The following is a 94,525-nucleotide window of genomic DNA, read 5'->3' as shown; positions in this document are numbered from 1 at the left end:
AGCGCCATCACACCGCCGATCAGGAAGAACGCGAACGACGTGACCAGGTACAGCGTGCCGATCGTCTTGTGGTCGGTGGTCGTCAGCCACTTGATCACGACACTGCCGCGGTTCTGGCGCCGGACCGGCAACTCGTCCGTGTAATGGGACCCTGCTGCCGCGGCACCCTGGGGTTCGTTGAGGATGCTCACAGGTTGTTCGTCTCCCGGTTCTTCTCGTGGCTCGTCTGCGCGATGCCGGCGGGAACGTAACCGGTCTGCCCCTTCTTGGCGAGTTCCTTGAGGTGCTGCTCGTAGCGGTCCGGGGAGACGACCTTCACGTTGAACAGCATCCGGGAGTGGTCGACGCCGCACAGCTCGGCGCACTTGCCCAGGAAGGTGCCCTCCTTGTTGGGGGTCACCTGGAAGGAGTTGGTGTGGCCCGGGATGACGTCCATCTTCATCAGGAACGGCACCACCCAGAAGGAGTGGATGACGTCACGCGAGGTGAGGACGAAGCGGACCGTCTTGCCCTTGGGCAGCCACAGGGTGGGACCCGGGTTGTTGGTCTGCGGGTTCCGCGTGGCGGGCGTACCGACGTCGTAGACGCCGCCCGCGTTCGCCGGGAATTCCTTCTTGAACCGGTCCGGGATGGCGGCCAGGTTCGCGTCGGTCTTCGCGTCACCGGTGACACCGCTGACGGGCGTGATGTAGTTGAAGCCCCAGCTCCACTGGAAGCCGACGACGTTGACCGTCACGTCGGGCTTCTTGTCCGTGAGGCTGAGGAGCTTCGACTCGTCACGGGCCGTGAAGTAGAAGAGCACCGAGACGATGATGAGCGGGACGACCGTGTACAGCGCCTCGATCGGCATGTTGTACCGGGTCTGCGGGGGAACCTCGACCTTGGTCCGGCTGCGCCGGTGGAAGATCGCGCTCCAGATGATCAGACCCCACACCAGCACGCCGACGGCGAGCGCGGCAGCCCAGGAGCCCTGCCACAGGGAGAGGATCCGCGGAGCCTCTTCCGTGGTCGGGGTGGGCATACCAAGGCGGGGGAAGTCCTTGTATGTGCAACCGGTGGCGGTCGCCAGGACCAGGCCCGCGGTCATTGCCTGCAGCAGCTTCCGCCGCATCGGGCGCCGCGGCGAGCGGTCGGAGCCGTTGGGACTCACGTAGCGCCTTCCCGAGAGTCTCGCCCGCGCGTGTTGGCTGCGGCCTGCCTTCTTCGGTGGTCGGTCGCCGCCCTGCGTCGGGCAGGGGTTTGGATGTTTATGCGGACCAAACCCTAGCCGACGCGTTCGGAGGGTTCGCGGGGAGGGGGGCCTAGTCGGGTGGGGGTTCGCCGGTTTGGCGGCTGCGGGCGGGTTCTGGCTGGTCGCGCCGCCCCTCGGGCCCCTGGGAGTTAGCGTTGCCGTGTGCCCTACTTCGACGCCGCTTCCAGTGCTCCGCTCCATCCCGTTGCCCGTCAGGCGCTGTTGGCCTCGCTGGACGAGGGGTGGGCCGACCCCGCTCGGCTCTACCGGGAAGGACGCCGGGCTCGGATGCTGCTGGACGCCGCGCGGGAGGCCGCCGCCGAGGCCGTGGGATGCCGGGCTGACGAGCTGGTCTTCACCTCCTCCGGTACGGCGGCCGTACACACCGGCGTCGCGGGCGCGTTGGCGGGGCGGCGGCGGGTCGGACATCACCTGATCGTGTCCGCCGTCGAACATTCCTCGGTGCTCCACGCCGCCGACACGCACGAGGCCGGCGGCGGAACCGTCACCCGCATGGCGGTGGACCGATCGGGGGCGGTGGACCCGGCGGGCTACGCTGCCGCGCTCCGGCAGGACACCGCGCTGGCCTGTCTGCAGTCGGCCAACCACGAGGTGGGGACCGTGCAGCCGGTGGCGGAGGTGGCCGAGGCGTGCCGGGCGGCCGGGGTGCCGCTGCTGGTGGACGCGGCGCAGTCGCTGGGGTGGGAGCCCGTCGAGGGCGACTGGTCGCTGCTGACCGCGAGCGCCCACAAGTGGGGCGGGCCGGCCGGAGTCGGACTGCTGGCCGTCCGCAAAGGGGTGCGGTTCGCCGTTCAAGGGCCCGCCGACGAGCGGGAGTCCGGGCGGGCCGCCGGGTTCGAGAACCTTCCGGCGATCGTGGCGGCGGCCGCCTCGCTGCGGGCGGTGCGGGACGAGGCTGCGCAGGAGGCGGTACGGCTGCGGGAGCTGACGGAGCGGATCCGGGTGCGGGTGCCCGAACTGGTGCCGGACGTGGAGGTGGTGGGCGATGCCGTACGGCGCCTGCCGGGGATCGTCACCTTCTCCTGTCTCTATGTCGATGGGGAGACATTGCTGCACGAGCTGGACCGGGAGGGTTTCTCCGTCTCGTCCGGATCGTCCTGCACGAGCAGCACGCTGACGCCGAGCCATGTGCTGAAGGCGATGGGTGTGCTGAGTGAGGGGAATGTGCGGGTTTCCCTGCCGCCGGAGGTGGCGGCGGAGGACGTGGAGCGGTTCCTGGAGGTGCTGCCGGGGGCGGTGGCGGGGGTGCGGGAGAAGCTGGGGGCGCCGACGCCCACGACCGTGCGGCACCAGGACGCCCTGGTGGTGGACGCCCTGGGCAAGCTGTGCCCGCTGCCCGTCATCGAGCTGGCCAAGGTCATCGGCGAGGTCCCGGTCGGCGGCACGGTACGGGTGCTGGCCGACGACGAGGCGGCCCGGCTGGACATCCCGGCGTGGTGCGAGATGCGCGGCCAGGAGTACGTGGGCGAGGAGCCGGCGGACCACGGTGCCGCGTATGTGGTCCGCCGGGTGTCGTAGTCAGGCCAGGTGCTTGCGGACCTCGGTGGCGGCGTCGTCGCCGTAGGCCTTGGTGAAGCGGTCCATGAAGTGGGCGCGGCGCAACTGGTACTCCTGGGTGCCGACCGTCTCGATGACGAGGGTGGCGAGCATGCAGCCGACCTGGGCGGCGCGCTCGAGGGAGACGCCCCAGGCGAGGCCGGAGAGGAAGCCTGCGCGGAAGGCGTCGCCGACACCCGTGGGGTCGGCCTTGCGCTCCTCGTCCGGGCAGCCGACCTCGATCGGGTCCTCGCCGACCCGCTCGATGCGGACGCCGCGCGCTCCGAGGGTGGTGACGCGGTGGCCGACCTTGCCCAGGATCTCGGCGTCGGACCAGCCCGTCTTGGTCTCGATGAGCCCCTTCTCGTACTCGTTGGAGAAGAGGTACGTGGCGCCCTCCAGCAGTATCCGGATCTCGTCGCCGTTCATCCGGGCGATCTGCTGGGAGAAGTCGGCGGCGAAGGGGATGGACCGGGAGCGGCACTCCTCGGTGTGGCGGAGCATCGCCTCGGGGTCGTCGGCGCCGATCAGGACGAGGTCGAGGCCGCCCACGCGGTCCGCGACGGTCTTCAGCTCGATCTGGCGGGCCTCGCTCATCGCGCCGGTGTAGAAGGAGCCGATCTGGTTGTGGTCGGCGTCGGTGGTGCACACGAAGCGGGCGGTGTGCAGGGTCTCGGAGATGCGGACCGAGTCGGTGTCGACGCCGTGCCGGTCCAGCCAGGCCCGGTACTCGTCGAAGTCGAAGCCGGCGGCGCCGACCAGGATCGGGGTCGTGCCGAGCTGCCCCATGCCGAAGGCGATGTTCGCGCCGACGCCGCCCCGGCGTACGTCCAGGTTGTCGACCAGGAAGGAGAGCGAGACCGTGTGCAGCTGGTCCGCGACGAACTGGTCGGCGAAGCGGCCGGGGAAGGTCATGAGGTGGTCAGTGGCGATGGAGCCGGTGACTGCGATGCGCACGGCGTTGACTCTCCTGTGGGGAGACGGGTTGACGCTTCACGCTACCGGGTCGTAGCTGAGCACTCCAGCGGACCGGGACGAGGCTGCGAAGTGGCCAAAACTACCCGATAGTAGATCTTTCTCGACGGGCGGATCGGTGCTTACGGTTCCGGTATGACGAACCTCAAGGTCCACGCCCCGGTCCCGGTCGACCTCGAAGGCGACATGGCGTCGCTGTGGGGCGACTGCGCCCGGATGGTCCCCCACTGGGCCGCTCCCGACCGGACCCTTCCGCTTCCGGTCTCCCCCTCCCGCATCCACGGTGTCACCGTGCCCTCCACGTCGGCCAGGCTTCTGGAGGCGATGTCCGACTACGGCGACTGAGCGGGCGCGGTGGTCCGGACGACCGGCGCGGTGGTTCTGGTGCCGGCGCCTTGGTCCGGATGACCGGCGCGGTGGTCCGGATCGGCGCGCGTGAGGGAACCGTGCGCTCCCCCGGTGCGTCCCATCGCCGTCCCCCGTCGAGGGGATGCGCGATACGACCCCTCTCCGGCCGTTTTGACAGGGCCGGGTCAGGGTTCTGGGACAGCACGTGAAGGAGCGATGCGGTGACTACGGAGCGACCCGACAAGGACGCCGAGGAGCAGGGCGCCGTGGCGGAGCAGGGCGCTGGTACTCCGGACGCCGCTTCTGAGGGGACGGGGGCGGCGGAGCCGGCGGAAGGCGTCACCGAGGCGGCCGAGGAGAAGGAGGCTGCCGAGAAGACCGGGACCGACGGGGAGACGGAGGCGGCCGGGGAGCCCGAGGCCGATGCCGGCAACCGGGGCGACGGGGGCGACGGGGCCGACGACGAGGTACCGGACGCCACCCCCGACCCCGACGCCGAGCACCCGCGGCCGTCCCGGCGCCGCTCCCCCGTGCTCGTCGCCTCCGTCGCCGCCGCCGTGCTGCTCGTCGGCGGTGGCGGGGCCTACCTCGCCGCGTCGGCCTCCGGCGGATCCGATGGCCGTACGGGCTCCGGGGCCTCCGGGGACGGCACTCCTCCCCCGCCGCTCGCCCTCGACGGCTACGGCGACAGCGGTTCGAACGGGATCGCGCCCGGGGAGCCCAACCCGTACGGCGCGACGTACAAGGTCGTCGGCAGTCTGCCCGGCGGACCGGGCTCGGCGCCCGTGTACCGGGCGGGCGGCGAGGTCACCGAGGCGGAGGTCGCCCGGCTGGCGAAGGCGCTCGGCCTTGACGGGACGCCGGTGGCGCAGGGGCAGGCCTGGCGGGTGGGGCCCGGCAAGGACCCGTCCGGGCCCGGCCTGGTCGTCGACAAGCAGGCGCCCGGGACGTGGACCTACCACCGGTACGCCGCCGGGACCGACGACTGCCGCGACGTCACCGTGTGCCACAAGGACCCGGCCAACCCCGCCGTCGACACCGTGAGCGAGGCGGCCGCGAAGAAGGCGGCGGCGCCGGTGCTGAAGGCGGCGGGTCAGGACGACGCCAAGGTGGACGCGAGCCAGGTGATGGGCGCCCAGCGGATGGTGAACGCCGATCCGGTGGTCGGCGGACTGCCCACCTACGGCTGGACCACCGCGCTGACGGTGAGCGCGCAGGGCGAGGTGGTCGGCGGCAGCGGCCGCTTGAAGGCGCCGGTGAAGGGGGACACGTACCCCGTCCTGGGCGCGCGCCGGACGCTGGACCTGATGAACTCGGCGCCCGTCACCGACCACCGCATGGGCATCGGCGGCTGCGCCAGCCCCGTACCGCTGAAGGACCGGCTGGAGGCGCCCTGCGGGCAGGGGACGCCGGGCGCTACGGCGACGCCGGCGAAGCCCACCCTCACCGTGGAGAAGGCGGTCTTCGGACTGGCCTCGCACACCGTGGCCGGGCGGCCGGCGCTGGTGCCGTCCTGGCTGTATGAGGTGCGGGCGGCGGGCGCGCAGGACGCCTTCACGGTGACGTATCCGGCGATCGACCCGAAGTACCTGGGCTCGGGGGCGTCGTCCGGGCAGCCGACCCCGTCGTCGACCTCCGCTCCGGACACCCGGGACGTGAAGGTCGAGGGCTACATCGCCGACGGCAGGACGCTGACCGTGTCCTTCATGGGCGGGGTGTGCGGCGACTACGCGGCGACGGCGAGCGAGAGTTCCGACGACGTGACCGTGACGGTGACCGAGACGCCGTACAAGAACCGGGTCTGCATCATGATCGCCAAGGAGATGGTGAGGACGGTGCAGCTGAAGGAGGAGCTGGGCGACCGGAAGGTCGTGGGCTCGGACGGCAAGCAGATCCCGCAGATGAAGCCCGGTGCGCGGCTGCCGCGGACGTCGGCCGGGGTGCGGTAGCGCCGCGGTAGGGCGTAGACGCGCGAAGGCGGCGGCCCGGCCGGAGGGGGCCGCCGCCTTCGCGGTGTTCGTCTGCCGTGCGCGACGGCTCAGCTGAAGGAGTCGCCGCAGGCGCAGGAACCCGTCGCATTCGGGTTGTCGATCGTGAAGCCCTGCTTCTCGATGGTGTCGACGAAGTCGATGGACGCGCCGCCCAGGTACGGGGCGCTCATCCGGTCGGTGACGACCTTGACGCCGCCGAAGTCCTTGACGACGTCGCCGTCGAGGGAACGCTCGTCGAAGAACAGCTGGTAACGCAGGCCGGAGCAGCCACCGGGCTGAACGGCGACGCGCAGGGCCAGGTCGTCACGGCCTTCCTGGTCGAGCAGGGCCTTGACCTTCGCCGCGGCGGCGTCGGACAGGATGATGCCGTCGGTGACGGTGCCGGTCTCGTCCGATACGGACATCTACATCTCTCCCGGGTTGTACGGAGACTGCTTGCCGACGGTTTCAACCGCCGGGGCCGCGGATTCATTCCGGGCCGAGCGACTACTTCGTTCTTCGCCCTGTCCTTTCATGCTCGCACACCCGCGAGGAAGCGAACAGCGACCCAGGAGCCCTGTGCCGCTGCGGCACCGGGATTCATGTCACATCGACGCTATGACCGTCGTCAAAGTGACGTGAACCGGGTTATGATAGATAGCGTCAGTTCGACGAAAAGCACTCCCTAGAGAACATCCGCAGAACAGAAAGGGTGCGTGTCGTGACCACCGCCCAGACCCCGGAGCTCGACGTACAGCCGTCTCCGCTCGCCCTGCTGCTGCTCGGCCGCGAGGCCGACCCGAAGAGCGAGCGGGGTGTCGAGTGCCCCGGCGACCTCCCCTCGCCCTCCGACCCCGACCTGGTGGAGCGCGCCCGCGCGGCCAAGGAGAAGCTCGGCGACAAGGTCTTCGTGCTCGGCCACCACTACCAGCGCGACGAGGTCATCCAGTTCGCGGACGTCACCGGCGACTCCTTCAAGCTGGCCCGGGACGCGGCCGCCCGCCCGGAGGCCGAGTACATCGTCTTCTGCGGTGTGCACTTCATGGCCGAGTCGGCCGACATCCTGACCTCCGACGACCAGAAGGTGGTCCTGCCCGACCTCGCGGCCGGCTGCTCGATGGCCGACATGGCGACCGCCGAGCAGGTCGCCGAGTGCTGGGACGTGCTGACCGAGGCCGGCATCGCCGAGCAGGTCGTGCCGGTGTCGTACATGAACTCCTCCGCGGACATCAAGGCGTTCACCGGCCGGCACGGCGGCACGATCTGCACCTCCTCCAACGCCCAGCGGGCCCTGGAGTGGGCGTTCCAGCAGGGCGAGAAGGTCCTGTTCCTGCCCGACCAGCACCTGGGCCGCAACACCGCCGTCCGGGACATGGGCATGTCCCTGGAGGACTGTGTCGTCTACAACCCGCACAAGCCGAACGGCGGGCTGACCGCCGAGGAGCTGCGCGCCGCGAAGATGATCCTGTGGCGCGGGCACTGCTCGGTGCACGGCCGGTTCTCGCTGGACTCGGTGAACGACGTGCGCGAGCGCATCCCGGGCGTGAACGTCCTGGTGCACCCCGAGTGCCGGCACGAGGTCGTCGCCGCCGCGGACTACGTCGGCTCGACGGAGTACATCATCAAGGCGCTGGAGGCCGCCCCGGCCGGTTCCAAGTGGGCCATCGGCACGGAGCTGAACCTCGTCCGCCGCCTCGCGAACCGCTTCGCCCCCGAGGGCAAGGAGATCGTCTTCCTCGACAAGACGGTCTGCTTCTGCTCGACCATGAACCGCATCGACCTGCCCCACCTGGTCTGGACCCTGGAGTCCCTGGCCGAGGGCAAGCTGGTCAACCGGATCGAGGTCGACAAGGAGACCGAGAAGTTCGCGAAGCTGGCGCTGGAGCGGATGCTGGCGCTGCCGTAGGCACCACCTCCCGTGTCACCCGGGACCCCCGTGTCACCCCGAGACGGGCTTCCGCTCGGGGTGCGCGGGGTCGAGGGTGAAGAGGGTGCCGTCGGGGGTCGGCACCAGCAGGGCGCCCCGGTGCGGGACCGGGTCCGCGAGCGAGCCGCCCACGCTGTCCACGCGGCCCGCGCGCGGGTACGACTCCCACAGCAGCGTCCCCGCGTGGGCGTCCAGGGCGGCGACCCGTCCGCTCGCGCTGGCGACGAACAGGCTGCGGCGCCCGTCGGCGATCGGCGGGCCCGGCTGCTCCAGCGTCGTCGCGGTGCTCCACAGGGGCTTGCCGGTCAGCGGCGAGACGGCCGTCAGCCGGCCGTTGGAGGTGACGAAGCACAACACCCCGTGCACCAGACCGACGTGCCCGTCCTGCTGCTGGGACAGCTTGACGGTACGGGACCGGCCGCCGGCGGGGTCGATCAGCGTCACCCGGACGAAGGCGTTGTCCTCCGTGTTCGGATCGGCGCTGCGCCGTTCGACGAACACCGGGCGTCCGTCCAGCATCCCGGCGTAGGTCGCGGTGACCGAGGGGCCGGAACGAAGCCGTCGTAGCCCGCCGTCGGCGGGGTCGAGGGCGAACAGCAACCGCTGCGCGCCGGACGGGGTGTGGTAGTCGGCGCAGTCCGCGAACGCGCGGTCGCCGTCGAGGGCGAACGTGCAGTTGTAGCCGGAGGGCAGCGTCATGCTCCACCGTGCGGCGCCGTCCCGCGGGGAGCGGGCGGTGACCACGGCGCCGTCCGGGGTGAGGACCAGGCCGCCGACGAGTGCCGTCTCGACGTACTGGTTCTGGACCTGCCTCGACCACAGCCGCCTGCCGCCGTCGACGGCGAGGGCGGAGACGGTGGTCGTGTCGTCGTCGCCGGCGGCGTTCCCGATGACCTCCCGCACGAGCAGCACGCCGTCGCGCACGCCCAGGACCTGGGCCCCGTAGCGTTCGAGCGGGGTGTTCCCGGGCCGGGCCGCGGCCCGCCAGAGGGTCCGGCCGGTCGCGGCGTCCACACGGATCGGCAGGGCGCTCTGACCCGCGCAGTAAAAGGACCCGCCGCCCGGCACACACGTCGGATTCGGCCCGGAGCCGAAGCCCCTGATCTCCGGTGCCCGGCTCTTTTTCACCCCCTGGTCGGCGGCCGCGTACACGGTCGTCCGCCAGGGCCGCCAGCCGGCCGGGTAAGCGGCCCAGCGGGTGGCGGAGGCACTGGGCGAAGCGCCCTCCTGGACGGTGCCGCCGCCGCCCTTGAACGGTCCCAGCAGATAGGCGGTGAGCGCGACCGCCAGGACACCGGCCACCGCGACCAGCACCCGCAGTCTGCGGTTGCCGGCGCTGGGAGGGCGCGGCGCGGCCTGCTCCTCGACGGGATGCGCCTCGACGGGATGTGCCTCGACGGGCTGCGCGGAGGCGGCTGCCGGCTGCAGCGTCGGCTGCGGGTCCGGCCGCCGATGGGGCACCGTGGGCATCTCACCCGGCGCCACGTCCGGCAGCGCGGTGACGAACGCGTGGGAGAGCTCGTCCAGTCCGGGGCGGACGCCCGGCTCCTTGGCCAGACACCGGGAGACCACCTCGCGCAGCGGCGGGGGTACGGCGTCCAGCGTCGGTTCGTCGCTCATCACGCGGTACGCCGTCAGATAGGGGCTGTCGGTGTCGAAGGGGCCGCGGCCGGTGGCGGCGAACACCACCAGGGAGCCGAGCGAGAAGACGTCCGACGCGGGGCCCACCGAGCGGGCGTCGGAGAGCTGTTCGGGAGACATGAAGGGCGGGGTGCCCATCATGTGCCCGGTCTCGGTCAGCGTCTGGTTCTCCGCGGCGCGCGAGATGCCGAAGTCGATGACCCGGGGGCCGTCATCGGCCATCAGCACGTTGGCCGGTTTCAGATCGCGGTGCACGACCCCGGTGCGGTGGATGTCGCGCAGCGCCTCCACCAGTCCGAGGACCAGGTTCCGCAGTTGCGCGCCCACCATCGGACCGTCGGCCCGCAGGTGGTCGGCGAGCGAGCGCCCTGGCACGTACTGCGTGGCCATCCAGGGCAGTTCGGCCTCCGGGTCCGCGTCCACGACCGGTGCGGTGAAGGCCCCGCTGACCTTGCGGACGGCCGCGATCTCCTGCCGGAAGCGGGCACGGAACACCGGGTCCGCGGCGTACTGGGCGTGCACCACCTTGACGGCGACCTCACGCCCGGACCGGGACCGCGCCCGGTACACGACACCCATGCCACCGGCCCCGAGCCGGTCGACGATCCGGTACTCACCCAGCGCCCCGGGATCGCCCTCGCGCAGTGCCACCGCCCCGTTCCTCTCCCCCGAAGAGCAGTTCGAGATCACAGGATACGGAACGGGCCGGGGGGACCGTCCCTGGCCGAAGCGCCGGAGGCCAGGCACTTCCTGGAACCGCACCACTGACAGAATCGATCATTCATGCGACGGCCGATGCCTTGAGCGATCGAGGCTGTGGCCGATTTTCTTCTTGCTCCCCTACTAGGCCGCGACAGGTTTGGTACATGAACGCGAAAGATTTTCTGGAACTCATTCGGAAGGTCACCGACACTGAGCCGCGTATGCGTGAGCGCGGCGCGGACGAAGCCACGGACTGGGTGAACGCCTACACCGCAACGGAGGCTGGCACTGCGGCAACTGTCCTCACCGTGACAGCGGCCTCCGAAACAGACCATGCGGCGTTGGAAGCTCAGCTGCACGCCATCCTGGAAATCATGTCGACCGGCCACGTTCAGGGCTCCCAGATCTCACAGATTCGAGAAATCAATCCGCAAGATCTGCCGACCCAGATCCGGGAGTACATCTCCGACCTGCTTGAAGAGTGAGGCTTCATCAGGCCAGAAGAGTCAGTCTACTGACGGTGCACCACCCGATCGCAGAGGACGAAGCGATGTCCTACTTCGTGAACAACACATGGGGGCGTAGAGGAGGGTGGGCGTGCGTGGAGGGCTAGCGGGTGGAGTTCACTCCCCTCTCGGTCGTACCAGCCCCGTCTCGTACGCGATCACCACCAACTGGGCCCGGTCGCGGGCGCCCAGTTTGGACATGGCTCGGTTGACGTGAGTTTTGACCGTAAGGGGGCTGACCTCGAGGCGGTCGGCGATCTCGTCGTTGGAGTGGCCGGCGGCCACCTGGACCAAGACCTCGCGTTCGCGGACGGTGAGGGCGTCCAGGCGTTCGGCGCGGGCCGGGTCGTGGGCGTCGTCGGCGCCGTCGCCCTGGGCGAGGAAGCGGGCGATCAGGCCCTTCGTGGCGGTCGGGGAGAGCAGGGCCTCGCCGCCCGCCGCGACGCGGATGGCGGCGAGCAGCTCCTCGGGTTCGCTGCCCTTGCCGAGGAAGCCGGAGGCGCCGGCGCGCAGCGACTGCACGACGTAGTCGTCGACCTCGAAGGTGGTGAGGATGACGATGCGGACGTGGGCGAGCGAGGGGTCGGTGCTGATCATGCGCGTGGCGGCCAGTCCGTCGGTGCCCGGCATGCGGATGTCCATGAGGACGACGTCGGCCCGCTGCTCCTTCGCCAGCCGTACCGCCTCCGCGCCGTCGGACGCCTCACCCACGACCTCCATGTCGGGCTCGGAGTCGACGAGCACACGGAAGGCACTGCGCAGCAGCGCCTGGTCGTCGGCGAGCAGGACACGGATCGTCATGCGCTTCCCCCGGTTGCGGCGGTACGGGTCTTGATCGGCAGGATCGCATGGACGCGGAAGCCGCCGCCGTAGCGGGGGCCGGTGGTGAGGGTGCCGCGCAGGGCGGTGACGCGTTCGCGCATGCCGAGCAGTCCGTGGCCGCCGCCGTCGGAGGGGTCCTGGTCCTCCCCACTGCCGTTGTCGAGGACCGTGATCTCGATGTTCGGGCCCACGCGGACGACGCTGACCTCGGCCTTCGCCTCGCCGCCCGCGTGCTTGCGGACGTTGGTGAGGGCTTCCTGGATGACGCGGTAGGCGGCGAGGTCCACGGCCGCGGGGAGGGTGGTGCCGTGGTCGGCGCGGGCGACCTCCACGTGCAGCCCGGCGCTGCGGAAGGTGCCGACGAGTTCGTCGAGGCGGTCCAGGCCCGGGGCCGGTTCGGTGGGGGCCTCGGGGTCGCCGGACTGCCGCAGCAGGCCGACGGTGGCGCGGAGCTCGTTGAGCGCGGAGCGGCTCGCCTCGCGTACGTGGGCCAGGGCCTCCTTGGCCTGGTCGGGCCGCTTGTCCATGACGTGCGCGGCGACGCCCGCCTGGACGTTGACCAGGGCGATGTGGTGGGCGACGACGTCGTGCAGGTCGCGGGCGATACGGAGGCGTTCCTCGGCGACCCGGCGGCGGGCCTCCTCCTCGCGGGTGCGCTCGGCCCGCTCGGCGCGGTCGCGGATGGCCTGGACGACGGCTCTGCGGCTGCGTACGGCGTCGCCGGCGGTCGCGCCGATGCCGGTCCAGGCGAAGATCGCGAGGTTCTCCTGGGCGTACCAGGGCAGCGGGCCGCCGAGCATCGCGGCGCCGGTCAGGACGGTCATCGTGAGCAGGCCCAGGCGCCAGGTGGTGGGGCGGTCGGTGGTGGAGGCGACGGTGTAGAGGGCGATGACCGCGGACATGGCGACGGGGGCCCGGGGGTCGTCGACGACGCACTCGATCACGGAGACGGTGCCCGTGAGAGCGAGGACCGTCCTGGGGGCGCGGCGGCGGAACACCAGGGCGAGGGCGCCGAGGGTCATCAGGACCAGGGCGAGCGGGTCGGGGGTACGCACGCCCCAGGTGACGCCGTTCTTGCCGTGCGGGTCGACGAAGGAGCCGGCGACCATGCAGGCCAGTACGCCTGCCGCGAGGGCCGCGTCCAGCGCGAGGGGGTGCGCCGCCAGCCGGCATCGGGTTCGTTCCAGGGTGCCCACGCTTGAACAGTACGGGTGCCCGCTCTGAGCCGGAACGGAAGGTGGCCGTAGCTCCGGGTGCCGTCCTCCGGGGGCCTGCGGCCCCCAGGCCCCCGGTGTCGGCCCTTCGGGCCTCGTCCTCTAACGCCGGACGGGCTGTCCCGGAACCCTCAGCCTGGAATCAACCCGTCGTCGCTCAGCAGCTCCCGCACTTCCTCCAGCGTCGCGTCCGGGGAAGGGAGGATCAGTTCGGAGGGTTCAAGGGAGTCGTCGGGCAAGGGGGTGCCCAGCTCCCTGACCTTGGACAGCAGAGCCTGCAGGGTGGCGCGGAAGCCCGGGCCGTCGCCGTTCTGCATTTCCCGCAGGAGCTCGTTGTCCAGTTTGTCGAGTTCGGTGAGGTGGCTGTCCGCCAGCCTCACCTGGCCCTCCCCCATGATCCGTACGACCATGTCGCCCATGTAGGCCTCCTGGATGTGGCCCCTACTGCTTGTCGAAGCGCGGGGTGTCCTGCGGCTGCTGCTGGGACTGCGCCTCGCCCGTGCCGCCCTCGATCGCCTGCTGCGGCGAACCTCCGGCGAGCTCGGCCTTCATGCGCTGCAACTCCAGCTCTACATCCGTACCACCGGAGATCCGGTCCAGCTCGGCGGCGATGTCGTCCTTGTGCATGCCCGTGGGGTCGTCCAGGGCGCCGGAGGCGAGGAGTTCGTCGATGGCACCGGCGCGGGCCTGGAGCTGTGCCGTCTTGTCCTCGGCGCGCTGGATGGCCAGGCCGACGTCGCCCATCTCCTCCGAGATGCCGGAGAAGGCCTCGCCGATGCGGGTCTGGGCCTGGGCGGCCGTGTAGGTGGCCTTGATGGTCTCCTTCTTCGTACGGAAGGCGTCGACCTTGGCCTGCAGCCGCTGGGCCGCCAGAGTGAGCTTCTCCTCCTCGCCCTGGAGCGTCGCGTGCTGCGTCTCCAGGTCCGTCACCTGCTGCTGGAGCGCGGACTTGCGGGACAGGGCCTCGCGGGCCAGGTCCTCGCGGCCCAGCGCGAGCGCCTTGCGGCCCTGGTCCTCCAGCTTGGACGACTGCTGCTGCAGCTGGTTCAGCTGGAGCTCGAGGCGCTTGCGGGAGGTCGCCACGTCGGCGACGCCACGGCGGACCTTCTGGAGCAGCTCCAGCTGCTTCTGGTACGAGTAATCGAGGGTCTCGCGCGGGTCCTCGGCCCGGTCAAGGGCCTTGTTCGCCTTCGCGCGGAAGATCATCCCCATACGCTTCATGACACCGCTCATGGGCTTCGCGCGCCCCCTTCTGACGGACTTCCAGCTCAGCTCTGCGACAGAACCCACAGTACGGGCCCTGCATCCATTGACGCACTGTTCGGGGACGGATGCGCTCATCCCCAAGGACGACTGCTTCCCCTCCCGCTCCGGCGTAGGGAGTAGGTGTCCCCCTGGGGAAACTGCCCCCTCTGTCCCTTACATGACGACTGGTGTTGCCGGATCGTTCCCCGCGGGGCTGGGGTCCAACCCCGGGCACCCCGTACCCTTGGGTTTTGTGTTCCGTAGCCGTGCCAAGGAAGAGAAGGCCCCCGCCGACAAGGCGGGCGTGACCGACTCCAAGCAGACCCGTGATCCGCAGGCCCCGAAGGGCCGCCCCACGCCCAAGCGCAGCGAGGCCCAGTCGCAGCGCCGCAGCGTGGCCAACACGTCGACGTCGCGCAAGGACGCCGCCAAGCGCCAGCGCGAGGACCGTCGCGCCGCGCTGGAGCGGCAGCGCAAGGCGCTGGCCGGCGGCGACGAGCGGTACCTGCCGGCCCGTGACAAGGGTCCGGTCCGCAAGTTCGCGCGCGACTGGATCGACTCGCGGTTCAACGTGGCGGAGTTCTTCCTGCCCATGGCCGTGGTCATCCTCGTGCTGAGCGTGGTGCGGGTGGCCTCGCTGCAGAACATCGCGTTGCTGCTGTGGCTGGTCGTGATCGTGCTCATCGTGCTCGACTCCTTCGTCAGCGGCATCCGGCTGCGCAAGGCCCTCGGCGAGCGGTTCCCGGACCACAACCGCAAGGGCGCCGTGGCCTACGGCCTCATGCGCTCCCTGCAGATGCGCCGGCTCCGGCTGCCCAAGCCGCAGGTCAAGCGCGGAGAGCGGCCCTGAGCACGGAGGCGTTCACCGGGGGTGCGGCCGATGCCTGGCTCAGCAAACTGGGCGGGCTGCGTGACGTGGTACGGCAGGAGCTGGTGGCCCGGCAGCTCGACGAGCAGATAGCCGGGCGGTTCCCGGTCGGGCAGCGGCTGCGGGTGCTCGACGTCGGGATGGGCCAGGGCACCCAGGCGCTGCGGCTGGCCCGGGCCGGGCACCAGGTGACGGGTCTGGAGCAGGACCCCACGATGGTCGCGGCCGCCCGTGCGGCGCTGGCCGCGGAGCCCGAGGGCATCCGGGAGCGGGTGCGGATCATCGAGGGCGACGGCCGGGACACCGGGGTGCACTTCCTGCCGGGCAGCTTCGACGTGGTGCTGTGCCACGGCGTGCTCATGTACGTGGAGGAACCGGACGCGCTGCTGGCGGGGGTGGCGCGGATGCTGGCCCACGGCGGACTGCTGTCGCTGCTCGTGCGCAACGGAGACGCCCTGGCGATGCGGCCGGGGCTGTACGGCGACTGGGGCGGGGCGCTGGCCGCCTTCGACACCGTGGCGTACCGCAACCGGCTGGGGCTGGATGTGCGGGCCGACCGGCTGGAGACCCTGACCGCGACGCTCGCGGGCATCGGGGCCCCGCTGCACACCTGGTACGGGGTGCGGGTCTTCACCGACACGGTGGCGGACGACGCGGAAGCGCCGGCCGACGTGGACACGCTGCTGGCGGTGGAGGAGCGGGCCGGACGGTCGGACCCCTATCGCCGGGTGGCGGCGCTGCTGCACCTGTGCGGAGTGCGTGACTGAACCCGTTCGGGTGTGCGGCACGGGCCGGACGTTCACCCCGTGGAGCCACTCGGGGCATGGAGACCTCCCGCATGGGCCGACGTGCCCCTGGGCGAGCAGTGAGCACAGGGGGCGGCCGTCGGCGAGGAGCGGGCCGCCCCCTGCCGGGCCCTAGGCCTCCGCGGAGTGCAGGCTCATCGGGCCGTAGATCTCCGTCGAGTCCTCGAACAGCCGGACCTGGTCCGCGCCGCCCTCCAGGAGCGCCTTCCAGTGCTCCCCGATCCAGGACTCGGCGTCTCCCTGCGTGGTGAACTCCTCGGGCTGCACCGCGGGCTGGACCTCCCCGCCGTCGGCCTTCTCGAACCGCCACGTCCATGCCACCATGTACGCCTCCCGTCTCCGATCACCTGCAAAGCAGAAGCCGGATCTTGGTCCGGCTCCAGCCAGAAGCCTAGTCGGACGGGCAGCACCTGCGCAGACACGCGAAAATCACTTCTGTGGAAGTGACTTTGCTCGGTACCGGCGCCCCAGCGGGACTCCCCCGCCCCAACTGCCCCTGTGCCGCCTGTGCGGTGGCCCTCGGCGACGACGCGCGGGCGGCCACCGCCGTGCTGGTGGACGGGACGCTCCTGCTCGACCTGACGCCCGGTGCCGCGTTCGCCGCCGCGCGTGCCGGGCATTCGCTCGGCGGGGTACGGCAGGTGCTGCTGTCGCATCCGCACGACGGGCCGCCCGTGGAGGTGCCGGCGGGGCTGCCGCAGCCGGGGCGGGTGCCGGACGGGCAGGATTCGACGCTGCCGACGGGCCATCGGGTGCGGGCGGTGGCGATGGACGCTCCGGGGACCGGGTACGCGGTGACCGGGCCGCAGGGGCAGCGGCTGCTGTACCTGCCGCCCGGCGGGTCGCCGGCCGGGCTGGAGAACGGGACGACGGAGTCGTACGACATGGTGCTCGCCGATGTGGTGGGCCGGCCGGACGCGCTGGCCAGGCTGCGCGCGGTCGGGGCCGTCGGGCCGACGACGGACGTCGTCGCGGTGCACCTCGACCACGACGTGCCGCCCGGCGCCGAGTTGGGGCGGCGGCTCGCGGCTGCGGGGGCGCGGGCGGTGCCGGACGGGGCGACGCTGACGGTGGGGGTGTACGAGGACGTGCCCGACGTGCCGCGGCGGACGCTGGTGCTGGGCGGGGCGCGCTCGGGCAAGTCGCTGGAGGCCGAGCGGCGGCTGGAGACCTTCCCCGACGTGCTGTACGTGGCGACCGGCGGGACGCGCGACGGGGACTCCGAGTGGGCGTCCCGGGTCTCCGCGCACCGGGAGCGGCGCCCGGGTTCGTGGCGTACGGCGGAGACGTGCGACCTGGTGCCGCTGCTGGCCGAGGACGGGGCGCCGTTGCTGATCGACTGTCTGTCGCTGTGGCTGACGGACGCGATGGACTCCGTCGGGGCGTGGGACGACGCGGTGTGGGCGGACGCCGGTGAGCGTGATCTGCGGGAGCGGGTGCGGGAGTTGGTGGAGGCAGTGCGGGGGGCGCGGCGGACGGTGGTCGCCGTGTCCAACGAGGTGGGCTCCGGGATCGTGCCCGCCACGGCGTCGGGGCGGCGGTACCGGGACGAGCTCGGGCGGCTCAACGCGGCGTTCGCGGGTGAGTGCGAGCAGGTGGTGCTGGTGGTGGCCGGGCAGGCTGTGGTGCTGCGGGGGTGAGGTGGCCGCACATCGGGCACGGCCCCTCTTGGAGGGGCGGTGTTCAGGGTCTCCCGGAAGGGCGGCGGGCGATCAGGCGGTGGGCGTTGGTGGCGAAGCGGTCCAGGACCAGGCGGGTCGTCGCGGCGATCTCGCAGCCGTACGACTCCAGTTCGGCGCGCAGGGCCTCGCTCTGCGGGTGCGGGATCTCCAGGAGGAGCAGGCCCGCGGGGCGCAGGAGGGTGAGGGCGGCGTGGAGTTCCTCGTGGGAGTCCGGGGCGCGGAGCAGGGTGACGACGTCGTAGCGGGAACGCAGGGGCACCGCGACGTGAGGGTCCGTCAGGGCGCCGACGTACGCCTCCTCCAGGCGCTCGACCGCGCGGGCCCACAGGACGCGGGGGTCGGGGTCGACGCCGTCGAAGGCCGTGTAGGGGAACAGTTCCCGCGCGGTGTCGGGGAAGTGCGCCTCGCCGGTCCCGACGTCCAGCCAGCTCTCCGGTTCGGGGTGCAGGCGAAAGACGGCGCGGGCCGTCGAGCGGTGGCGTCGTTGTCGGTCGAGGTCGCTGACGCGGGTACGGAGACGGTTCACGGCGGCTCCCGAAGACGTGCGGCAATTCCCTATAAAAGGGACACAACAGGGAACGTAGGGGATCCCGATCCGGGGGGCAACGACGTCGGGGGCTCGTGGTGGCCATGTGGCGCCGACCTGTTCGACCGGTGCCGGTACTGTTCGGCGAATGAGCTCGCTTAATCTCGACGACTTCACCGATCTGATCGAGCGCCCCGACGGCGGGGTGCGCCGCGACGCCGAGGCGCGCCGGGAGCGTCAGATCGTGCCGCCCGGGTCGCTGGGCCGCCTCGACGACCTGGGTGAGTGGCTGTCCGCGGCGCAGTCCGCGGTGCCGGTGCGGCCGATCGAACGGCCGCGGGTGGTGCTCTTCGCCGGTGACCACGGGGTCGCCGAGCTGGGCGTGTCGGCGCGGCCCGCGGGCGGTGCGGAGCGGCTGGTGCGGGACGTCCTGGAGGGCGGCCGGCCGGTGTCGGTGCTGGCCCGGCGGCTCGGCGTGCCGCTGCGGATCGTCGACATGGCGCTGGACTGCGACCCCGAGTCCCTTCCCGACGAGGTGGTCAGGCACCGGGTGCGGCGCGGCAGCGGACGTATCGACATCGAGGACGCGCTGACCCTGGAGGAGGCCGAGGCGGCCTTCCGGGCGGGGATGGCGGTGGCCGACGAAGAGGCCGACTCCGGTACGGATCTGGTGGTGCTCGGCGATGTGAGCGTCGGCGGGACGACGGTGGCGGGCGTGCTGGTCGCGGCGCTGTGCGGGACCGACGCCTCGGTGGTGACCGGGCGCGGCGGCGAGGCGATCGACGACCTGGCGTGGATGCGCAAGTGCGCCGCGATCCGGGACGCGCTGCGGCGGGCCCGGCCGGTGCTCGGGGACCAGCTGCAACTGCTGGCGACGGTGGGCGGGGCCGACCTCGCCGCGATCACCGGGTTCCTGCTGCAGAGCGCGGTGCGCAAGCTGCCGGTGATCCTGGACGGGGTCGTCGTGGCCGCGTGCGCGCTGGTGGCGCAGCGCGTCGCGTTCCGGGCGCCGGACTGGTGGCTGGCCGCGCACGACAGCGGGGAGCCGGGACAGGCGAAGGCGCTGGACCGGATGGCCCTGGAGCCGCTGCTGTCGCACGGGGTGACGGTGGGCGAGGGAGCGGGCGCGCTGCTCGCGCTGCCCCTGGTCCAGGCAGCGGCGGCACTGGCCGCGGAACTGCCGGAGAAGCCCGAGGGCGGGGACTCGCCGGAGGGCACGGAGCAGCTGGAGAAGGCGGAGTAGGGGGTTCTGTCGGCGGGTTTGGGCCGGTGGGCTTCTGCCGGTGGGCTTCTGCCCGTCCGGCACCGCCGGAACACGCCGTCGCGGCCGGGCGCCGTCGCGGCGGAACACAGGTGGCTGGCGCCACGGCGCCGGAGCCACGGCGGCGCCGGGCGATTCGGCCGGTCCGGCACCGCCGGAACACGCCGTCGCGACCGGGCGCCGTCACGGCGGAACAGAGATGGCGGGCGCCACGGCGCCGGAGCGACGGCGTCGCCGCGGGACCCGGCCGGTCCGGCACCGCCGGAACACACCGGCGCGAACCAGCACCATCGCGGCCAAGCGCCGTCACGGCCAAGCACCGTCGCGGCTGAACGCCGTCGCGGCCGAGCGCCATCGCAACCCAGCACCGTCACGGCCGAACGCCGTCGCAGCCGAGCGCCATCGCGACCCAGCACCGTCGCGGCCGAACACAAGTGGTCGGCGCCACGGCGGCGGACCCACGCCGTCGCGCCGTAAGTGGGCGCGGAAGCAGCCGAAAGTTGTGTCGTTGCCGACCAAGGTTGGACGATTGCGGCGGGCATCGCCCATATGATCCTCTCTCATGGGAGATGCCCGAATTGCCTCGCGACGGGCAGCCGCTTTCGCCGTCTGGTACCTGCGGGCCGTCGCGTTCATCAACTTCCTCAGTGCCGCGTGGGTCTCCCTGGGGCAGGACGTGCGGCGGCACAACCAGGAGAACTTCTTCACGCCGTACCTGCTGACCGCCGGCTTCGCCTCCGGTGTCTTCACGGCGTTCCTCGCCATCACCATGCGGCGCCGCAAGCGAGCCGCGTGGATCCTCAACCTGGCGCTGGCGGGACCGTTCCTGGCGCTGTTCTCGTTCGCCCTGACCTTCGCGGAGATCCGCCAGTACGCCCAGAACTGGATCTCCCTGGCCCTCACCGCCGCCTTCGTGGCCGCGCTGCTGGTGGGGCGCAGGGAGTTCTACGCCAAGGGCGACCGGTCGAACCCGAGGCTCGCCGTCGCCGTGGCCGTGGGCGGCACCCTGGTCGCCTCGCTGCTCGCCGGGCTGCTGGTGACGGTCACCAACCAGGCACCGGACGCGGCGCGTTCGACGTTCCTGGAGCGCTGGCACTACGGCACGTTCCGGCTGATCTCCGTCGCCGTGGACGAGTCCCGCTTTCCCGGCGTCGACGTCCCGAACTGGGTGAACGTCGCCATCAACGTGCTCAGCACGGTCCTCGTCCTCGCCGTGCTCTACGCCGCCTTCCGCTCCCGGCGCGCCGTCGACCCGCTCACCGAGGACGACGAGAAGCGGCTGCGGGAACTGCTCGACAGGCACGGTGAGCGGGACTCGCTCGGCTACTTCGCGCTGCGCCGCGAGAAGAGCGTGGTCTGGTCGCCGAGCGGCAAGGCGGCCGTGGCCTACCGGGTGGTGGGCGGCGTCTCGCTGGCCTCCGGGGATCCGATCGGCGATCCCGAGGCGTGGCCCGGCGCCATCGAGCCCTGGCTCGCCGAGGCACGCGCGCACGGGTGGATCCCGGCCGTGATGGGCGCGAGCGAGGAGGCCGGGTGCGTGTACGCGCGGCACGGGCTGGACGCGCTGGAGCTCGGGGACGAGGCCCTGGTCGAGGTCGCCGACTTCACCCTGGAGGGGCGGGCCATGCGGACCGTGCGGCAGGCCTACAACCGGGTGAAGCGGGCCGGCTACAGCGTCCGCGTCCGGCGGCACGAGGACATTCCGGCCGACGAGATGACGTACCTGCTGAAGCGGGCCGACGACTGGCGTGACGGCGCGACCGAGCGCGGGTTCAGCATGGCGCTGGGGCGGCTCGGGGACCCCGAGGACGGGCGGTGCGTGATGCTCGAGTGCACCGACGGCGACGGGGAGCTGCGGGCCCTGCTCTCCTTCGTGCCGTGGGGGCCGCAGGGGCTCTCCCTCGACCTCATGCGGCGCGACCGGGACTCCGACAACGGGCTGATGGAGTTCATGGTGCTCGAACTCCTGCGCCGCGCCGGGGAGATCGGGGTCACCCAGGTCTCCCTTAACTTCGCGATGTTCCGCTCGGTCTTCGAGCGCGGTGCGCGCCTGGGCGCCGGGCCGGTGCTGCGGCTGTGGCGGTCGCTGCTCAGCTTCTTCTCGCGCTGGTGGCAGATCGAGTCGCTGTACCGCGCCAACGCCAAGTACCGGCCGATCTGGGAGCCGCGCTTCCTGCTCTTCGAGAAGAGCGCGGACCTGCCCCGCATCGGCATCGCGTCGGCACGGGCCGAGGGCTTCCTGGAGGCGCCGGGGCTGCCGAAGTGGATGCATCGCAAACATTTGGAAACACATAGATAAGCACCGGTAACCGCACAGATGAGGACCATCCGGATGAACAGGCTCGCCCGCTGGGCCCGTGCCGAATGGGGGCTCCTGTACGTCACGGTGCGCGACGCGCTGGTGAGGCGGCGCCTGCGGGCGATCCCGATGACCCTCGGGGCGGTGGCGCTGACGGCGGTCGTACAGGTCGTGCAGAACCAGTCCTGGGGCTATGGGCCGGTGCAGCACCTCGGGGCCGTGCGGGCCGAGGATCCGCTCTGGCCGGCACTGCTGCGCACTCCGCTGTCGCTGTTCGTGCCGGCGCTGGACCTGCCCGTGTGGGGCGCCCTGATCCAGATCCTCTTCGTGTTCGGCATCGCGGAGATCTGCCTCGGCCGCCTGCTCACCCTCGTCATCGCCTACACCGCGACCCTCACCGGGACGCTGTACGCGCGCGTGGGCATCGGGCTGGGCTTCGACAGTCTGCTCGGGCTGCCCGCCTCGGACGCCCGCGTCGTGGACACCGGCCCCTCGGCGGCCGTGGTGGGCCTCGCCGTGTTCCTCGGCTGGCGCTACGGCGCCCGCCGCACGGCCGGTGCGGTGGCAGCGGCGATGGCGGTTGAGGTGATGCTCAAGGGCAACCTCGCGGGCAAGGAGCACCTCGCGGCGATCGCGGCGGTGGTCGTGCTGATCGTCCTCTCGCGCCTACGACAGCCCCGGCGCCGTCGCCCACGGCCCCGGGTGGTCCCGGGGCGGCCGGGTGGCCACTCCCCCGCCTCCGGCCCGCACCGGTCGGCGCAGCCGGTCTCGGTGACCGCTCGGGCCAGGCGCTGACGCGCCGCGGCATCAGTGCGGCGGCAGCGCCTGGGGGTCCGGCTTTCCGCCGACCAGGTCCTGGAATCGGCGGCGGGGGCCCGCCCAGCGGCGGTCGTGGCGGTAGGCGCGCAGGGTGGCTCTGGCCCGGGCCTTGGGGCGGCGCCGGTAGAAGCGGCGGGCCCAGGGGGAGCCGGGGCGGGCCAGGCGGACGAGGCCGATCAGGCCGACGAGCGGCACGATCACGCTGAAGATCGCCATGCGGGCCTTGCCCTTGCTGAGAACGGCCAGCGCGAACAGGAAGTTGACGGCGACCGTGGAGATGACGCCGCCGCGGTCGTGCAGTTCCTGCTGACTCATGTCGTTGACCCCGAAGGGCGAGAAGCCGGCGAGGACGAGGCCGACCAGGGCCGCCGTGAGGGCCACGATCTCGACGCTCTTGCGGCCCTCCTCGGTCCAGTAGACGTCGTCGAGGTGCAGGATCAGCGCGAACTCGTCGAGGACCAGCCCGGCGCCGACGCCGAAGAGCACCGCGCAGACGGCCGTGCCGAACCCGTGCCGGTCGCTGGCGACCGCGCCGAAGCCGCCGACGATGGTCAGCACGACCCCGGGGACGACGTGGTGGATGTGCACCCCGCCCGCCTTGACGTTGCCGAAGGGGCCCTTGCCCGCCCGGATGAGGCGGGTGATGACGCGGGTGACGAGGAACGTCAGCACGAACGCGGTGAGCGCGAGAAGCAGGGGGAGTTTGCCCGGCTCGATGATGTTGCGTTGCAGCCAATGTCCCATATGTGCACTTTATTCGCAGCTGCCTCGGTCGCCCTCCCGACCGCCGGGTAACCTGCGCCGGTGCCCAAGACCCCACCCCTCGACGGCCTCCGCTTCGCCTTCGGCACCCTCACCGTGCTCCCGGTGAAGGTGACCCGCTGGGACCGCGAGGCGGCCCGCGCCGGCATGTTGTGCGCCCCGGTGGCCGGCCTGGTCGTCGGCGGCTGCGCGGCCCTGGCCGGCCTCCTGCTGCTGGCGCTCGGCGCGGGGGCGCTGCTCGCCGCCGTCGCCTCCGCCGCCGTACCCGCCGTACTGACCCGGGGGCTGCACCTCGACGGGCTCGCGGACACCGCGGACGGCCTCGGCAGCGGGAAGCCCGCCGAGGACGCGCTGCGCATCATGAAGCAGTCGGACATCGGGCCGTTCGGGGTCGTCACCCTCGTCTTCGTGCTGCTCGCCCAAGTGGCCGCACTGGCCCAGGCCTACGGCGGCTCGTGGGGGCGGGGCGCGCTCGCCGCCGTCGTCTCGGCGGCCGCGGCCCGGCTCGCGCTCACCCTCGCGGCGCGGGCCGGGGTGCCGGCCGCGCGCCCGGAGGGGCTGGGCGCGGCGGTCGCGGGCGTGGTGCCGGTGCGGGGCGCGGTGGCCGTGACGGCCGTCGTGACCGTGGCGGCGGCGGTCGCGGGTGCGCTGCTCGGGACGTACGACGCGGTGCGCGCGGCGGCCGCGGTGCTCGCCGCGCTCGCCGTCGCCGAACTCCTCCTGCGCCACTGCACGCGCCGTTTCGGCGGGGTGACCGGGGATGTGTTCGGAGGGCTGGCCGAGACCGCGGCGACGATGTCGCTGCTGGTGCTGTCGCTGGGGCAGTAATCTCTTCCGCCGTACACGGACAAGGGATCGTGATCGGGGGGCGTTCGTGCCGAAGCTTCGTCGTGCCGTGGCCTGGTTCATCGACTTCTCGCTGGTGCTGGCACTGGCGGCCGGGCTCGCGGTACTCACCTTCCACCGCATGACCGCGCTCGTCACCGACGTGCCCGACCTGGCCACCCACGGCGGCCTGGACCTGCTGACCTCGCACGGCGATGTCGTCGGCGCCTCGGAGCACCTCGGTCTCTCGCTGTGGAACCAGGCGGTCCTCGACGTGGAGGAGGCCTTCGGGGCGCTGATCGCGGCGACCTTCCTCTACCAGTGGGGCTGCCTCGCCCTGGCCGGCCGGACCGTCGGCAAGGGACTGCTCGGGCTGAGGATCGCCCCGGTCGCCGCGCGCCGCGCCGCGGTCCGCGCCGCCGTCACCACGGCGGCGGACATCGCGATCTACGCCGTGGCCTGCGTGCTGCTGGTGGAGGGGTACTTCGTGGCGTCGGTGATGGTGTGGGCGCTCGCGGTCGTCGTCTTCCTCCTCAACGCCCTTCCCGTGCTGGCCCCCACGCGCCGCTCCATCGCCGACCGCGTCGCCGGCACGACGGTGACCGGGTTCGGGATCAGCAAGTCCGCCGCCACGCCCCCAGTTCGTACTTCTTGAGCATCGAGCTCAGTTTCAGGCGGCGGGACTGCGCGCAGAACCGGCTGGTCGGCAGTTCGTACTCCACGTGGAAGACGGCCTTGTCCGCCTCGACGAAGGGCTTGAGGGCCGCGCACTCGCCGTACTGGGCGCACTGTTCGTTGACCGCGAAGTCGAAGTCCTTCACCAGCCGCGGGATCTGGTCCAGGTCGTTCTTCAACCCGACCGCCATGCCCCGGTCGTGGGCCAGCTTCGCGAGCAGCCGGTTGTAGCGGAGCTGGTCGGCGGCGGTGAGGGGGAAGCCGGTGGTGTTGCGGTAGCCGTCCATGTTGTCCGGCTCCACCGCGTCGAAGCCCTTGTCGCGGCACATGTCGAGGCGGGCCGCCATGAGCGGCTCCAGGACGTCGGTGCGGCGGATGTCGAGCCAGCGCTCGCCCTTCCAGCCGTTGCCCTTGCCGATCACCGAGCGGGGGAACTTCCTCGCGTCGGGCCGCCAGTCCTCCCAGGCGCCCGTGGACAGGTAGCAGATGACCTTGCGGCCCTTGCGGTGCAGGGCGGCGACCGTGGCCCTTGACTGGTCGAAGCCGTCGATGTCGTAGACCGGGGCGTCCACGGACATGTCGATCCGGCCGCTGAGCTGCCACTGCCAGGCCACCCCGGGGTGCGGCCGCCAACGCGGGGCGGACGCCTGGGAGTCGGAGTCGGTGGTGCAGCCCGCCAGCAGCAGGAGCAGGGCGAGCAGGAGGGTCGGTCGTCTCAACGGACTGGCTCCAGGGTGGGGGACGGCGTCCCCCAAGGATGAACACCACGCCGATGACGGGGGCGAGCGGGTGCCGGGACCGGAAAATGACCTCGGTGCGACCCACAGGTGAATGCGCCCGGGCATGAGCGAACGCGCGCCACGCGCGTAGTCTCGTCCGCAGTGTTCGACGCACCGGGGAAGGCCCCGCGGAAACCGCACCCTGCCGCCGCATCTAGGGTCGGCTGTCGGGCCCGGTCGACCCACACGTATCGGCCACTGGAACTTCACATCGGAAGCGAGATTTCACCACCGTGACTGCTCTCACTCTCAGCACCGCCGCGGCGCCCGGCCTGCGGGCCGACGCGATCGTCGTCGGTGTCGCCAAGGGCGCTGTGTCCAGGTCCGGGGACCTCGTCGTCGCCCCCGGCGCCGAGGCCGTGGACAAGGCCTACGACGGCAGGCTGGCCGGCGTCCTGGAAACCCTCGGTGCCTCCGGCGCCGAGGGCGAGGTGACGAAGCTGCCCGCACCGTCCGGCTTCAAGGCCCCACTGGTCGTGGCGGTCGGCCTGGGCGCCGAGCCCGAGAAGGACTCCGGCTACGACGGGGAGGCCCTGCGCAAGGCCGCCGGCGCCGCAGCCCGTGCGCTGGCCGGCACCAAGAAGGCCGCCTTCGCGCTGCCGGTCGGGGACGCCGCCGACCTCGGCGCGATCGGCGAGGGCGTGCTGCTGGGCGCCTACTCCTTCGACTCCTACAAGGAGAACGGCAAGGCCGCCAAGGACAAGAACGGCAAGGCGCCGCTCGCCGAGGCGACCCTGCTCGGCGGCAAGCCGCGGGACGCTGCGCACAAGGCCGCGCTCGCCCGCGCCGTCGCCGTCTCCGAGGAGCTCAACCGCGCCCGTGACCTGATCAACACCCCGCCGAACGACCTCAACCCCGAGTCGTTCGCCGCGATCGCGCAGGCCGCGGCCAAGGAGCACGGCATCAAGGTGCAGGTGCTCGACGTCAAGGCGCTGGAGAAGGGCGGCTACGGCGGCATCCTCGGCGTCGGCGCGGGTTCCGCCGCCGGCCCGCGGCTGGTGAAGCTGTCGTACACCTCCTCCAAGGCGAAGAAGCACCTGGCGCTCGTCGGCAAGGGCATCACCTACGACTCGGGCGGCATCTCGCTGAAGCCGGCCGGTCACAACGAGACCATGAAGTGCGACATGAGCGGTGCGGCGGCGGTCTTCGCGGCCGTGGTCGCCGCCGCGCGTCTGGGCCTCGAGGTGAACGTCACCGGCTGGCTGGCGCTGGCCGAGAACATGCCGTCGGGTTCCGCCACCCGCCCCGGTGACGTGCTGCGCATGTTCAGCGGCAAGACGGTGGAGGTCCTCAACACCGACGCGGAGGGCCGCCTGGTCCTCGCCGACGCGCTGTGGGCGGCCTCGCAGGAGAAGCCGGACGCCATCGTGGACGTCGCGACCCTCACCGGCGCGATGGTGCTGGCGCTGGGCAGCCGGACCTTCGGGATCATGGCGAACGACGACGCCTTCCGTACGGCGGTGCACGAGGCCGCCGAGGAGGTCGGCGAGCCGGCGTGGCCGATGCCGCTGCCGGAGCACCTGCGCAAGGGCATGGACTCCCCCACCGCCGACATCGCCAACATGGGAGAGCGGATGGGCGGCGGCCTCGTCGCCGGTCTGTTCCTGCGCGAGTTCGTGGGCGAGGGCATCACCTGGGCGCACCTGGACATCGCGGGCCCGGCCTTCAACGAGGGCGGCCCGTTCGGGTACACGCCGAAGGGCGGCACGGGCACGGCGGTGCGCACCCTGGTCCGGCTGGCGGAGCTGACGGCCTCCGGCGACCTGGGCTGATGTCGCTGTGAGGGAAGGGGGCTCCGCGCGCGGGTAGGGCGGAGCCCCCTTTTCCACGGGCGCTCAAACGAACGTGGGACGTCTCACACACCGGCCCGGCGTCTCGTTCACCTCCGACAAGTGCGAAGATGGGCCACGGCAGGACAGGGCCCCCACCACAGGGCCGAAGAAAGAGCGGCCGGACACCAGCCGCCGACCGGTCAGGGTTGACCGGCGTACGGCGCACATGCATGGAGGACGTGACGTGGCGAACGACGCCAGCACCGTTTTCGACCTAGTGATCCTCGGCGGTGGTAGTGGCGGTTACGCCGCGGCCCTGCGCGGGGCGCAGCTGGGCCTGGACGTCGCCCTGATCGAGAAGGACAAGGTCGGCGGTACCTGCCTGCACCGGGGTTGCATCCCCACCAAGGCCCTGCTGCACGCGGGCGAGATCGCCGACCAGGCCCGCGAGAGCGAGCAGTTCGGCGTCAAGGCCACCTTCGAGGGCATCGACGTCCCCGCCGTCCACAAGTACAAGGACGGCGTCGTCGCCGGCCTGTACAAGGGTCTGCAGGGTCTCATCGCCTCCCGGAAGGTGACGTACATCGAGGGCGAGGGCCGTCTGTCCTCCCCGACCTCCGTCGACGTCAACGGCCGGCGCGTCCAGGGCCGCCACGTCCTGCTGGCGACCGGCTCCGTGCCGAAGTCGCTGCCGGGCCTGGAGATCGACGGCAACCGGATCATCTCCTCCGACCACGCCCTCGTCCTGGACCGCGTACCGAAGTCCGCGATCGTCCTCGGCGGCGGTGTCATCGGCGTCGAGTTCGCCTCCGCCTGGAAGTCCTTCGGTACGGACGTCACGGTCATCGAGGGCCTCAAGCACCTCGTCCCGGTCGAGGACGAGAACTCTTCGAAGCTTCTTGAGCGCGCGTTCCGCAAGCGCGGCATCAAGTTCAACCTCGGCACCTTCTTCCAGAAGGCCGAGTACACCCAGGACGGCGTCAAGGTCACCCTCGCCGACGGCAAGGAGTTCGAGGCCGAGCTCCTGCTCGTCGCCGTCGGCCGCGGCCCGGTCTCGCAGGGCCTGGGCTACGAGGAGCAGGGCGTCGCGATGGACCGCGGCTACGTCCTGGTCGACGAGTACATGCGCACCAACGTCCCGACGATCTCCGCCGTCGGTGACCTCGTCCCGACGCTCCAGCTCGCGCACGTCGGCTTCGCCGAGGGCATCCTGGTGGCGGAGCGTCTGGCCGGTCTGAAGACCGTCCCGATCGACTACGACGGTGTCCCCCGCGTGACCTACTGCCACCCGGAGGTCGCCTCCGTGGGCATCACCGAGGCCAAGGCCAAGGAGATCTACGGTGCGGACAAGGTCGTCGCTCTGAAGTACAACCTGGCGGGCAACGGCAAGAGCAAGATCCTGAACACCGCGGGCGAGATCAAGCTCGTCCAGGTCAAGGACGGTGCCGTGGTCGGCGTCCACATGGTCGGCGACCGCATGGGCGAGCAGGTCGGCGAGGCCCAGCTGATCTACAACTGGGAAGCGCTGCCCGCAGAGGTCGCCCAGCTCATCCACGCCCACCCGACGCAGAACGAGGCGATGGGCGAGGCCCACCTGGCCCTGGCCGGCAAGCCCCTGCACTCGCACGACTGACCCTCGGTCGACGAAGCGACGACTCAGACTTCCGCAATTCGTAAGGAGCAACCGAAACCATGGCGGTTTCCGTAACCCTTCCGGCGCTCGGCGAGAGCGTCACCGAGGGCACTGTCACCCGCTGGCTGAAGGCCGAGGGTGAGCGCGTCGAGGCCGACGAGCCGCTGCTCGAGGTCTCGACCGACAAGGTCGACACCGAGATCCCCTCGCCCGCAGCCGGTGTTCTCGCCTCCATCAAGGTCGCCGAGGACGAGACCGTCGAGGTCGGCGCCGAGCTGGCCGTCATCGACGACGGCACCGGCTCTCCCGCCGCCGCCCCCGCCCCGGCCGCCGAGCCCGCCCCCGAGCCCGCCGCGGCTCCGGAGCCGGCCGCCGCCGCCCCCTCCACCGAGCAGGCCGCCCCGGCCCCGGCCCCCACCGCCGAGGCCGCGTCCGGCGGCGGCTCCGCCGAGGGCACGGACGTCGTCCTGCCCGCGCTCGGCGAGTCCGTCACCGAGGGCACCGTCACCCGCTGGCTGAAGTCGGTCGGCGACTCCGTCGAGGCCGACGAGCCGCTGCTCGAGGTCTCCACGGACAAGGTCGACACCGAGATCCCGGCGCCCACCTCCGGTGTGCTGCTGGAGATCACGGTCGGCGAGGACGAGACCGCCGAGGTCGGCGCCAAGCTCGCCGTCATCGGCGCCCCGGGTGCGGCTCCGGCCGCTGCCCCGGCCCCGGCCGCCCCGGCCCCCGCCGCCGCCGCTCCGGCTCCGGCCGCCCCCGCGGCTCCGGCGCCCGCTCCGGCCGCCCCGGCGCCGCAGGCCCCGACGGCTCCGGCTCCGCAGCAGGTCACGACCCCGGCCCCCGAGCCGGTCCCGGCCGCTCCGGCGCCCGCCCCGGCTCCGGCTCCCGCCCCGGCCGCGGCGCCCGCCGCTGCCGCTCCGGCCGCCGCCCAGGCGACCGACGAGGGCGCCTACGTCACCCCGCTGGTGCGCAAGCTCGCCGCCGAGCACGGCGTCGACCTGGCCGGCGTCAAGGGCACCGGCGTCGGCGGCCGCATCCGCAAGCAGGACGTCATGGCCGCGGCCGAGGCCGCGAAGGCCGCCGCCGCGGCTCCGGCGCCCTCCGCCGCTGCCGCCCCGGCCGCCAAGAAGGCGCCGACCCTGGAGGCCTCCCCCCTCCGCGGCCAGACCGTCAAGATGCCGCGCATCCGCAAGGTCATCGGCGACAACATGGTCAAGGCGCTGCACGAGCAGGCGCAGCTGTCCTCGGTCGTCGAGGTCGACGTCACCCGCCTGATGCGCCTGCGCGCCCAGGCCAAGGACTCCTTCGCCGCGCGCGAGGGCGTCAAGCTCTCCCCGATGCCGTTCTTCGTGAAGGCGGCGGCCCAGGCGCTGAAGGCCCACCCGGTCATCAACGCCAAGATCAACGAGGCCGAGGGCACGATCACCTACTTCGACTCCGAGAACATCGGAATCGCGGTGGACTCCGAGAAGGGCCTGATGACCCCGGTCATCAAGCACGCCGGCGACCTCAACATCGCGGGCATCGCCAAGGCCACGGCGGAGCTGGCGGGCAAGGTCCGCGGCAACAAGATCACCCCGGACGAGCTGTCCGGCGCGACCTTCACCATCTCCAACACCGGTTCGCGCGGCGCGCTCTTCGACACGATCATCGTGCCGCCGGGCCAGGTCGCGATCCTCGGCATCGGTGCCACGGTCAAGCGCCCGGCGGTCATCGAGACCGAGGAGGGCACGGTCATCGGCGTCCGCGACATGGCCTACCTGACCCTCTCCTACGACCACCGTCTGGTGGACGGCGCCGACGCGGCCCGTTACCTGACCGCGGTCAAGGCGATCCTCGAGGCGGGCGAGTTCGAGGTCGAGCTCGGGCTGTAAGGATTCAGGGTTCGTACGACGGCGCCCCCGCCCGGAGCTTTCCGGGCGGGGGCGCCGTCGTTCCGGCGGGGCGCCGCCGCGCACGGCCCTGCCCGGCGAGGCGTGTAAGTCTCGTCTCACCTGCACGAAAGCGTCCCCGTGCGCCTCTCCCGAAAGCGCTCACGGCCTTATTGTCTAAACGTCGAACGCCCTTAAGGAGCTCTCATGACCGCGCCCGTCGTCCACTCGCTGCGCGAACAGATCCGCGAGCACATCGTGGAGGGGATCGTCAGCGGGCGCTGGAAGCCGGGCGAGCGGATCGTGGAGCGCCGTATCGCCACCGAGCTGGAGGTCAGCCAGACGCCGGTGCGGGAGGCGCTGCGCGAGCTGGAGTCGCTGCGGCTGATCGAGTCCGCGCCGAACAAGGGCGTGCGGGTGCGGAATCTGACGGCGGCCGACCTGGAGGAGAGCTACCCGGTCCGGGCGGGCCTGGAGGCGATCGCGGCGGAACTGGCGGCGGAGAAGCTGGCGCAGGACTGCTCGGCACTGGAGCCGCACGTGGCCGCGCTGTACGAGGCGGACCGCGCGGCGGACGGCACGGGCCAGGTGCGGCACACGGTGGCCTTCCATCGCGAGCTGGTGCGGGCCGCGGGCAACTCCGTGCTGCTGCACACCTGGGAGGGCCTGGGCATCGAGGTCTTCACGGCACTGTCGATCCGCTGGCTGGGAACCGTTCAGCAGTCGTACGCGGAGGAGCACGAGGAGCTGGTGCAGGCGTTCCGGAGGCGGGACCCGAGGATCGCCGAACTCGTCAAGGCACACGTGCTGGGCTGCGCTCCGCGAGCCTGAGCGCAGCACCGCTCACCTGCGAAAACCCCGGAAATGCGCGGCACCGGGTGCCTGCCCGAAAGACACCCCGTGCCTACTTTCTCGGAATCGAGAAGTTTTGCCCCTGAACCCTTTGATCGATCATCGATCAGGGAGTTATTGTCGCCGACGGGCCTGAACCGAGGCCCCGCGCCCTGTCCTGCCAAAGACAAAGGGCACCCCCGAACCCTTACCGATGAGGGAACCCCCTTCGACTGAGGAAGGCGGCGACATGACCGACCCCAACGCCATCCAGCCGAGCGAGCTCGACCAGCTCCCCGACCGGGACCCGGAGGAGACCGCCGAATGGCAGGCCTCCCTGGACGCGGTCGCCAAGGCGGCCGGCCCGCACCGCGCCGCGTACCTGATGCGCCGCACGCTGGAGAGGGCCGAGGGCACCGGCATCGCGCTGCCCAAGCTCCTCGAGACCGACTACGTCAACACCATCCCCACCGCCGCCGAGCCGGCCGTGCCCGGTGACGAGGCGATGGAGCGCCGTATCACCGCGTGGAACCGCTGGAACGCGGCCGCGATGGTGACCCGGGGCAGCAAATACGGCGTCGGCGGCCACATCGCCACCTTCGCCTCCGCGGCCTGGCTCTACGAGACCGGCTTCAACCACTTCTTCCGCGGCAAGGAGGCCGACGGCTCGGGCGACCAGCTCTACATCCAGGGGCACGCCTCCCCCGGCATCTACGCCCGCGCCTTCCTCGACGGCCGGCTGAACGAGACGCACCTGGACAACTTCCGCCGCGAGTCCGGCGGCAACGGCCTGCCCTCCTACCCGCACCCCCGCCGCCTGCCCTGGCTGTGGGAGTTCCCGACGGTGAGCATGGGCCTCGGCCCCCTCTCCGCCATCTACCAGGCCCGCTTCAACCGCTACCTGACCGCGCGCGGCATCAAGGACGTCTCCGACTCGCACGTGTGGGCCTTCCTCGGCGACGGCGAGATGGACGAGCCCGAGTCGACGGCGGCGCTGGCGCTCGCCTCCCGCGAGGGCCTGGACAACCTGACCTTCGTCATCAACTGCAACCTGCAGCGCCTCGACGGCCCGGTCCGCGCCAACTTCAAGATCGTGCAGGAGCTGGAGGCCCAGTTCCGCGGCGCCGGCTGGAACGTCGTGAAGTCGCTGTGGGGCTCCGCCTGGGACGAGCTGTTCCGGCTCGACACCACCGGCGCGCTCGTACGCCGGCTGCGCGAGGTACCCGACGCCCAGGTGCAGACGTACCAGACGCGGGACGCCGCCTACATCCGCGAGGACTTCTTCGGCAAGGACCCGGCGCTCGCCCAGATGGCGAAGCTGCTGAGCGACGACAAGATCCTCGAGTGCTTCCACCTCTCCCGCGGCGGCCACGAGGCCCGCAAGGTGTACGCGGCCTACAAGGCGGCCGTCGAGTTCAAGGGCGCCCCGACCGTGATCCTGGCCCAGACCGTCAAGGGGCACACCCTCGGCGAGGGCTTCGCGTCGAAGAACGCCAACCACCAGATGAAGAAGCTGTCGGTGGACGAGTTCAAGACGATGCGGGACCTGCTCGAACTGCCCATCTCCGACAGCCAGTTCGTCGACGGCGTGGTCCCCTACGGCCACCCCGGCACCGACTCCCCCGAGGTGCGCTACCTCCAGGAGCGCCGCGCGGCCCTCGGCGGGCCGGCGCCGGCCCGCCGGGTGCACCCGGTGGCCCCGCTGCCGGCCCCCGCCGAGAAGGCCTTCGCCGCCTTCGACAAGGGCTCCGGCTCCCAGAACGTCGCCACCACCATGGCCTTCGTCCGTCTGGTCAAGGACCTGGTCCGGGACAAGGAGACGGGCAGGCGCTGGGTGCCGATCGTCCCGGACGAGGCGCGCACCTTCGGCATGGAGAGCCTGTTCCCGTCCCTCGGGATCTACTCCCCCAAGGGCCAGACGTACGAGCCGGTCGACCGCGACCAGCTGATGTACTACAAGGAGGCCAAGAACGGCCAGATCCTCAACGAGGGGATCACCGAGGCCGGTTCGATGGCCGACTTCATCGCCGCGTCCACCGCGTACGCGACGCACGGCGAGGCGATGATCCCGTTCTACATCTTCTACTCGATGTTCGGCTGGCAGCGCACCGCCGACCAGATGTGGCAGCTCGGCGACCAGCTCGGCCGCGGCTTCCTGGTCGGCGCCACGGCGGGCCGGACCACCCTGACCGGCGAGGGCCTGCAGCACGCCGACGGCCACTCCCCGGTGATCGCGGCGACCAACCCGGCCGCCCTCACCTACGACCCGGCGTTCGCGTACGAGGTGGCGACGATCGTCAAGGACGGTCTGCGCCGCATGTACGGCGAGGCCGCCCCGGGCGAGGACCAGAACGTCTTCTACTACCTCACCGTCTACAACGAGCCGCTCCCGCAGCCGGCAAAGCCGCAGGGCCTCGGTGTCGACGAGGGCATCGTCAAGGGCCTGTACCGCTTCAACACGGCGGAGTCCGCGGGCCTGTCGCCGGTGGCCAACGCCCCGCGCATCCAGCTGCTGGGCTCCGGCACCGCGATCCACTGGGCGCTTCAGGCGCAGAAGCTGCTGGCCGAGGAGTGGGGTGTCGCGGCCGACGTCTGGTCCGCCACCTCCTGGACCGAGCTGCGCCGTGACGCGCTGGAGGCCGACGAGGCCCTTCTGCGCGGCGAGGAGCGCGTCCCCTACGTCCGCCAGGTGCTGCACGGCGCCGAGGGCCCGGTCCTCGCGGTGTCCGACTACATGCGCCAGGTCCCGGACCAGATCGCGCAGTGGGTCGAGCAGGACTGGTCCTCGCTGGGTGCGGACGGCTTCGGCCTCTCCGACACCCGCGAGGGTGCGCGCCGGCACTTCGGCGTCGACGCCGAGTCGATCGTCGTCGCGGCGCTGGCCCAGCTGGCGCGGCGCGGCGAGGTGAAGGCGACGGCCGTGAAGGAGGCCCGGGAGAAGTACGGGTTGTAAGTCGACTGCGGGCCGGTCGCGCAGTTCCCCGCGCCCCTGAAGACAGGCGTGCCTGAGCGGGCCTGCCTTTGAGGGGCACGGGGAACTGCGCGATCAGCCCCCCACACACGCGCACCCGAACACGCACGATGATGACCCTATGCGCGCTGCCCGCCTCATCAAGATGGTGCTTCTGCTCCAGTCCCGTCCCTCCATGACCGCCGCCGAGCTGGCTCGCGAGCTGGAGGTGTCGGAGCGGACCGTCACCCGGGACGCCCAGGCGCTGTCGGAGGCGGGGGTGCCGGTGTACGCGGACCGGGGGCGCGCGGGCGGCTACCGGCTGATCGGCGGGTACCGGACCCGGCTGACCGGGCTGGCCCGCTCGGAGGCCGAGGCGCTGTTCCTGTCCGGGGTGCCGGGCGCGCTGCGCGAGATGGGGCTGGAGGACGCCGCCTCCGCCGCCCGGCTGAAGGTGTCGGCTGCCCTCCTGCCGTCGCTGCGGGACGCCTCCCGCACGGCGGCCCAGCGCTTCCACCTGGACGCCCCGAACTGGTTCACCCAGCCCGAGGCGCCCGCGCTGCTGCCCGCCGTGGCGAACGCGGTGTGGGACGACCGGAGGATCACCGCGCGCTACCGGGGCCGGGACGCCGAGGTCGAGCGGACCCTGGAGCCGTACGGGCTCGTGCTCAAGGCGGGGGTCTGGTACCTGTGCGCGCGGGTCGCGGAGCGGGGGACCTACCGGGTGTACCGGATCGACCGCTTCACGGCCGTCGACGGCGACGGGGAGCGTTTCGAGCGCGACGAGGAGTTCGACCTGCCGGCCTTCTGGGACGAGCGGGCGGAGCAGTTCGCGCGGTCGATCCTGCGGGACGAGGTCGTCGTACGCCTGTCGGACGCCGGAGTGCGGGGACTTCCGTACGTCGTCGACCCCGCGTCCGCGCGGGAGGCGCTGGCGGCCGCCGGCTCCCCCGACGCGGACGGCCGGGTGACGGTGACCCTGCCCGTGGAGTCCGAGGAGGTCGCACACTCGCAGCTCGCGGGGCTCGGCCCGGAAGTGGAGGTGCTGGCGCCGCCGCGCCTGCGGGAGCGGTTCGCGGGCGACGCCGCACGGCTCGCCGCCCTGTACGGGACATAACAATCCGCCGCACTCCACGTGCGCCCCACCCGCCCAGGGCCGATGCTGTACCCGTGATGGACGAGACGGAGTTCTGGGAGCTGGTGGACGCCGCCCGCGAGGCCGCCGAGGGCGACCCCGAGGAGCAGGCGGACCTGCTCGTGGACCGGCTGCTCCAGCTGGAGCCCGACATGGTCCTCGACTTCGCCCGTCACTTCGAGGCCCGCTACAACCGCGCCTACACCTGGGACCTGTGGGGCGCGGCCGCCGTGCTGCTGAACGGGGCCGGCGACGACACCTTCGACTTCTTCCGCTGCTGGCTGATCGGACAGGGGCGGGAGGTGTACGAGAGCGCCGTGCACCACCCCGACGCGCTGGCCGACCTCCTGGACGACTTCGACGAGGAGCTCGACGGCGACGGGGAGGAGCTGGGGTACGCGGCCGACGAGGCGTACGAGCAGCTCACCGGGACGGTGGCGCCCGACCTCGGCATCGCGCCGGCACCTCCCGAGCCGGAGGGGACGCCGGTCGACCTGGAGGACGACCGGGCGCTGGCGGAGCGGTATCCGAAACTGTGGGAACGGTTCAGGGACTGACACAGCCGAGGGGGACCATGGCACGCATCCCGTACCCGGAGCGTCCGGCCGACGGCGTCGCGAAGCTGCCCGTGCCGCTGAACGCCTTCCGCATGCTCTCGCACGCCCCTCCGCTGACGGACACGGCCATCGAGATGGGCCTGGCCGTGCTGCGCGAGTCGACCCTGCCGGTCCGGCTGCGCGAACTGGTGGTGCTTGCGGTGGCGGCGGGCACGGAGTGCGAGTACGAGGCCGTCCAGCACGGTCCGGTCGCGCTCGCCTCGGGTGTGACGCCCGAGCAGCTGGCGGCGATCGCCGAACGGCGTTCCGCGGGCGGGGAGTTCGACGAGAGGGAGTCGGCGGCGCTGACCGCGGCCTTCGAGCTGGTGTCCCGGTGCACCCTGTCCGAGGCCACGCTGACGGCGCTGCGCGCCCGCTTCACCGACCGGCAGGTCGTCGAGATCGTCACGACGACCGGCTACTACGTCATGCTCGCGGGCCTGATGAACGGGCTCGGGGTGGACGTCGACCCGTCCGGGGAGCAATTTCTGGGCCTGGCCGGGGACGACAGGCCCTAGCGGCTCAGAGCGCGGCGGTGCGCCTGCGGGAGGAGTCCGACGGGATGTAGGCGTGCGTCTGGTCCGCGACCGCGTGGTGCATCGGGGCCGCGTTGGCCTGGTCGAGCGCGGACGCGGTGACGGCCGCCGGGCCGAGGACGACGGCGGCGGCCGCGCAGAGCGCGGCCCACGGGCCGAACATGCCCTTGGTCCGGCCTTCGGTCTTGTGCGTGGCGATGCTGTGACTGTTCACTTCTTCCCCACCTTCAGTCAGTGCGTGTGCATGACGATAGGGACGGTGCCTCAGGACGATCCGTGAGGCGGCTGGGAGAAACCTGTGAGGCCATGAGCAGCCCGTACGTGAGGGAGTTGACGCGCGAGGAGCATCTCGCGCATCTGCGGCTGCACCCGGACGCGAGCCATCTGCAGATCCCCGAGTGGGGCGACGTGAAGCCCGACTGGGTGGCGGAGAGCGTCGGCTGGTTCGAGGACGGGCCGCTCGTCGCGGCGGCGCTGGTGCTGTACCGCCCGCTGCCCGGGACGCGCCGGTTCCTCGCCTACCTCCCCGACGGGCCCGCGATCGACTGGTCGGACCCGCGGCTGGAACGGTGGCTGGATCCGCTCGTCGCCCACCTGGAGGAGCGCGGGGCGTTCGCGGTGCGGATCGGGCCGCCGCTCGTCGTACGGCACTGGGCGGCGGGCACCGTCACCGCGGGGATCGCCGACACCGGCGTACGGCATCTGCGCGATCTGCCGGCCGCCGGTGTCGACGGGTTCGCGCTGGACGCCGCCGAGCGGCTGGAGCGGCTGGGGTGGCGCCGGTGCGAGGAGGACGACGGCAGCGGCTTCGGGCTGGGGCAGCCCCGCTACGGCTTCCGGATCCCGCTCGCCGGGCGGTCGACGGAGGACCTGCGGAAGGGCCTCGCCCCGCACTTCGAGCAGGCGTTGGGCACCGCGGAGCGGGCGGGCGTGCGGGTCTCCTGGGGCACGGGCGCCGACCTGTCCGACTTCCACCGCCTGTACGCGGCCACGGCCGCCCGCGACGGCTTCAGGGCCCGTCCACCGGAGTACTTCCGGCGCATGTGGAAGGCGCTCAACGCCGAGGACGACGATCGGCTGCGCATCTACCTCGCCGAGCACGACGGTTTCGTGCTCTCCGCCGCCCTCATGATCAACGTCGGTCCCCGGTCCTGGCACTCCTACCCTGCCTCCGGCCGCCAGGGGCGTGAACTGCGGCCCAGCAGCGCCCTGTTGTGGCGCATGCTGTGCGACGCGCGGGCGGCGGGCGCCGACGTCTACGACCTGCGCTCCATCACCCCTGTCCTCACCGAGAGCCGGTTGCTGGGGCGCCTGCGCTTCAAGGCGGGCACCGGCGGGCGGGCCGTGGAGTACCTCGGCGAGTGGGAACGGCCGGTGGGCAGCCAGGGGAAGGTGCTGCAGCGGGCGGTGCGGGTGTATCTCGGGCGGCGGTGACGCTACGGCGTCCTGCCCTGGAGCCGGGCCGCCAGGTCTCTGATCTCCGGGAGGCGGGCGGTGAGGGCGGCGCCGGGGCAGGAGGTCATGTAGCCGTCGTTGTGGCCCGCGAGGGCGGGGAGGATGGCGGTGGTGCCCGCTTTGTAGCGGCTGAGGCTGTTGCTGGAGGTCAGCCGGACCCGGGAGCGGGGGTCGACGTCGGCCAGGCCCAGTTTCCAGGCGGCGAGCGCGGCGATCGCGTCGGTCATGGCCTTGGGGACGGGGACGCCCGCGGTGAACGTGCCGAGGGCGGCGATACCGGCGGTGCGGTGGTTGAAGCCCTGGGTGTGGGCGCCGGTGACGGGGCGGTCGACGCCGCCCGCGCGGCCCTCGTAGATGGTGCCGCAGCGGTCGACGAGGAAGTTGTAGCCGATGTCGTCCCAGCGGCGGGCGCCGGTCTGGCCGGCGTAGAGGTAGCGGATGATGCGGGGCGCGTCGGCGCAGGCGTAGCCGTTGGGCGAGTCGGTGTGGTGGACGAAGACGGCGACGACCTTGTCGTCGTAGCGCGGGGGCGGCTGCGCGTGCCGGGCGAGGTCGTCGAGCCAGACGGAGCGCGGCACGATACGGGGCCTGGCGGCGGGGTGTGCGGTGGGTACGGGGCGGGCCGGGGCGGCCCGGACGGGACGCTCCGCGTTCCCGTGCTGGACCCCGTCCACGCAGAGCACCAGCCCGAGAACCCCGGCGAGCCCGATGAAGCAGGCGGCCCCGACCCGAGCGGCCCGCGGCAGCCGAACCCCGCGCCGCACCCCACGACACCCGACCGGCGCCCTGGCCCCGGCCACCGCCTCCGAAGAGCCGACAGCCCCACCCTCCTCGCTCCCGGGCGGCGCGGCTGCCTCCGTCGGTGCCGGGGTGTCGGGGGGCGCTTCTCCTTCGGGGCGGGCGGCTTCCCGTGCCCCCGCCGGGCTTGCGCGCAGGGCGCTCAGCAGGCGCTGCGCTCGTGGGGGGCGCAGTGCCCGCGTTCGGCACAGCGTGGCGCGTATGCGTGCTGTGCGTCGGCTTCGAGGCGCCCGCGATCTTCGGACCCGCATGGGTCCACTCTCGGCCGGAAAGGCTTCGCCCGCGATGTGTGCTGTGCCACCCGGTGGAACCATCCTCCTGGTCCGTGACGTTTTTCCGGATGGAGGGGACGGGGGAGGGACACGCACACGCACCACTGATCATCGGGACCGTCCCGCGCGTACTAAGGGGTCTGAGAGAAAGGCGGCTCTGTGGACCTGCTCGACATCCTGCTGATGCTGGTGGTTCTGGCCTACGCGGCATCCGGCTACCGGCGCGGCCTGGTCGCCGGCTGTGTCTCGCTCGCCGGGTTCGTCGGCGGAGCCGTCGTGGGCGTGTGGGTGCTGCCCTGGATGATGGACCTGGTGACGGCGGGGACGACCCGGGCGACGATCACCGCGGTGCTGACCGTGCTGGTCCCGGCGGTGGTGGGACACGAGCTGGCCGGGCGGCTGGCGCTCAGGCTGCGGCGGGAGCTGGACCGGGGGCCGCTGCGGGTGGCCGACGGCGTCGGCGGGGCCGCGGCCAACTCGGTCGCCGTACTGATCGTGGCCTGGGTCGCCGCGAGCGTGGTCGGCGTCTCCTCGTCGCCGCTGGTCACCACGGCGATCCGGGACTCGACCCTGCTCGGCGCCGTGCAGAACCTCATGCCGGACACCACCCCGACCTGGTTCTCCCGGGCCACCTCCGCGCTGACCCAGGCGGGCTTCCCGCAGGTCTTCAACCCGTTCGAGAACGAGTCGACGGCCCGGGTGGCCAAGCCGACCGGCGACAGCGTCACGGCCGCCGCCACCAGCGCCGCCAAGCTCAGCACGGTGAAGATCGAGGGGGTCTCCGGCAACCAGGGCCGCGAGGGCAGCGGGTTCGTGTACGCGCGCGAGCACGTGATGACGAACGCGCACGTGGTGGCCGGCATCGACCACCCGACCGTGCGCATCGGCGGGGTCGGGCAGTCGTACGACGCCCAGGTGGTGCTCTTCGATCCCGACAAGGACGTCGCCGTGCTGTACGTGCCCGGCCTCAGGGCGCCGGTGCTGAGGTTCGACGGCGGTGCCGAGCGCGGTGACTCCGCGGTCGTCGCCGGCTATCCGCAGGACGGCGACCTCGATCTGCAGGCGGCGACGGTCGCGAGCCGCGTCGACGCCACCGGCCAGAACATCTACGGCGACGCCACGGTGACCCGCGAGATCTACTCGATCCGCTCCACGGTCCGCCCCGGCAACTCCGGCGGCCCCCTGCTGACCACGGACGGCCGGGTGTTCGGCGTCGTCTTCGCCCGCTCGACCTCGGACGACGAGACCGGCTACGTGCTGACGGCGGCCGAGGTCTCCTCCGACGCCCGGCGTGCGGCGGGGTCGACGGCGGCGGTGGACACGGGCGATCTGGTGACGTCGTAGCGCGGTCCCCTGCCCGATGATGGAGGGCCGGTCCCCCACACCCGCCGGAGGCTGCCGTGCCCGTCTTCTTCCTGATCTCCCTGCTGGTGGCGGGAGGCGCGCTCTTCCTGGTCGTCCGCAGGCGCCGCGAGGCCGCCAACCGCGATCAGGTCAGAGACTGCACCCCATGAGGACGTCGTCCACGTACGCGCCCTCCAGCAGGAACTCGCCGGGCAGTACGCCCTCCACCACGAAACCCTCGGTCTCGTACAGCCTGCGGGCCGGGGCGTTGTGCCCGAGGACGCGCAGGGTGAGCCGGCGGGCGCCCTGCCTGCGGGCCTCCTCCCGCACCGCGCGCAGCAGCGCCCGCCCGACACCGGCGCCGCGCGCCTCCTCGGCGACGACGAGCCCCTGGATCTGCCGGACATGCGAGTTGCAGACCAGCGGGGTCGGATAGGCCAGCCGGACGTAGCCGACGACCGTGCCGTCGAGTTCGGCGACCAGGTGGTCGCGGGGGCCGAACCGCTCGTTGTAGAAGGGCTCGTACGGCGGCCGGGGCCGCGGCTGTACGGAGTGCAGCGGTGACCAGGTGACGCGGTCGAGGCGGCCCAGTGTCTCCTCGTCGTCGAGCGTGGCGTGACGTATGTGGGGAACGACCATAACGGCCACCTTATGAGTCCTCTGAGGAGAATGAGTCCATGCAACGATCTCGAATCGCGGTGGCCGGTGCGTCCGGACTCATCGGCGGCGCCCTGGCGCGGTCCCTGAAGGCGGACGGACACGAGGTGGTGCGGCTGGTGCGCCGGGCGGCCCGTGCCGAGGACGAGGTGTGCTGGGACCCGGAGGGGCGGTATGTGGACGCGGCCGGACTGGCCGGGTGCGACGTCCTGGTCAACCTCGCCGGCGCCGGGGTCGGCGACCGGCGCTGGACGGACGAGTACAAGGAGCGGATCCGCAACGGCCGGGTGCTCGGCACCGCGGCGCTGGCCGAGGCGATCGCCGGGCTGGAGAACGGGCCGCGGGTCTTCGTGAACGGCAGCGCGATGGGGATCTACGGCGAGACCGGCGACCGGGCCGTCGACGAGAGTGCGCCGCCCGGCCGGGGGTTCCTGCCCGAGCTGTGCGTGGAGTGGGAGGCGGCAGCGGCGCCCGCGCAGGAGGCGGGCGTACGGACCGTGTTCACGCGGACGGGTCTGGTGGTGTCCGGGCAGGGCGGGGCCTGGGGGCGGCTGTTCCCGCTGTTCAAGGCGGGGCTCGGGGGGCGGATGGGCGACGGGCGGCAGTACTGGTCGTACATCTCGCTGCACGACGAGGTGGCCGCGATCCGGTATCTCATCGACACCGACGGGCTGTCCGGGCCGTTCAACCTGACGGCCCCGAACCCGCTGACGAACCGTGAGATCACCGCGGCCATGGGGCGCGTGCTGCACCGGCCGACGCTGTTCGCCGTGCCGGCGCAGGTGCTGCGGACCGTGCTCGGCGAGATGGCCGGGGACGTGCTGGGCAGTGCGCGGGTGCTGCCGAAGCGGCTGCTGGAGTCGGGCTTCACCTTCACGTATCCGGAGATCGAGCAGGCGATCCGCGCCGCACTCTGAGCGCCACCCTGCGCAGCCACGACGTGACCGCATGCGACCGTTGTGCGACCGTGCCCTGTTCATGCGCGACTGCCCTTGACCGATCGCGGCCCTAACCTCGACCCGAACTCGGGTATTCCTGGAGCCCGTTGGGGGCATGACGTCTCCACCGGCCGCGCAACCTCGAGGAGGGGCACGTGCTTGAGCCCGCGTACCAGGCTGACGTCGTGATCGTGGGGGCCGGGGTGGCCGGCCTCTCCGCGGCGCATAGGCTGACCAGCGCAGGAGTGACGACCGCGGTCCTGGAGGCCGCCCCGTGTGCGGGGGGCCGGATGTCGACCGAGAAGGTGGACGGGTTCCGGCTCGACCGCATCGGGCAACTGCTGTCGACGGCGTATCCGGAGCTACGGCTGACGCCCGGTCTCGACGCCCTCGTGCTGCGCCCGTTCGCGCCGGGCGTCCTGCTGCACAGCGACGGGCGGCACCACCGCGCCGGGGCGGTGGCGAGCGCGGGGGGCGCACGGGGCGCACTCCATGCCGTACGCGCCCTGGCGAGCGCCCCTCGCGCTACGGGCGCGCTGCGGGCGAGCGCCCCGCTGGGCACCGCCGTCGACCAGGCCCGGCTCGGCTCGGCGCTGACCCGGCTCGCGGCCATGCCGGTGGAACGGCTGCTGTCCCGGCCCGAGTCGCCCGCCCGCCAGGCCCTCGCCGCGCGCGGTGTGCCCGCCCGCACCGTGGACGGCTTCCTGCGACCGCTGCTCGCGGCCCTGCTGTGCGACCCGGAGCTGACGACGTCCAGCCGGTGCGCGGATCTCGCGCTGCGCTCTTTCGCGGCCGGGCGGCTGTGCGTGCCGGAGGGCGGCGCCGAGATGCTGCCGGAGCTGCTGCGACGGGGGCTGCCGCCGGGCACCGTGCACACCGGGGTCCGGGTGACCTCGGTCTCCACCAACGCGGTGACCACCGCCGAGCACGGCGAGATCCGCTGCCGGGCGGTGCTGCTGGCGACCGACGCGCGGGCCGCCGCCGAGCTGCTGCCGGGCCTGCGCGTCCCGGACTTCCACCGGCTGACGGTGGTGCACCACTCGGCGGACGAGGCGCCGGCGACTGGCGCCTCGCTGCTCCTGGACGCCGACCGCGGCGGCCCGGTCGCACACACGGCGGTGGTCAGCGCGGTGGACCCGAGCCGGGCCCCCGCGGGCCGGGCCCTGATCTCCTCCACGGTCCTGGGGCCGCCCCCGGCCGACCTCGACACCGCCGTCCGCATGCACCTGTCGCGCCTCTACGGCACCTCGACCCGCCGCTGGGAGACCCTCGCCGTCCACCACACCGCCGAGGCCGTCCCCGCCATGCGCCCGCCCCACGACCTGCGCCGCCCGGTGCGTCTGCTGGCCGGCCTGTACGTGTGCGGCGACCACCGGGACACCAGCACCGTCCAGGGAGCCCTGCACTCGGCCCACCGCGCGTCGACGGCCATCCTGACCGACCTCGGAGCGGCAACCCCGATGCACACCTCCGACCCCCTCCCCACGCCCCAGGCCGCCTAGAGCGCCCCGAAAGGGGCGCGGGAAACTGCGCAACCAGCCACAACGACCCCGCACCCAGCACCCCGAAAGGGGCGCGGGAAACTGCGCAACCAGCCACAACGGCCCCGCACCCAGCACACCGAAAGGGGCGCGGGGAACTGCGCGACCAGCCACAACGGCGCCGCACCCGGCACACCGAAAGGGGCGCGGGGAACTGCGCGACCAGCCACGACGGCGCCGCACCCGGCAAAGCACCCCCGCCGTCACGGCGCGCCCCCGCCCCCTCAGCCCAGCGCAGCGACCTTGTCGCGATACCCCCGCACCGGCGCCGAGTCCTTGTACGGCTCCAGCCTGCGCTCGAAGTCCCGCACGTACTCCGTCGCCCGCACCGACCGCATCTCCGCCGCCGCACCCGCCGCCTCCGCCCCCAGCGCGCAGGCCTGGTCCAGTTCGCCCAGGCCCAGCCGGGCGGAGGCCAGCACCACGCGGCAGAACAGCCGGCTGCGGGCGTACGCCGGCGCCCGCAGCTGCAGCGAGCGTTCGGCGTGCTGCGCCGCCGCCCGGAACTGCTGCAGGTCCCGGTGCGCGTGCCCGAACTCGTCGGCGAGCTGCGCCTCGTCGAAGAACCGCGCCCAGTACGGCACTTCGTCTCCCGAGCGCGCCGCCTCCAGCGCGCGCTCGGCCCGTACCAGGGAGGCCGTGCAGTTGCGCACCTCGCCGAGCACGCCGTGCCCGCGCGCCTCGGCCGCGTGCAGCAGCGCCTGCACGACCGGCGGGGCGTTGGTGCCCACGCCCTGCTGGGCCACCCGCGCCAGTTGCACGGCCTCGCGCCCGTGCCCGAGATAGACGGCCTGCCGGCTCATGGTGACCAGCACGTACGCCCCGTACGCCCGGTCCCCCGCCGCCTGCGCGAGCCGCAGCGACTGCACGAAGTACCGCTGGGCCAGCCCGTGCGCGGCGATGTCGTACGAGGTCCAGCCGGCCAGCCGGGTCAGGTCGGCGGCGGCCGCGAAGAGTTTGCGGCCGGTCTGCTCGCCGTAGGCGCCGCGCAGCATCGGCTCGCACTCGTGCTCCAGGTAGCGCACGAGGGCCTGGCGGGCGTGTCCGCCGCCGTACATGTTGTCGAGGGTGCGGAACAGCTCGCCCACCGAGCGCAGCGCGGCGATGTCGCCGGCGGTGACCCGCTGGCCGTGCCCGCGCTCGCCCTGGCCGCGCTGGCGCGGGACGCCCGGGCGGCCCTGCACCGGGATCTTGGGGACGGCCCCCGTTCGGGCCACGCCGGGTGCGGGGGGCGGCTGCTCGCCGCGGGCGACGCGGTCGTCGGCCCGGCCGATCAGCCAGTCCCGGCTGGGCACCACCAGCCCCGCCGGCGTGAACGCGATCTTGCGCAGTTCGGCGTGCGAGCCGGAGTCCTTGCGCCACAGGCCGCCGACGATGTCGACGGCCTCCTCGGGGGTCGAGGCGAACTCCAGCCCGGCGTACACCGGCGCACAGGCGTCGAGCCCGAGGTCCTGGGCGGTGAGCCGGCGCCCCAGCCGCCGGGTGAAGACCTCGGCGATGAGGGCGGGGGTGGTGCCGCGGGGCTGCTGTCCGCGCAGCCACCTGGTCACGGACGTCTTGTCGTATCTCAGGTCAAGCCCGTGTTCGAGACCGAGCTGGTCCACGCGTCGGGCGAGCCCCGCGTTGGAGAACCCCGCTTCTGCGATGAGCGCGGCGAGCTGTCGGTTGGGAGTGCGCTGCGCGGGTCGTTCCGTCATCTGCGGTGCGGTCTCCTGCCTTTCGGGCCTACCCCGCGGCCGACCTGGCCGCCGAGGTGCCCGGATTGCCTGTGAGCAGCCCTTATGGCCTCTGTGAACGGCGCGAATGTAGCGGAGAGTGAGCATGCGGTCGCACACTTCCCCGTTCGTTCATCCGATCGTGTGAGGATTGGCCGCGCGGCTGACGCCCGACGGCCAGTCGTACAGTGGCGTAGGCACGTTTCGTGCCTTACGACTTCCAGGGAGGCGCTTGCCGTGAGTGAGCTGCGGTTCGTCCGCATGGGGTTCGGCACCGAGGCCGTGGACTACCAGGTGGCGTGGGACGAGCAGCGCCGGGTGCACGCGGCGCGGTTCGCGGACGAGGTCCCCGACACCGTGATCCTGCTGGAGCACCCGCCGGTCTACACGGCGGGCCGGCGCACGGCGGACAACGAGCGGCCCCTCGACGGCACCCCCGTCATCGACGTCGACCGCGGCGGCAAGATCACCTGGCACGGACCGGGCCAGCTGGTCGGCTACCCCATCCAGAAGCTGCCGCGCCCGGTGGACGTCGTCGCGCATGTACGGCGCCTGGAGGAGGCGCTGATCCGCACGTGCGCGGAGTTCGGCGTGGAGACCACGCGGGTCGAGGGCCGCAGCGGGGTGTGGGTGCTCGGCGACCCCGTCGAGCAGCGGCCGGCGCTCGGCGGGCTGTCCCTCGACTTCGACCCCCGGCTGACCGACGAGGAGTTCGACCCGCGGCTGAACGGCCCCGAGTACGCCCCGTCCAACGCCGGCCAGCGCCGCGAGGACCGCAAGATCGCCGCGATCGGCATCCGCGTGGCCAAGGGCGTCACGATGCACGGCTTCGCGCTGAACGTGAACCCCGACAACAAGTGGTTCGACCGGATCATCCCGTGCGGCATCCGCGACGCGGGCGTCGCCTCGCTGGCGGGCGAGCTGGGCCGGGACGTCACCATCGCCGAGGTGCTGCCCGTGGTGGAACGGCACCTGAAGGACGTACTCGAGAACGCGGAGCTGAAGCCGCGCCTCGTCGAGAAGACGCCGGCATAAAACCGGCCCGTCCGGCGTTCGAGAACGAGGCCCTTCGGGCCGAAGCGGGGGTCTGGGGGCGGCAGCCCCCAGGGCCGGCGCCGATACCGGGCTTGAAATCAACGGGCGTACCCTTGGGTGCGCCGAGGAATCAATCGCTAGGGAGCCCATCGTGTCCGCAGTCGCACCCGACGGACGCAAGATGCTGCGCCTGGAGGTCCGCAACAGCCAGACCCCCATCGAGCGCAAGCCCGAGTGGATCAAGACCCGGGCGAAAATGGGCCCCGAGTACACGAAGATGCAGAACCTCGTGAAGAGCGAGGGCCTGCACACGGTCTGCCAGGAAGCCGGCTGCCCCAACATCTACGAGTGCTGGGAGGACCGCGAGGCGACCTTCCTCATCGGCGGCGACCAGTGCACCCGGCGCTGCGACTTCTGCCAGATCGACACCGGCAAGCCCGAGGCCCTCGACCGCGACGAGCCGCGCCGCGTCGGCGAGTCCGTGGTCACCATGGACCTGAACTACGCCACCATCACCGGCGTCGCCCGCGACGACCTGGAGGACGGCGGCGCCTGGCTGTACGCCGAGACGGTCCGCCAGATCCACGCGCAGACCGCGGACCGGGAGGGCGGCCACACCAAGGTCGAGCTCCTCGCCCCCGACTTCAACGCGGTCCCCGAGCAGCTGGCCGAGGTCTTCTCCTCCCGCCCCGAGGTGTTCGCGCACAACGTCGAGACCGTGCCCCGGATCTTCAAGCGCATCCGCCCCGGCTTCCGCTACGAGCGCTCGCTGAAGGTCATCACCGAGGCCCGCGACTTCGGCCTGGTCACCAAGTCGAACCTCATCCTCGGCATGGGCGAGACCCGCGAGGAGGTCAGCGACGCGCTGCGGCAGCTGCACGAGGCCGGCTGCGAGCTGGTCACCATCACGCAGTACCTGCGCCCGTCGGTGCGCCACCACCCCGTGGAGCGCTGGGTCAAGCCGCACGAGTTCGTCGAGCTGAAGGAGGAGGCCGAGCAGATCGGCTTCTCCGGCGTGATGTCCGGCCCGCTGGTGAGGTCCTCCTACCGCGCCGGGCGGCTGTACCAGATGGCCGTCGAGAAGCGCGGCGCGTACGTCGCCTCGCAGGCGGTGTGATGGCACGCGGTGCCACGCTAAACGTGTGAATCTGCGCACAAGCAACTACCGCCGGGTAGTGGCCGATTGACGCGGTCCCGGACGTCCTCGCAGTTGGGGACGCCATCGGGGCCGCGTCGACGTTTACGGGACGCGAATCGGGGTTTCATCGGTGTTTGACCGGTCGGTCACGCCCTGGTAACACCAGTCAGTGACCCTGGGTGTACACCCCGTGCACCACCCACCAGTGCCGTCAGCCTCGAGGGGGGACCTCCATCATGCAGGCCGCGCCCGTTCGCGCCACCGCCATCCCGTCGTTCACCGATGCACTCCGTGCCGTCGAGTCGCTGCTCATGAGCAGCGGCCAGCGCACCGCCCGGCGCAACGCCTGGACCTCCGTCCTGGAGGACCGCCGCCGCGCCAAGGACCGTGTCGAGGCGCAGCGCGTCCTCGACCAGGCCCCCGCCGTCCGCCCCTGACACCTCGCGATCCCTTCCCGCCGAGCACCGCCGTCGTCGGCGCTCCCGGGGCCACGTAGACTTCGTGGCATGGCGAGGAAGGACACGGCAGCAGACGCTGCGAACTCCGGGCGACTGAAGCAGATCGTCCTGACCTACAAGATGACCCGCAAGGCCGACAAGAAGATCGGTCTTGTACTCGCGGCTGTCGGCATCAGCATCCTCGGTGTCTTCCTCGCGATCGGTTTCTTGATCGGTCACCCCATCTATCTCGGCATCCTGGGTCTGTTCCTCGCCCTCCTCACGATGGCCATCGTGTTCGGGCGACGGGCCGAGCGTGCCGCCTTCGGGCAGATGGAGGGCCAGCCGGGCGCCGCAGCGGCCGTGCTGGACAACATCGGCCGGGGCTGGACGACGACTCCGGCGGTGGCGATGAACCGCAGCCAGGACGTGGTGCACCGGGCCGTCGGCAAGGCCGGCATCGTCCTGGTCGCCGAGGGCAACCCGAACCGGGTCAAGACCCTGCTGGCCGCCGAGAAGCGGAAGATGAACCGCATCGTCGCGGACGTGCCGGTGCACGACCTCGTCGTCGGCACGGGCGAGGGCCAGATCCCGCTGAAGAAGCTGCGCACGGCCATGCTGAAGCTGCCGCGCGTGCTGACCGGCCCGCAGGTGACCGCCACCAACGACCGGCTGCGCGCCATGGGCGACCTGATGAGCAACATGCCACTGCCGAAGGGGCCGATGCCGAAGGGCATGAAGCTTCCGAAGGGCGGGCCCAAGGCCCGTTGATCCTCCTACGTCGAAGGGGCGCCCGCGGATGCCGCGGGCGCCCCTTCGTGTGTACGGGGGTTCAGGCGCGGACCTCGACGGTGCCGGCCAGCTTGTCGTGCAGACCCCGGCCGTCGCGGTCCCAGATCAGGGCCGGGATCGCGACGCACAGCAGGGCCGTGCGGATCAGGCCTCGCGGGAAGCTGGGGCGGCCCGTGCCGAGGGCGACCACGCGCAGGCCGAACAGGCGCTTGCCGGGCGTGAAGCCGATGGTGCCGACGGTCAGCACGCCGAGGGCGAAGAAGACCAGAAGCGCCCAGTTACCGGTCGACTGCGGGTGGTAGCCGTGCGTGATGAGACCGTATGCGATCAAGAGGCACAGGCCCCAGTCGACGGCCAGGGCGCCGAACCTGCGGCCGGGGCGGGCGATCGAGCCGGGTCCCTCCTCGGGCAGCCCCAGCTGCTCACCGCGGTATCCGAAGTCCACACCGGCTTCCTCGGCGGCCGCGCGGGGGCCGGAGAGCCACGATCCAACTGCTTCCCTCTTGTCCACGCGTCCACGGTACTGCCAGCGTTTCGGGATACGGACAGGTGGGGTCAACCGGACGGCGTCCGGTTAACTTGTGCGAAACAAATGGGTCACGCCCGAGAAATCACCCATCCCTAGTGTCGAGGACAGCGTGTGCCACCGCACTGGCCGCACGAACGAACTACCACCCCGGCAGGCGGTCGGGAGTAGGAGGAGCTGGATGTTCCAGAACGCCGACGAGGCCAAGAAGTTCATCGCGGACGAGGACGTCAAGTTCGTCGACGTCCGCTTCTGCGACCTGCCGGGCGTCATGCAGCACTTCACGGTGCCCGTCGAGGCGTTCGACCCGGACGAGGAGCTCGCCTTCGACGGATCGTCGATCCGTGGTTTCCAGGCGATCCACGAGTCCGACATGGCGCTGCGCGCGGACCTGTCGACCGCCCGGGTCGACCCCTTCCGCCGTGACAAGACGCTCAACATCAACTTCTTCATCCACGACCCGATCACGGGCGAGCAGTACTCCCGTGACCCGCGCAACGTGGCGAAGAAGGCCGAGGCCTACCTCGCCTCCACCGGTATCGCGGACACCGCGTACTTCGGTCCCGAGGCCGAGTTCTACGTCTTCGACAGCGTGCGCTTCGCCACCTCGGCGAACGAGAGCTTCTACCACATCGACTCCGAGGCCGGCGCCTGGAACACCGGCGCCCTCGAGGACAACCGTGGTTACAAGGTCCGCTACAAGGGCGGTTACTTCCCGGTCCCGCCGGTCGACCACTTCGCCGACCTGCGTGCCGAGATCTCCCTGGAGCTGGGCCGGGCCGGTCTGCAGGTCGAGCGCCAGCACCACGAGGTGGGCACCGCCGGCCAGGCCGAGATCAACTACAAGTTCAACACGCTGCTCGCCGCCGCCGACGACCTCCAGCTCTTCAAGTACATCGTGAAGAACGTGGCCTGGCGCAACGGCAAGACCGCGACCTTCATGCCGAAGCCGATCTTCGGTGACAACGGCTCGGGCATGCACGTGCACCAGTCGCTGTGGAGCAACGGCGACCCGCTGTTCTACGACGAGGCCGGCTACGCGGGCCTGTCGGACACCGCCCGCTACTACATCGGCGGCATCCTCAAGCACGCCCCGTCGCTGCTGGCCTTCACCAACCCGACGGTGAACTCCTACCACCGTCTGGTGCCGGGCTTCGAGGCGCCGATCAACCTGGTGTACTCGCAGCGCAACCGCTCCGCGGCCATGCGTATCCCGATCACCGGCTCCAACCCGAAGGCCAAGCGCGTCGAGTTCCGCGCGCCCGACTCCTCCGGCAACCCGTACCTGGCCTTCTCCGCGCTGCTGCTCGCGGGCCTGGACGGCATCAAGAACAAGATCGAGCCGGCCGAGCCGATCGACAAGGACCTCTACGAGCTGGCTCCCGAGGAGCACGCCAACGTCGCGCAGGTCCCGACCTCGCTCCCGGCCGTCCTCGACTCCCTGGAGCGCGACCACGAGTTCCTGCTCGCCGGTGACGTCTTCACGGCCGACCTGATCGAGACCTGGATCGACTTCAAGCGCTCGAACGAGATCGCCCCGCTGCAGCTGCGTCCGCACCCGCACGAGTTCGAGCTCTACTTCGACGTGTGATCGACGCCCTCTCGGTGCCTCCGGCGCCCCCGTCCCGTTTCCCGGGGCGGGGGCGCCGTCGTATGGTTTTCTGCACGACTGTTCGACAGTGGTCGCAGAACTGACGGGGAGATACGGGGATGTCCCAAACGGGGGATGACGAGCGGGAGTTCGACATCAAGTGGGCCGACCGGGCGGAGTTCAAGGAACCCTCCGCGCGGGCCCGGATGCTGGCCGCGCGGTGGCGGGAGAACCCGCCCGAGCCGCAGCCGTTCCGCGCCGACCCGGGGCCGGTGGAACCGCGCCGCTCGTCCTGGGTGTCGACGGCGATCGTCTTCGGGTGTGTGGCGGCCGTGATCGTGCTGCTGGGGTGGGTGCGGTTCCGGGCTCCGTACTAGGACGCGCTCTCACAGGGACCTTTTGCAGCACCTAGGGCCGTTCGGGACCACTTCATGGGAGTGGGCGGGTGCACACTGGACAGCGGGACGAGTGCCTGACTGCGGGGTGAGGCAGATGCAGAGCCGCTTCCGGAGCGACCGGCGACTGACCGTTCGGATGACGGTCACGATGTTCCTGCTCGGACTGCTGTACGTGGGCTTCGTGGCCGCGCTGATCGTGCTGCTGAAGTCGTGGCTGCTCGTCGTGGTGCTGGTCGCGGCGATGTTCGTCGCACAGTTCTGGTTCTCCGACCGGATCGCGATGTTCGCCATGCGCGGGCGGGTCGTGGAACGCGAGGAGTATCCCGAGCTGCACGCGGTGGTCGACCGTCTGTGCGCGATCGCCGACATGCCCAAGCCGGTGGTCGCCGTGTCCGAGATGGACATGCCCAACGCGTTCGCGACCGGCCGGAATCCGGATCACGCGGTGGTCTGCGTGACCACCGGGCTGCTGCGGCGGCTGGAGCCCGCAGAGCTGGAGGGCGTCCTCGCGCACGAGCTGTCGCACGTGGCGCACAAGGACGTCGCCGTGATCACGATCGCCTCGTTCCTCGGCGTGATCGCCGGGCTGATCGTGCGGTTCGCCTTCTACTCGCAGCTGTTCGGCGGAGGGCGCCGGGACCAGAACACCGCCGCCGTCTTCGCCGCCGTGATGGCGGTGTCGGCCGCGGTGTACGCGATCAGCTTCCTGCTGATCAGGGCGCTCTCCAGGTACCGGGAGCTGGCCGCGGACCGGGCGGCGGCGCTGCTCACCGGGCGGCCCTCGGTGCTGGCCTCGGCGCTGACCAAGGTCTCCGGCGACATCGCCCGGATCCCGACGAAGGACCTGCGCACCGCACAGGCCTTCAACGCCTTCTACTTCACGCCGGCCACCGGCAAGGAGCCGGGCATCGAGCGGTTCTTCTCCACCCACCCGTCGCTGGAACAGCGTCTCGACCAACTGGGCCGGATCTCCGCCGAGCTGGGCGAGGCGGCGACCCCCGGAACCTCCGAAACCCCCGGAAAGGCGTGATGCATGGGGCTCCTGGACATCCTGCTCGGCCGCACGAAGCCGGCCCTGCCCGACCTGGACCGGCTTTTCGCGCTGCCGTCGGCGGCCGTGACCCTGGAGGCCGCGGCCGGTTTCACGCCGACCGGCACCGGAGCGGTGTGCTTCGCGACGGTCGAGGGCGCCGCCTTCGAGCAGACGCACCGGGAGGTCCAGGCCCTGCTGGACGCGGACGCCGACCGGGACGGCCCCCCGGTGGAACTCAGCCAGGACGTGTACGGGTACTCCTGGCTGGTCTCGCGCCGCTCCCCCGACCAGCTGTCCGACCTGGTCAACGACCTCCACGCGGTGAACAGTTCGATGGAGGTCAACGGCTTCGGGCCGCAACTGCTGTGCTCCCTGGCCGCGTTCGAGGGTGAGGGCGGCAAGCGACTCGCGCTGGTCTACCTCTACAAGCGCGGCACGTTCTACCCGTTCGCACCGCTGCCCGGCGGCGGGCAGCGGCGCGACAACGCGCTGGAGCTGCAGGTGAAGGCGGCGCTCGCCGGTGACCTGCGGATGGAGCAGGATCTGAGCCGGTGGTTCCCGGTGTGGGGCGCGCCCGGCCTGTAGGTGCCTGCCTGTCGCGCCGGGCCTGCGGGCCCCCGCGTGTTACCTGTTGCGGTCCTGGCGGCGCGACTCCAGGGGGCGCTCGCGGCGGTAGCGGCGCTCCCACTTGGCCTGCTGGTCACGGCGCTTGCGGTAGGCCTGGTAGGTGGCCGGCACCGATCCGGACGAGCCGCCCCCGCCCGACGGCGTCGACGACGACGCGTCGCGGCCGTACTGCAGGTAGAGGAACAGCACGCCGGCCGCGGCCAGCCACCAGACGTGGTTCGAGAATCCTAAGAGGACCAGTACAACGGTCCCGGTGATCAAGATGGTGCCCATGACGGGCCTCCGTGAACGTGGGTCGATTGAGCGATCTGGATGCCGGCGGGGCGCCGGGGGACGGGCGCCCGGCCGTCGGTGCGTAGAGAGTAGCCCCGAGTCCGCAGGGTGATGCCTGTCCTGCGAGAACCGGTGGTGAGCAGCTCCGCTATGCGTGTCCAGCGTAGGAAGCCGGTCACTGCGCGTGCATCCCGTTTTCGCCGCCTACTCCTCCGTGGAGAGCCTCAGACGGCGGTCCATGACGTCCTGGGCCACGTCCGTCAGACGGCGGCGCCGGGAGCGGGCGTGGGAGCGCAGCAGGTGGAAGGCCTCGTCGACGGAGATGGACAGGCTGGCGGCGAGGGTGCCCTTGGCCTGTTCGATGACGATGCGGCTGGTCAGCGCTTGGCCGAGCTGGTCGGCCAGGGCACGGCTCTCGGCCAGGCGGCGTTCGCGGTCCAGGGTCCAGCCGACGACGTCGGTGAGGGACTGGCCGAGTTCCAGCAGCTCGGCGGGGAGTGCGGTGCCGCCGGGCCCCAGCAGCACCAGGGCACCCGGGGTGTCGGCGCCGACATGGAGAGGTACGGCGGCGGCGCGGCCGTAGCCCAGTTCCCGGGCCCGGCGTACGTAGCGCGGCCAGTCGCGGCGGGCCCGGTCGCCGCCCAGGTCGGTGTCCGGCACCGGGGAGCCGGTGCGGCGGGCCTCCGTGCCGGGTCCCTCGTCCCAGGCGACGGCGTCGCGGGCCAGGTCCGTCAGGCTCTCGTCGGTACCGGCCACCTGCGCCGACCCCCGGCCGTCGGGGAAGTACAGGACGATCGCGGCGCAGTCGTCGAACAGCTCGGTTCCGTGCTCGGCCAGGGCCCGGAGCAGGCCGGTGGGGTCGGCGGGGTCCGCGACCGGGCTCGCGGCCAGCTCGACGAACGCCCTCGCCAGCCGCCGCTGTGACACGGGCTTGGTCATCGGTCTCCCACCTCTTGGCCCTTCGCCCTGGGGGCGGCGGCCTCGCCGGCCGCGCGCTACGTTCCGCAGTCTTACGTGTTCCCGCTCGAGTGTCCGGTTCCCCAGCCGAGCAGCAGCTCTCCCGCCAGGATGCGTTCCGCCACCCGGTGGGCCGGGACGCCCTCGCCGAAGGCGTACGCCCTGATCAGCTCCAGCGCGTCGGCCACCGGACGGTCCAGCTGTACCGAGACCATTCCCGCGGCCTGGTGCACCTTGGCCCGCAGCTCGATGCCGTCGTGCAGGTCGAGCACGCCGGCCGGGGGCAGGATCACCGAGCGGGTGAGGGCATCGGCGATCTCGGCGAGGGCGGTCGAGCCGGCCGTCCCGGGTGCCGGGTCGTAGACGGCGAGCGCGCCGACGCAGTTGCCGTCCAGGCTCAGCGGTACGGCGGCCACCTCGGTGATGCCCAGTTCGCCGACGGCGGGGCCGTAACCGGGCCAGCGCTCTGCCAGTGCGGCGCCGTTCGCCACCACCGGCCCGGCCGTGCTCGTCGCGTCCCGGGCGGGGCCCTCGCCGAGCAGGAACTCCAGTTCCTGGGCGGCCCGTGAGGGCTCGTCGGAGGCCGCCAGGGCCAGTTCGTCGAAGGTCCGGCCGACCAGTGTGAGGGCGGCGCCGCCGCTGCCGCAGGCCTCGGCGACACCGGTCATGAACAACTGCCACGTGATGTCCGGCCGGCCGGCCCAGGCGCCGAGCCGCACGGCGAAGGCGTCCTGAAGCCGGGCCGCGGTCCGGTGGCACGCGGACGTCGACCGGTGGACGGCGGCGATGCGCAGGTGGAGGTCCCTGAGGAACGCGTCGGCGCAGTCACCGGCGAGGCGTTCGTGCCGCTCGGCACGGTCGGTCTCGTGCGCCGAACGCGCACGCGCCGCAGCCGCTCTCCGCTCCGCGGAGGCCCGGGGGTCCGAGGCTTCGCCTCCGATGGCCATACCGGGATCGTACGCCCGGGCTCCCGGCGCGGGGCCTGTCGTCCGGACCCGCCGGAAGACGCCGCGCGCCCGTACGTCACACGTCGGGTGCCGCCCTGACCACTCCGGCGGCGATCGCCGCGCCCAGGGCGGCGTGATCGGCGGCGGTCTGGTCGGCGTAGGCGAGGGCGAAGTCGGCGACGGCGCGGTCGAAGGTGTCGGCGTCGCCCAGGTAGGCGGCGATGGCGATGCGGTCGCCGGAGCGGGCATGGGCGCGGGCCAGGGCGGTGCCGCACAGACGGGCGTAGGCGAGCAGCTCGGGCGGGCTCATGCCGGCGACGTCCGCGGAGCCCTTCATGTCCCGTAGTTGGCGCCAGTAGAAGGCACGCCCCTGGGGTCCGCTCATCCACCCCAGGAAGATGTCGCTCGCGGCCTGCGTCAGCCGCTGCCCGGCCACGACGCGGTGCCCGGGATGGACGTACGGCCCGTGCGGCAGATGCTCCTCCAGTACGGAGTTGCGTGCCTCCTTGATCTGCAGGAACAGCAGGTCGTCGGTGTCCCGCCCGGCGAGCAGCACGACGAAGCAGCGCATGCCGACGCTGCCGACGCCGACGACCTTGCGGGCGGCGTCCACGAAGCGGTAGCGGTCCAGGAGCAGACGGCGTTCCTCGGAGAGGGTGGAGCGGTAGTCGCTGAACATCTTGCGGACGGCGGCCATGTCGGAGACGCCGGCGGACTCCAGCAGCGGCGGGTCGTGCACGATCCTTCGGCGGCCGTCGACGACCTCGGTGAGCTTGCCGACGGCGTGCAGGCTGGTGCGGCGGCGGGCGCGGGTGAGGCTGGCGGCGACCTGCCGGCGGCGGCGCGCCGAGCGGGCCAGTGAGCGCAGGCTGTCGGCGTCGATGCGCTCGTACCAGACCTCCAGCTCGCCGCGTCCGGCCAGCCGCCCGATGGTGGTCCGGTAGGCGGCGGCCGCCGCCGTCGCCGCCCGGCGCGCCTTGTCGTCGGCGTGTCCGTTCTCGCGGGCGGCGACGGCCACGCTGGCCGCGAGCCGCTTGACGTCCCACTCGAAGGGGCCGGGGAACGTGTCGTCGAAGTCGTTGAGGTCGAACAGCAGCGTGCGTTCCGGGGAGGCGTACAGGCCGAAGTTGAGCAGGTGGGCGTCGCCGCACAGCTGCACGGTGAGTCCGGTGTGCGGCCGGGAGGCGAGGTCGGCGGCCATGACGGCGGCCGCCCCGCGCAGGAAGGCGAGCGGCGAGCCGGCCATCCTGCCGTACCGGATCGGCAGCAGCTCGGACAGCCGGTCCCTCCCCTGCCGCTCCAGTACGCCGACGGGGTCGGCCCGGTCGACGGGCGCGAGCCAGCCCGCGTGCCCGGACCGCGGCACCCGCTTGCGAGCGGCTTTACCCCGCTGGGCACGGTCGGCCGGGGCGGCGGGGGCGATGGACGTACTCATGGAGCGGACCGGGGAGGTGCGGTGCGGCCGTGGGGCTGGAGGGTCGGTGACGGCAACCGTCTCCATGTGGCCCCGCCCGTCCCGCGCCGTGTGCCGTGTGCCGTGACTGCCGTCCATCTCGCCTCCCGCCGCCGTGTCCGCCTGGGACGGTTCCGGTGATCCCCTCGGCTCGTCGCCTCCTGATCGCAGTGAAGGCGGGAGCCGGGTGGTGCGCATGCCGGGTCCGGCAATCGGGTGACGGGACGCGGGGGCGCGGGGTTCGCGATGATGCCTTCAGGGCCGGGTGCGGCTCGGTGGTGGTTGCTACGGGGTGGAGGGCGCATGGGCGACGGGGAGCGGTACGTCGGGGTGGCGGAGCGGCGGGCGCGGCTGGCGTTGCGGCACCGGCTCGCGGGGCAGGCCCGGGGCGCGGCGCCGGAGGAGATCGCGGACGCGCTCGTCGCGCTGCACGGCACGGACCCGGCGACGGTGTACCTGGCGGTGGGCGCGCGTCTGAGGGATCCGGCCCGGACGGTGCCCGAGACGGACCGGGCGCTGTACGAGGACCGCTCGCTGGTCCGGATGCACGGCATGCGCCACACGGTGTTCGTCTTCCCCACCCCCCTCACCGCGGTCGTGCACGCCTCGACGGGCCTGGCGGTGGCCGCGCGCGAGCGGGCCAAGCTGGTGACCGACATGGCGAGGGCCGGGGCGCCGGACGCGGCCTGGCTGAAGGAGGTCGAGGAGTCGGCGCTGGCCGCGCTGGCCCGCCGCGGCCAGGCGACGGCGGCCGAACTGGCCCAGGACGAGCCGCGGTTGAGGGAGCGGTTCGTGTACGCGGCCGGGAAGGGCTACGAGGGCGTGCACACCGTCTCGGCGCGGCTGCTGCGGGTGCTGGGCGTGGAGGGCAAGGTGGTGCGCGGCCGGCCTCTCGGCTCCTGGACGTCGACCCAGTTCCGCTGGGCGCCCGCCCCCGCCCACCCCGAACTCGACCCGGCCGGTGCCCAGGCGGAGCTCCTCGGACGCTGGCTGACGGCGTGCGGGCCGGCCACCGAGGCGGACCTGAAGTGGTGGACGGGCTGGAAGGTGACCGACGTACGGCGCGCGCTGGCGGCGATCGGCGCGCGTGCGGTGTCCCTGGACGAGGGCACGGGGTACGTCGTCGAGGGCGACGTCGATCCGGTGGCCGGGCCCGTCGAGCCGTGGGCGGCGCTGCTGCCGGGCCTGGACCCGACGGCGATGGGCTGGCAGGCGCGGGACTGGTATCTGGCGCCGGGGCTGCGGCCGTCGCTGTTCGACCGCAGCGGGAACGTCGGACCGACGGTGTGGTGGAACGGCAGGGTGGTGGGCGGCTGGGCGCAGCGCGCCGACGGGGAGATCGCCTGGCGCCTGCTCGACGACGAGGGCGTGGGGCGCGAGGGCGAGGCGGCGATCGAGGCCGAAGTGGACAGACTGCACGGCTGGTTGGGGTCGGCCCGGGTGACGCCGAGGTTCCGGACCCCGTTGGAGAAGGAGTTGGTGGCCTAGCGCCGGTGTGCCGGGCGCCCCCGCGGGAGGGCGCCCGGCACCGGTGGCTCACCTCGAGTAGCGCATCAGTGCCCGCACCATGTGGCACGTCGTGTCCGACGGCGGGTGTACTCCGATGGTCTCCGCCGTGCTGCGGATCGTCTCGTTGCGGGCCTGGTTCGGTACGTACACGCCCGAGTCGAGCAGGGCGATGGCCAACCGCATCGCCTTGAGGCGGCGGTTGTGCGTGACGTACCACTCGCGCGGCCGCCCCGGCGGCAGCGGGCGCTTCTCCACGGGTTCGTACGGCAGGTCGAGCAGGACGGGGCGCTTCACGGTGGACTGGGTCGGCTTCGGCTTCAGTGCGGCAGCGGGCACAGGCATCCTCCTGTCGCGGTGAGGGAGTCGGAACGGGGGTTTCGGCAGCCCCCCAACACCCTCGAACACTTCTTCTAGTGTACTGCTCGCCACTGACAAAAGGCCCTGGCCACAAGGGCTTTCGGCCACCCCTGACGTACCGTGGACCCCATGGAGATCTGGATCAACCCGGCCTGTTCGAAGTGCCGCAGCGCGATCGGCCTGCTCGACGCCGAGGGAGCCGACTACACCGTCCGCCGCTACCTGGAGGACGTGCCGAGCGAGGACGAGATCAGGGACGTACTCGACCGTCTCGGGCTGGAGCCGTGGGACATCACCCGCACCCAGGAGGACGCGGCGAAGGAGCTGGGGCTCAAGGACTGGGCGCGGGACGCGTCTTCGCGCGAGCGGTGGATCACGGCGCTGTCGCAGCACCCCAGGCTGATCCAGCGTCCGATCATCACCGCGGACGACGGCACGGCGGTCGTCGGACGTTCCGAGGAGGCCGTCCGGGACGCTCTGTCCCGTTAGCCGACGGTATCTCCGGCGACGGGATTCCGGGCCTGGACTGCTGTTACCCTCCGCCGCCATGACCTTCGGTGATCAAGGAACGCCGTACGACCCGTGGACGGCGGAGCGGGAGCGCATACGCAGGGCACGACGGGCCCGGGCGGCGACGGCCGCCGCGGTGGGCGTCGTGCTCGTCGCCGCCGCCGGCGCGGGAATGGTGCTGTACTCCGGTGGCGGCAAGGGCGAGGGGGCCGGCGCGACGACGTCGGGGAGCCCCCGGGCAGCCGCCCCCGACGTCCGCGTCTCCGCCTCCCTGCCGTCCGACGCGCCCTCCTCCCTCCCCTCCCTGCTCGCGCGCCCCGTGATCCGGCCCGAGCAGGCGTTCCCCTCGAAGAGCGTCCGCCTGAAGGACGGCTCCCGTTACGAGCGCGTGGACCTGGCCACCACCACCGAGTGCGCCCGCGGGATGTCGCAGCAGCTGGCGGCGGTGGTCCAACAGGGCAAGGGCTGCCTGCGGTTGACCGCGGCGCTGTTCACGGACGCCGACCGCCGCTCGCAGATCACCGTCACCGTGGTGAGTTTCCGGCGGGCGGAGGACTCGGGAATGGTGTTCGGGATGGCCGCCATGGATCCGTTGACGTATCAGGTGGTCTCCCTCGACCCGCCCCCGCAGGCGGGGCTGCCGACCGTGCCGCCAGGGTCGGCGGGCGTGTTCCGGCGACTGGCGACCGTGCGGTCCGTGGTGTTCGCCAACGGGCAGTGGGGCGACGGCTCGGAGACCGGGGAGGCCGCACTGACGAAGGAGACGGAAGGGCTGCTCAAGCGCGTGAACGACACGGTGGTGGCCTACGAGGAGGGCAAGGACGGCAACCTGTGAGTTCGCTCCAAGTCTGCTGTGACGCACGTTACTTCAGTGACTCCCGCAACCGCTGAGTAAGTCTGTTCGGTATCTCGTACATAGCGGCGTACGCTCCCCTACCTCTCAGGAGGCGCGCATGTCGCGCAGGAGAACTCTCGGTACGAAGAAGAAGATCGCGCTGCTGGTGAGCGCGGCGGCGGTGGCGGGCGGTGGTGCCTTCGTCATGGCGAGCACCTCCAACGCCGCGCAGAGTCCGAGGACTCTGTCGGCCGCGGACTCGAACGTCTGCCAGGGCCTGGCCACCGCCCTGGGCAACAACCAGAAGTTCATCGACGGGCAGCGGGCCAACCCCGACGCCCAGTCCGCGGCCCGGATCGCCAACCGCGAGGCGGTCATCGCGCAGATCAAGGTGCAGCAGAAGGCGTCCGGTTGCGTGGTTGGGGAGTCGGCTCAGGGCTCCCAGTCCACTCAGCCCGCGCAGTCGGCCCCGCCCGCGCAGTCCGCCCCGCCCTCGCAGGCCGCCTCGGCGCCCGCGGGAAACGCGAACGCGGGTGGCGCTGCCGCGTCCGGCTCCGCCCAGCAGGTCTGCAAGGGCTCCACCGTGACCTTGTCGGGCGAGGCCGGCGCGCCTGCCGCGTCCAGCAACCAGTTCCCGGCGGGGACGACGCTGAAGGTCACCAACCTGGACAACAACAAGTCCACGACGGTGAAGGTCACTTCGGTCTCCGGCAGCTGCGTCCTGCTGAACAACGCGGCCTTCGAACAGGTCCGTGAGCCCGGCAAGTTCCTGATCCGGCGGGCGGTGATCGAGAAGGTGGGGTGAGCCTCAGGGGTTCAGGAACTCCGTGAGGCGGCGGCCCAGTTCGGGGGGCGCGGACTGCGGCAGCGCGTGATGGGAGACGTCGGGGACCACGACCGTCTCGACGCGCGACAGCAGTCCGGCCGCCCGCGCCGCCACCTCGTGCGGGTCCTGTGTCCTGCTGCTCCCGGCCAGGAGCAGCAGGACCGGCATGTCCAGAACGCGCAGCGCCTGCGGCGCCGGGCGCGGACCGGTCACCGGCTTCGACACGGAGGGGAAGCCGGCGGCCGCCTCCTGGAGGCGGAGCCAGTCGGGGTCGAGGGGAACTCCCCCGGTCTCCCACTCCAGGAAGGCCCGGGCCCTGCGGGGCGAGGGCCGCAGCAGCGACGGCAGGGCGTGCAGCAGGTACGCCGGCCGGAATCCGGCGAAGCACATGGCGGGGTCCAGGAGGAAGAGGCGGCGCACCCGCCCGCGTGCGCGCAGGGCGTGGTGCAGGGCGATCCAGCCGCCGTAGGAGTGCCCGCCCAGGTCGGTCTCGTCCAGGCCCAGGCCGTCCAGGACCGCGTCCAGCCAGTCCACCAGGTCCGCGGCCGTACGGGGGTGACGGCCGCGGACCTCGGTGCCGCGGCCCGCGCAGGCCGGGAGGTCCACGGCGTGGACGCGGTGGGTGCGGGCGAGCTCGGCGGCCTGGGCGTACCAGGAGGCCGAGGTGGCTCCCCCGCCGCCGGGCAGCAGGACGGCCGAGGGTGCGTGCAGCGGGCCGCACCTGTTGACGTACGCCGTCCCGAAGGGCGTGGGAACGGTCACCGCCTCGCGCTCGGCGGGCCACTTCGCCATGACCTTGTCGTACGCGGCCAGGAAACCGTCCATGTCGAACGCGGCGCCCATCGCCTCCGCCTCCTCTATTATCTCGTCGAGCGAGATACTCGGTGAGCGAGACGATACCGGAGAAGGACATGCAGCCCCAGGGCCCGGAACTGGACGTCGTCCATCTGCTGCGCGCGGTGGCCGTCGAGCTCGGTCTGCTCAGCGGCAGGTTCGCGAGCCGAAACCAGATGCATCCGACCGACGTGCGCGCGCTGATCGCGCTGATGGACGCCTCGCGCGCGGGCGAGGAGACGACCGCCGGGCGGCTCGGCGCCGCGCTCGGCCTGAACTCGGCCGGCACGACGGCCCTGGTGGACCGGCTGGAACGGGCCGGGCACGTGCGGCGGGTCCGCTCGGAGCGGGACCGGCGCAGGGTCGTGATCGAGGTGGAGGAGCAGGCGGTGGAGCTCGGCTGGGCCTTCTTCGGGCCGCTGATCGGGCGGACGGCGGAGCTGCTGCGCGGGTACGACGAGCGGGAACTGGCCGCGATCAGGGGATTCCTGGAGGGCGTTCGGGAGGCGGCGGCCGGGGAGGGGTGACCGGCTCGGCCGTCGCCCGTGTTCTCACGCCGTGAATCGCGCCACACCAGCGCCAGGTAACACGGGGTTCACATTCGAGCAATGGACGGGAAATCGCCTGTTGACAGGCTCGCGGGCATCGAACAGCGGCGCCCCAGTGCCGCAGCGCCGCAGCACCCGCAAGTGCGCCTGGACATACCCCGAAGGATGTGGCCCGTGAGCTTCAAGGCTGAGTACATCTGGATCGACGGCACCGAGCCGACGGCCAAGCTGCGTTCCAAGACGAAGATCCTCGCCGACGACGCAAAGGGTGCCGAGCTGCCGATCTGGGGCTTCGACGGGTCCTCCACCAACCAGGCCGAGGGCCACGCCTCGGACTGCGTGCTCAAGCCGGTCTTCTCCTGCCCGGACCCGATCCGCGGCGGCGACGACATCCTCGTCCTGTGCGAGGTCTACAACATCGACATGACGCCGCACGAGACCAACACCCGTGCCGCGCTCGTCGAGGTGGCGGAGAAGTTCGCCTCGCAGGAGCCGATCTTCGGCATCGAGCAGGAGTACACCTTCTTCCAGGACGGCTACCCGCTCGGCTTCCCCAAGGGCGGCTTCCCGGCCCCGCAGGGCGGCTACTACTGCGGCGTCGGCGCGGACGAGATCTTCGGCCGTGACGTCGTCGAGGCGCACCTGGAGAACTGCCTGGCCGCCGGCCTCGGCATCTCCGGCATCAACGCCGAGGTCATGCCCGGCCAGTGGGAGTTCCAGGTCGGCCCGCTGGCCCCGCTGGAGGTCTCCGACCAGCTGTGGGTGGCCCGCTGGCTGCTGTACCGCACCGCCGAGGACTTCGGCGTCTCCGCGACGCTGGACCCGAAGCCGGTGAAGGGCGACTGGAACGGCGCCGGTGCGCACACCAACTTCTCCACCAAGGCGATGCGCGAGGGCTACGACGCGATCATCACCGCGTGCGAGTCGCTCGGCGAGGGCTCCAAGCCGCTGGACCACGTCAAGAACTACGGCGCCGGCATCGACGACCGCCTGACGGGCCTGCACGAGACCGCCCCCTGGGACAAGTACTCCTACGGCGTCTCCAACCGCGGTGCGTCCGTGCGCATCCCGTGGCAGGTCGAGAAGGACGGCAAGGGCTACATCGAGGACCGCCGTCCCAACGCCAACGTCGACCCGTACGTCGTGACGCGTCTGCTCGTCGACACCTGCTGCTCCGCGCTGGAGAAGGCCGGCCAGGTCTGATCCGCGCCCGTGCGAGGGCTTCGAGGGGCGTCCACCGTTCGCGGTGGGCGCCCCTTCTCGTCAAGAAGGCGTCCAAGCAGTGAGAGAAGGCTCCTCGTAGGGGCCGCCGTCTGCTTCAATGGGCCCATGGCCAGCTTCCAGAAGTACACCGCGACGGGTCGCCATGACCTCGAGCCCTTCTGGCCTTCCCGTCAGCACCACGACTTCGACCGGGTGTGTTGCCGCGCGACGAGCGCGCCGGCCCTCTGAAGCCGTACCTCACCCGGCCTCCGGCCAGCGCGCAACGGCGTACGTCCCTCCCGACGAACCTCTCGCGCGAAAGAGCTGACCTCTCATGGCGACCACCCTTCCGTTGTCCTCCACCCCCCTCACCGCTCCCGCCCGGCACCGGCTGCGCGCCGTCGACCCCGACGAGGTGATCGACGTCGCGGAGTTCCTGCCGCCGGGCGCCACCTGGCTGCCCGCGCCGCAGCACGCCCTGCCCACCCTGCCGGGACAGCCGCCGATGGTCGGCTACATCGTCCTCATCCCGGCCGACCGCCCGCACCTCGCCCCCACCGCCCCCGGCCTGCCCGAGACGGCCGGCGACCAGCTCGTCCGGATCGACGGCGTGCAGCGCACCGCCTCCGTCGACGGACGCGAACTCGACCTCACCTACCTGGAGTTCGAGCTGCTCGCCCACCTCGTCACGCACCCGAACCGGGTGCACACCCGCGACCAGCTGGTCACCACCGTGTGGGGCTACGGGCACGTGGGCGACGGCCGCACCGTCGACGTGCACATCGCCCGGCTGCGCCGCAAGCTGGGTGCCGAGCACCGGCAGGCGATCCAGACCGTGCGGCGGGTCGGCTACAAGTACAGCCCGCCGGTCGGCCGTTGAGACCCGTCCGGGCCGGGCAGATCCTCTGCTGACGGCAGAGTTCCGTTCCGTCCCGTGCCCCGACCGGGCAGAGTCACCGGCATGAGACTTCTGGTGCTCGGTGGTACGGAGTTCGCGGGACGGGCCGTCGTGGAGGCGGCCCTCGGGCGCGGCTGGGAGGTGACCGTCCTCAACCGGGGACGGCACCGGTCCCCGGCCGGTGTACGGGAGCTGCGGGGCGACCGCACCGCGCCCGGCGGGCTCGACGCCCTCGCGGACGGCGAGTGGGACGCGGTCGTCGACACCTGGCGGCTGGCGCCCCGCGCGGTGCGGGACACGGCACGGCTGCTGCGGGACCGCGCACAGCGGTATGTGTACGTGTCCAGCTGCTCGGTGTACACCTGGGCGCCGCCCGCCGGGTACACCGAGGACGCGCCCGTGGTCGAGGGCGCCGCCCCGGACGCGGAACAGACCGACTACGCCCGCGACAAGCGGGGCGGCGAACTGGCCGTGCTGGACGCCTTCGGCGCGGAGCGCTCGGTGCTCGTGCGGGCCGGGCTGATCCTCGGTCCGCACGAGAACGTCGGACGGCTGCCGTGGTGGCTGGCCCGGACGGCCCGGGGCGGCCCCGTACTGGCCCCGGGTCCGCGGGAGCTGCCGCTGCAGTACGTCGACGTACGCGACCTGGCCGAGTGGATCGTCGGCGCCGTGGAGCAGGAGCTCAGCGGGCCGTTCAACCTGATGAGCGAGCAGGGGCACGCCACGATGGGTGAGTTGCTGGAGGCGTGCGTGGCCACCACCGGCTCCACCGCGGAGCTGAGGTGGACGGCGCCCGAGGTGATCCTCGACGCCGGTATCGCGCCGTGGACCGAGTTGCCGGTGTGGGTGCCGCCGGGGACCGACATGCACGACGCCCTGCACGCGGCGGACGTGTCCCGCGCGGTGGGGACGGGCCTGGTGTGCCGGCCGGTGGGCGAGACGGTCGCGGACACCTGGGAGTGGCTGCGGTCCGTCGGGGGGACGGCCCCGTTGCGTTCGGAGGCGGCGGTCAAGGGGCTGGATCCGGAGGTGGAGGCGAAGGTGCTGGGAGGGGCGTAGGCAGACGGGTGCCGGGGGGAGACGGACGGCCGGGGGTTCGAGGCGAGACGGACGGACGGCCCCCGGGGTGTACCTGGCACCACCCCCGAACCCGGGGGCCCGGCCCCGTGACCCTCTCCGTCCGCTCGGCCAGACTCTCTGCCATGGACACCAACACGAAGAGCGGCCCTCTCTCCACGAGGGCCCGGGCCGTGGCGATCGCGGCGGGGCGGGGGTTCGTGCTGGCTCTGGTGAGCCTTCCGGGGGCGGTGCTGGGCTTCACGCTCTCGCTGCTGTCGATCGCGCTCGTCCCCCTGGGCATCGGGGTGGTCACCACGCCCTGGGTGCTCACCCGGGTACGGGCGTTCGCGGACTGGCGGCGCGAGATGGCGGCGCGGTGGTGCGGGATGAAGATCCCGTCGGCGTACCGGCCCGTCCCGGACGGGGCCAACGCCTGGGCACGGACGTACGCGATGCTGCGGGACCCGGCGACCTGGCGGGACCTGCGGTGGCTGCAGGTCGACATGACCGCGGGGTACGTCACCGCCCTGCTGCCGGCGGTGCTGCTCGTCTATCCGCTGGAGGGCCTCGCGGTCGCCGCCGGGCTGTGGCGGCCGCTGTCGACGTACGGCGGGTACTGGTACGGCTTCGTGCACGTCACCGACCAGTCCTCCGCCCTCGGCGCCGGTGCCCTGGCCGTCGTGCTGCTCACCCTCACACCCTTCGCCCCGCGCATGCTGACCGCCCACTTCAAGCTGACCCGGGCCGTACTGGGCGCCAGCCAGAGCGAGTTGGCCGAGCGGGTGCGGGTGCTGACCGAGACCCGGCGGGACGCCGTCGACACCTCCGCCGCCGAACTGCGGCGGATCGAACGGGATCTGCACGACGGCGCGCAGGCCCGGCTGGTGGCGATGGGAATGGACCTGGGCACCATCGAGATGCTCATGGACAAGGACCCGGCGAAGGCCAAGCAGCTCCTCTCGCAGGCCCGGCAGTCCTCCGTGGACGCCCTTGCCGAGCTGCGCGAACTCGTGCGCGGCATCCACCCGCCGGTGCTCGCCGAACGCGGACTGGGCGACGCCGTGCGGGCGTTGGCACTCAGGCTGCCCCTTCCCGTCGAGGTGACCGTGGAGTTGGGCGGGCGGGCCGAGGCGCCGGTGGAGTCGGCCGCCTACTTCGCGGTCAGCGAGGTGCTGACCAACGCCGTCAAGCACTCCGGCGCGGACCGGATCTGGATCGACCTGCACCACACCGAGGGCCGGTTGCGCGTCACCGTGACGGACAACGGCAAGGGCGGCGCGGTGATCGGGGCCGGTTCGGGGCTGGCCGGGGTGGAGCGGCGGCTCGGTACATTCGACGGCGTCCTGGCCGTCAGCTCGCCCGCGGGCGGCCCCACCATGGTCACCATGGAGATCCCTTGCGCGTTGTCCTAGCCGAAGACCTCTTCCTGCTGCGCGACGGACTGGTCCGGCTGCTCGAGGCGTACGACTTCGAGATCGCCGCCGCCGTCGAGTCCGGCCCCGAGCTCGCCCACGCCCTGGCCGAGCTGGAGCCGGACGTCGCCGTGGTCGACGTACGACTGCCGCCGACGCACACCGACGAGGGGCTGCAGTGCGCGCTCCGGGCACGCCGGGACAGACCCGGTTTTCCGGTGCTGGTGCTGTCGCAGCACGTGGAGCAGTTGTACGCGCGCGAGCTGCTGGCCGACGGCAGCGGCGGGGTGGGCTATCTGCTGAAGGACCGGGTGTTCGACGCGGAGCAGTTCGTGGACGCCGTACGCCGGGTGGCGGGGGGCGGTACGGCGATGGACCCGCAGGTGATCCAGCAGCTGCTGTCCCGGCGGGCCGCCGACGACCGGCCGCTGGCCCGGCTGACGCCCCGGGAGCGGGAGGTTCTGGAGCTGATGGCGCAGGGCCGCTCCAACGCGGCGATCGCCGGGCAGCTGGTGGTGACGGAACGGGCGATCGCCAAGCACACCTCCAACATCTTCGCCAAACTGGACCTGGAGGTGTCGGACGATGACAATCGCCGCGTTCTGGCCGTCCTCGCCTACCTGGACCATGGCCGGTGAACGGCCGCTGATTTTCTGTAACTTCCCCTGCTCAGAGGGCGGTTGGGAAGCAAAAGCCGAGTAAACCTCTGATTTGTTCGTGGGGCTGCTGAACACCTCTGGGACCACGTCCGTATGAGTGGGAGCCGCTTCACTCCTGTCGGGCGCCTCGATGCCCCGCCAAGCCCGCAAGGAAGTCAGAGGAGTTCCATGGGACGCAACACACGCAAACGCCGTACGCCGCTGGCCACCAAGGCCATAGCCGCATCGGCGGCCCTAGCGCTCGGTGGGGGCGGGCTGATCTGGGCGAACTTCTACGCCTCGGCGCACGAGTCCAACAACTCGGGGCAGAACCAGACGAAGGCCGCCGCCGGTCAGGTGGCGACGATCGCCTGCCCCGACGTCCAGCAGAAGCTGACGAACGTGCCCGAGAAGGCCCGTCAGGGTGTGGCGACGGAGCTCGCGAACCTCGACAAGCAGATCACCGAGGCCTACGCCCGGCTCGCCTCCACGCGCCAGGCGCAGACGCAGGACGCCGGCTTCGTGCAGAACGCGATCGTCGGCCCCCTCAAGGAGAAGCGGGCCGCGACCCTCGACCGGATCCGCATCGACATCCAGCGAGTGGGCGGCCAGGTCGACGCGGCGGGCCTGAGCGCGCTCGCCGCCTGCACCACCCAGAGCGCCAACCAGACCACGGCCGGCGGCCAGCAGCAGAACGGTGGCCAGCAGCAGAACGGCGGTCAGCAGCAGCAGAATGGTGGCCAGCAGCAGAACGGCGGTCAGGCCTCGGCCAGTCCGAGCGCCGGCGCCGGCCAGAACATCGGCGGCCAGGCCGGCAACGGCCCCGTGGCGGCCGACTTCGTGGACATCACCAAGGTCCAGCCGAACGTCGCCGCGAAGCCCCGCAAGACCGGCAACGCCTCCAACGGCACCTTCACCACCCGCTGCGGCGTGAACGCGAACAAGAACCACAACACCGACAACGTCATCGTGGCGCCCGGCGTGAACAACGGCGCGCACCACCTGCACGACTACGTCGGCAACCAGAAGGTCAACGCGTTCTCCAACAACAACACGCTGATCGCGGACCAGACCAGCTGCCAGAACCGGGGCGACCTGTCGGCCTACTACTGGCCGGTCGTGCGGATCCAGAACGGCACGCAGGACTTCGACCAGAACGCGGACGGCGGCGGCAAGGAGGGCAACGTCGGCAAGATCCTGACGCCGGTCCAGGCGCAGATCAAGTACGTCGGCAGCCCCACCAGCAAGGTCACCGCGATGCCGCAGTTCCTGCGCATCATCACCGGTGACGCCAAGACCACCACCAACGGTCTGGCGAACGCCAACGCGCACTGGTCCTGCACCGGCTTCGAGAACAAGGTCCAGCTGACCACGCAGTACCCGATCTGCCCGCAGGGCAGCAACGTGGTGCGCACGTTCGCCTTCCAGTCCTGCTGGGACGGCAAGAACATCGACAGCGCCAACCACCGCACGCACGTGGCGTTCGCCGACGCCAACGGCAACTGCGGCAACGGCTTCAAGGCGATCCCGCAGCTGACCATGCGCCTGGTCTACAAGATCGCCCCGCCGGTCGTGCAGAACGGTCAGGTCAAGAACGCCTACGCGGTGGACGGCTTCCCGGAGCAGCTGCACAAGGCGGCCACGGACCACGACGACTTCATCGCGGTCTTCAAGAACAACCTGGCGAACACCATCGCCAACTGCATCAACCAGGGCAGGCAGTGCCAGTGACGCACGGCTAGCACGACGGGAAAGCGGGCGGTGGGAATCTCCCACCGCCCGCTTTTCGTGTGCGCCGTGCGGCTCAGCCGGTGTGCGACGAGCCGTGCGCGCTGTGGTCGGTGCCGATCTCCTCCTCGCCGCCCAGCGTGGTCTGCAGCGCCTTGACGATCTTGTCCGTTCCGACGGCGACCCACTTGCGGCCGACCAGGTAGTGACCGCCGTAGTCCTTCGCGTCGTTGATCCACTCGCGCTGGCCGCGGTCGGTGGCGAAGGTGGCGAAGATGTACTTGCCGTCGGAGGTCTTGCAGATGGCCTGGCGCACCTCGTCGGAGTCGATCTGCATGTCCGGCTTGCACTTCACCTTGGCCGCCAGGCTCTCCAGGCTGCCGGTGGCGGCCGTGGGGATCTTGGCGGCCGCGTCGCTGTCTCCGGATCCACAGCCCGCCAGCGCCAGGACGGCCACGGCGCCGGCCGCGGCGAGCATCGGTCGGGTCAACCTCATCTGTTCCTCCGGGTCGCTGTGTCTGCCAGGCCCCAAGGGCCCGTCCCCTTCGATACGGCTGTGGGGCGCGGGGCACTCAAATCGGCTGGGGATGCGGGTACTGGTGTGCGAGGGTATGCCGGTGAATCAGGACTGGGAAGATCGCGTGGCCGCCGCCTGGGCCACCTTCGACGAGTATCCGGAAGAGCGGGCGGCGGACTTCCGGGGCGTGATCGACGCCCTCGTCGCCGAGCTGCCGGAGGGCAGCCCGCTCGGCCCCTTCGAGCGGGCCTGCGCCTGGGACTCCACGGGCCACTCCGACAAGGCGGTTCCGCTGTACCGGGAGGCACTGGCGCTCGGGCTGAGCGAGGTCAGCGGCTACAAGGGCCGGCGGGCGAAGATCCAGATGTCCAGTTCGCTGCGCAACGTCGGGCGGGCCGAGGAGGGCGTGAAACTGCTGACGCCCGAACTGGACGCCCCCTCGGACGAGTTGGACGACGCGGTACGGGCCACGCTGGCGCTGTGCCTGTCCAGCCTCGGCCGGGACCGCGAGGGCCTGTCCCTCGTACTCGGCGCCCTGGCGCCCCATCTGCCGCGCTACCAGCGGTCGATGGCGAACTACGCGCGGGCGCTGGTCGAGCCGGAGGACTGAGCTGACGGGCGCGGCGGTGACCATCCGACGATTCGCTCGTTCTGCTGAACGTGCAGTCACAGGATGTCGCCCCGCGCCCCACCTCCCCCAGCGACTCGGTCGTCGACGTAGAGCGGGCCGAGGCCGCGCTCGTCGAGCACTACCCCCGGCTGGTCCGGATCGCCTACCTCGTGCTGCCGCCGAGCCTCGGCCGCAACCGACGCGTGGTGACCGCACACGCCCTCACCCAGCGCGCCCTGCCCAAGGGCCGCACCCCGGCCCCCGTGGTCCCGGCCCAGTCGAAGGGCCGCGACGGCGACCCCGGGTACGCGCTGGTCCGCCTCCAGGTGCTGCGCAACGCGCTGGAGGCGGGGCTCCCGCTGAGGTTCACGGCGCTGCCCAAGCGGTCCCAGCTTCCGCCGCTGCTCCCCCAGGTGTGGGGTCTGCGGCTGTTCCCCCGCTCCGGCGGCGCCGACGAACTCGCCCTGGACCAGCGCCTGTCGGCCCTGTCGGGCCCGGCCCGCGCCGCCTACGTGCTGCGCGGCCTGGAGAAGCTGCCCGACGGCGACGTACGCGAGATCCTCGCGGCCATCGGCTGTGACGACGTGCGGGGTGCGCTGCGCGAGGCCGACGGGGTGCCGGCGAGCCACCATGCCCTGCTGGAGTCCCCCGAGTTCGACCCGTGCTCGCTACAGGCGCGGCCCACCGATCTGATGCGGCGCCGGCAGCACACCAAGGCCGCGCTCGTGGCCGCCGCCGCGCTGGCCGTGACGGGTGCGCTGCTCGGCATGCCCGGCGGCGGCTGGGGCCCGGACGGCGCCGCCGCCCCCGCCTACGCGCAGAACCCGGCCGCCGAGGCCGCCCTGAACCCGGCCCAGCTGACCAAGGTCGCCGCCACCGCGTGGGAGGCCTCGTCGCGTACCGACTTCTCCGTCTGGCCCGCCCGCGGCGAACTCACCGGCGACCGGGCCCTGTTGCGCCGCGCGCTCGCCGTCTGGGCCCGCCCCGGCGAGCGCGTCCGGGTCTCCGCGACGCCGGGCACCCCGTCCGGCGGCCCGTCCGGCCCGCCCCAGCTCCTGTACGCGGGGACGGTCGACAGCGCGCGGGTGGTCATCTTCTACGACGGTCTGCGCATCGTCCGCTACGCCGAGCCGGCCGACGGCACCCAGGGCGCCGCCCTCGACTTCGCACGGGTCGACGGCGCCGACCGGGCGGGGGCGAGCGCGGTGGTGCTGGGCCGGGCCGACGGCAACGTCCGCTATCTGACGGCGCCGTGGGTGACGAAGGCCGCCGAGCGCGACCTGCTCAAGCCGGACGCCGGGGCGACGGACCTCGCGCTCGGCAAGGGGATCACGGCACCGCTGGCCGGCCCGGCCCAGCAGACCGGCGCCTGCACGTCGTGGAACGTGCTGGAGCTGAGCGACGGCACGGGCACCGTGCTGCTGACCGACCTCGGCGAGCTGGTCCCGGCCCGGCTCACCGCCGGCCGCCCCGGCTCGTCCGCGCAGGCCTCGGCGGTCCGGACGCTGCGGGCCTGGGCGCCGTACGCCTGCTCGCTGACGGCGGTGCGTTCGGCGGGTGTGCGGGCGGTCAACGCCTGGACGTACGCCGCGCAGCCGCTGCCGGACGGGAGCGGGTCGGCTGACTGGGTGTGCACGCGCGCGGAGACCTGGCGGGGCGGCGGCACGCGCGTGCTGGCGCAGTTCCGCACCCCGGGCGGCAGGTACGGTGCGGTGGCCGCGAAGGCCGAGAACGTGGCGGCCTGCGGTCCGAAGGATCCGCACGTGCTGGCCGGGGTGCTGTGGAAGTCGGAGACCAAGGGCTGGTATCTGCTGGCGGCCGGGGGCCCGGGGACCTCGTCGGTCGCCGCGTCGGGCGGTGTCGAGGCCTCGGCGCGGGGCAACGAGCTGGCGGTTCCGGCGAAGCAGGGGCAGCAGGCCGAGCTGAAGGGCACTCTCGACGACGGCCGGGTCATCGGTGGGCTGCGTTAGGAAACCCCGCTAGTTGACACTGGCGTCAACAAGTCGGCGCACGAGGGTTCCGCCGGGACTTACTCGTCAGTACATTGACGCCATGTCTAACACGCAGGCCTCGGAGCGGGTCGACCTCAAGGCACGGAAGGTGTCCTTCTCCTGGGAGGACACCCCGCTGCACTGGGTGCCCGGGGACCCGTTCACCACGCACACCATCAACGTGCTGCATCTGCTGCTGCCGGCCGGTGAGCGGTGGTTCGTACACGTCTACAAGCAGGTCCTGCCGTTGATCCGGGACGAGCGGCTGCGCGCGGACGTCATCGGGTTCATCGGGCAGGAGGCGATGCACTCGCAGGCCCATGACGAGGTGCTGCCGCACCTCAGGGAGCTGGGGCTCGATCCGACGCCGTACACCGCGCAGGTCGACTGGTTCTTCGAGAAGCTGCTCGGGGACCGGACCCTGCCGCCCGGCCGGGCGCGCCGGTGGTGGCTGCTGGAGCGGGTCGCGCTGATCGCGGCGATCGAGCACTACACCGCCTTCCTGGGCGACTGGGTGCTGAACGCCGAGGAGTTGGACCGGCGGGGCGCCGATCCGACCATGCTGGACCTGCTGCGCTGGCACGGCGCCGAGGAGGTCGAGCACCGGTCGGTCGCCTTCGACCTGTTCATGCACGTCGACGGCGGCTACCGGCGGCGGGTGCGCACCTGGGCCACCGCGTTCACTGCACTGGTGTTCCTGTGGCAGCGCGGGTCCCGCTTCTTCATGGCGAACGACCCGACGCTCGTCGACGGCAAGGCCTCCTTCAAGGACTTCTACGTCCGCGGCAGGAAGGGCACCCTGCCCGCGACCGGCGACCTGCTCCGGTCCATCCCGCGCTATCTGAGCCGTGACTACCACCCCTCCCAGGAGGGCTCCACCGAGCAGGCGGTCGCCTATCTGGCCTCCTCCCCCGCCGCCACGGCCGCAGAGAAGGGCGCCGCCTGATGCCCAAGCCGCTCACCGTCGCCGCCCTCGCCACGGCCGCGCTGCTCACCCGGCGCGCGCTGCGCCGCCGTGTGCGGGTCTCCCCGCTGTGGCCGATGCCCGCGCTGGACCCGCCCGTCTCCGGCCGGCCCCGCTCCCGGGCCCTGCGGCTGCTGGTCGCCTCGCACGAGACGGTCGCCGACGGCGTCGTACAACTGCGCCTGGAGGGTGAGGATCTGCCGCGCTGGGAGCCCGGCGCCCATCTCGACCTGGTGCTGCCGTCGGGACTGGTGCGGCAGTACTCGCTGTGCGGGGACCCGGAGGACACCTCCTCGTACACGGTGGCCACGCGGCTGGTCACGGACGGGCGAGGGGGTTCGCGCGAGGTGCACGAGCAGCTGGCGGAGGGGATGGAGCTGGAGGTGCGCGGACCGAGGAACCGGTTCCCGCTCGTCAAGGCCCCGTCGTACGTCTTCGTCGCCGGCGGCATCGGGATCACGCCGATCCTGCCCATGCTGCGGGCACTGCCGGAGGGGACCGAGTGGCGGCTGCTGTACTGCGGGCGGTCGCGGGAGTCGATGCCGTACGTGGAGGACGTCGAGAAGCTCGGCGCCGACCGGGTCACGGTGGTCACCGGGGTGCCGGACCTCGACGCGCTCCAGGTGCCCGAGGACGCGGTCGTGTACTGCTGCGGCCCGGAGGGACTGATGGCCGAGGTGGCGGAGCGCTTCGAGCGGGTCCGTCTGGAGCGGTTCGCGCCGCGCACGTCCGGCGGCGCCGCCTTCGAGGTCGAACTCCGGCGCAGCGGACGGACGTTGACGGTACCGGCCGACTCGACCGTGCTGGCCGCGGTGCGGGCCGAGCTGCCGGACACGCTCTACTCCTGCGAGCAGGGCTTCTGCGGGACCTGTCAACAGCGGGTGCTGGAGGGAGAGGTGGAGCACCGGGACGAGCTGCTGACGGACGCGGAGCGTGACGACTCGATGCTGATCTGCGTTTCGCGGGCACGAAGTGATCGACTTGTGCTGGACATGTGAACGCCGATGGTCGGACCGGCCCGTTCGGGGCCGGATCCGATCGGTAAGGTGTTCGCATGAGTACCGGGGTACGCCGCAGGATGGGAGTCGAGGAGCGGCGGCAGCAGTTGATCGGCGTCGCCCTCGAACTGTTCAGCCAACGCTCTCCCGACGAGGTCTCCATCGACGAGATAGCAGCGGCAGCGGGCATTTCCCGCCCGCTGGTCTACCACTACTTCCCCGGCAAACTCAGCCTGTACGAGGCCGCGTTGAAGCGCGCGGCACAGGATCTCGCGGGCCGTTTCGACGAGCCGCACGAGGGACCGCTCGGTGACCGGCTGCGGCGGGTGATGCGCCGGTTCTTCGACTTCGTCGACGAGCACGGCCCCGGTTTCTCGGCGCTGATGCGCGGCGGCCCGGCGGTCGGCTCCTCGGCGACCAACGCGCTCATCGACGCCGTACGGCAGGCCGCCTATGTCCAGATCCTTTCGCATCTGGAGGTCGACGACCCGCCCGCGCGGCTGGAGCTGGTGGTGCGCTCCTGGATCTCGCTCGCCGAGTCGACCGCCCTGATCTGGCTGGACGGCCGGCGCATCCCGCGCGCCGAGCTGGAGGTCCAGCTGGTGCACGACTTCGCCGCGCTGGCCGCGGTGAGCGCCGCCTACGACGAGGAGATGGCGGGGGTGGTGCGCCGCATGATCAAGGACGAACCGCCGGACGGGGCCTTCGCGGACCTCGCCGCCCGGCTGATCACGCTCGCGTCCTGAACGAGGGCCTCAGCGTTCGAACTTGCGGTACGACGGGTCGAGGTCGCGCACCTCGGCGGAGGCGTGCAGGACGATATGGCCGTCCTCGCGCACATGCTTCTTCAGCAGCTCCAGCACGGTCTCGGTCAGCCTCGCCTTCGTCTCCTCGGTGCGGCCGGCGAGCAGCCCGATCATGACGTGCACGACGGCGTGGCCCAGCTCGTCCGGGTCCTCGTAGCCGAACGCGGTGACCTCCGAGGCGCGGAACTGCGTCTTGCACGCCTCCGGCTTGGCGGCCGCGATCTCGACGAGCGAGGTGTGCAGGTCCCGCGCGAAGCCCTCCCGGTCGAAGTCGACGTGCTTCGAGTGGTCGACGGTGATCTGCGGCATGGGTACTCCCGTTCTACGACAGCTACAGGCTCACCCTAGTAGTGCTTCACTACTAGTTCTTGAGCTGGAGGGCCAGCATGGCGATGTCGTCCTCGTGGTCGCTGCCGAAGGAGGCCAGGAGGGTGTCGCACAGGGCGTCCAGGCCGGGCAGGGCGCCGACGGCGGCGGCGCGCAGTTGTTCCATGGAGGCCGAGAGGTCGACTCCCCGGGTCTCGATCAGGCCGTCGGTGACCATCAGGAGCCGGTCGGCGGGTTCCAGGTACAGCTCGGTGGGCGCCGGGTGTGGCAGGCCGACGCCGATCAGCGGGCCGGCCGCCTTGACGTACTCGGCGTCGCCGGAGTCCCGCAGGAGCAGCGGCGGGATGTGGCCCGCGTTGGCGATGCGGGTGCGCCCGGTGGCGGGGTCGATCAGCACGAGGCACACGGTGGCCGTGACGTCGGGGTGGTAGCGCTGGAGCATCCGGTCCAGCCGTTCGGCGAGCACCGCCGGGTCGCTCTCGTCGACACAGTAGGCGCGCAGCGCGTGCCGGATCTCGACCATGACCGTGGCCGCGTCCAGCGAGTGCCCGACGACGTCGCCGACCGCGGTGAGCACACCCTCGTCCAGGCGCAGCGCGGCGTAGAAGTCGCCGCCGATCTCGGTCTCCCGGGACGCGGGCACGTAGCGCACGGCGAGGTCGACGCCCGGCAGCTCCGGCAGCCGGTGCGGCTCGGGCAGGAAGCTGTGCTGGAGGGTGAGGGCGACATGCCGCTCGGCCTGGTACATCAGCAGCGGTTCGGCGGCCAGCGCGGTGGCCTGCGCCAGTTGGGCGAGCAGGGCCTCGCCCTCGGGGCTGACCCGGCGCAGGCCGCGGGTGGGCGTGGCCAGGCACACCGGGGCCCGGCCCTCCTGGGTGAGGACGAGTGCGAGGCGGGCGTCGTGCTGCACGCCGGGCCGGAAGAACCCGGCGGGCCACAGCGGTGACGGCACCGTGGTGATCTGCACCCCGGCCTGGCCTCGGGTCAGGCGCCGCAGCAGCGCGGCCACGGCCCGGTGCGCGCCCTCGTCCGGCAGGGACAGCCGGGTGCGCGCCCGGTACAGCCCGCGGTAGAGCTCGTCGTCCCGGTCGAGCACGAACACCGCGGCGGGGCAGCCCAGCAGCCGTGCGGTGCCGTCGGCGGCCGCGTCGGCGAGTTCCTGCAGCGAGCGGGCCGCCTGGATGGTGACGATGGTCTCCGACAGCAGCCGCAGCCGTTTCACGAGCGCCTGGTCGTCGGCCCGCAGCCGGGCCGCGCGGACGGCGGCCCGCACCGCCGCCTCGATCTCCTCCGGTTCGGCCGGGACCGTCAGATAGGCCTCGGCGCCCGCGAGCAGGCCCTGGCAGCGGTCGGCGGGCGGCGCGGCGAGCGCGGAGAAGTGCACCACGGGCAGGCCGGACATGTGCGGGCGCTCCCTGAGCCGGCGGCACAGTTCGAAGCCGCTCATGTCCGGCAGGTGCACGTCGACGAGTGCCACGTCGGGCATGGTGCCCTTGCGCAGCCGTACGTCGAGCTCGACCAGCGCCTCGCCGCCGCTGGCGACCGGGACGACCTCGTGGCCGGCCCGGCGCAGCACCGTGCCCATGGCGTACCGGCTGGCGGCGACGTCGTCCACTACCAGCACGGTCGTGCCTGTCAGGTTGCCGTTGTCGTCCATCCTCTGCCCTCGGACAGCACCGGTGGGACAGACCGGGTTCATGGTCTGTCCCACCAAAGTAGTGCCGTGTCAGTCAGTGCGGGAGAAGACGGCGACAGTGCGCCCCGGAACGGCGAAGGTGCCTGATACCCGCTCGTAGGAGGAGGACTTGACGATAGGGTCCGCGCCAGACGCCTGTACCGGGTGCAGGTGGTAGGCAGTACCGGCCAGAGAACCGATTCTCTGCTCCTGCTTCGCCGGCGTCGCGTTGAAGACGACGACCAGGTCGCCCAGCTCCATGGTGATCACTCCGGGCGTCTCGTCCTTGCCCGACAGCGGGAACGAGAGCTTCGACTGCACCTGTCCGGCCGTGTCGAGCGAGAACACGTTCTCCGTCGTACGGATCCTCAGCAGATCACGGTAGGCGGACGAGGCGCCCTCGATCTGCGGGCATCCCACCTTCACCGTGCTCAACAGGGGCTTGGCGAAAGTCCACTTGGACTGGTTGTCGGCTGCCGGCGGCAGTCCGCGGCCGAAGCCGTTGCCGTCGGCGCAGTTCCAGTGGATGGCGTTGAACCAGTCGCCGCTGTCGAAGGAGTTGCGGTCCAGGGACTTCGAGCGCAGCAGGTCGGAGCCGGCCTGGGAGAGGGACGGGCCCTGCGAGAGGGTGGCCGTCGCCATCGCCAGGACCTGCATCCGGGCCCGGTCGGCCGCCGAGGTGTCCCTGGGCAGCTTGTACGTCAGCGCGTCGAACAGTGACTCGTTGTCGTGCGCGTCCGCGTAGGCGAGGGCGTCGCCGGGTGCGTCCGCGTATCCGGCGGGCCGGCCGTTGTAGTCGACCTCGGAGCCCTTGACCTCCTTGCCGTCGGTGTCGGTGAAGGCGAACGACCTGAGGTTGCCGGACAGGCCCACCTTGATCAGGTCCTGGTAGTGCAGCAGGCGGGCCTTCTGCTCGGCCGAAGTGCCGTTGGCCGTGGAGGAGTTCGGGTCGGTGTAGAGACCGGAGGCGAAGCCCTGGACGCCGGGGTCGGAGTCGAAGGGGCCGCCGCCGCGCACCGCGTCCCGCGCCCGGTCGGAGAAGGTCGCGACACCGGTCCCGGCCATGTTCTTCTGCGTGGCCTGGACGAAGCGGGCGTCGTCGGCGACCTCGCCGAAGTTCCACCCCTCGCCGTACATGATGATCTTCTTGCCGTCGACGCCGTCCTTCTTGAGGGTGAGCGCGTCGAGGGCCTTGCGCACGGCCAGGATGTTCGCCTTGGGCTGGTGGCCCATGAGGTCGAAGCGGAAGCCGTCGACCTTGTACTCCTTGGCCCAGGTGACCACGGAGTCCACGACCAGCTTGCCCATCATGGCGTTCTCGGTGGCCGTGTTGGCGCAGCAGGTGCTGTTGGCGACCGAGCCGTCGGCCAGCAGGCGCTGGTAGTAGCCGGGCACGATCCGGTCCAGGACGCTGGTGTCCGCCTCACCGGCGGCCGAGGTGTGGTTGTAGACGACGTCCATGACGACCCGCAGCCCGTCCTGGTTGATCGCCTTGACCATCTTGCGGAACTCGACCGTGCGCGCGGTGCCGTCCGGGTCGGTGGCGTAGGAGCCCTCGGGGACCGTGAAGTGGTAGGGGTCGTAGCCCCAGTTGTAGGCGTCCTTGGCCGCCGTCTTCGCCACGCACTCCTGCTGCTTGTCGGAGTCGGCCGCGTAGGAGGCGAGGTCGCAGTCGGGGCTCGCCTGGTCGGCCTTCTTCTCCGGCACGGTCGCGAAGTCGAAGACGGGCAGCAGATGGACGTACGAGGTGCCCGACTTCGCCAGCGCCCGCAGGTGCTTGGAGCCGTCGCTGCCCTTGTCGGTGAAGGCGAGGTAGGTGCCCTGGTCCTTGGCCGGCACGGTCTTGTCCGCGACGGAGAAGTCCCGGACGTGCAGCTCCTGGATCTGGGCGTCCCTCAGCGGGACGGCCTTGGGCTTGGCGAGGGCCGACCAGCCCTTGGGTGCCAGGGACCTGTCGTTCAGGTCGGCGACGACGCTGCGCCCGGAGTCCGCGGTGAGGGCGACCGAGTAGGGGTCGGTGACCTTGTTGGTGACGACCTTGCGGACGCTGGGCGCCCACACCTTCACCACGTACCGGTACTCCTTGCCCTTCCAGGACGCGGGGCCGGTGACGGACCAGACGCCGGTGGCGGCGTCGCGGTGCATCGGCTTGCGGGAGCCGTCGAGTTCGAGGGAGACGTTCTGCGCGGTGGGCGCCCACACGGACAGCGTGGGACGGCCCTGGTGGAACGTCGGCCCCAGGTCGGCCTTGGTGGCGCCCGTGTACTCGTCGTCGAGGACGCCGGCGATCTGGACGCCCGTGGCGGCCAGTACGGCGCCGTTGGCGGCCCGTTGCGAGGCGACGATCTGGCCGTCGAGGGCGCCGCGCACCCGGTCCCGGTCACGCGGGTCGACGGACCAGGCGGTGTAGTCCTTCAGGTACGGGAACTTCGCCTTCTGGGCGTCGGTGAGCGTGGTCTTCTCCAGCCGCAGCCAGCGCTCGTCGTCGCTGGTCAGCGTCCCGTCCTTGACGGCGATCGAGCCGTCGTGGGAGTACAGCAGCTGGGTGGAGGCGGCGGCGTCGGAGCCGTTCCAGGCGACGGTGTCCCGGTCGATCCAGACCGCCTTGGAGGTGGTCAGGTCGAGGGCGGCGGCCGATCCGGCGGGCTGCGGCAGCAGGTACTTCTCCTGGCCGTTCAGCAGCCACACCTCGTAGCCGTTGGACTTGAGGTCCAGCGACTGGTCGGCGGGCAGGTCCTTGTCGTCGCCCTTGTGGATGATGTAGCTGAGGCTGGTGGCGCCGTCGGTGAGCGGCACCTCGAAGACCGCGCCGTAGGCGTCGGTCCGCACCGGCTTCAGCGGGCTCGGCCAGTCGGTGGGGTGCGCGGCACCGGTCCAGACGTGCAGGCCCCAGCCGTCGTAGTTCCCGTCGGCCCGGTGGTAGTGGATGACCGCCTTCGTCTTGTCCTGCGCCGGGTAGTCCGGGCGGGTGGTCAGCACGGTGTCCTTGCCCTGCTCGATCCACACCTCACCGGTCTTGGTGACGTCGATGGAGCGGTCCGCGGAGACGTCCTTGTTGCCGTCCTTGTCGATGACGAGGAACCCGACGTTGGAGGCGCCCGGCTTCAACTTCACGTAGGCGAAGGCCCCGTAGGCGTCCCGGCCGACGAACGGGTGGCTGGCCGGCCAGTTCGTCGACTCGCCGTCGGCGAGGTCGCCCCAGGCGTACAGGCCCCAGTCGGCGTAGTCGCCGTCCGTGCGCTTGTAGTGGACGACCGCGTAGTCGCGGGAGGAGGCGGTGGGGATCTCCGGGGCGGGCGGGGTGCCGGTGGTGGAGGCCGCCGTGGCGGACGCAGTGTGTCCGGCCGAGTCGACGACGACCGCCTTGTAGCGCAGGGCCGTTCCGGCGGGGACGTCCTTGCCGAGGGTCTGGGTGACCTTGTACGGGGCGTGGTCGGCGGAGCCGAGCACCCGCCACTTGCCGTTGCCGATTTGGGCGGCGAAGACGACCCGGTTGAGCCGGCCGCCGTCCACGCCCGCGGACACCTCGACCGTGCCGGTGGCGCCCGCGTCGGGGGCCTTGAGGGTGACGGTGGGTGCCGTGGCCGGCGGGGCGAGCCTGCCGGCCGCCTTGAGGACGACGGCGGACCCGGCCGGGACGGTGACGGTGACCTTGTTGTCGGCGCCGGAGGTGACGGTGGCCGAAGTGCCGTAGATCCCGCGGTACTTCATGCCCGCCGAACCGGCCGCGAAGGTGGCTGTCTTCGCCTCGCCCGCGTTGTTGAAGGCGACCACGTACTCCTGGCCGGACTTGGCGTCCGTACGGGAGAACGCGTAGACACCGGCGCCGTCGGCCGCGAAGCGCTCGGTCTGAACGCCGTCCGTCAGGGCGGGGTTGGCCTTGCGCAGCTTGCCGAGAGCACCGATCTGCTTGTAGAGCGGTGCTTTCGTGTCGTAGGCGTCGCTCGCGGCGGTCCGGTCGGTGCCGATCTCGTCGTCGTCGAGGTAGTCGGCGACCTTCGAGGCGAACATCGTCTGGCGGGCGTCCTTGTCGCCGCCGGAGCCGGTGAAGCCCTGCTCGTCGCCGTAGTAGACGACGGGGTTGCCGCGGCTGAGGAACATGACCTCGTTGGCGAGGCGGTCCTTGGCGAGCAGCTGGGCGTCCGTGGCCTTGGGGTTGTCCTGCTTCAGGAAGTATCCGATCCGGCCCATGTCGTGGTTGCCGAGGAAGGTGACCTGCTCGTACGCGTTGGCCTTGTCGGTCGTGTACTTGTAGTCGTCACCGAAGACCGAGGCGAGCTTCTGGGCGCTGCCGCCCTGCGAGGCGTACTCGCGGGCCGCGTCCTGGAAGGGGAAGTCGAGGGTGGCGTCGAGGTGCCCCTGGGTGACGTACGGCGACGTGATGGAGGTGTCGGCCGAGTAGACCTCGCCGAACATGAAGAAGTTCTTCCGTCCGTGCTCGGCCGCGTACTTGTCGAGCGCGGTCGCCCACTGGGTCCAGAACTCCGTGTTCACGTGCTTGACGGTGTCGATGCGGAAGCCGTCGACGCCGAAGTCCCTGACCCAGCGCTCGTAGATCTTCTCCATGCCGCTGACGACCTCGGGACGCTCGGTCCACAGGTCGTCGAGGCCGGAGAAGTCGCCGTAGGTGGCGTTCTCGCCGGCGTAGGTGGAGTCGCCGCGGTTGTGGTACATCGTCGGGTCGTTGAGCCACGACGGGACCTTGATGTTCTTCTTGTCGGCGGGCACGGTCGGCGTGCGCGGGAAGGAGTCGGTGTCGACGGCCGGGAACACCTTGCGGCCGTCCGCGTAGTCGGCGTCGTCGAAGGGCCGCCCGTCCTTGGTGAGGTAGGGGAAGGCGCCCTTGGAGAGGTAGTCGTAGGACTTGCCCTCGTAGTCGACGACGTCGGCGGTGTGGTTGGTGATGACGTCGAAGAAGACCTTCATGCCCTTGGCGTGCGCCTTGGAGATGAGGGTCGCGAGGTCCTTGTTGGTGCCGAAGTGCGGGTCGACCTTGGTGAAGTCGGTGATCCAGTAACCGTGGTAGCCGGCCGAGGCGTTGGAGCCGGTGCCCTGCACGGGCTGGTTCTTGAAGATCGGGGCCATCCAGATGGCGGTGGTGCCCAGGCCCTTGATGTAGTCCAGCTTCCCGGTAAGGCCCTTGAGGTCACCGCCCTGGTAGAAGCCCTTGTCGGTGGGGTCGTAGCCGGTGCTCAGGCGTGAGCCCGTCAGGCCGCCCTTGTCGTTGCCGGTGTCCCCGTTGGCGAAACGGTCCGGCATGACGAAGTAGAACTGCTCGCGGGTGTCGTCGTGCCGGGCGGGCTCGGCGGCGAGTTTCGCGTCCGACGGCGGTGGCGGCGGGGAGGCCGCCTGCGCGGCCAGTGGCTGGATCAGGGCGGCGGCTACAGCCACGACAGTGACGGCCGCGACCCGTCTCGCTCTCGGTATCACAGGCGGAAACTCCTTGCGATGACGGCTCTGGTGGGTCCGACCCCGCGTGACCGTACCGCCGACGAAAGGTTTACAGCAAGAGGCTTGAAATTCACAGCAAGAAGTTTCAACTGCAACCTTGACGTGCCCTTCTCAACTCCCCCACGCTCACCACTGGTTGAAAGCCCAACACCCCTTCAACGGAGCCGCACATGAGCAGACACCGACCCCCGGGTGTCCTCCGGCGCACGGTCACTGCCGTCGCCGCCGGCACGCTGGCCGTCGCGGGCGCCGTCGCCCTGCCCGCCGCCGACGCGCACGCCGACACCACCGCCAAGGGCGACGTCATCGCCAACCTCTGGGAATGGAACTGGGACTCCATCGCCTCGGAGTGCACGAACGTGCTGGGCCCCGCCGGCTACGGCGCGGTCCAGGTGGCACCGCCCGCCGAATCCCTGAAGCAGTCCTCGTACTACTGGTGGGACGTCTACCAGCCGTACTCCTACGACCTCAACAGCCGCTTCGGTTCGCGGGCGAAGTTCGCGTCGATGATCAGTGCCTGCCACGCGGCCGGCGTCAAGGTCTACACGGACGCGGTGATCAACCACACCGCCGCCCAGACCGGCGCCGGCTACAACGGCACGACGGTCACCAGCAAGTACGACACCCCTGAGTGGAACCGCTCCGACTACCACGACTCCTCGGACTGTCCCACCTCCGACCTCACCATCCAGGACTACTCCAACCTCACCCAGGTCCAGAACTGCGAACTGCTCGGCCTGCCCGACCTCAGGACCGGCTCGGACACGGTCCGCGCCGGCATAGCCGACTACCTCAACGCGCAGCTCGCCCTCGGTGTCGACGGCTTCCGGGTGGACACGGCCAAGCACATCCCCGAGGCCGACATGGCGGCCATCGAGTCCAAGCTGACCAGCACGACGTCGGGTACGGCGCCGTACGTCTTCCAGGAGATCTACCCGGGCTCGACCCCGCAGCCCTCGGACTACTACGCCTCCGGCGACGTCCTGGACTTCACCTACGCGAGCAGGATGAAGTCGGCCTTCCAGGGCAATGTCAGCGACCTGTCCTCGCTGGCGAGCAGCGGCATCCTGCCGGCGGCGAACTCGGTGTCCTTCGTGACCAACCACGACACCGAGCGCAACGGCCTGCACATGTCGTACAAGGACGGCGACACCTACAAGCTCGCCAACCTCTTCCAGCTCGCCTACAAGTGGTCGACGCCCACGGTCTACGCCAGCTGGGAGTGGACCCAGAGCGACCAGGCCCCGCCCAATTCATCCGGGTTCGTGACCGCCACGGACTGCTCGAACGGCTCCTGGTACTGCCTGGACCGTGACACGGGCGTCGTCGGCATGGTGGCCTGGCACAACGCGGTGGACACGGCGGCGGTCTCCGACTGGCAGACCAAGTCCTCGAACGTGATCGGCTTCGGCCGCTCGGGCGCGGGCTTCTTCGCCCTCAACAACGGCTCCTCCTCCGCCACTTACAGCTTCACCACCGGCATGGCCGACGGCACCTACAGCAACGTCGTCGACGGCGGCGCGACCAAGGTCACCGTCTCCGGCGGCAGCGCCTCGATCACCATCCCCGCCAAGAGCGCGGTCGCCTTCTACAACTCCTCCTACACCTGCACGGTGGGCTGCGGCGACACGGGCGGCGGCTCCGGCTCCACCGGCTCCACGGTCAGCGCGACCTTCAAGGAGTACGTTCCCACCGCGAGCGGCACCGACGTCTACGTCGTCGGCTCGATCGCGGCGCTGGGCGGCTGGGACACCTCGAAGGCGGTCAAGCTGTCGTCGTCCGGTTACCCGGTCTGGTCGGGCGAGGTGGGCGTGCCGATCAACACGTCGTTCACCTTCAAGTACATCAAGAAGGACGCCTCCGGGAACGTCACCTGGGAGTCCAACGCCAACAGGTCTGCCACGACCGCGACTTCGGCGATCTCTCTGAACAACTCGTGGAACGTGGCCGACGCGGACGCCACCGACGTCACGTTCAACGAGTACGCGACGACCGACTGGGGCACCAACGTCTACCTCGTCGGCTCCGTCGCCTCCCTCGGGTCCTGGAACACCGCCGACGCGATCCCGCTGTCGTCGGAGTCGTACCCGACGTGGAGCAAGCTGGTCATCGTGCCCAAGAGCACGGCCTTCACGTACAAGTACATCAAGAAGGACGGCTCCGGGAACGTGACCTGGGAGTCCGGAACGAACCGCTCCTGCACGACGGGCAGTTCGTCCGGGTACTCCACCGCTGACACCTGGAAGTGAGGGGTCACCGCCCGATGTCGTAGGTCACCGGTGACCTCACCGGAACCGTCGCGGTCAGCGCGTCCCCGCTGACCGCGACGGTCGTATGGGGGCGGTCAGCAGGTCGACTTGCCCGTGTAGATGGCCAGAGCCGTGTTCGAGCCCAGGGTCGCCGTGAACTGTCCGCTGGAGTTCACCGTCACGCTCGTGTTGTTCTGCACGTTGCAGTACGTCCCGGCGGACAGTGAGGTCTGGTACGTGCGGCTCAGTGAGCCGGACTCGTGGTTGATGGCCACGAAGCCCTTGGTGCCGCGACCGAAGGCGATGGCGTCGTTGCCGTCGTCCCACCAGTTGGTGACGGCCTGGCCGCGGGTGGCGTTGCGGAAGGCGACCATGCGGATGATCTCGGGCCAGGCGTGCTGGCACTTCCAGCCGTCCTGCCAGCAGGCGTTCACCTGGCCGCCGTTGGGCGGTCCGGCGTCGGCGTTCGACCACTCGTAGCCGGAGTTGATGTCCGGGGCGCCGTAGGGCCAGGCGAGCATGAAGACGTTGGCGAGGGTGTAGTTGGCCCCGTCCTTGTAGTTCAGGGTCGAGCCGTTGCGCTCGGTGTCGTGGTTGTCCACGAAGACGCCCGCCACGGAGCTGCTCATGTACCCCCAGCCCTCGCCGTAGTTCTTCAGGTAGGCGAGGTTCTCGTTGTTGAAGACCCGCTTGAGGTCGTAGGCGTAGCGGAACTCCTGCACGTCCCCGTTGCCGGTGTACTCGGTGGGCTGCACGGCCTCGCCGGCGCCGTAGATGACCTCCTGCTTCCAGTAGGCGTTCGGGTTGGTCAGGCGGGACTTGATGTTGGCGAGGTCGGCGGCGTCGATGTGCTTGGCGGCGTCGATGCGGAAGCCGTCGACGCCGTAACCGAGGAGGGAGTTCATGTAGCCGGCGATGGTGGCGCGGACGTACTCCTCCCCCGTGTCCAGGTCGGCGAGGCCGACGAGTTCGCAGTGCTGGACGTTCCAGCGGTCCTGGTAGTTGGAGACCTGGGAGGTGCAGTCGTCGAAGTCGTACGAGGAGTACAGCCCGGGGTAGTTGTACTTCGTATACGACGATCCGCCGGTGCCGGTGCCGCTGCCCGCGGCCATGTGGTTGACGACGGTGTCGACGACGACCTTCACGCCGGCCGCGTGACAGGTGTTGATCATGTTCTTGAAGGCGGTGGCGTCACCGAGCCGGCCCGCGATCTTGTAGCTCACCGGCTGGTACGAGGTCCACCACTGCGAGCCCTGTATGTGCTCGGCGGGCGGGGAGACCTGGACGTAGCCGTACCCCGCGGGACCGAGGGTGTTGGTGCACTCCTTGGCCACGGAGGCGAAGTTCCACTCGAAGAGCACGGCGGTGACGTCCTTGGTGCCGGGCGGGGAGGCCTCCGCACTCGTTGTGCTCATGACAATGGCGACCGTGGAGGCGGCGACGGCCGCGGAAAGGATTCTGCGTGATGCCATGTGGGGTTCCTTCACCGTTGAAGGTTTTTGCTGCAAGCTTTCAACCAACTTGCGATGACGGAGATGTTAAATGCCCGCTGCCTGAAAAGGCAGCGGGCCGTGTGAAGTTGATGCAAGAAATTTCAGCGCGGCGGGGCGGGCAGCCGGTACAGCACCTGCGGCCGGCCGAACTCGACGAACCGCTCGGCGAGAGTGGCGCCGAGGGCCTCGAGAAGCCGACGGGAGCGGGTGTTGGCCTCCTGGGTGACGGCGACCAGGTCCCGCCCCGGCACGGCGACCGGAGCCCAGTCGGCTACGGCCGTGACGGCCTCGCGCGCGTAGCCGTGGCCCCAGTGCTCGGGCAGCAGTTGGTAGGAGACCTCGGTGCGGCCGTCCCTGGCGTCCGGCTGCACCAGCACCGAGCCCAGCACCTCGTCGTCGGCCCGGCGCACGATGCTCAGCAGGCCCGGTGCGCCCACGCAGAGCCGTTCGCGGGCCCGGACCACCTCGGCGTCGACCGGTCCGCCCAGATGCCGGCGCACCTCCGCGTCGGTCCACATCCGGGAGTGCGCGGGGACGTCACCCGGCTCGACGGGGCGCAGGTGCAGGCGCGGGGTGGTGAGGGAGCGGGGCCACCAAGTGGCCTGGGAAGTGGCGGGCATGAGGGGGAGCATGGCAGAGGCCTGCCGCCCGGGAGGGGTGGCAGGCCTCTGGTGGTGGGGGTGTCAGGTCGTCGTGAACCACACCGTCGTGTCCGAGGGGACCTTCGTCTCGCCGTCCGCCTCCGTCACCTCGCCGCTGGTGAGGAGGACGCGGCCGTAGGACGGGGTGGTGACCGACTCGCCGGTCGTGTTGGCGACGCACACGAACTCGCCGCGCCGGAAGGCGAGTACGCCCTCGGGGGCCCGCAGCCACTCCACCGAGTCGCCCGCGCCGAGGTCGGGGTGGGCGCTGCGGGTGGCGAGGGCGGCGCGGTAGAGCTCCAGGGTGGAGCCGGGGGTGCCGGTCTGGGCCTCCACGCTCAGGTCGCCCCAGCCCGTCGGCTGCGGGAGCCAGCTGCTGCCGCCGCCGAAGCCGTACGAGGAGCCCGTGCGCGTCCACGGGATCGGCACCCGGCAGCCGTCGCGGAAGCCGTCCTGGCCCGCGCCGCGGAAGTACGCCGGGTCCTGGCGGACCTCGTCCGGGAGGTCGACGACGTCCGGGAGGCCGAGTTCCTCGCCCTGGTAGACGTACGCCGAACCGGGCAGCGCCAGCATCAGCAGGGACGCGGCCCGGGCCCGGCGCAGGCCGAGTTCGCGGTCGCCGGCCAGGCGGATCTGGGTGCCGAGGCCGGGCGGGTTGGCGAAGCGGGTGGCGTGCCGGGTGACGTCGTGGTTGGACAGCACCCAGGTGGACGGGGCGCCCACCGGCCGCATCGCCTCCAGGGTGCGGTCGATGACCTCGCGGAGCTCGGCCGCGTCCCAGGCGGTGGACAGGTACTGGAAGTTGAAGGCCTGGTGGAGCTCGTCCGGGCGGACGTAGTTGGCGGTGCGCTCGACGGTCGGCGTCCAGGCCTCGGCGACGAAGATGCGCTCGCCGCTGTACTCGTCGAGGATCAGGCGCCACTGGCGGTAGATCTCGTGCACGCCGTCCTGGTCGAAGAACGGCATGACATCGTTGCCCAGCAGCTTCAGCTGGTCGTGGGCGCCGAGGTCGGGCAGGCCCGCGGCCTTGACCAGGCCGTGCGCGACGTCGATGCGGAAGCCGTCGACGCCCATGTCGAGCCAGAACCGCAGGATGGAGCGGAACTCGTCGCCGACCGCCGGGTGCTCCCAGTTGAAGTCGGGCTGCTCGGGGGCGAAGAGGTGCAGGTACCACTCGCCGGGGGTGCCGTCGGGCTCGGTGACGCGGGTCCACGCCGGGCCGCCGAAGATGGACTCCCAGTCGTTGGGCGGGAGTTCACCGTCGGCGCCCTTGCCGGGGCGGAAGTGGTAGCGCTCCCGCAGCGGCGAGCCGGGGCCCTCGCGCAGGGCCCGCTTGAACCACTCGTGCTGGTCGGAGGAGTGGTTCGGGACCAGGTCGACGATGATCCGCAGGCCCAGCTCGCGGGCGTCGCGGATCAGCGCGTCGGCGTCCAGGAGGTTGCCGAACATGGGGTCCACGGCGCGGTAGTCGGCCACGTCGTAGCCGGCGTCGGCCTGCGGGGAGGCGTAGAAGGGGCTCAGCCACACGGCGTCCACGCCGAGGTCGCGCAGGTACGGGAGTCGGGAACGTACGCCTTCCAGGTCGCCCATGCCGTCGCCGTTGCTGTCGGCGAAGCTGCGCGGGTAGACCTGGTAGATCACCGCGTCGCGCCACCAGTCCCGGCGCTTGGCGACGGTGGCTACGGCGGAGGTCGGGGCCGGGTCGGCGGCAGTGTGCTGCTGGCTCATGGCGTCCTTGATACGTGACTGGGGTGGGGTCATGGGCTGTGGTGCGGAACGGCGGCGGGTCGGGCGACGAGGCGGCCGCGGTCGCAGCGGGGTCGGATGGCGACCGCGACCGCCTCGGGTCCTGTGCCCAGGGCGTCAGCCCTTGGTGCCGCCCGCGGTCAGGCCGGTCACCAGGTTCTTCTGCACGAGGTAGAAGAACGCGGACACCGGTATGGCGATCAGTACCGCGGTCGCGGCCATCAGGTTGCGCTGGGCGTCGTGTTCGCTGATGAAGGTCTGCAGACCGACGGCGAGCGTGTACTTCTGGTCGTCCAGCATGAACGTGGTGGCGAAGGCGACCTCGCCGAAGGCGGTGATGAAGCTGTAGAAGGCGGCGACCGCCAGGCCCGGCTTGGCGAGCGGCAGGATCAGCCGGGCGAAGGTGCCGAAGGGGCTGAGCCCGTCGACGCGGCCGGCCTCGTCGATCTCGAACGGGATGGTGTCGAAGTAGCCCTTGAGCAGCCAGGCGCAGTACGGCACCGCCGTCGAGCAGTAGACGAGGACGAGACCGAGGTAGCTGTCGATGAGTCCCAGGTCGCCCAGGATCTGGTACATCGGCACCATGAGGACGGCCACCGGGAACATCTGGGTGAGCAGGAGCACCCACATGAACTTGCGGTAGCCCGGGAAACGCATGCGGGAGACGGCGTATCCGGTGGTGGCGGCGACCAGGACGCCGAGCACGGTGGTGCCCAGCGAGACGATCAGGGAGCTCTTCAGCCAGTCGAAGAAGCTCGTGTGGTTCAGGACGAACGAGTAGTTGTCGAGCGTCATCTTCTTCCAGATGCCACCCGGGTGGAGGTAGTCGTCCTTGTCCGGGCCGAGGGAGAGGAAGACGAGCCAGGCGATCGGGAAGAGCGCGACGACGCTTCCGGCGATCAGGATGCCGTGGGAGGCGAGCGAGGCGCCGAGGCTGCGCCGGCCGCGCCCGCGGACCTTGCCGGGGGCAGCCGGCTTCGGGCCGTCGTCGGTCGCCGCGGACGAGGTCTGGACAGTGGTCGTACTCATGGGAACTCCTGCCTCAGATCGCGAGCTGCTGCTCATTGCGGTTCAGCCAGCGGCGGTAGAACGAGGTGAAGACGATCAGGATGGCCAGCAGCAGGATGCCGTAGGCGGCCGACTGCGCGAAGTCGCGCGGCTGCTGTCCGAAGCCGAGGTAGTAGGCCCAGGTGACGAGGATCTGGGCGTCCGGGGCGGAGGTCGGGCCGAACAGCAGGAAGATGACGGCGAACTGGTTGAAGGTCCAGATGATGCCGAGCAGGACGACCGTGGAGCTGACCGAGCGCAGGCCCGGGAGGGTGACGTAGCGGAAGCGCTGCCAGGCGCTCGCGCCGTCCATCTCGGCCGCCTCGTACAGCGAGGAGTCGATGGACTGCAGGCCGCCGAGGAGCGAGACCATCATGAACGGCACACCGCACCAGGTGTTGACCATGACGGCGGCGAACCGCTGCCAGAAGGTGTCCTCCAGCCAGGACGGCTGCGGCAGATGCAGTGCGTGGAGGGCGGTGTTGATGATGCCGCCGTCGGAGAGCATGATCCGCCAGCCGAAGACGGTGACGAAGGTGGGCACGGCCCAGGGCACGATCAGCAGCAGCCGGTAGAGGGTGCGGCCGCGCAGCTTCTGGTTGAGCAGCAGCGCGAAGCCGAGGCCGATGCTGTAGTGCAGGGCGACGCACACGGCGGTCCACACGACCGTCCAGATGAAGTGCGACCAGAAGCGGTCGTAGGACAGCGGGCCGAACAGGATGTCCTTGTAGTTGTCCAGGCCGATGAACTTGTAGGTGGCGTCGATGTGGTTGACGCCGATCGTGCGCGCGGTGTTGAGGCTGTTGGCGTCCGTGAGCGTCAGATAGAGGCCGTACACCAGGGGATAGAGCACGAGGACGCCGAGGACGATCACCACCGGGGTGATCATCGCGTACGCGTACCAGTACTTCTGGTAGCTGTGCTTGAGGCGCTGGCCCAGCCCGGGCCGCGGCCCGCGCTCGCCACGGCGTTTGCCGGTGGCGCGGTCGATGGCGACTGTCATGTTCGACACCTTCTGGAAGTTCTACGGCACTGAGAAGAGGCTGGGCGCAGACCGGTGGCCGCCGGGTCCGTCCTCGTAAGGGGGATCCGGCGGCCGCTCGGATTTACTTGCTGAAGTCCGGCACGAGCTTGGCGATGGCCAGTTCGGCGTTGCTCAGGCCCTTGTCCAGGGACTCCTTGCCACCGGCGATCTTCGGCAGCTCGGTGTCCAGCGGACCCCACAGGGAGCTGTACTCGGGCAGCGCGGGCCGCGGCTGGGCGGCGGACAGCACGCCCTGGTAGCCGGCGATGCCCGGGTCGGCCTTGACCTCGGAGGTGTAGGCGTCGGCGCGGGTGGGCAGCGTGGAGTTCTTCAGGGCGATCTCCGTCTGCGACTTGGCGGAGGTCATGAAGTTGACGAACTTCAGGGCCGCCTTCTGGTGCGCCGAGTCCGAGCCCGCGTAGACGGACAGGTTGTGGCCGCCGGTCGGGGCGCCCGCCTTGCCGGTGGAGCCGGCCGGGACGGTGGCGATGCCGAGGTTGGACTTGTCCTTGAAGGCCGAGCCCTTGTAGAAGTTCGTGATCTCCCACGGACCCTGGACGATCGAGGCGACCTTGCCGTTGACGAACGCGTCCTGGATGTGGGCGTAGGCGTCGGCGGTGGTGTCGGCCTTGTGCAGGCCCTTGCCGGAGAACAGGCTCAGCCAGGTGCCGTAGGCCTTCTTCGCGGCGGGCGAGTTCACGGTGATCTTCTTGGCGGAGGCGTCGACCGTGTCGGTGCCCTCGCCGTAGAGGAAGCTCTGGGCGTAGTAGGCCTGGGTGGAGCCCCAGTAGCCGTCGACCTTGGCCTTGTCCTGGACCTTGGCGGCGTCGGCCTTCAGCTCGTCCCAGGTCTTGGGGGCCTCGGTGATGCCGGCCTTCTTGAACAGCGCCTTGTTGTAGACGAGGGCGAGGGTGTCGGTGACCAGCGGGACGCCGTACGTCTTGCCCTGGTACTGGGCCTGCGTGATCAGGCTGGACTGGAACTTGTCCTTGTCCGCGAGGGCGTCGGTGCCGTCCAGCGGCAGGAAGTAGCCCTTCTTGGCGAAGGCGGGGGTCCAGCCGACCTCGGAGCGCAGGATGTCCGGGGCGCCCTTGGAACCGGCGGCGGTGTCGAACTTGTTCTGCGCCTGGTCGAAGGGCACGTTGACGTACTTGACCTTGATGTCCTTGTTGGCGGCCTCGAACTGCTTGACCAGGGCCTTGTACGTCGGCGCCTCATTGGTGGCGTTGGAGGTGTCCCACCAGGTGATGGTGACCGGCCCGCTGCTCTTGTCGCTGCCGCTGTCGCTTCCGCCGCAGGCCGTCGCCGCGAGGGCGAGGGACGCCACCAGCGCGGTGGCCGCTATGCCACGCCGCATGAGTTCTCCTTGAGGGTTAAGCCCGTGTGGTGCGGGATCGGCCCCGTCCGCCGTTCCCGCTGTGTTGCCGACTGCGCCGTTGCGGCGGCCGGGCGTCAGGGAACGTAACAGCGATGTAAGCCTTGCGAAAGACCTTGCAGCAAAAAAGTGCAAGAGGATGCGGAAGTTACGTCGCCGTGACCCCGTGTCGACCGTCACGAGACCCTTGTTCGCCAGGCCTGAGCGGGATACGGCCGGGTTGTGCAAGACTCTGCAAGCTCTTGCCATCCGGCTCCGGCGCGGGAATCATCCCCTTGCGGGACAAGGGGCACCGACCAGAACAGAGGGACCGCGATGACGATACGGCCGGTACAGTCCGGTGCCGTGACCACACGGCTTGCCGACATCGCTGCTCAGGCGGGGGTGAGCGAAGCGACCGTCAGCCGCGTCCTCAACGGCAAGCCGGGCGTCGCCGCCACCACCCGCCAGTCCGTGCTGGCCGCACTGGACGTGCTCGGCTACGAGCGTCCCGTGCGGCTGCGCCAACGCAGCGAGGGGCTGGTGGGGCTGATAACCCCCGAGCTGGAGAACCCGATATTCCCGGCGCTGGCGCAGGTGATCGGGCAGGCGCTGACCCGGCAGGGCTACACCCCGGTGCTGGCCACGCAGACCCCGGGCGGCTCGACCGAGGACGAGCTGACCGAGATGCTGGTCGACCGGGGTGTCGCCGGCATCATCTACGTCTCCGGACTGCACGCCGACACCACCGCCGACATGGAGCGCTACGAGCGCCTGCGTGCGCAGGGCGTGCCGTACGTCCTTGTGGACGGCTTCTCACCCAAGGTGCAGGCGCCCTTCATCTCCCCCGACGACCGCGCCGCGATGACGCTGGCGGTGACGCATCTGGCGTCCCTGGGGCACACGCGCATCGGTCTCGCCCTCGGCCCGAAGCGGTTCGTGCCCGTGCAGCGCAAGATCGAGGGGTTCGTGCGTGCGATGCAGGACCAGCTCGGTCTGAACGCGGAGACCATCGAGAACGACCTCGTCCAGCACTCCCTCTACACGCTGGAGGGCGGTCAGGCCGCCGCCACCGCGCTGATCGGCCGTGACTGCACGGCGATCGTGTGCGCGAGCGACATGATGGCGCTCGGCGCGATACGTGCGGCGCGGCAGCACGGCCTCGACGTCCCGAAGGACATCTCGGTGGTGGGCTTCGACGACTCCCCGCTGATCGCCTTCACGGATCCGCCGCTGACCACGATCCGCAAGCCGGTGCCGGCGATGGGACAGGCCGCGGTACGCACGTTGCTGGAGGAGATCGGCGGAACGCCCGCGCCCCACAGTGAGTTCGTGTTCATGCCGGAGCTGGTGGTGCGGGGGTCGACCGCTTCGGCCCCTGGGGACAGGAATCGTCCCTAGGGCGGAGAATCCGCGGGTTTCGGCGGTACGCCGGGAGTAGGGGCAGGGGTCCGCGCGTTGTAGGAAGTGCGACCTGAACCCAACCGGGGGATGATCGGTGGCGGAAGGCATTTCTGGCAGACTCTGTGCCCATGGGTGACTCGACCGTGACCAGTCTGGGAGACCGTGAGCAGGCGGCCGTTCCTGACTCCCCCACGGCCGCGGAACGGACTCCCGCGAGCCCCCGCCTCCTGGGCCGGCTGCGCACTCCCCGCCGCCCCCGTCTGTGGTTCGAGATCCTTCTGGTCGCGGTGAGTTACTGGACGTACTCGATCATCCGCAACGCGGTCCCGGAGCAGCGCGGCAAGGCGCTGCGCAACGCCGACTGGATCTGGAAGACCGAGCACCAACTGGGCCTCGCCGTGGAGCAGTCGGTCAACCACACGGTGAACTCGGTGTCCTGGCTGATCGTCGGCATGAACTACTACTACGCCACACTGCACTTCATCGTGACCCTGAGTGTGCTGGTGTGGCTGTTCCGCAGTCATCCCGGCCGCTACGCGGCGACCCGGCTGGTGCTGTTCGCGACGACGGGCGTGGCCCTGGTCGGCTACTACCTGTATCCGCTGGCGCCCCCGCGGCTGATGAACGGCAGCCGCTTCATCGACACCGTTCTGATCCACCGGACCTGGGGTTCGATGGCCTCCGGCGACCTCAAGCACATGTCCAACCAGTACGCCGCGATGCCGTCCATGCACATCGGCTGGTCCCTGTGGTGCGGGCTGACCGTCTTCGCGCTGGCGAGCGTGCCGTGGGTGCGGGTGCTGGGTCTCCTGTACCCGGTGGCCACCCTGATCGTGATCGTGGCGACGGCGAACCACTTCTGGCTCGACGCGGTGGGCGGCCTGCTGTGCCTGGCGTTCGGGTTCGCGGTGGCGTGGGCGTGGTACGGAAGGCTGCCGTACGCCCTGCCGAGGACGGTGCCGGAGAAGACGGAGAAGGACGAGCCACTGCCGTCGAAGGCGTAGTTCAGTCCGCTCGGTGCACCACCTGGCCTCCGGTCACCGTCAGCCGTACCGGTGCCTCGGCCACCTCGTCCGCAGGGGCCTTCACGGGATCCAGGGCCAGGGCCGTGAGGTCGGCCCGGTACCCGACGGCGATCCGCCCCGCCTCCCGGGCCTCCCCCGCCGCCCGCGCCGCG

87 protein-coding genes and 1 pseudogene (1 of these 88 cut by a window edge) are annotated in these 94,525 nt (G+C 71.3%); 53 read left to right on the top strand and 35 right to left on the bottom strand.

What is annotated here, in order from left to right:
* Positions 1-191, bottom strand: a pseudogene (locus ACIGDI_RS04715) (cytochrome ubiquinol oxidase subunit I); the annotation flags it as partial.
* Positions 188-1,150, bottom strand: coding sequence for a cytochrome c oxidase subunit II (coxB, locus tag ACIGDI_RS04710; RefSeq protein ID WP_390626236.1), 963 nt, complete (start codon positions 1,148-1,150; stop codon positions 188-190). The gene coxB and the pseudogene ACIGDI_RS04715, both read right to left, overlap by 4 nt.
* Before the next feature lie 243 nt (positions 1,151-1,393).
* Here coxB and ACIGDI_RS04705 point away from each other — a divergent pair, with 243 nt between their 5' ends.
* On the top strand, positions 1,394-2,770 hold the full coding sequence (locus ACIGDI_RS04705; protein ID WP_399890419.1) for a cysteine desulfurase/sulfurtransferase TusA family protein: 1,377 nt from the start codon (positions 1,394-1,396) through the stop codon (positions 2,768-2,770).
* Here ACIGDI_RS04705 and ACIGDI_RS04700 read toward each other — a convergent pair whose 3' ends face one another.
* On the bottom strand, positions 2,771-3,745 hold the full coding sequence (locus ACIGDI_RS04700; protein WP_200702269.1) for a carbohydrate kinase family protein: 975 nt from the start codon (positions 3,743-3,745) through the stop codon (positions 2,771-2,773).
* A gap of 153 nt (positions 3,746-3,898) precedes the next feature.
* Between ACIGDI_RS04700 and ACIGDI_RS04695 the strand changes: the two genes are divergently transcribed.
* A complete protein-coding gene (locus ACIGDI_RS04695) occupies positions 3,899-4,108 on the top strand; it encodes a hypothetical protein (RefSeq protein WP_399890415.1) in 210 nt (69 codons plus the stop codon).
* Positions 4,109-4,332: 224 nt separating this feature from the next.
* A complete protein-coding gene (locus tag ACIGDI_RS04690; protein ID WP_399890412.1) occupies positions 4,333-6,060 on the top strand; it encodes a hypothetical protein in 1,728 nt (575 codons plus the stop codon).
* Positions 6,061-6,149: 89 nt separating this feature from the next.
* Here the strand turns inward: ACIGDI_RS04690 and ACIGDI_RS04685 are convergent, their stop codons facing one another.
* Positions 6,150-6,506, bottom strand: coding sequence for an iron-sulfur cluster assembly accessory protein (locus ACIGDI_RS04685; RefSeq protein WP_020137379.1), 357 nt, complete (start codon positions 6,504-6,506; stop codon positions 6,150-6,152).
* 296 nt (positions 6,507-6,802) lie between these two features.
* Here ACIGDI_RS04685 and nadA point away from each other — a divergent pair, with 296 nt between their 5' ends.
* Positions 6,803-7,987 carry a quinolinate synthase NadA gene (gene nadA, locus ACIGDI_RS04680; RefSeq protein ID WP_399890409.1) on the top strand — a complete coding sequence of 395 codons (1,185 nt, stop codon included), beginning with the start codon at positions 6,803-6,805 and terminating at the stop codon, positions 7,985-7,987.
* Positions 7,988-8,020: 33 nt separating this feature from the next.
* Here the strand turns inward: nadA and ACIGDI_RS04675 are convergent, their stop codons facing one another.
* Positions 8,021-10,300, bottom strand: a complete 2,280-nt coding sequence (locus ACIGDI_RS04675) for a PQQ-binding-like beta-propeller repeat protein (protein WP_399890406.1) — start codon at positions 10,298-10,300, stop codon at positions 8,021-8,023.
* A 215-nt stretch (positions 10,301-10,515) separates the two neighbouring features.
* On the opposite strand from ACIGDI_RS04675, the gene ACIGDI_RS04670 reads away from it, so the two are divergent.
* Entirely contained in the window at positions 10,516-10,836 is a 321-nt protein-coding gene (locus tag ACIGDI_RS04670; protein ID WP_399890403.1) for a hypothetical protein, read from the top strand.
* A gap of 138 nt (positions 10,837-10,974) precedes the next feature.
* Here the strand turns inward: ACIGDI_RS04670 and ACIGDI_RS04665 are convergent, their stop codons facing one another.
* From ACIGDI_RS04665 to ACIGDI_RS04650, 4 genes are all read right to left on the bottom strand, one after another.
* Positions 10,975-11,658: a response regulator gene (locus ACIGDI_RS04665; protein ID WP_399890400.1), complete on the bottom strand. Its 684-nt coding sequence runs from the start codon at positions 11,656-11,658 to the stop codon at positions 10,975-10,977.
* Positions 11,655-12,875 (bottom strand): sensor histidine kinase, encoded by a 1,221-nt coding sequence (locus tag ACIGDI_RS04660; RefSeq protein WP_399890397.1) that lies wholly within the window; start codon positions 12,873-12,875, stop codon positions 11,655-11,657. The genes ACIGDI_RS04665 and ACIGDI_RS04660 overlap by 4 nt, the downstream gene beginning before the upstream one ends.
* Positions 12,876-13,024: 149 nt before the next feature.
* Positions 13,025-13,303, bottom strand: a complete 279-nt coding sequence (locus tag ACIGDI_RS04655) for a hypothetical protein (RefSeq protein WP_351482559.1) — start codon at positions 13,301-13,303, stop codon at positions 13,025-13,027.
* Between the two features lie 31 nt (positions 13,304-13,334).
* On the bottom strand, positions 13,335-14,126 hold the full coding sequence (locus ACIGDI_RS04650; RefSeq protein WP_399890394.1) for a PspA/IM30 family protein: 792 nt from the start codon (positions 14,124-14,126) through the stop codon (positions 13,335-13,337).
* A gap of 190 nt (positions 14,127-14,316) precedes the next feature.
* Here ACIGDI_RS04650 and ACIGDI_RS04645 point away from each other — a divergent pair, with 190 nt between their 5' ends.
* Both ACIGDI_RS04645 and ACIGDI_RS04640 read left to right on the top strand, forming a co-directional pair.
* Positions 14,317-14,988: a DUF3043 domain-containing protein gene (locus tag ACIGDI_RS04645; RefSeq protein ID WP_399890392.1), complete on the top strand. Its 672-nt coding sequence runs from the start codon at positions 14,317-14,319 to the stop codon at positions 14,986-14,988.
* A gap of 83 nt (positions 14,989-15,071) precedes the next feature.
* Positions 15,072-15,773: a class I SAM-dependent methyltransferase gene (locus ACIGDI_RS04640; RefSeq protein ID WP_399890506.1), complete on the top strand. Its 702-nt coding sequence runs from the start codon at positions 15,072-15,074 to the stop codon at positions 15,771-15,773.
* A gap of 150 nt (positions 15,774-15,923) precedes the next feature.
* Here the strand turns inward: ACIGDI_RS04640 and ACIGDI_RS04635 are convergent, their stop codons facing one another.
* On the bottom strand, positions 15,924-16,136 hold the full coding sequence (locus tag ACIGDI_RS04635; protein ID WP_142151467.1) for a hypothetical protein: 213 nt from the start codon (positions 16,134-16,136) through the stop codon (positions 15,924-15,926).
* 113 nt (positions 16,137-16,249) lie between these two features.
* On the opposite strand from ACIGDI_RS04635, the gene ACIGDI_RS04630 reads away from it, so the two are divergent.
* Positions 16,250-17,452 (top strand): bifunctional adenosylcobinamide kinase/adenosylcobinamide-phosphate guanylyltransferase, encoded by a 1,203-nt coding sequence (locus tag ACIGDI_RS04630; RefSeq protein WP_399890388.1) that lies wholly within the window; start codon positions 16,250-16,252, stop codon positions 17,450-17,452.
* A 43-nt stretch (positions 17,453-17,495) separates the two neighbouring features.
* Here ACIGDI_RS04630 and ACIGDI_RS04625 read toward each other — a convergent pair whose 3' ends face one another.
* Positions 17,496-18,020 (bottom strand): methyltransferase domain-containing protein, encoded by a 525-nt coding sequence (locus ACIGDI_RS04625; protein WP_399890385.1) that lies wholly within the window; start codon positions 18,018-18,020, stop codon positions 17,496-17,498.
* 148 nt (positions 18,021-18,168) lie between these two features.
* Here ACIGDI_RS04625 and cobT point away from each other — a divergent pair, with 148 nt between their 5' ends.
* From cobT to ACIGDI_RS04610, 3 genes are all read left to right on the top strand, one after another.
* Positions 18,169-19,263 (top strand): nicotinate-nucleotide--dimethylbenzimidazole phosphoribosyltransferase, encoded by a 1,095-nt coding sequence (gene cobT, locus ACIGDI_RS04620; RefSeq protein ID WP_399890382.1) that lies wholly within the window; start codon positions 18,169-18,171, stop codon positions 19,261-19,263.
* A gap of 580 nt (positions 19,264-19,843) precedes the next feature.
* Positions 19,844-21,580 carry a phosphatidylglycerol lysyltransferase domain-containing protein gene (locus tag ACIGDI_RS04615; protein ID WP_399890379.1) on the top strand — a complete coding sequence of 579 codons (1,737 nt, stop codon included), beginning with the start codon at positions 19,844-19,846 and terminating at the stop codon, positions 21,578-21,580.
* 33 nt (positions 21,581-21,613) lie between these two features.
* The gene (locus tag ACIGDI_RS04610; RefSeq protein ID WP_399890377.1) at positions 21,614-22,375 is read left to right on the top strand and encodes a hypothetical protein; all 762 of its coding nucleotides are present in this window, start codon (positions 21,614-21,616) and stop codon (positions 22,373-22,375) included.
* A 12-nt stretch (positions 22,376-22,387) separates the two neighbouring features.
* Here the strand turns inward: ACIGDI_RS04610 and ACIGDI_RS04605 are convergent, their stop codons facing one another.
* Positions 22,388-23,143 (bottom strand): hypothetical protein, encoded by a 756-nt coding sequence (locus ACIGDI_RS04605; RefSeq protein ID WP_200702283.1) that lies wholly within the window; start codon positions 23,141-23,143, stop codon positions 22,388-22,390.
* Between the two features lie 60 nt (positions 23,144-23,203).
* Between ACIGDI_RS04605 and ACIGDI_RS04600 the strand changes: the two genes are divergently transcribed.
* Together ACIGDI_RS04600 and ACIGDI_RS04595 are read left to right on the top strand one after the other, a co-directional pair.
* Positions 23,204-23,989 (top strand): adenosylcobinamide-GDP ribazoletransferase, encoded by a 786-nt coding sequence (locus ACIGDI_RS04600; protein WP_399890373.1) that lies wholly within the window; start codon positions 23,204-23,206, stop codon positions 23,987-23,989.
* A gap of 46 nt (positions 23,990-24,035) precedes the next feature.
* Positions 24,036-24,641 (top strand): RDD family protein, encoded by a 606-nt coding sequence (locus ACIGDI_RS04595; RefSeq protein ID WP_399890370.1) that lies wholly within the window; start codon positions 24,036-24,038, stop codon positions 24,639-24,641.
* Here the strand turns inward: ACIGDI_RS04595 and ACIGDI_RS04590 are convergent.
* Positions 24,601-25,380 (bottom strand): endo alpha-1,4 polygalactosaminidase, encoded by a 780-nt coding sequence (locus tag ACIGDI_RS04590; RefSeq protein WP_399890367.1) that lies wholly within the window; start codon positions 25,378-25,380, stop codon positions 24,601-24,603. The two genes, ACIGDI_RS04595 and ACIGDI_RS04590, sit on opposite strands and share 41 nt — an antisense overlap.
* 293 nt (positions 25,381-25,673) lie before the next feature.
* On the opposite strand from ACIGDI_RS04590, the gene ACIGDI_RS04585 reads away from it, so the two are divergent.
* From ACIGDI_RS04585 to ACIGDI_RS04550, 8 genes are all read left to right on the top strand, one after another.
* Positions 25,674-27,212, top strand: a complete 1,539-nt coding sequence (locus ACIGDI_RS04585) for a leucyl aminopeptidase (protein ID WP_384822406.1) — start codon at positions 25,674-25,676, stop codon at positions 27,210-27,212.
* 244 nt (positions 27,213-27,456) lie between these two features.
* A complete protein-coding gene (lpdA, locus tag ACIGDI_RS04580; RefSeq protein ID WP_399890364.1) occupies positions 27,457-28,845 on the top strand; it encodes a dihydrolipoyl dehydrogenase in 1,389 nt (462 codons plus the stop codon).
* Between the two features lie 59 nt (positions 28,846-28,904).
* Positions 28,905-30,722, top strand: coding sequence for a 2-oxoglutarate dehydrogenase, E2 component, dihydrolipoamide succinyltransferase (gene sucB / locus ACIGDI_RS04575; protein ID WP_399890361.1), 1,818 nt, complete (start codon positions 28,905-28,907; stop codon positions 30,720-30,722).
* Between the two features lie 204 nt (positions 30,723-30,926).
* Positions 30,927-31,550, top strand: a complete 624-nt coding sequence (locus ACIGDI_RS04570) for a GntR family transcriptional regulator (protein WP_142151477.1) — start codon at positions 30,927-30,929, stop codon at positions 31,548-31,550.
* A gap of 250 nt (positions 31,551-31,800) precedes the next feature.
* Positions 31,801-34,503 (top strand): pyruvate dehydrogenase (acetyl-transferring), homodimeric type, encoded by a 2,703-nt coding sequence (aceE, locus tag ACIGDI_RS04565; RefSeq protein WP_399890358.1) that lies wholly within the window; start codon positions 31,801-31,803, stop codon positions 34,501-34,503.
* A 139-nt stretch (positions 34,504-34,642) separates the two neighbouring features.
* Entirely contained in the window at positions 34,643-35,617 is a 975-nt protein-coding gene (locus ACIGDI_RS04560; protein ID WP_399890356.1) for a helix-turn-helix transcriptional regulator, read from the top strand.
* A gap of 56 nt (positions 35,618-35,673) precedes the next feature.
* Positions 35,674-36,192, top strand: coding sequence for a DUF4240 domain-containing protein (locus ACIGDI_RS04555; protein WP_200705737.1), 519 nt, complete (start codon positions 35,674-35,676; stop codon positions 36,190-36,192).
* A gap of 17 nt (positions 36,193-36,209) precedes the next feature.
* Positions 36,210-36,749 carry a carboxymuconolactone decarboxylase family protein gene (locus ACIGDI_RS04550; protein ID WP_399890353.1) on the top strand — a complete coding sequence of 180 codons (540 nt, stop codon included), beginning with the start codon at positions 36,210-36,212 and terminating at the stop codon, positions 36,747-36,749.
* 4 nt (positions 36,750-36,753) lie between these two features.
* Here ACIGDI_RS04550 and ACIGDI_RS04545 read toward each other — a convergent pair whose 3' ends face one another.
* A complete protein-coding gene (locus ACIGDI_RS04545) occupies positions 36,754-36,981 on the bottom strand; it encodes a hypothetical protein (protein ID WP_200705738.1) in 228 nt (75 codons plus the stop codon).
* Between the two features lie 92 nt (positions 36,982-37,073).
* On the opposite strand from ACIGDI_RS04545, the gene ACIGDI_RS04540 reads away from it, so the two are divergent.
* Positions 37,074-38,201 (top strand): lipid II:glycine glycyltransferase FemX, encoded by a 1,128-nt coding sequence (locus ACIGDI_RS04540; protein WP_399890350.1) that lies wholly within the window; start codon positions 37,074-37,076, stop codon positions 38,199-38,201.
* A 2-nt stretch (positions 38,202-38,203) separates the two neighbouring features.
* On the opposite strand, the gene ACIGDI_RS04535 is transcribed toward ACIGDI_RS04540, so the two are convergent.
* Positions 38,204-38,986, bottom strand: coding sequence for a peptidoglycan recognition protein (locus ACIGDI_RS04535; protein WP_399890347.1), 783 nt, complete (start codon positions 38,984-38,986; stop codon positions 38,204-38,206).
* A gap of 465 nt (positions 38,987-39,451) precedes the next feature.
* On the opposite strand from ACIGDI_RS04535, the gene ACIGDI_RS04530 reads away from it, so the two are divergent.
* The gene (locus ACIGDI_RS04530; protein ID WP_399890344.1) at positions 39,452-40,636 is read left to right on the top strand and encodes a MarP family serine protease; all 1,185 of its coding nucleotides are present in this window, start codon (positions 39,452-39,454) and stop codon (positions 40,634-40,636) included.
* Between the two features lie 56 nt (positions 40,637-40,692).
* On the top strand, positions 40,693-40,806 hold the full coding sequence (locus tag ACIGDI_RS04525) for an LPXTG cell wall anchor domain-containing protein (RefSeq protein WP_107416168.1): 114 nt from the start codon (positions 40,693-40,695) through the stop codon (positions 40,804-40,806).
* Here ACIGDI_RS04525 and ACIGDI_RS04520 read toward each other — a convergent pair.
* Entirely contained in the window at positions 40,787-41,275 is a 489-nt protein-coding gene (locus tag ACIGDI_RS04520; protein WP_399890340.1) for a GNAT family N-acetyltransferase, read from the bottom strand. The two genes, ACIGDI_RS04525 and ACIGDI_RS04520, sit on opposite strands and share 20 nt — an antisense overlap.
* A 38-nt stretch (positions 41,276-41,313) precedes the next feature.
* Here ACIGDI_RS04520 and ACIGDI_RS04515 point away from each other — a divergent pair, with 38 nt between their 5' ends.
* Positions 41,314-42,210 carry a TIGR01777 family oxidoreductase gene (locus ACIGDI_RS04515; RefSeq protein WP_399890337.1) on the top strand — a complete coding sequence of 299 codons (897 nt, stop codon included), beginning with the start codon at positions 41,314-41,316 and terminating at the stop codon, positions 42,208-42,210.
* Positions 42,211-42,386: 176 nt separating this feature from the next.
* Complete coding sequence (locus ACIGDI_RS04510) at positions 42,387-43,733, top strand: NAD(P)/FAD-dependent oxidoreductase (RefSeq protein WP_399890334.1); 1,347 nt, start codon at positions 42,387-42,389, stop codon at positions 43,731-43,733.
* Between the two features lie 263 nt (positions 43,734-43,996).
* Here ACIGDI_RS04510 and ACIGDI_RS04505 read toward each other — a convergent pair whose 3' ends face one another.
* Positions 43,997-45,469: a regulator gene (locus ACIGDI_RS04505; protein WP_399890331.1), complete on the bottom strand. Its 1,473-nt coding sequence runs from the start codon at positions 45,467-45,469 to the stop codon at positions 43,997-43,999.
* Positions 45,470-45,724: 255 nt separating this feature from the next.
* On the opposite strand from ACIGDI_RS04505, the gene lipB reads away from it, so the two are divergent.
* From lipB to ACIGDI_RS04485, 4 genes are all read left to right on the top strand, one after another.
* Entirely contained in the window at positions 45,725-46,522 is a 798-nt protein-coding gene (gene lipB, locus ACIGDI_RS04500; RefSeq protein WP_399890328.1) for a lipoyl(octanoyl) transferase LipB, read from the top strand.
* 151 nt (positions 46,523-46,673) lie between these two features.
* Positions 46,674-47,639, top strand: coding sequence for a lipoyl synthase (gene lipA / locus ACIGDI_RS04495; RefSeq protein ID WP_200702740.1), 966 nt, complete (start codon positions 46,674-46,676; stop codon positions 47,637-47,639).
* Between the two features lie 257 nt (positions 47,640-47,896).
* The gene (locus tag ACIGDI_RS04490; RefSeq protein WP_200702741.1) at positions 47,897-48,097 is read left to right on the top strand and encodes a hypothetical protein; all 201 of its coding nucleotides are present in this window, start codon (positions 47,897-47,899) and stop codon (positions 48,095-48,097) included.
* 69 nt (positions 48,098-48,166) lie between these two features.
* Entirely contained in the window at positions 48,167-48,868 is a 702-nt protein-coding gene (locus ACIGDI_RS04485) for a DUF4191 domain-containing protein (protein ID WP_200702742.1), read from the top strand.
* A gap of 61 nt (positions 48,869-48,929) precedes the next feature.
* Here the strand turns inward: ACIGDI_RS04485 and ACIGDI_RS04480 are convergent, their stop codons facing one another.
* The gene (locus tag ACIGDI_RS04480) at positions 48,930-49,400 is read right to left on the bottom strand and encodes an RDD family protein (protein WP_200702743.1); all 471 of its coding nucleotides are present in this window, start codon (positions 49,398-49,400) and stop codon (positions 48,930-48,932) included.
* 196 nt (positions 49,401-49,596) lie between these two features.
* Here ACIGDI_RS04480 and glnA point away from each other — a divergent pair, with 196 nt between their 5' ends.
* The 4 genes from glnA (at position 49,597) to ACIGDI_RS04460 (ending at position 53,022) form a co-directional block, all read left to right on the top strand.
* Positions 49,597-51,006 (top strand): type I glutamate--ammonia ligase, encoded by a 1,410-nt coding sequence (gene glnA, locus ACIGDI_RS04475; protein ID WP_200702744.1) that lies wholly within the window; start codon positions 49,597-49,599, stop codon positions 51,004-51,006.
* Between the two features lie 119 nt (positions 51,007-51,125).
* Positions 51,126-51,383, top strand: a complete 258-nt coding sequence (locus ACIGDI_RS04470) for a hypothetical protein (protein WP_142151495.1) — start codon at positions 51,126-51,128, stop codon at positions 51,381-51,383.
* A 115-nt stretch (positions 51,384-51,498) separates the two neighbouring features.
* Complete coding sequence (htpX, locus tag ACIGDI_RS04465; RefSeq protein WP_399890321.1) at positions 51,499-52,434, top strand: zinc metalloprotease HtpX; 936 nt, start codon at positions 51,499-51,501, stop codon at positions 52,432-52,434.
* Positions 52,435-52,437: 3 nt separating this feature from the next.
* The gene (locus ACIGDI_RS04460; RefSeq protein WP_399890318.1) at positions 52,438-53,022 is read left to right on the top strand and encodes a hypothetical protein; all 585 of its coding nucleotides are present in this window, start codon (positions 52,438-52,440) and stop codon (positions 53,020-53,022) included.
* Between the two features lie 39 nt (positions 53,023-53,061).
* Here the strand turns inward: ACIGDI_RS04460 and ACIGDI_RS04455 are convergent, their stop codons facing one another.
* The 4 genes from ACIGDI_RS04455 to ACIGDI_RS04440 form a co-directional block, all read right to left on the bottom strand.
* Positions 53,062-53,337 (bottom strand): hypothetical protein, encoded by a 276-nt coding sequence (locus ACIGDI_RS04455; RefSeq protein ID WP_399890315.1) that lies wholly within the window; start codon positions 53,335-53,337, stop codon positions 53,062-53,064.
* Positions 53,338-53,541: 204 nt separating this feature from the next.
* Positions 53,542-54,276 (bottom strand): GAF and ANTAR domain-containing protein, encoded by a 735-nt coding sequence (locus ACIGDI_RS04450; RefSeq protein WP_399890313.1) that lies wholly within the window; start codon positions 54,274-54,276, stop codon positions 53,542-53,544.
* A 71-nt stretch (positions 54,277-54,347) separates the two neighbouring features.
* Positions 54,348-55,241: a GAF and ANTAR domain-containing protein gene (locus ACIGDI_RS04445; RefSeq protein ID WP_399890310.1), complete on the bottom strand. Its 894-nt coding sequence runs from the start codon at positions 55,239-55,241 to the stop codon at positions 54,348-54,350.
* Between the two features lie 76 nt (positions 55,242-55,317).
* Positions 55,318-56,676 carry a DUF2252 domain-containing protein gene (locus ACIGDI_RS04440; RefSeq protein WP_399890307.1) on the bottom strand — a complete coding sequence of 453 codons (1,359 nt, stop codon included), beginning with the start codon at positions 56,674-56,676 and terminating at the stop codon, positions 55,318-55,320.
* Positions 56,677-56,997: 321 nt separating this feature from the next.
* Between ACIGDI_RS04440 and ACIGDI_RS04435 the strand changes: the two genes are divergently transcribed.
* A complete protein-coding gene (locus ACIGDI_RS04435) occupies positions 56,998-58,182 on the top strand; it encodes a winged helix DNA-binding domain-containing protein (protein WP_399890304.1) in 1,185 nt (394 codons plus the stop codon).
* Positions 58,183-58,230: 48 nt separating this feature from the next.
* Here ACIGDI_RS04435 and ACIGDI_RS04430 read toward each other — a convergent pair whose 3' ends face one another.
* A complete protein-coding gene (locus tag ACIGDI_RS04430) occupies positions 58,231-58,539 on the bottom strand; it encodes a hypothetical protein (RefSeq protein WP_200702750.1) in 309 nt (102 codons plus the stop codon).
* A gap of 150 nt (positions 58,540-58,689) precedes the next feature.
* On the opposite strand from ACIGDI_RS04430, the gene ACIGDI_RS04425 reads away from it, so the two are divergent.
* From ACIGDI_RS04425 to ACIGDI_RS04415, 3 genes are all read left to right on the top strand, one after another.
* On the top strand, positions 58,690-59,049 hold the full coding sequence (locus ACIGDI_RS04425; protein ID WP_399890301.1) for an arsenate reductase family protein: 360 nt from the start codon (positions 58,690-58,692) through the stop codon (positions 59,047-59,049).
* A gap of 58 nt (positions 59,050-59,107) precedes the next feature.
* Positions 59,108-59,905, top strand: a complete 798-nt coding sequence (locus tag ACIGDI_RS04420) for a hypothetical protein (RefSeq protein WP_399890298.1) — start codon at positions 59,108-59,110, stop codon at positions 59,903-59,905.
* A gap of 118 nt (positions 59,906-60,023) precedes the next feature.
* Positions 60,024-60,710 (top strand): hypothetical protein, encoded by a 687-nt coding sequence (locus tag ACIGDI_RS04415; RefSeq protein ID WP_200702753.1) that lies wholly within the window; start codon positions 60,024-60,026, stop codon positions 60,708-60,710.
* Positions 60,711-60,713: 3 nt separating this feature from the next.
* Here ACIGDI_RS04415 and ACIGDI_RS04410 read toward each other — a convergent pair whose 3' ends face one another.
* Entirely contained in the window at positions 60,714-61,574 is an 861-nt protein-coding gene (locus ACIGDI_RS04410; protein WP_399890295.1) for an alpha/beta fold hydrolase, read from the bottom strand.
* A gap of 68 nt (positions 61,575-61,642) precedes the next feature.
* Between ACIGDI_RS04410 and ACIGDI_RS04405 the strand changes: the two genes are divergently transcribed.
* From ACIGDI_RS04405 to ACIGDI_RS04375, 7 genes are all read left to right on the top strand, one after another.
* Complete coding sequence (locus tag ACIGDI_RS04405; RefSeq protein ID WP_399890503.1) at positions 61,643-62,092, top strand: MarR family transcriptional regulator; 450 nt, start codon at positions 61,643-61,645, stop codon at positions 62,090-62,092.
* Between the two features lie 195 nt (positions 62,093-62,287).
* The gene (gene glnII / locus ACIGDI_RS04400) at positions 62,288-63,316 is read left to right on the top strand and encodes a glutamine synthetase (protein ID WP_399890292.1); all 1,029 of its coding nucleotides are present in this window, start codon (positions 62,288-62,290) and stop codon (positions 63,314-63,316) included.
* Between the two features lie 334 nt (positions 63,317-63,650).
* Positions 63,651-64,196: a winged helix-turn-helix domain-containing protein gene (locus ACIGDI_RS04395; RefSeq protein WP_399890289.1), complete on the top strand. Its 546-nt coding sequence runs from the start codon at positions 63,651-63,653 to the stop codon at positions 64,194-64,196.
* Between the two features lie 81 nt (positions 64,197-64,277).
* The gene (locus ACIGDI_RS04390; RefSeq protein ID WP_399890286.1) at positions 64,278-65,273 is read left to right on the top strand and encodes an NAD-dependent epimerase/dehydratase family protein; all 996 of its coding nucleotides are present in this window, start codon (positions 64,278-64,280) and stop codon (positions 65,271-65,273) included.
* Positions 65,274-65,416: 143 nt separating this feature from the next.
* Positions 65,417-66,685: a sensor histidine kinase gene (locus ACIGDI_RS04385; RefSeq protein ID WP_399890283.1), complete on the top strand. Its 1,269-nt coding sequence runs from the start codon at positions 65,417-65,419 to the stop codon at positions 66,683-66,685.
* A complete protein-coding gene (locus ACIGDI_RS04380) occupies positions 66,670-67,323 on the top strand; it encodes a LuxR C-terminal-related transcriptional regulator (protein ID WP_399890280.1) in 654 nt (217 codons plus the stop codon). The genes ACIGDI_RS04385 and ACIGDI_RS04380 overlap by 16 nt, the downstream gene beginning before the upstream one ends.
* A 189-nt stretch (positions 67,324-67,512) precedes the next feature.
* Positions 67,513-69,054 carry a DUF1996 domain-containing protein gene (locus ACIGDI_RS04375; RefSeq protein WP_399890277.1) on the top strand — a complete coding sequence of 514 codons (1,542 nt, stop codon included), beginning with the start codon at positions 67,513-67,515 and terminating at the stop codon, positions 69,052-69,054.
* A gap of 73 nt (positions 69,055-69,127) precedes the next feature.
* Here ACIGDI_RS04375 and ACIGDI_RS04370 read toward each other — a convergent pair whose 3' ends face one another.
* Complete coding sequence (locus tag ACIGDI_RS04370; protein WP_399890274.1) at positions 69,128-69,547, bottom strand: hypothetical protein; 420 nt, start codon at positions 69,545-69,547, stop codon at positions 69,128-69,130.
* Between the two features lie 115 nt (positions 69,548-69,662).
* Here ACIGDI_RS04370 and ACIGDI_RS04365 point away from each other — a divergent pair, with 115 nt between their 5' ends.
* The 5 genes from ACIGDI_RS04365 (at position 69,663) to ACIGDI_RS04345 (ending at position 74,877) form a co-directional block, all read left to right on the top strand.
* Positions 69,663-70,178: a tetratricopeptide repeat protein gene (locus ACIGDI_RS04365; protein WP_399890271.1), complete on the top strand. Its 516-nt coding sequence runs from the start codon at positions 69,663-69,665 to the stop codon at positions 70,176-70,178.
* Between the two features lie 50 nt (positions 70,179-70,228).
* Positions 70,229-72,148, top strand: coding sequence for a hypothetical protein (locus ACIGDI_RS04360; RefSeq protein ID WP_399890268.1), 1,920 nt, complete (start codon positions 70,229-70,231; stop codon positions 72,146-72,148).
* A gap of 82 nt (positions 72,149-72,230) precedes the next feature.
* Positions 72,231-73,115: a metal-dependent hydrolase gene (locus ACIGDI_RS04355; RefSeq protein WP_399890265.1), complete on the top strand. Its 885-nt coding sequence runs from the start codon at positions 72,231-72,233 to the stop codon at positions 73,113-73,115.
* Positions 73,115-74,131 (top strand): PDR/VanB family oxidoreductase, encoded by a 1,017-nt coding sequence (locus tag ACIGDI_RS04350; RefSeq protein WP_399890263.1) that lies wholly within the window; start codon positions 73,115-73,117, stop codon positions 74,129-74,131. Before ACIGDI_RS04355 ends, ACIGDI_RS04350 begins: the two co-directional genes overlap by 1 nt.
* Positions 74,132-74,187: 56 nt before the next feature.
* The gene (locus ACIGDI_RS04345; protein WP_390626196.1) at positions 74,188-74,877 is read left to right on the top strand and encodes a TetR/AcrR family transcriptional regulator; all 690 of its coding nucleotides are present in this window, start codon (positions 74,188-74,190) and stop codon (positions 74,875-74,877) included.
* 9 nt (positions 74,878-74,886) lie between these two features.
* On the opposite strand, the gene ACIGDI_RS04340 is transcribed toward ACIGDI_RS04345, so the two are convergent.
* The 3 genes from ACIGDI_RS04340 to pulA all read right to left on the bottom strand — a co-directional run bounded on the left by ACIGDI_RS04340 (position 74,887) and on the right by pulA (position 82,369).
* A complete protein-coding gene (locus ACIGDI_RS04340) occupies positions 74,887-75,246 on the bottom strand; it encodes a 5-carboxymethyl-2-hydroxymuconate Delta-isomerase (protein WP_399890260.1) in 360 nt (119 codons plus the stop codon).
* Between the two features lie 52 nt (positions 75,247-75,298).
* Positions 75,299-76,921 carry a SpoIIE family protein phosphatase gene (locus ACIGDI_RS04335; protein WP_399890257.1) on the bottom strand — a complete coding sequence of 541 codons (1,623 nt, stop codon included), beginning with the start codon at positions 76,919-76,921 and terminating at the stop codon, positions 75,299-75,301.
* Between the two features lie 69 nt (positions 76,922-76,990).
* Positions 76,991-82,369, bottom strand: a complete 5,379-nt coding sequence (pulA, locus tag ACIGDI_RS04330) for a pullulanase-type alpha-1,6-glucosidase (protein ID WP_399890254.1) — start codon at positions 82,367-82,369, stop codon at positions 76,991-76,993.
* A gap of 191 nt (positions 82,370-82,560) precedes the next feature.
* Between pulA and ACIGDI_RS04325 the strand changes: the two genes are divergently transcribed.
* Positions 82,561-84,639 (top strand): carbohydrate-binding module family 20 domain-containing protein, encoded by a 2,079-nt coding sequence (locus ACIGDI_RS04325; protein ID WP_399890251.1) that lies wholly within the window; start codon positions 82,561-82,563, stop codon positions 84,637-84,639.
* Between the two features lie 95 nt (positions 84,640-84,734).
* Here ACIGDI_RS04325 and ACIGDI_RS04320 read toward each other — a convergent pair whose 3' ends face one another.
* The 6 genes from ACIGDI_RS04320 to ACIGDI_RS04295 all read right to left on the bottom strand — a co-directional run bounded on the left by ACIGDI_RS04320 (position 84,735) and on the right by ACIGDI_RS04295 (position 91,947).
* Positions 84,735-86,111, bottom strand: coding sequence for an alpha-amylase family protein (locus ACIGDI_RS04320; RefSeq protein ID WP_399890249.1), 1,377 nt, complete (start codon positions 86,109-86,111; stop codon positions 84,735-84,737).
* Positions 86,112-86,233: 122 nt separating this feature from the next.
* Positions 86,234-86,752 (bottom strand): GNAT family N-acetyltransferase, encoded by a 519-nt coding sequence (locus ACIGDI_RS04315; RefSeq protein WP_399890246.1) that lies wholly within the window; start codon positions 86,750-86,752, stop codon positions 86,234-86,236.
* Positions 86,753-86,815: 63 nt separating this feature from the next.
* Entirely contained in the window at positions 86,816-88,501 is a 1,686-nt protein-coding gene (locus tag ACIGDI_RS04310; protein ID WP_399890243.1) for a glycoside hydrolase family 13 protein, read from the bottom strand.
* Positions 88,502-88,636: 135 nt separating this feature from the next.
* Complete coding sequence (locus tag ACIGDI_RS04305; protein ID WP_399890240.1) at positions 88,637-89,548, bottom strand: sugar ABC transporter permease; 912 nt, start codon at positions 89,546-89,548, stop codon at positions 88,637-88,639.
* Positions 89,549-89,561: 13 nt separating this feature from the next.
* Positions 89,562-90,569: a carbohydrate ABC transporter permease gene (locus ACIGDI_RS04300; RefSeq protein ID WP_399890237.1), complete on the bottom strand. Its 1,008-nt coding sequence runs from the start codon at positions 90,567-90,569 to the stop codon at positions 89,562-89,564.
* A 103-nt stretch (positions 90,570-90,672) separates the two neighbouring features.
* Complete coding sequence (locus ACIGDI_RS04295) at positions 90,673-91,947, bottom strand: extracellular solute-binding protein (protein WP_399890234.1); 1,275 nt, start codon at positions 91,945-91,947, stop codon at positions 90,673-90,675.
* Between the two features lie 363 nt (positions 91,948-92,310).
* Here ACIGDI_RS04295 and ACIGDI_RS04290 point away from each other — a divergent pair, with 363 nt between their 5' ends.
* Both ACIGDI_RS04290 and ACIGDI_RS04285 read left to right on the top strand, forming a co-directional pair.
* The gene (locus tag ACIGDI_RS04290) at positions 92,311-93,345 is read left to right on the top strand and encodes a LacI family DNA-binding transcriptional regulator (RefSeq protein WP_200704136.1); all 1,035 of its coding nucleotides are present in this window, start codon (positions 92,311-92,313) and stop codon (positions 93,343-93,345) included.
* A gap of 131 nt (positions 93,346-93,476) precedes the next feature.
* A complete protein-coding gene (locus ACIGDI_RS04285; RefSeq protein ID WP_399890231.1) occupies positions 93,477-94,352 on the top strand; it encodes a phosphatase PAP2 family protein in 876 nt (291 codons plus the stop codon).
* A 1-nt stretch (position 94,353) separates the two neighbouring features.
* Here the strand turns inward: ACIGDI_RS04285 and ACIGDI_RS04280 are convergent, their stop codons facing one another.
* On the bottom strand, positions 94,354-94,525 hold the final stretch of the coding sequence (locus ACIGDI_RS04280; protein ID WP_399890228.1) for an amidohydrolase. 1,403 nt of this gene lie beyond the right edge of the window; 172 of the gene's 1,575 nt are visible here — the last part of the coding sequence; its start codon lies off the right edge, out of view; the stop codon is at positions 94,354-94,356.

The organism is Streptomyces sp. NPDC085900 (assembly GCF_044540925.1).
In the GTDB taxonomy this organism is placed as follows: Bacteria; Actinomycetota; Actinomycetes; order Streptomycetales; family Streptomycetaceae; genus Streptomyces; species Streptomyces gilvifuscus.
This window is presented reverse-complemented; position numbering and strand designations above follow the sequence as displayed.

What these genes read in the sequence shown, in the direction of transcription:
- ACIGDI_RS04550 (WP_399890353.1), top strand. Translation starts at nt 36,210, where the DNA reads ATGGCACGCATCCCGTACCCGGAGCGTCCGGCCGACGGCGTCGCGAAG.
- ACIGDI_RS04320 (WP_399890249.1), bottom strand. Translation starts at nt 86,111, where the DNA reads ATGGCATCACGCAGAATCCTTTCCGCGGCCGTCGCCGCCTCCACGGTC.
- ACIGDI_RS04490 (WP_200702741.1), top strand. Translation starts at nt 47,897, where the DNA reads ATGCAGGCCGCGCCCGTTCGCGCCACCGCCATCCCGTCGTTCACCGAT.
- ACIGDI_RS04610 (WP_399890377.1), top strand. Translation starts at nt 21,614, where the DNA reads ATGAACAGGCTCGCCCGCTGGGCCCGTGCCGAATGGGGGCTCCTGTAC.
- ACIGDI_RS04635 (WP_142151467.1), bottom strand. Translation starts at nt 16,136, where the DNA reads ATGGTGGCATGGACGTGGCGGTTCGAGAAGGCCGACGGCGGGGAGGTC.
- ACIGDI_RS04295 (WP_399890234.1), bottom strand. Translation starts at nt 91,947, where the DNA reads ATGCGGCGTGGCATAGCGGCCACCGCGCTGGTGGCGTCCCTCGCCCTC.
- ACIGDI_RS04615 (WP_399890379.1), top strand. Translation starts at nt 19,844, where the DNA reads ATGGGAGATGCCCGAATTGCCTCGCGACGGGCAGCCGCTTTCGCCGTC.
- ACIGDI_RS04365 (WP_399890271.1), top strand. Translation starts at nt 69,663, where the DNA reads ATGCCGGTGAATCAGGACTGGGAAGATCGCGTGGCCGCCGCCTGGGCC.
- ACIGDI_RS04300 (WP_399890237.1), bottom strand. Translation starts at nt 90,569, where the DNA reads ATGACAGTCGCCATCGACCGCGCCACCGGCAAACGCCGTGGCGAGCGC.
- ACIGDI_RS04350 (WP_399890263.1), top strand. Translation starts at nt 73,115, where the DNA reads ATGCCCAAGCCGCTCACCGTCGCCGCCCTCGCCACGGCCGCGCTGCTC.
- ACIGDI_RS04520 (WP_399890340.1), bottom strand. Translation starts at nt 41,275, where the DNA reads ATGGTCGTTCCCCACATACGTCACGCCACGCTCGACGACGAGGAGACA.
- ACIGDI_RS04460 (WP_399890318.1), top strand. Translation starts at nt 52,438, where the DNA reads ATGGGGCTCCTGGACATCCTGCTCGGCCGCACGAAGCCGGCCCTGCCC.
- ACIGDI_RS04325 (WP_399890251.1), top strand. Translation starts at nt 82,561, where the DNA reads ATGAGCAGACACCGACCCCCGGGTGTCCTCCGGCGCACGGTCACTGCC.
- ACIGDI_RS04560 (WP_399890356.1), top strand. Translation starts at nt 34,643, where the DNA reads ATGCGCGCTGCCCGCCTCATCAAGATGGTGCTTCTGCTCCAGTCCCGT.
- ACIGDI_RS04395 (WP_399890289.1), top strand. Translation starts at nt 63,651, where the DNA reads ATGGCGACCACCCTTCCGTTGTCCTCCACCCCCCTCACCGCTCCCGCC.
- ACIGDI_RS04445 (WP_399890310.1), bottom strand. Translation starts at nt 55,241, where the DNA reads ATGGCCATCGGAGGCGAAGCCTCGGACCCCCGGGCCTCCGCGGAGCGG.
- cobT (WP_399890382.1), top strand. Translation starts at nt 18,169, where the DNA reads ATGAGCTCGCTTAATCTCGACGACTTCACCGATCTGATCGAGCGCCCC.
- ACIGDI_RS04335 (WP_399890257.1), bottom strand. Translation starts at nt 76,921, where the DNA reads ATGGACGACAACGGCAACCTGACAGGCACGACCGTGCTGGTAGTGGAC.
- ACIGDI_RS04485 (WP_200702742.1), top strand. Translation starts at nt 48,167, where the DNA reads ATGGCGAGGAAGGACACGGCAGCAGACGCTGCGAACTCCGGGCGACTG.
- ACIGDI_RS04375 (WP_399890277.1), top strand. Translation starts at nt 67,513, where the DNA reads ATGGGACGCAACACACGCAAACGCCGTACGCCGCTGGCCACCAAGGCC.
- ACIGDI_RS04455 (WP_399890315.1), bottom strand. Translation starts at nt 53,337, where the DNA reads ATGGGCACCATCTTGATCACCGGGACCGTTGTACTGGTCCTCTTAGGA.
- ACIGDI_RS04470 (WP_142151495.1), top strand. Translation starts at nt 51,126, where the DNA reads ATGTCCCAAACGGGGGATGACGAGCGGGAGTTCGACATCAAGTGGGCC.
- ACIGDI_RS04340 (WP_399890260.1), bottom strand. Translation starts at nt 75,246, where the DNA reads ATGCCGCAGATCACCGTCGACCACTCGAAGCACGTCGACTTCGACCGG.
- ACIGDI_RS04410 (WP_399890295.1), bottom strand. Translation starts at nt 61,574, where the DNA reads ATGGGCGCCGCGTTCGACATGGACGGTTTCCTGGCCGCGTACGACAAG.
- glnA (WP_200702744.1), top strand. Translation starts at nt 49,597, where the DNA reads ATGTTCCAGAACGCCGACGAGGCCAAGAAGTTCATCGCGGACGAGGAC.
- ACIGDI_RS04670 (WP_399890403.1), top strand. Translation starts at nt 10,516, where the DNA reads ATGAACGCGAAAGATTTTCTGGAACTCATTCGGAAGGTCACCGACACT.
- ACIGDI_RS04390 (WP_399890286.1), top strand. Translation starts at nt 64,278, where the DNA reads ATGAGACTTCTGGTGCTCGGTGGTACGGAGTTCGCGGGACGGGCCGTC.
- ACIGDI_RS04315 (WP_399890246.1), bottom strand. Translation starts at nt 86,752, where the DNA reads ATGCCCGCCACTTCCCAGGCCACTTGGTGGCCCCGCTCCCTCACCACC.
- ACIGDI_RS04370 (WP_399890274.1), bottom strand. Translation starts at nt 69,547, where the DNA reads ATGAGGTTGACCCGACCGATGCTCGCCGCGGCCGGCGCCGTGGCCGTC.
- ACIGDI_RS04435 (WP_399890304.1), top strand. Translation starts at nt 56,998, where the DNA reads ATGGGCGACGGGGAGCGGTACGTCGGGGTGGCGGAGCGGCGGGCGCGG.
- ACIGDI_RS04305 (WP_399890240.1), bottom strand. Translation starts at nt 89,548, where the DNA reads ATGAGTACGACCACTGTCCAGACCTCGTCCGCGGCGACCGACGACGGC.
- ACIGDI_RS04695 (WP_399890415.1), top strand. Translation starts at nt 3,899, where the DNA reads ATGACGAACCTCAAGGTCCACGCCCCGGTCCCGGTCGACCTCGAAGGC.
- ACIGDI_RS04385 (WP_399890283.1), top strand. Translation starts at nt 65,417, where the DNA reads ATGGACACCAACACGAAGAGCGGCCCTCTCTCCACGAGGGCCCGGGCC.
- ACIGDI_RS04655 (WP_351482559.1), bottom strand. Translation starts at nt 13,303, where the DNA reads ATGGTCGTACGGATCATGGGGGAGGGCCAGGTGAGGCTGGCGGACAGC.
- ACIGDI_RS04420 (WP_399890298.1), top strand. Translation starts at nt 59,108, where the DNA reads ATGACCTTCGGTGATCAAGGAACGCCGTACGACCCGTGGACGGCGGAG.
- ACIGDI_RS04505 (WP_399890331.1), bottom strand. Translation starts at nt 45,469, where the DNA reads ATGACGGAACGACCCGCGCAGCGCACTCCCAACCGACAGCTCGCCGCG.
- ACIGDI_RS04555 (WP_200705737.1), top strand. Translation starts at nt 35,674, where the DNA reads ATGGACGAGACGGAGTTCTGGGAGCTGGTGGACGCCGCCCGCGAGGCC.
- ACIGDI_RS04285 (WP_399890231.1), top strand. Translation starts at nt 93,477, where the DNA reads ATGGGTGACTCGACCGTGACCAGTCTGGGAGACCGTGAGCAGGCGGCC.
- ACIGDI_RS04540 (WP_399890350.1), top strand. Translation starts at nt 37,074, where the DNA reads ATGAGCAGCCCGTACGTGAGGGAGTTGACGCGCGAGGAGCATCTCGCG.
- ACIGDI_RS04345 (WP_390626196.1), top strand. Translation starts at nt 74,188, where the DNA reads ATGAGTACCGGGGTACGCCGCAGGATGGGAGTCGAGGAGCGGCGGCAG.
- ACIGDI_RS04355 (WP_399890265.1), top strand. Translation starts at nt 72,231, where the DNA reads ATGTCTAACACGCAGGCCTCGGAGCGGGTCGACCTCAAGGCACGGAAG.
- ACIGDI_RS04570 (WP_142151477.1), top strand. Translation starts at nt 30,927, where the DNA reads ATGACCGCGCCCGTCGTCCACTCGCTGCGCGAACAGATCCGCGAGCAC.
- ACIGDI_RS04645 (WP_399890392.1), top strand. Translation starts at nt 14,317, where the DNA reads ATGACGACTGGTGTTGCCGGATCGTTCCCCGCGGGGCTGGGGTCCAAC.
- ACIGDI_RS04605 (WP_200702283.1), bottom strand. Translation starts at nt 23,143, where the DNA reads ATGGGACATTGGCTGCAACGCAACATCATCGAGCCGGGCAAACTCCCC.
- htpX (WP_399890321.1), top strand. Translation starts at nt 51,499, where the DNA reads ATGCAGAGCCGCTTCCGGAGCGACCGGCGACTGACCGTTCGGATGACG.
- ACIGDI_RS04665 (WP_399890400.1), bottom strand. Translation starts at nt 11,658, where the DNA reads ATGACGATCCGTGTCCTGCTCGCCGACGACCAGGCGCTGCTGCGCAGT.
- sucB (WP_399890361.1), top strand. Translation starts at nt 28,905, where the DNA reads ATGGCGGTTTCCGTAACCCTTCCGGCGCTCGGCGAGAGCGTCACCGAG.
- ACIGDI_RS04425 (WP_399890301.1), top strand. Translation starts at nt 58,690, where the DNA reads ATGGAGATCTGGATCAACCCGGCCTGTTCGAAGTGCCGCAGCGCGATC.
- aceE (WP_399890358.1), top strand. Translation starts at nt 31,801, where the DNA reads ATGACCGACCCCAACGCCATCCAGCCGAGCGAGCTCGACCAGCTCCCC.
- ACIGDI_RS04440 (WP_399890307.1), bottom strand. Translation starts at nt 56,676, where the DNA reads ATGAGTACGTCCATCGCCCCCGCCGCCCCGGCCGACCGTGCCCAGCGG.
- ACIGDI_RS04415 (WP_200702753.1), top strand. Translation starts at nt 60,024, where the DNA reads ATGTCGCGCAGGAGAACTCTCGGTACGAAGAAGAAGATCGCGCTGCTG.
- ACIGDI_RS04310 (WP_399890243.1), bottom strand. Translation starts at nt 88,501, where the DNA reads ATGAGCCAGCAGCACACTGCCGCCGACCCGGCCCCGACCTCCGCCGTA.
- ACIGDI_RS04515 (WP_399890337.1), top strand. Translation starts at nt 41,314, where the DNA reads ATGCAACGATCTCGAATCGCGGTGGCCGGTGCGTCCGGACTCATCGGC.
- ACIGDI_RS04450 (WP_399890313.1), bottom strand. Translation starts at nt 54,276, where the DNA reads ATGACCAAGCCCGTGTCACAGCGGCGGCTGGCGAGGGCGTTCGTCGAG.
- ACIGDI_RS04405 (WP_399890503.1), top strand. Translation starts at nt 61,643, where the DNA reads ATGCAGCCCCAGGGCCCGGAACTGGACGTCGTCCATCTGCTGCGCGCG.
- ACIGDI_RS04685 (WP_020137379.1), bottom strand. Translation starts at nt 6,506, where the DNA reads ATGTCCGTATCGGACGAGACCGGCACCGTCACCGACGGCATCATCCTG.
- ACIGDI_RS04650 (WP_399890394.1), bottom strand. Translation starts at nt 14,126, where the DNA reads ATGAGCGGTGTCATGAAGCGTATGGGGATGATCTTCCGCGCGAAGGCG.